Source organism: Sphingosinicella sp. SM1-17 (genome assembly GCF_056821765.1).
In genome coordinates, this window is the sequence record NZ_JBPDIO010000001.1 from 1,798,457 (window position 1) to 1,909,010 (window position 110,554).

The window sequence follows — 110,554 nt, forward strand, 5'->3', positions numbered from 1 at the left end:
ATGATGGTGGCGCTGTGGCGGCCAGCTTCAAGCAAGCGGTCAGCATAGGCGTGGTGACCGTACACGTCGCCCCTGAGCGGGGCGGGCGAGAGGTCGACGTAGATCACCCGGTCGGTGTCGAAGTCAGTCATGCGGCGGTCCTTCTTTGCGGTCGGGCGGCTTCGGCGTCCCGCTCAACGGCGGGGACGGAGCGCCGCCTGCCCCGCTGCGCCTCGGCCACGGCGCGGGCGATCGCCGCCTGGGGCGTCAGGGCAAGCCACTCGATCCAGGCGGGGTTTCGCGGGGCGGTTCGGCGGTGCGGTAGAGCTGGCGGAGGCGGCGGACGCGGCAGTCGGCGCTCGAGGAGCGGGTCACCAGGTCGCGGCAGGGTCGGGTGCGCCAGCTGTGGGTGAGCGGCGGCCGCTCCGCGCAGCTCGCCAGCAGGCGCTCCGCCTCCGGCAAGGCGCGCCAGTCCGGGAGGGCGATCGGATCGGTCGGGGCAAAGGAGGTGGAGGTTGGCGCTGATGGCGCCGGCGGGGCCGGAAACGGATCGCTCATATCGGCCCTCCTTGCTACCCGATATATACGATAATCGGATAGTACAGTCAATCCGGTTTCCGGATGGTGAGGACAGGTGCAGCCGATGTGAGGTGAGGGGTCGGCCGGCCAGCATGGCGTGCTTGTGTCGCGTCCGGCGCGTGTCGCCCGCGCCTTAAGCGGGCGGTCTCGAGCCTCGACGATCAGCTATCGGCCGCCGCTCCCATCGCCCGCCGCGGCGCCGGCGGTCGGCGCCGGCGTCAGAGCCTTCCGCCGCGCCACACCACCCGGCCGATCACGCGCAGCGGATCCTGGCCGATGAAGACGGGCTGGTGCATGTCGTTGCGCGACATCGGCTCGAACCGCGCCGGATTGCTCCGGTACAGCTTGATCTGGGTCTCGTGCTCGGCATTTTCGATCAGATAGACCTTGTCGTTGTACAGCTGGGTCTGGTCCGGATCGACGACGACATATTCGCCCTCCTGGACGATCAGCTCCATGCTGTCGCCCTTCACCTCCACCGCAAAGGCGCGGCCGCTCGCCAGGCCGGTCGGAACCGGCATCGCCCCGCCCGGCGCCGCGATCGCCTCGCGCCAGTTGCCGGCATTGGACATGCCGATGATCGGGACGAGCTGGACGTTGGACGCCCGCTCCAGTCCCAAAGTGCGGTAGATCGAGGAGGCTTCGTGAACCTTCACCTGGCGGGTGCCGGACAGGATGTTCGACACCGCCGACTGGGGGAGGCCCAGCCGCTCGGCGAGGAAGGCCTGGGTGACCTTCAATTCCTTCATCCGCTGCCGGACGAGATCGCGATCGAACGGCGAATCCTCCACGGCACCCTTCCTCATCCAAGCGCAAACCTTATCCCTTTCTGCCATGAAGGTCGGAAAGGGTCGCTGAAAATTTTCCGATAATCGGCTTGCCAATGCGCACGCAATATCCGATAATCGGATCATGAGTCAAGCCAACCCGAGTCGAACCCCCAAGGCTGCGTCGGCCGACGCACCGACCGACGCGCCGGGCGCCGCCGCCTGGCCCGCTCTCGCAGCGCGAAAGGCGCGCGCCTGCCCCGTGCGCTCCCCCGGCGTCCGGTTTGAATATGCGTCATGTTTTTCAAACGGCCCGGTCCGGTCCGGCGGCGAAGCGGCCCCGGCCCTCGCCCCTGCGGGGAGGGCGGGGCGATGAGCCGGATGGAAAGACTCCGGCCGCTGCTTCGCCGGATCGTCCTGGCCGGCGACGAGGCGCGGGTCGACGCCATGCTCTGGGCCGCGGCCTATGAACATCTGCCCGACAGCGATGTCGATCCCGACGCCGTCAGATCGGCGCTGGCCGATCTGGTTCGCGAACGGGACGAACTCGCACTTCTTCGCGCCCGCCCGGAACAGGAGGGCTGAACCATGTTCCCTCGACAAGGCTCAGGACAGGCCCTTCGACCCGGCTCAGGACAGGCCCTTCGACAAGGCTCAGGACAGGCCCTTCGACCGGGCTCAGGACAGGTCCCTGTCGTTCTGGTTGCGCGGATCCCGATGCCGCCTGCCGCCGACGGCCTGTACGCGCCGCCGACCCGTGCCGGCGCCCGCGCCCGGCCGACGGCGGAATATCGGATGTGGAAGGAAGTGGCCGGGCAGGTGCTGGTCGAACAATGGCGAATGCAGGGCGAACCGCGCATCGCCGCCCCGTTCGCCGTCCATATCCAGCTGAACCTCACCCACCGATCGGACCTAAGCGGGCGGGAGAAGGTGGTCGCCGATCTTCTGGCGGAGGCGATCCCCGGCTGTCCCGGCCAGCGCTGGATCGACCGGCTGACGATCGAGCGCCGCAACGATCTGGAAGCGCCCGCCATCGTTCGGGTGGAGGCGCTGTTGTGATCGGACGAGACGCGATCCTTTGCGCGCACGGCAGGGAAGGGCGCACCGACGTATCGGCGCCGGCTTTCCCGGAAGAGGCGATGCGCTTTCCCGCCGGCATTGCCGACCCATTCATCCTCGCGAACGACGAGGTTCGGGCGGGAGGCGCGCGTTGAGCCTGTCCGCTCTGATCCGCAACATGGCCGCCGCCGGCGCTCCGCCGGAAGCGATCGCGATCGCCGTCGAGGCGATCGAGGCGGAGCAGGGCCGGGCCGCCGAACGGCGCGCCCGCGATGCCGCGCGCAAGCGGGCGAAGCGCGGTGCGGCGGCGGCGACCGGGGGCGAAGCGCAAGGATCGTCCGCGGACGCTCCGACGGCCGGCGCGGACAGGTCCGGTGGCGGGTCCGCGGACGCGTCCGGCGCGGGTTTCCTGGACAAAGGGGTCCCCCCACACCCCCCTTCCAAAACCCCACCTTCCGATCCCCCCCTTAAAGGTTCCCCCCCAAAAGCCGGGCGGCGGACGATCGCCCTTCCCGATTTCGTGCCGGCGGCGAACTTCGCGGCGTTCGAGGAGATGCGGCGGAGGATCCGAAAGCCGCTGACCCCGTTCGCGGCGGAACGGATCTTCCGAAAGCTCCAGCAGATCGCCGAGGCCGGCTGGAATGTCGGCGACGTGCTCGATCGCTCCACCGTCAATTGCTGGCAGGACGTGTTCGAACCGGAGGAGGGGCGAACCCGCGACGTCCGCCGCAACCGCCCCGCCGCTTCGCGCCGGAGCCCGGCCGAGCAGGCCGAATGGTGCGAACGCAACGCGGCCTGGTTCGCCGCGATCGGCCGCGACGACGAGGCGCAGCGGCTTCGCGCCGAGGCGGCAAGGCTCCGCGGCGGGCCTGAAGCGGCGGGGCCGGGGACGGGTCCGCCCCTAGACCCGCCGGTCCCGCAGGGCGCGGCGGCGGCATTGGCGTTGGCGGCGGGCGCGGGCGCGGCGGGCGCGGTTTCGGACATCGAACAGGCACAGGCGAGGAGCTGAGGATCATGGCAAAGGCGAAGCGCAAGCAGAGGATCAGGAAAGCCGAGGCGGAACCGATCCTTTCCCCCTTCACCGCCCGGCACGGCGATTACCGGTCGACGATGGTCGTCGACCTGACCGGCGAACTGGGCGGCAAGAGGCAGTCGATGGTGCGGGTGCTCCGCAACCAGGCGACGACCACGGTCGATCGCTGGCTGAAGGATGGCGGCCCCGGCTTCGACGCTCCGCAGGCGCGCGCCGTCGACCATGTCCGCGGCCTTTGGGCGATCGTCGGATCGGGGCCGCGGGTGGTCGCCAACTATTCCGGGGTCGGCCGGGTCGGCGGCGGCGCCGGCGGCGAGCGCGAAAACTATCTCGCCGCGCTTTCGACGCTGGACGCCTATCGCAAGGAATTCCCGGCCTATGTCTGGGAAGCCTTCGAAAATGTCGTCCGCTTCGACGAGCCGGCCGGCAAGGTCGGATCGCGAATGGCCAACAACAGCGCCCAGCAACAGGCCCACGCCAAGGCCTGCGTCGGCTTCGTCGCCAGCAAGATCGCCGAGTGGCGGGGGTATTGAGGGCGGGGAGGATCTAGCCGTGACACGTGGATCAAAGCGCATTCTACCGCCAGTCGGTGCTGTCGGTGTCGATTAATCAGGGAGTCTTCGAATTGGCCCTCAATGAAAGATTTGATTGGCCGTACTAAGCATTTGCTTGAGGGTAAAAAGTATGCAGAGTGCCTATACTGGGGGAATCAATGATGACGAACGCGAAATCTGCTGTAGGTCTGATAATCGGTGCATTGTTGGTTTCGGCGTGTGGGAATACGGTTTATGGTCCAAGGCGGCTGATCCAAGGCGGATATGTCGATGACGGGGACGACGCGTCTAAACGGGATTGCCCAGCTACGGTACCGAGTGATCGCCCAGTAACGCCGATGAACTTGACCTATGACTTCCATGACAAAGCTTGCGCTTCGCTGCGTGAGCCCGATAATCCAATCCTTGCACGGCGAATGATGGATTCCGGGATCACCTTGAACCGGATGAGGTGCAATGATTTCTTTGCCGAACGTGCCGGAAACCAGACTAGGGAGCGAATCCTGCGCGGAGCGGTCGCACCGGTTAGTGCGCTAATCACCGGCATCATCGGAGTCGCCGAGTTCGATACGGATGCAGGTCGGCAGGAGGCAATCCAGATCCTAGGTATCGGCCAAAGTGCGACAATTGCCGGCTTAGATTTGTATGAAACTGAGTTCCTGTTCGGATCGGCCAATGTGAATTCCGTCCGAACGCTGACAATGCGAGCCGCCGACGAGCACGCGGCCGGAATACTCTCGCAAGACGTCGGCTTCTACACGGCTGCTCGGCATCTGATCGATCACCAGATGATCTGCACCCCTGGAAATATCCTGGAATTGGCGCAGACCGCGATCAGGGAAGGACGCATCGCTCCGGCACCGCAAACCTCGAATAGCCGTGCAGCCGCGACAGGAGGCCACGATCAGGAGGTGATCGCCCGGATTCAGGAGAGTCTCCAGGTCCAAGAACTGACGGCGGATCAATTGGGAACCCTCTGGTGGCTTTCGCAATTGGTCAAGAGTGGAGGAACGATCAGTCAGGAAACTCTCGCCGTGATCCAGGCACGGCTGACAGGTCTGCCGGTGGATCCGATCACGGCCATTGAGGGCAATCTCACCGTCGACACAGCTCTCGTGCAGCAGTTCACACCTCTGATTGATCAATTGTCTGTCGATGTGACGAGAAGCTTTTTCGTGAGTCAGCGTCGCCTCGAGGCACTGATCCGTGCGGCACCTCCGGCCTCCGTCGTGGATGCGGTGAGTCAAGTGCGCTTCAGTTATCCAGCATCTTCGATTCCTCCGGGACGCGCCGTTGAAGTGGGCGTCGAATCCGCTGCAACACCACAGCGATGAACGAGCCGTTCGGGCGCCTCAACACCAGTCGGCGTGGTCCTTGAGGTCGAGTTCGGCCGCCGCTGTTGCGAGGTAGGCCAAGTCGACGGGTTCGTGGAACGGATCCTTGTCCAGTTCGGTCGCCCGGTAGAGCCGTCGCTGCCACCGTGCAGCGCCTCGCCATGAGGCACAAACCATCGGCGCAACAGGACCACTCCGGGTAAGCGTTCCTCGGCGCCGGTAAGTTGCGGCAATTCAGCTTCGTGACCGGCGCGAAGCGTTCAATGGCCGTTCTTGTCCGCCGCCTCGAGACTTGGACCCATGGCCTCGGCCATCACTCGAGGATGGTCGAGGCCCTTGGAGCGCCGCCGCCCCGATGACGGAGACTTCCTTTCCGAGTCAGACGGAGCTTCGGCCAGAAGGTTTTCGGTCAGCGGCGCCAGCTCCCAGGGCCGCCAGCGTGGCTCAGCCTTGTCGAAGCGCTTCTTGTCGAAGATCATGTCGCCGATCAGCTGGCCCAGCCGGAAATAGCTTTCCCACTGCGCTTCGTCGAAGAACTGGTTGGTCGTCGGCGTCTGCGGAAAGGCGGCATTCTCCTCGCGATACTGGAGCAGGTCCGGAAGCTCGCGCCCGGCGATTCGCGGCTTGATGAGGAGAAGGGTGGACGATTTCTCCTTCCGGGGATCGCCGCGATAGTGGATCCGCGCCAATGTCGCATAGGGCCCGGCCTTGGGCTGGGCCTCGTCGGCCGTGCTTGCATCACGGGCCCGGACTCCGCGGCCCCTGATCCCGTCCAGCGTGCCGAACACTTCGGCCCACGGCGTCCCGCCGAACAGCCGTTCCAGCTGCGCTTCGTCCAGGAATTCGACCTCGGCGTCGAAGTCGATCCTGAGCTTGCGGATCAGGCTGACGACGTCGGCGAACTCGTAATCCGGGTCGGCGCCATTGTCGCTGGCGATGATGAACGGCACGCGTCTGCGGACGAGCTCGTAGATGCCGGTATTCTCGTAATGGCCGCCGTCGGAAAGGTGCCATCTTTCACCTTCCGTGCCTTCGAAGCTGGCGCGCAATTCGTTGAGCAGATAGCCCTGGACCAGCCGGCCCGGGTTGAAGTGCCAGGTGCGGTTCGGCGGGCAATGCTCCCACCAATAGCCCAGCCGCATGTTGATCAGGCCGGCGAGCATCGCCGTGCCCAGGGAGGTGTTGTGGCCCGCACCGGTGGTGAAGGCCGCGCCCGAAATCCCGATCCAGGAGGACAAGGGCAGATCCTCGGCGCCCTTGCGCCGGATCAGCGCGACCGGATCGGCCGGAGAAAAAGGCGGATAGATGTAGCCGGAAGGGGCCACCGTCATCGACTTGCCCTTGCGGTCCCGCTGGACGATGCGGGAGGATCGGCTGGTCGTTTCGTTGATCGTGACGTTGATGAGGTGGATCGGGGCCATCACCGACTTGTCGTAATAGGCATCCAGGTGGATCTCGTCATAGGCATCGTCCCGATCGACCTCCCGCCCCTTGCCCGATCGTCGAGCGACCGGATTGTCGACGGCGCGGATCCACCGGCGCGGATTGGTCGCGCCGAGATAGGCAGAGCGGAGCCTGCCGCTGTAGAAAGTGGCCAGCGACGACCGGTTCAGGAGCGCATCCACCTGCCCCAGCAGAAATGCGGCGCCAACCACGACGCCGGTGAAGATGGCAAGGTTGACGTTGTTGATCAGTTCGGCCGGCACCTGGCCGTCCGGCTGGTAGAGCGTGGGCGTCGTTGCGAGATAGAGGCTGGCGGCTCGGGCGAGCGACGCCCACACCAGGACGAACAGGAGAAGCAGCCCGAAGCCCGCAACCAGCGCCAAGGCCCGAAGCACGGACTTGGGGATCAGGGGCGCCTTCTTGCCACGGCGCGATCGTCCCATCGAAGCGTTCAGAAGGAGCCGAAGCAGGACCACGCCGAGGATCGCGCCGCCGCCGATCAGGGCAATGTCCCCGAACGGCAGCTCGAGGATCTTCTCGAAGCCGTTCTCCCCCAGGCTCGGCGCCGCCGCCAGCTTGCCGGCGGCGGGCCCGCTCGAGTCCGGAGCGAAGAGCCGTCCGACGGCCAGGTCGATCGCCGCGAGCGTCCCGAGCGCCAAGAACGATTGCACGCCCCGAAGGAGCCAGCGGCTGAGCCTCGCCCGGATCCGGTCCTCCTCGGCCAGGGCCTGGGTGACGTCGACGGCGCGCGGTGCGCAGCTTCGCTTGTCGTCCCAGTAGGCCAGCGCCTGGGCGATCGCGTAGGTCGCAAAGGCCAGGGCCGCGACGAGCGGAGTCCAGAACCGGAGATAATCCGGCCACTGTCCCTTCTGCGCCGGCCAGGATAGGGCAAGAGCGACGATCAACGTCGCGATCAAGGTCTGGATGCTCAATAGCCGCCAGAAACGGGACAGGGGAACCTGGCCGCTGCGGGCAAACCAGTAAGCCCAAGCGCAGGCCGCCGGCCACAGCGCCAGGACGGCAAGGAGGGTTGCCCAGGGGCTGTCGATATTGGCTGGAAAACCGCTGAGGCCGAGACGTGTAAGCGGCTTGTCCAGCGCCCCCTCCGATAGTCTCAGCAGGAGGTTGAGGAGCAGGAAGCCGCCGAGCGTCGCCAGGCCGGCGACCAGCGCGACGGCAAGCCAGTTGCGGATGGCGATCACTCCGGCGAACAGCGCGTCGCTGGTGCCGTTGGGGGCAAGATAGTGGCCGCCCTGCCGAAGCTGGGCGATGGCCTGCCGGCCGCGCCGCGATTCGAAGACGTCGGCGCCGAGCATCCGGGCAACAGTTTCGCCGTCGCCGCACTGCGGCGGCTTGCCATCGTCTTCCCCGGCCGCGGCCCGGGCCGCCGCACCCTTCGGCGCGGCGCCGCGACGGCTGACCGGAACGAACAGGCTGCAATAGAAGGACCCGGCATAGCCCCCGCCCGAGACGGTGGAGAGATAGTCGATGGAGTGGAGGAGCCGGGCCTTGCTCAGCGACTTGAGCAATCCCAGGCTGAAGGTCGCGCTCCGTATACCGCCGCCGGACAAGGCAAGGCCGACAGGGTCTGTCGGGTTTGCGGCGCAGTCCAGGCCCGAATCCTCGATCCAGGCGCGGCGGGCCCGGATGAGCGCATCCTCCTCTTCCTGGACGATCTGCCAGTCCGACTTTGGCTTGGGCTCGTTCATGACCCTGCTCCGCTTTTGCGGGTCGCCGAACGCGATCGGCGGCTGCCCGCCATTCAGGCGATCAACTTCTTCTGTTCTTCCCAGGCCTCGATCAGGTGCTTTCGGAAATCCGCCATCGAACAGACGCCGCCCGGGCCCGCTCCGGCGGGTTGGATCAGGCAGCCGCCAGGGTCGGTCTTTCTTCGAGGCGCCACTTCGTCATGGCCGAAGACGGAATCGAGCCGGAAGGTCGTGAAGCTGCGCTTCAGCCAGAGGATCACGTCGACCAGCGCCTTCACCTGCTCCTTGGTGTAGGGGACATAGGCGCCCTTGCGCAGGTTCCCGGAATTCTGGGTGACGAAGTTGAGCGAACTTTTTCGGTAGAGTTCGCCATTGGGATTGGCGATTCTTGCCCGCCCCTGGCTGTCGAGCACGGGATTGCCCTTGCTGTCCCGAACCGCTTCGAACCAGGGAACGAACAGGTCGGGATCGGCGGTCGGGTAGACGATTCCGGGGCAGTTGACTTCGAAGCCGACATAGAAGCGGCTGACCCATTCCCGGCCGGTGCGCGGGCATTGGCTTTCACCGGCATGCGATCCCCAACTCTGCCAGTCCATGTTCGTCGGCAGGTAGATGGTGCCGCTTCGCGAGATGGTCGCAAAGGCGTAACCGTCGCGCTGGCCACCCTCCAAGGTTCGCTTGGCGCCCAGTTCGGGGTCGTCGGGACCTCTGGCGGGCCGGGTCCGTCCCGCATCATAATGGACGATGGCCCCTTCGATTCCTCCTGGACGCCGGCCTCTCAACTTGTGAACGACGTGGCCGAGCGTCTTGAAGCGCGGCTCCTCGGCAGGAGGGATAAGGTCCGCCAGCTGCTCGCCCCGCGAGGCTCGGCCCGGCCGAGCTTCCTCGGGGGCGAGTTCCGGCTCTCCGGTCACCGGTGCCGGAGCCGGCGATCGCGATGACGGGGCGGGGGCGGGCGCGGGCGCGGGCGCGGGTCCGGAACGGGGCGCGCCGTTTGCCGCCCCGGGCGAAGCAATCTCCGCGAAAGCGCGGACGAGCGCTTCGGTTCGCGGCAGAAGCGCAAGAACACGATCCGCATAGTCGGGAATGCCGGCGAAGCCCTTGCTGGCGATGAAACGGACATAGCCGCCCGGGTCGTCGGCATGGGCTTGCCAGCCCGAATAGATGGATCGGCCGATGAAACGCCAGTAACCGCGGATGAAGTCTTCGGGAGACGCGAAGCTGCAATAATCGTCGGCCCCGACATGGGCCTGATATCTCACTTTCTCGGCCACACCCGCCATTTCCGGCCGCCATTTGAGGCCGCTGAAATTGTTGTGGGCCTTGGCGAGCGGCGAGGATCCCCAGCCGCTTTCGAGGGCCCATTGGGCCAGGGTGACCGCCCGGAGCGCCGGCGCCGGAATCTCCGCAACAAGCGCGGCTGCCACCAACTGCGTCCATCCACTCATGTTCGCACCCCCTATTTGCCGGTTTGAACGTTCGCCGCTGACTCCTTGGCTTGATCCACCTTCGTCCGCGCTGACTGGAGATCAGGAGCTGCTCCAACTTGCGCAAGACGGGGACAAATGACGTAGTTGACGGACTGGCGCCTGCCGATCCGGTGGTCACGATTGCTGACGGTGTCGGACTCTTGTCGAGTCGCTATTCTATCCCGAAACAGCAGATGATCATGAAGTGCAAAGAAGTGCAATCGTCATCTTTGGATATAAGCTCTTGCCGTGATCTTCGCCGACTTGGGACGGTGACTGAACTGGATGGTTGAGGATCTGTGGCGCGATCCGCCAATCGACTTCGACAAAGTGGACTCGAAGATCGGCGCAACGCCGCTGGCCTGGCGGTGTGACCTTGTCATCCTTTGTTGAAGATTCGGGCTTTCGAGCGAGTTGGCCGCGGCTCAAGGCACGCTTGCGTTGGCGCGAGCAAGCGGCTTCGATCAGTTCCAGTCCGCGTCGCCCCTGAGGTCGAGCTCGGCCGCCGCTTTGGCGACGTCGGCCAGGTCGACGGGTTGGTCGAACGGATCGTCGTCCAGCGCGGTCACGCGGTGCAGCCGCCGCTGCCAGCGGTGCAGCGCCTCGACATAGGGCACGAACGGCCTGCGCATCAGGATCCCGCCGGGCAGCGGTTCGACGTCGGCGATCCCCATGTGGAGCCATTCGCCGGTGTGCCAGTCCGTCATGTCCACCGCCGGGAACAGGCAGATGCCCTGGAGGTCGACGCCGCGGTTGAGTGCGGCCAGCCCTTCGGCGGCGACGTCGTTCAGCCAGTCCGGCCGGCCGCCCTTGATTCCGGAAGTTTCGGCGATGATGCAGGGGCGGCGATATTTGGCCCAGGCTTCCTCGACCAGGTCGCTGAGCGGCCGGATCCGGTCGTCGCCGGGATCGAGCGGCACGTGCGGCCCGGACGGGCGATATTCCATCTGGCCGAAGCTGTAATTGTTGAAGCCCAATATATCGATGATCTCCGGGCTTCCGCCCAGTTCCGGGTGCCGCAACCCGGCGATCACGTCCCAGGCGAGATAGGCGTCGTCCATCGACTCGCGCTCGGCCGCCGCGGCGAGATCCGGCCGGTCTCGCGGCGGGACGACCCAGATCAACGGGTCGATATGGACCATCCGGGCGTTGGGGAAATCCTCGCGGATCGCCTTCACCGCGGCAATGTCGGCGCGGGCGAGCGCCAGGGTGAAGCGGCGGCGAAATTCGCGCGACGTTCCGAACGGCGCCGCCCAGGCCCATTCCCCGCCCATATAGCCCCAGAAGGTCGGCTCGTTCATCGGCGTGAACAGCAGCGGCCCGTGATGGGCGCGCTCCGCGACGTGGCGGGCGGCGGCGCGCGCATAAGCGGCGAAGCGATCGGCAAAGGCATCGGACAGTGGATCGAGGCCGTCGGGATAGCCATAGTGGCAAAGATCCCAGATCGGCAGAATGGCGTGCCGCCGCTGGGCCTGGAGGAAGGGCTCGATGCCGGAGAAATCATGGTCGCCGGTGCCGCGATCGACGATCGGCCAGGCGATGCCCTCGCGCGCGGCGCCGATGCCCAGCCGGCGAAGCATCTCATAATCCTCGTCGGCATGGACGTCATGCTGGAGCTCGCGGGTCAGATCGCGCCGGCCGACCTCCTTCCAGTCGAAGGACGAACATTCGAATCCGGAAAGGAAGAAGGTCGGGAAGATTCCAGGGCGCGCAGTCATCCCGTGACTACGCGCAAGGCCCCCGCCGGGTCCCGAGTGCGCGTGCTATGGCTGGTCCGGCGGCGATTGGCACGCCAAGGTAGCCGAATGGGATTTTCCCGACGGCAGGCAGATCCTGAGAGTTCGGTTTTTTGGCTCAGTGATCGTCCGTATCCTCGACGATCTTCCCCTGAGCATCGAGAGTGACCCTGAGGCCTGGGAAGGATTAGTGCCTGACCACTTCGCTTACGCGTGGAGGGTGGCCCCTTTTACGCGGCCCAGTCGGAGTTCTGGAAAGTTCACGAGGGCCCAACTCAGCACTACAGGTTTTTGACGGGCAACGGTTGCATGACGTAATCTCGTCAAGCCCACCAACGTATGGGACGGTGGGGTCCTAAGTGTTGAGGAGTTCATACCCAAGGATCGAGCGCAGAACGCAAGGTCCAGGGCGAACCTGAAGGAAGATCGATCAATGTTGCCACTTGTCCTCGCCCTTTTCGTTCAGGATCCACTCGTGATCGCCCCCCGGGAGCCGATTCCGGCGTCGCCATGGACCGAAACCTACCAGGCTAGCTGCGACCGCGACACGCTCGAAGTCACTCGCCCGCTTTACTCCCCACGTCGCACCGCTCTCCGCCCGCGTCCGTTGATTCGCTTCAACCAAAGGCCGGTTCAGGGCGACGTCGAGGCCCTGCTGGTCGAATTCAGCGATCTTCGCGCCGTCTATCGCTTTTCCTTCCTTTGCAGCAGAGGCCCGACCGGCGTGATCACGCTTCGCTGGGTGCGCGGCGCTGCGGATCAGTCAGGCCGCGTGAGCTACCGGTCAGGTGTGGCCTCCTTCCGCAACGGGGCGCTGGTTTACATGGTAGCCGAGGACTCCAACCAAGAAGCCTTCTGGTACCGATAGCGGCATCGCGCTCGATGGTTGATGGTCCTTCCAAGCAAAAGCAACAGGAGGGCCGCCCCAGCCCGGGCAAGCATGAGCCGCGAAGCTGACCGAATGGGGGAACGACTTGGCGACGCCGCAATAGACGCCCACATCAAGCGGGCTGCGCCGTGCCGACACCGGCCGGACCGCCACGCCCCGGACGAAGGAGAAGAAGGATGAACGCCGCCGCCGAAACAAGCTTCGACCTGACGCCGCCGAGCGAGGATCAGTTTCGGGCGCTGGTTGCCGATCTCGACGCGGATGCGCGGCGGGTGCTGCTCGAACATGGTACCGAGGCACCGTTCTGCGGCGCCTTCCTCGACGAGAAAAGGGAAGGGACCTTTACCTGCCGGCTGTGCGGCCTTCCCCTGTTCACGGGCGGGACCAAGTTCGAAAGCGGCACCGGCTGGCCGAGCTTCACCGAGCCCTTCGCCCCGGAGCATCTGCGCTACGTCCGCGACACCAGTTATGGGATGATCCGGATCGAGATCGTCTGCGCGCGCTGCGGCGGCCATCAGGGCCACGTCTTCCCGGACGGACCGCCGCCGACCGGCGAGCGCTACTGCATCAATTCGGTGTCGCTGGATTTCACCCCGAAGGGCGAGCCGCTCCCCGACAGGCTCGGCCGCGGCACTCCGGAAGGTGAGCCCTGGGCGGGCTAGCGTGAGGGCGATTGCCGCCCCTCTTCACCCGAAAACCGGCTCGGCAAAGGTCAGCTTCCAGAACATCGTTTCCGCGCCTTCCACGCCGAAATCATTGTCGTTCACCAGAAGCAGTTCGCGGGGCGAGAGGATCGCCATGCCTTCCAGATCGGCGCTGACCTCCGGCGCTTCGTCGGTGGTGAAGATGAGCTGCTTGGAAAGTTCGGGGAAGCGGGCGCCGTCGGCGCTCAGTTCCTCCAGGGTCGGGCGGGTTTCGCGGTCGAGATGCTCGGCCGGCAGTTCGAGATCGGGCCGAAGCCTGGTCCGGTAGATCCTGGTCGTCTGCGAGGCGCGCTCGAGGACGAGAAGGTCGCCGCCGGGCAGGGTCACGAGCTCGCTGATCTTGAGGTCGCTATATTCCACCGCTCCGGCTGCGGCGTCCCGAAGGAAACTGCCCGGCGAATCGAGCGGATAGGCATATTGGGCGGCGACGCGCATCCTTGCCAGGTCGAGCCGCCAGAGCCGGACGTGCCGCGCCCTGGCGTGCGCCGACTCGTCGGGATGGGCGAGCGGGCTCTGGAAGGCGAGATAAAGCCATTTCCCGTCCGGCGAGGCGGCAACCCCCTCGAAGCCGCGGTTGAGCTGGCGCTTGCCGGCTATGGCCGGAAGGCTCCCGATCACCGGATAGTGGGCGCCGGCGAGATCCGTGCCCTTCGGGACATGACGGGCGAGGATCCGTCCGTCCCGGTCCAGCCGGACGAGTGAGGGGCCGAATTCCTCGCTGAGAAGGAAGCTGCCGTCCTCCAGGGCGACGATCCCTTCGCTGTCCAGGCCGGACGGATCGGGCGCGATCGATTGGCCCTCGAGGTCATACACCGGCTCGCTCGCCACATGCGGGCTCGACGGCATCGGCAGACCCGAAACCGGTCGGCCCTCGGCGTCGGAGACCGGAAGCGTTTCGACGAGCTCGACCGTGCCGCCTTGGACCCTCAGCCGGGCGAGGCGAGGGCCGATATCGAGCCTCGGCATGACCTTGGCGCCGGGCAGCGATCCGAGCGGGGCGAGAGGCTGGGCGCCGTAGCGGTCCAGCAGAGTTCTGATCTTGAGATTGGGGCCGCGATCGCCGGTCGCCCAGACGATCCCCGGCGGATCGCCCGAACGGCGGGAAAGGCCGGAGCCGAAGCTCTGAGTGATGCGCAGCGGCGCGCTCGGAAGCTCCACTGAGCCGAGTTCCTCGTCGGTCCAGGCTAGGCGCTCGACAGTGCAGCGGGGAGGGGCGGTCATGGCAACTCCGGTCGTCAGGGGTGGGGATCCAACGCGGCGGGCTTCCACCCGTTGCGGTGCCGTGCCTTCGGTCGGTCGGCCCCCCGCACCCCCCGTAAAAACCTGCGCTTCACCGCGGAGTGCTCCGGGACGCCTCTATAATGGCTTGGAGTTGAAGCCGGGACCGACGCCGTTTCGGTTCGGCCGGAACCCCCTCGCGGAGGAAAAGATGTCGCCGTCGCCAGCCGTCTTCACGGCGCCGCAATCCCTGACGCTGGCCCATGCCCGCGACATTTCGGGCCAGCTGGCCGAAGCGCTCCAGGCATCCGACTGGACCGAGATCGATCTTCGGCCGGTGGTCGAGGTCGACGTGGCCGGGATCCAGCTTCTGATTGCCGCCGAGCGCAGCGCCCGGCGCGGCAACAGGACCCTGACCCTTCGAGGAGCGCAAGGCCCGGTCTTCAGCGACGCCCTCGCTCGCTTGGGCCTCGTTGCGCCCGAGGGAGAGACAGGCCGCGAAGGCGATGGCTTCTGGACCGGCCATTCCGCGCAAAAGGAAGTGCATCAATGAGCAAGACGATCCTCACGATCGATGACTCGCCCTCCCTCCGGCAGATGGTCGCCCTCACCCTGTCGACGGCAGGCTATCGGGTCATCGAGGCCTGCGACGGCGCCGACGGGTACGACAAGGCGGTCGCAAACCCGGTCGATGCGGTGATCACCGATCTCAACATGCCGGTGATGGACGGCCTGGCCTTCATCCGGAAGTATCGCGCCCACCCGGCCAGCGCCGGCGTCCCGATCATCTTCCTCACCACCGAATCCGATGACGCGCTCAAGGCCGAGGCGCGCTCCGCCGGCGCCACCGGCTGGCTGGTCAAGCCGTTCAAGCAGGAACAGATCCTGGCGATCATGCGCAAGGTCACCGGCGCGTGAGCCCGGTCGATCCCGCCGAAACCTTTCGCCAGGAAGCGCGCGACCTGCTCGAATCGCTCGAGCAATGCCTGCTCGATCTTTCCGACAATCATGGCGATCGCGAGCTGGTCGACAGCGCCTTTCGGGCGCTGCACACGCTGAAGGGCTCCGGGTCGATGTTCGGCTTCGACGAGGTCGCCCGCTTCGTGCACGAGTTCGAAACGGCCTTCGATCGGGTCCGAAAGGGATTGGCGCCGATCGGCGACGATCTGGTCCGGATCGCGCTTGCCGCGAAGGACCATGTCCAGGCCCTGATTGCCGAACCCGGCCGCCATTCGGCCGAAGGCGAACCGATCCTCGCCGCCCTTCGCACCTTTGTTTCCGGAGGCTCGGCCACAACGGCGGTTTCGGCCGAGGCAAGCGCGCCGGGCAGCGAGGCGAAGAGCAAGAGCGCCGCGGGCTGGAAGATCAATTTCCGCCTGCCGGCCGATGCGCTGATGATCGGCACCAATCCGCTCCTCCTCCTGGACGAGCTGCGCGCGCTCGGCCCCTGCCGGATCGTCGCGAGCGGCGAAGCCGTGCCGCCGCTGGAGGTCTTCGATCCCACCGCCTGCTACCTCGCCTGGAGCGTCGCCCTGAACTCGGATGTTCCGCGTGAGGCGATCGAAGACGTTTTCATCTTCCTTCGCGACGACATGGAACTGGCGATCGAGCCGCTCGAGTCCGAAGGCGAAAGCGCCGCCCCTGCCGATGAGGCCAGCGACAGCCCACCCGCCGAAGCGGTCAGCCTGGCGGCCGCGGGCCGTCCCGCGGCCGGGAAGGCCGGAGCTTCGCTTCGAGTCCCGGCCGAACGGCTCGACGAGCTGATGGACTGTGTCGGCGAGCTCGTCATCGCCCAGGCGCGCCTGTCGCAGATCGCGGCAAGCAGCCATGACGTCGGACTTGCCGCCGTTGCCGAGGAGATCGAACGGCTTGCGGCCACGCTTCGCGACACGACGATGGGCGTCAGGATGGTGCCGATCGGCAGCCTGTTCGGCCGTTTCCGCCGCCTCGTCCATGATCTCGGCGAGGAGCTTGGCAAGCAGGTCGAGTTCATCACCGTCGGCGAGGAAACCGAGCTCGACAAGACGATGGTCGAGAAGCTCGCGGATCCGCTGGTCCACATCATCCGCAACGCCGTCGACCATGGCATGGAAAGCCCGGAAGCGCGGCGCAATGCCGGCAAGCCCGAATCGGGGACCGTGCGCCTTTCCGCCGTCCATTCCGGTGCCGAGGTCGCGATTTCGGTGTCGGACGACGGCGCTGGTCTCGACGCCCGGCGGATCCGGGCCAAGGCCGAGGAAGCGGGCTTGATCGCCCCGGACGCCAAGCTGACCGACCAGGAGCTTTTCCAATATATCTTCCACCCCGGCTTTTCGACGGCGCGCGAGGTGACATCCGTTTCCGGCCGCGGCGTCGGAATGGACGTGGTCAAGCGAACGATCGAGGCGCTTCGCGGATCGATCGAGCTGAGCAGCGAGCCGGGCCAGGGCACCCGGGCCACCCTCCATCTGCCGCTGACCCTGGCGATCGTCGAAGGCATGCTCGTCCGGGTCGGCAAGGGCCGCTACGCCATTCCCTTGTCGGCCGTGGAGGAATGTCTCGAACTGCCGGCGTCCGAAATAGCGGGCAACGGGGGACGCAACTTCCTCGACGTCCGCGGAACGCTGGTTCCCTATCTGCGCCTTCGCCAGATGTTCAACACCGAGGTGCCCGCCGAACTGCACCAGAAGGTGGTGATCGTCCGTTCCGGCGAACTGCGCGTCGGGCTGGTGGTCGACCAGATCATCGGCAACGCCCAGACCGTCATCAAGTCGCTTTCGCGCCTTCATTCCGGGATCGGGACCTTTTCCGGTGCGACGATCCTCGGCGACGGCACCGTCGCCCTGATCCTCGACATCGCCCAGCTGGTGACCGCAGCCCAGCAGGCCCAGCGGCGAAGTGCAGACTATCCGTTGGGAGTGGCGGCATGAGCGCATTGCAGACACAGGCCGACGGGATCGGCGAAGGCCAGCGTGCGCTGACTTTCGCGCTTCAGGGCGAAGTCTTCGCGATCGAGGCGGGACAGGTGCGGGAGATACTCGATCTGCTCGCTATCACCGAAGTGCCCAACGCTCCGGCCTTTGCCAACAGCCTGATCAACGTTCGCGGACGCGTCGTCCCGCTGGCCGATCTTCGAATCGCCTTCGGAATGGAGCGGACACCGCCGGACGCGGACACGCGCATCATCGTGATCGAGATCCTCTTCGACGACGAAGTGACGATCGTCGGGGTCCTCGCCGACAAGGTGCTGGACGTCTGCGATCTCGAAGCCGTCTCGGTCGAGGAAGCGCCGTCCGTTGGAATGCGCTGGCGACCCGATTTCGTCCGCGGGATCGGCCGGCATCAGGGCGGCTTCGTCATCCTTCCGAACCTTACCCGAGTCTTCGCCGAGCATATCGGCGCCGCTTCCACCGTCTCAAACTGAACCCTTCGAACAACTTGCAAGGCAGAGCCATGAAGATGACCCTCAAGCTGAAACTGGCGGCGGCATTCTCCGCCATCGTATTGCTGACCGCCGTTCTGGGCACCGTCGGCATCTTGAAGATGGCGTCGATCAACGCTCAGTCGACGATCATCGCGTCGGAATGGATGCCGAGCATCGACGCGATCCACCGCATCAACACCGCAAGCGCCGACATGCGCACGGCACAGTTTTGGCACGTGACCGAGCTCTCCGCTGAAGGCAAGCGCGGTGCCGAGGAGAGGATGGCCACGGCCTCGACCGAAATGGCCGAGGCCCGGGCAGACTATGAGCGCCTGATCTCGTTGGACGAAGAGCGCACCCGCTATGGCCAGTTCGCCGAAAAGATCCGGCGCTACATGCAGGAGCATGAGCAGCTGCTTGCCTTTTCGCGCGCCAACCAGAGCGATCAGGCGCTGGCAAAGCTTCGAACCACGCGCGCGCTGTTCGACGAATATTCGTCCGATCTCGACCATCTGGTCCAGCTGAACGTCGAGGGCGGCGAGGCGGCAAGCGCCGAAGGCGACGCCGTCTATGCCGAAGCCAGCGCCCTTTTCATTGGCCTGATGATCGCGGCTATCCTCGCCGGGATCGCCGCCGCTTTCCTCGTCACTCGAAGCGTCCTGAAGCAGATCGGCGGCGAGCCCGATTATGCCCGCGAAGTGATGCGGGAAATCGCGGCCGGCAATCTGAACGTCGAGGTCGTCACCAAGGCGCGCGACAATCACAGCCTGCTCGCCGGAGCCCGCGAAATGGTCGCCAAGCTGCGGGACGTGATCGGCGAAGTGTCGAGCGCCGCACGCAATGTCGCGGCCGGAAGCCAGCAGATGGCCGCCGGATCCGAGCAGCTGTCGCAGGGTGCCACCGAGCAGGCGGCGTCCACCGAGGAAGCGTCGAGCTCGGTCGAGGAGATGGCGGCGAACATCAAGCAGAATGCCGCCAATGCGCTTCAGACGGAGGAGATTGCGCGTCAGTCGGCGGCCAATGCCGAAGTGTCCGGCGCCGCCGTCACCGAAGCGGTCACCGCGATGGAGACGATCGCCGAGAAGATCATGATCGTCCAGGAGATTGCCCGTCAGACGGACCTGCTCGCCCTCAACGCCGCCGTCGAAGCGGCGCGGGCCGGCGAACATGGCCGGGGCTTCGCCGTCGTCGCCGCGGAGGTCCGCAAGTTGGCCGAGCGCAGCCAGTCGGCCGCCCAGGAGATTTCCGGCCTTTCCGGCAGCACCGTCAAGGCGGCGCAGAGCGCTGGCGAGCTGCTGTCGAAGCTGGTCCCCGACATCCGCAAGACGGCCGAGCTGGTCGCGGAGATTGCCGGCGCCACCAACGAGCAGAATGCGGGCGCCGCCCAGATCAACCAGGCCATCCAGCAGCTCGACCGGGTGACCCAGCAGAACACTTCGGCGGCCGAGGAAATGTCTTCGACCGCGGAAGAATTGTCCAGCCAGGCGGACCAGCTTTCGGCGGCGATCAGCTACTTCCGGGTCAGTGCCGGCGGTTCGGACGCGCCTCGCCGATCCCATGCGCCTGCCCCGGTTGCCCGAAATCCGATCGGCGCGATGCAGGACCGACTGAAAGTCGCGACCCGGACGATGAACGGCGGCGGCGGCGGCTTCGCCCTCGACCTGGGCGATGCCGGCGACGAGGCCGATCGCCACTTCGCCCGGCACCAGGATGCGGCCTGAAGGGATCGGGAGCATGGCTGACTCACGGCAATATGTCACTCTCGGCGCGGGAGGGGGAACTTTTGCCCTCCCGGTCGAGCGGGTCCGCGAGATACTGGAGAACCGCAAGACGACGCGAATGCCCAATGCTCCCGCCGTTTTCCTGGGCGTCATCGACGTCCGGGGAGAGAGCGTCCCCGTCTTCGACCTTCGGACCCAGCTCGGCTTCGAAAGCGGCGAAGATGACGCGGATACCCGGATCCTGGTCCTCACCATCGTTGCTCAAGGGCGGGGCGAGTGCACGATCGGGCTGAAGGCCGACCGGGTGTTCGAGGTAACCGTCCTGGACCAGGAGGACGAGGATCCGCCCATGGCGGTGGGCTCCAGCTGGGACAGTCGATGCGTCATCGGCCTCGGCCGACGGAATGGCGCTTTCGTGACCCTGCTCGATCTCGACCGGCTGTTCGATTCCGACAGCCTGGGCGGGAGAGTCATGGATCACGGGCTCGTCAGCTGACGGATGCCATTCGGGAGAGATCGACATGACAATGGCGTTGCGGACGGCGACCGCGTCGAAGGTGCGGGTCGATTCCTCCGGCCTCGGCGATTCGGACTATGCCCGGGTTGCCCGACTGGTCAGCGAGCATAGCGGGATCAAGCTTCCGGCCGCCAAGCGGCTGATGGTCGAAGGCCGGCTCCGCCGCCGCGCAGGCCAGCTGGGCTTCGCAAGCCTGGCCCAATATTGCGCCTTCCTGTTCCAGGACGATGGACTGGAACAGGAATTCCAGCACGTGGTCGACGTGGTCACGACCAACAAGACGGACTTCTTCCGGGAGCCGAACCATTTCCGCTACCTGCAGGAAGAGATCGTGCCCGCGCTTCTCAGGAAAGGCGGCGGCGCTCGCAACGTGAAGCTGTGGAGCGCCGCCAGTTCGAACGGAGCCGAAGCCTATACGACCGCCATGGTGATGGCCGAGCTAGCGGCCCGCCATGACGGGTTGCGCCATGTGATCCTGGGAACGGACATTTCCACCGCCATGGTCCAGCAGGCCCGAACGGCCATCTATCCCCGTGCCATGCTGGATCCGGTGCCCACCGAGCTGCAGCGCCGCTACCTGATGTTCGATGGCAAGAAAGGGCCGGACTCCAAGGCAAGGATCGTCCCCGAGCTTCGCAAGCTGTGCAACTTCCAGCAGCTCAACCTGATGCACGCTCAATATCCCGTCGATCGCGACGTGGACGTGATCTTCGTCCGCAACGTCCTCATCTATTTCGAACCGGAGATTCAGGAAGCTGTGGTTCGCCGGCTCTGGACGCATCTGCGCCCCGGCGGCTTCCTGATGCTCGGCCATTCGGAATCGATGATCGGAACCAAGCTCGGCTTCCGTCAGGTGACCAGCGCCGTCTTCCAGAAATCCGAAGGCTAGAACGAGAGATGGGCATGGACTTTCCGGGACCGGCGGCGGGCAGGAAGAAGCGGATCCTGATCGTCGACGATTCCGCGGCCGTTCGCCAGGCGCTGAGCAGCATCATTTCGAGCGATCCCGCGCTCGAAGTCATGGCCGTGGCGCCCGATCCCTATGTCGCGGCCGCGAAGATCCGCGACGAGGTTCCGGACGCGATCATTCTCGACATCGAGATGCCGAAGATGGACGGCCTGACCTTTCTTCGCAAGCTGATGGCCCAGCGCCCGATCCCGGTGATCATCTGCTCCACTTTGACCGAGGACGGATCGAGCGCGATGGTCCAGGCGCTCGAAGCCGGAGCGGTCGACGTCATCACCAAGCCGCGGATCGACACGGCGCATGCGCTGAAGGACGCCACGTTGCGGATCTGCGACGTGGCAAGAGCCGCCACCCAGGCCCGCTTGCCCAGGACCCGGCCCGCCCCGCCCCCGGTGAAGGTCGAGCAGAAGCTGAGCGCAGACGTGATCCTGCCGCCTTCGATTTCCCGCCCCCGGGCGGGAAAGACGGACCCGATCGTGTGCATCGGGGCGTCGACCGGCGGCACCGAGGCGCTTCGCGAACTGCTGATGGCCCTTCCGGCCTCCTGTCCGCCGGTGATGATCGTCCAGCACATGCCGGAAAAGTTCACTGCCGCCTTTGCGAGCCGGCTGGACGGGCTGTGCGCCGCGACGATCAAGGAAGCTGCGGACGGCGATCCGGTCATTGCCGGCCGGATCCTGATCGCGCCCGGCGACCGGCACATGGTGCTGGAACGGGCCGGGTCGAGCTTTCGAGTGACGATCAAGGAAGGCCCGCGCGTTTCCCGCCACCGGCCATCGGCCGACGTCCTGTTCCGATCGGCGGCGCAGAGCGCCGGCGCCGGAGCACTCGGCATCTTGCTGACCGGAATGGGCGACGACGGCGCTCAAGGGCTGCTCGAGATGCGCCGGGCCGGGGCCGCGACCGTCGCCCAGGACGAGGCGACCTGCGTCGTCTTCGGAATGCCCAAGGCCGCCATCGATCTGGGTGCCGCGGCCAAGGTGCTGCCGCTCCAGCGCATGGCCCGGGAGATCATGGACTTTCAGGTCGGAACGGGAGCAGCGGCGCGATGACGGACGTGACGGGAAACATCGCCGCCGAGGCTCCGCTCGATCCGGCGGCCAACCTCGCCATCGAAGTGCGCGCAAGGCTGGTCCGGTCGCACGGCGCGATCGAGCAGAATTTCTCCGGGATGGGCGACGGCCTTACCGCCTGCGCGATGAGCCTCGCGGCCGTTTCCGCAGCCCATGAGGGAATCCCGGGCGCCCTCAACGGCAGCGCGTTTGCGGATTCGGAGAGCCGGCTCGCCGCCATATCCGACGAGCTGACCCGGATCGCCGGGAGCCGCTTCGGCGAAGGCGAGGAGATGGCGCTCCTGCGAACCATCGCGGCGAGAATGGACGAGCCCCTCGCCGGCATCCAGAAGACGATGCTCCTGCTCGAGATCATCTCGTCCAATGTCGGGATCTTGGCGGCGGAGCTCTCCAATCATCATGACGGCCTCGGAGTCTTCGCCAGCGACATGCTGGCCCTCGCCCGGGGCGCGATTCAGGGCATTTCCGCTTTCAACCAATCGCGTTCGAAGCTCCTTTCGCAGCTCACCGCAGCCACCGCCTCGAGCCACCGCTTCGTGGCTCAGCACAAGGATACGCTCCAGCACGTCGTCGAGCGGCTCACCGTCCAGGCCGAGGCGATCGGTCGCCACCGTTCGGCGGCGGGGACGCGGCTTTCGGACAATGCCGTCGCGACCCGCCAGATCGCCGGACGGATCGCCGAGCTGGTCTCGGCGATGCAGATTGGCGACATCACCCGGCAACGCCTGGAGCATATCGAACTCGCCGTCGAAAAGCTCGAGGTCGAGCCGCAGACGGCAGCGCCGCACCTGCTCAAGCTTGCCGAGGCCCAGCTTCGCGACACGCTCGACGACTATCGCCAGCGCACCGCCAGCATCGCCGAGACGATGCCGCATCTGGTCGACGACACGATTCGCGTTCTCCAGGCCGGAGATGAACAGGCGAAACGCCTTTCTTCGGAAAGCGGCGATGCGCTGGTCGGAATCCTTGCCGACCTGCGCAGGGCCCGTTCACTGTTCCACGACTTCCGGGTGGTGAGCGACGAGGCGGAGCAGACGACGATCTTCGTCGCCCGTGCGGTCGAACAGATGGTGGCCCAGCTGGGGATGATCGAGCGAATCGAACACCAGGTTCGGATCGTCAGCTTCAACATGGCCGCGCAGTGCAGCAAGTTCGGCGACGAGGGGCGGGCATTGCTCGTCGTCACCGAACAGCTGCGCGATCTTGCGCGGATCACGGCCGGAGCCGTGGCGGCCATCCGGGCCTGCCTGGCCGAAAGTGCCGAAGCGGCGCGATCGATCGCGGAGACGAACAGTCGCACCGCCGATCTCGAACGGATCGAATCGAGCTCCGAAGCCGCGATCGCGCTGATCGAGCAGGTCGTCGGATCGATCGCCGAACATGCGCAGACGCTCAAGCAGCGCGGACCCCAGGCCCTCACCCTGATCCGAGAGGCCGCCTCAAGTGCGGAAGACCTCGTGTCGGTCGCCGACGACTGGCTGGAAACCCAGGCTCTGATCGCGGCGGAGGTCCAAGAAGATTCGGTTCCGAGCCCGGAACAGGCGCAGCTTCTGGCCGTCCTTCGAGCGAGCTACACGATGGAAAGCGAAAGGCGGGTCCATGACGGCCTGCTCGCGCAGTGGGGCCTCGAAACGAGCGACGCTGGAGGCGAAACACCTCCCGAAGCCGGCGACGAAGACGACGATCTCCTTTCGGCCCTGTTCTGAGGATAGTGTCGACCGTCTGGTCGAGCCAGATTGGCTCCCGATCGAGGCCATTGGGCATCGAGGCCGCACTCGTCTTGTTCTCGGTCGCGCCTTGGCAGATCTATCTGAAGCCCCTCATCTGAACCCGCAAAGCCGTCTTCGAAAGCCGCTCGTTGGCAGTCATGTTGCGAGCTGCGCCCGGCCGTCGGGCTGGCCGCCGGTCAGGCGGCCCGCGCATCCCCTTTCATCACCGAGGGCTGAGCTCGCGCGATGAATTCCCTTACCTGCTCCGAAGCCATCGGCCGGCCAAAGAGGAATCCCTGGACCTGGTTGCACCCCAGACCCCGAACGAAATCCAGTTCGTCAGCCGTTTCGATCCCCTCGGCAGTCGTTTCGATGCCAAGGTCGTCGGCCATGGTGACGATGGCCCGGACCAGCGCGGCATTACGCTGATCAGTGGAATCCTGGGTGCGAACGAAGGACTGATCGATCTTGATCTTGTCGAAGGGCGCCTTGCGCAGATAGGCGAGCGAGGAAAAGCCGGTTCCGAAATCGTCCAGGACCAAGCGCACGCCGAGCGATTTCAGCCGGAGGAATATCTCTTCAGTCGCCGACTCGTCCGCGAGGAAGACGCGTTCGGTGACTTCCAGTTCGAGCCTTTCCCCCGCAATATCCGCGGCGGCAAGAGCGTTCACGATCACTCCCGGAAGATCGGAGTGGGCGAGCTGGATCGGTGAAAGGTTGGCCGCAACCCGAAGATCCGCGGGCCAGTTCGCAGCCTCCGCACAGGCGCTTCGCACCACCCATTCGCCGATCGCGCCAATCAGGCCGCGATCTTCGGCGATCGGAATGAATTCGCCTGGGGCGATTTCACCATGTTGCGGATGTTCCCATCGAAGCAGGGCCTCGAAGCCGCTCAGTTTCTCGGATCGGGAATCGATGATCGGCTGATAGGCTAGCCTCAATTGCTCTCGCTCGATCGCGTTCTGCAGGTCTGCTTCCAGCATCCGTCGCCGCTGAGCTCGCAAGAGCATGGCGTCGTCGAAGAAGCAGTAGGCACTGCGGCCGCTCTCCTTTGCGGCGTAAAGCGCAAGATCGGCATTCCTGACCAGTTCGTCTGCGCCAGTCTCCGCCGGGGAAGCCACCGCGATTCCGACGGACGCTCCGATGGAAATGCCATGGCCTTCGACGGTGTAGGGCGCGGACACGTTCGCGATCAGCCTTTCCGCCATCGCGCCAAGCTTTTCGGGATCGGTGATGCCCGGAAGCAGGGCTTCGAACTCGTCGCCACCGAGACGCCCGATCTGGGCGGCGTCGCCCAAGGTCTTCGTCAGCCGCTGGGCCACCTGCCGCAGAAGCGCGTCGCCAACCGGATGGCCGAGCGTGTCGTTCACCCCCTTGAACCGGTCCAGATCGATCAGGAACAGTCCGCAACCCGATTGCTGATGGCTCACGCTCTGCAGTGCTTCGCCAAGCATCTGGCGCATGTAGGCGCGGTTCGGAAGCTGCGTCAGCGTATCGAAACGGGCAAGGCGAGCAATCTCCGCTTCCTGCTTCCGCTTCTCGGTCAGATCGCTGCCGACGCCGCGAAAGCCCAGAAAGGCTCCGTTCTCGTCGAAGACCGGCCGGCCCGAGACGGACCACCAGATCTCCTTGTTCGCATCCGGCCGAGCCGGAACGTCCGAAAAGGGCATTTTCGTCGCCAGGAACTTGGTGAGCGGCTGCTCGGGGCCGGTATCCTCGTGCACGGCGACGATGTCCGAGAGTGCACGTCCAAGCAGCACGGCGGGCGACGTCTCGAGCTCGGCAGCAAGCCGCTTCGAGACATAGCAAAGCGCGGCTTCTCCGTCGGTTTCCCAGTACCAGCCTCGTCCGCTCTCCTCGAATTCGCGCAGGAAGCTCTGTGCCTTGGCGGCCTCCCATTCGGCATTGTACCGGGCTCGAGCCACTTCGATGGCAGACCGGGCGCCCGAAATGCTGAACCAGACCAGTGCCGTGTTGGAACCGACGAGGCACGCCAGAAGCAGCGGATAGGGGTTGATGAAGGCCATCCCCAGAACGGCGATCAAGCTGTTCGAGAGAACGATTGCCGGTATGGAAAGGAAGGCGAACACGAGAACGACATGGCCGCCGGCCAGCGCAACGGTGAGAGCGTGAGAGTTTTCCGGCGTAGCCAGAGCCACGGCGCCAGCGGCAAAAACACTCCACAACAGCGCCGACGCCACCGCATAGGCGATCGCCAAGCGAATCACGACATAGTGCTTGAAGCGACGCTTGGCCGTCCACAACAAGGCGGCATCGAGAGCCATGATGAGCCCGAGCGTGACCGACAGCCCGGCAAGGGCTCCCGCGCCCGGCTGTGAGGCTGCAGCCCACAAAATTGTGCTCCCCAGAACGAAATGGGAGCAAAGCATGAAGAGCGCGCTCGCGGAAATGCGTTGGGCACGATCGATTCCAATCCGCTCAAGATCGCGGCTTTCGGCGGATCGAATGTCGCTGAGAAGAACGGCGAACAGGCTCAGCCTCGGCGGAGCTTTTGTCTCCGGCCAGTGCTGGGAATTGTGGTCGGCTTCGCGGACGGCAGGATGCAGCATCGCACAGCTATCGCCGACAGGGGTTGCCAATCTCTTGATGCGGCCCTCCGCAATCGGGGCGTTTCGCCGTCTTGCAGGCGATTTTTCGGGTTCAGTCAGGGAACCGAAAAGCCCGACTCAGGGTGGCTCCTGATCCAGCCAATGGTGCAATCAAAGGCGAACGAAGGGCGATGAGGGACGTCGACGAACACGGCAAAGCCTCCGTACCCGATATAGGATAGGCGGGCGTCGCGGTGGCTGCAGTCGTGAGCCGCCCGGACCAGCCGGTTCATCTGTTCGAGACTGCCACGGAACATGTAGCTCTCGCTGCTGTGCGAGGTCGCGCAGGCGGTGAGCAGTAGCGCCACGAGCATGGGGGCAATGCGCGCCATATCCGACGAGCAGCCTAACTCCTCCCATGTCCGCTATCCACCTGTTGCAGACATTTCGTCAGGGCGAACAAAACCGAGTCCGTCAACACCGCCGGGTGGAGCCGAATGTCCGCTCGTCACCCGGTTTCCGACACCCGGCCCAGCGTCCGCATTGGACCCATTGCGACCATCCGCCGCGCGTTCTTGCCTTACTCCAGCAAATCCTTCTTCAGCCAGTGTCGAGAATGTCCGGCGGGAAAGTCGTCCAGCCTGGCAAATTCGTGATAGCCGAGCTTTCGATAGAAATGCGGCGCCTGGAAGCTGAAGGTGTTCAGATAAACGTACTTGCAACCGCGCTCGCGGGCGACATCCTCGGCAGCAGCAACCAGGGCCGATCCAAGCCTGGCTCCGCGAGCCGTCTCATTCACCCAGAGCCAGTCGATCAGGAACCATGTCCAGATCGAGACACCTTTCAATCCGCCAACCACCGCACCCGAATCATCGCGTGCGACGACCCAGGCGACACGCGACGGGTCTGGTCCGGCTTGAGCTTCGTTGTAGCTGTCGAGGCCTTCCCCGATCATCCGCTCGATGGACTCCTCGACGGAGTCCGCCACCGATACATTGAACCTACGCACCTACATGCCCGTCCTGTCCCGCACCGGGTGGGAAGCCGGTTTGGCTGCCGATCTCACTCGAAGCGAAGGAGCCCATGGTGTTAACCTCCGCTGCCGACCGGGCGCTCCAAGGCGGCTCCCAACCTTGCCGTGGCGATCAATCCCTTTCATTCCCGGAGCTGGGCCTTTACCGGACGGTCATGGCAGTCGAAAGGTGCGTGGGCTGCGGCGGCGAGTTCAGTCCCGAGGACGGCCCGATCCACAGATACATGACTTCGAGCCCGGCCTGTTGGGCCGCATTCGGGCGAATCTTGGCCGCGGAATATTCGGATCCTCGGCTCATGTCCGTCCATCGCCTCAGCGTCGACGCCTTCGCCGTTCAGCACCCCGGTGACGCCAGTCGCCAAGCGATTCAGTCCGTCGGGATCCACCTCACCCGACTTCATGCGCAGCTCGAGCAGGGTTTGTCTCCAGCCGAAGCCCACGCCTTCATGCTTCGGGTTGCGGCCAGAAAAGCAGACCTGCCGCGCCTGCCGCCGCCGGAAAGCTTCGAAGTGACGACTGCGGACGTCTCGCCTCTTGCGGGATCGGCGCAACATGAAGCCGCTGTTCGCGACTGGGCGCAAAGCGCGTGGCGGTCGTACGCACATGTGCACGACCTCATCGCGGCCTGGGCCAGGAAGGCAGGGCCTTGACGCAAGGTACGGCATTTGCCGTCGACGTCCGCCGAGGTTCAACCGTGCCTGTTGGGACCAGGTGAGCTTCGGTCCTCCGGGAGCTCGAAGCACCTGACTGCGTCGGAAGCCACCCACGAAGGGATTGTCGATTCGGCATTTCCGGAGCGAACCCGGCCTAGTCGGTGTCGAAATCACCGGCGGTCGCGGCGAGGGCCTGGTCGAAGGCGGGATCGGGGATCGAGATGGGAGTCATCTGGCGGTGGACGAGGCGCCACTCGCCATCCTCGCGGGAGAAGACGTGACTCATCAGGATCCGGGCGGGGAAGGGATTTCCGGCGACGGTGCCTTCCGCGTCGGCCCGAGTGAGGACGATGGCGGTGTCGCCGAACCGCCTGACGTCGAGCAGGCGCTGGTCGAAACGAGTCAGTCGGACATTGCCGGCCGTTTCCGCCACCGCGCCGCGACTTTCGACCCTTCCGACCGGAAGGACCGTGCGGAAAGCGGGGTGGGCGAGGGCGAGGATCGAGCCGCCGTCGCCGCGCATCACATAATCTTCGAGCTGAGTCATCGTTCGCTCGCCGAGCCTCGCCATTTCGTCACTTGCGGCCGGATCGGCAGCGGGCGCGGAGGCGAGGGCGAGGACAGCGGCGGAAAGGATGCGGAACATCGGAACTTCCCCTGTTTCACGCCTGGTCGTCCTACCATGAAATGGCGGGCGACGGCCAGCGGCGCGGCGGGTCGAGCGAATGGAGCCCGCCTGCGCAGCTTACCGGCAGGTTCGATGCCCTTCCGGACGCGCCGGTCTTCTCGTCCCTCCTCGGGATGTGCGCTCGACCTGGAGCTTTGCATCGCCCCGGGCGGGGAACGGCTGCCGCTGTAGCTCGTAATGCCTGCCGTGGTGGAGAGACGGCATGATGAACGAGTTCAACACGATTGTTGCCCTGCTCGGTGGCCTGATCCTCGTCCTCGGCCTCGCCTCCAGGTCGCTTGCGAAGAGCCCCGTCCCGCCGACGCTCATTGCCCTCGCGATCGGGATCGTCCTCGGACCGGAGCTCCTGAACCTCATCAACCTGGAGGAAATGGGCGACCGTTCGACGCTCCTGGAGCGCGCCGCCCGGCTGACGCTCGGAATCGGCCTGATCGGAGTCGCGCTTCGCGTTCCAAGGGAATTTCCCCGGACGAACTGGCGCGGAATGCTGGTCCTGATCGGAATCGGAATGCCATTGATGTGGGCGATCAGCGCCGGGCTGGTCTATTATGTCCTTGGCATCTCCTTCTGGCTCGCCTTGCTGATCGGGGCGATCCTCACCCCCACCGATCCGATCGCGGCAACGCCGATCGTCACCGGCGAACTGGCCGAGAAGAACATTCCGGAGCGCCTTCGCAACGCCATCTCGTTCGAATCCGGAGCGAATGACGGCCTTGGCTATCTTTTCGTCTTCCTGCCCTTCCTGTTTCTCACGCGTCCGGCCGGAGAGGCGGTGACGCACTGGCTGACGAACACTTTGCTGTGGCACGTCGGCGTGGCCACCCTGTTCGGGCTCCTGTTGGGCTATGCGGCGGGAAAGCTGCTTCGCGCCGCCGAGAAGGGCGGATCGATCCAGTCGGACTGGCGGCTCGTCTACACCGTCGCACTCGGGCTTCTGGCGGCCGGCGCGGGCAAGCTGATCCAGAGCGACGAGGTGCTCGTCGTCTTCGCCGCGGGCGCCATGTTCACCCAGGTCGTGAGCAGCGACGACCGGCACAACGAGGAGCAGGGGCAGGAGGCGGTGAACCGCTTCTTCGCCATTCCGATCATGGTGCTGATAGGCGCGGCGCTTCCCTGGGCGGGCTGGATGGATCTGGGCTGGAGCGGCCTTGCCCTCGTGGCGGCGATCCTGATCCTGCGGCGACTGCCGGTCATCCTGCTTCTGCGGCCGGCGCTTGCGCAGATCCGCAATTCAAGGGACGCCCTGTTTGTCGGCTGGTTCGGCCCGATCGCAGTCGCCGCACTTTATTATGCGTCGCTGATGGAACACCGGCTTCAGGAACCGCTGATCTGGGACGTGGTCAGCCTGGTCATCTGCGGATCCCTCCTGGCGCATGGCGTGACTGGAGCGCCGTTCACGCGGCTCTACGGGCGACGGAACCAAGGATCGAGCGACGGCGAGCCCAAGGGGAACTCCGACAAGCGCGCCACCGGCGCGGGAGGGGCAAGCGGCTGACCCGCTTCGGGCGATTATCCGTCCCTGTCGAGAGTCATCCCGCTCCTACGGCCGAGGCGAAAGGTCGATCCAGGCGTTTCCGGAGGGCGATCTCATCGGCCGAGGATCTCCTCGGCCTCGACAAGGTCGGCATCGCTCATCCGGGAAAGATAGGCTTCGAGGTAGGGCTTGTGTGCGGAGCCGACGAGGACGAGAATCGGACGGCCGGGATGAGGCGCAGAGATTTCGCGGATGTGGGCGGCCATCCGCAGGTTGCGGGTTTCCCAGGAGGCGAGACGTCGGCGATGCATTTCCTGGTGGGTTTGGGCTTCGAGCCTTGAACGCCACTGCGAAGCGGCATCGCTTCGCCCGGCTTCGTCGCTGTTGTGCTCGCGAAAGTTTTGCAAGGCATTGTCCGCGGAGTCGATCGGCGTGAATTCGACGCGTGGATAGCGCGCCCGGGCTGATTCAGCGGCCGGGCTTCTTTCCGCGGCCGCAAAGTCGTCGAGGACGGACAATATGACGTCGGCTTCGCTCTGGTCGTCCATGGCATGGACCCGCTCCAGCCCGAGCCGGACGGCCAGCCTGACACCGATGGCGACGCGTTCATTGGCGCTGGTGGAGAGGCGGTTCAGTCGCTCGGCCAATTCCCCGGTCAGGCCGTCCTCCGGACGCCGTTCCGCCTCGGCAAGGCGCATCCACTGGACGAGGGCGGAATGAGGATCGCCGGACGCGAGGAACAAGGCGGCGAGCCGGCGACGCTGGGACGGAGCGGGATCGGCCGGCCATTGGGCGAGCGCTTCTCGCACGGCGCCTTCTGCGGCGGGCATGTCCAGGCCAACCGAGCTTCGCGCCAGCGCCGCGAGACTGAGTGCCGTGCCACCGAACATCGCCGCCAGATCGGGGTAGATCCTCTCGTAGGCGCTGATGTGGTGAAGGCTTTCTCCTGACAAGGCTTCGATCGCGATTGCTGCCGGAGCGAAGGCCTGGAGCCGGTCCAGCAGGGGATCGAGCCATTCCGGATCGATCTGGTCGGCACTGGAGAGATGGCCGGTTCCGAGAATCAGGAAGCGCGTGGGTTCGCCTTGCAGCCCATTCCGGAAGACGCGCGGATCGAAAGTTTCGGCGGACTGCGCAGCCGCGGCCGGCGGAATTGCCAGACCCGCGGCGGCGGCCAAGACCGCCAGAATCGCGCCGAGCGTCATCCGCTCCTCCCCATTCCAGCCCTATCAGCCAGATGAAGCGTTAATCATCGGCGTTGGCAAGGGAGCAGCGACAGCGTCGACGAGAGATAAGTCGGCGATGGCGCGGCGCCGGAGCGGTGAATGTCCGCTTCTCCCGGCTATTGAGCGGGTGCACACACCCGCTTCCGGCGCTGGCCGGCAGGCGCGGGGCGGGCCGCGCAGGTTGGCCGCCAGTACCGGTTTGCTGGCGCCCGAAGCGCCCGGCGGGAAGTTCTAGATTTGGGAGGCCTTGGCCGCCTGATGCTCGGCGCGAAAGGCTTCGGTGCGGCGGACGCGATCCGCCATGCTGTCCCAGGCCGCCGCTGCGCGAAGGCATCGTTCCCGGACATTCTCGAGCGGAGATCGCTCGGCATCGGCTCGGGCATCGGCCGCTCGCGCGGCGTAGAAATCGTGTTGGGCGGACATGGGCAGTTCCTTCAGCTGTTTGCGGGAAAGGCGGGAGCGTTGCCGCCCCCGCCCATCGAAACGGCTCAGGCCGACTGCAGGTTGACCGCGCTCGTCTTGCCGCGGCGATCGGTTTCCAGCTCGTAGGAAACGCGCTGGTCGCGATCGAGCGTGCCGAGGCCGGACGCCTGAACGGCGCTGATATGGACAAAGGCGTCGTTTCCGCCGGTCTCCGGCTGGATGAAGCCATAGCCCTTGTCGATGTTGAAGAATTTCACGGTTCCGGTGATCATGTCTTTTTCCTTCTTGTGGCGAGCCGCCAATCGGCCCCCCGGTGCTGCGAGAGGCGAGAGAAGGAAGAAGGAGCCGCAAAGCGCCAAAGACCGTTCATTTGCGACTGTAGCCTAGCCTAGGTGAGGCGGGCCGCCTCCGAATACAAGGAGGATCTCGTCCATCGCCCGATCCGAGGCCCTGGACCAGGGGATCTGCAGGTCCTTCCACGGCTTCGGTTTCCCCTCGGGCGGTGCGACGAAAAGCGCGCTGTTCGAACGACTTGTCCCGGGATCGTGAGGGAACGAGGTGACGCGGGGCCAGCGGTCTCGTAAAGCCATTCCATCTTGTCGAATCGATCCGATGATAGCGCGCTGGAACGACTGAGGCCGGTTTTCGAAACCGCGCTGGATGCGGTCGTCGCGATGCGCTCCGACGGCACCGTCGCCGAGTGGAACCGGGTGGCCGAAGAGAGTTTCGGCTGGAGCCGGGAAGAAGCGCTGGGCAAGCTGATGGCCGACCTGATCGTGCCGGAAGCCTATCGATCGGCCCACATCGAGGGGATCGATCGGTTCAACCGGACCGGCGAGGCGCGGGTGATCGGCCAGCGGCTCGAAATCAGCGCGATGGACCGAAGCGGGCGCGAGTTTCCCATCGAGCTTTCGATCACCACAACCTGTTCGGAAGGGGAGACGATCTTCATCGGCTTCCTTCGCGACATTTCCGGCCGCAAGCGGTCGGAAGACCTGCTCGTCCGGCAGGCGCGCGAATCCCAGCTTCTGTTCCACATCGCGCGGTTCGCGGGCGAGACGGAGTCGGTGGAGGAGGTGCTTCGGGAAACGCTTCGGGCGATCTGCGACCTGACCGGCTGGCCGGTCGGCCACGCCCTGACGCCTCCGTCGGCCGCGGAGGAGGATAGACTCGTATCGACCGGGATCTGGCACGGGCGCGACGGAGCGGTGTTCGACCGATTGCGCGCTGCAACCTCGCAGATCATCTTCACCCCGGGCGTGGGCCTTCCCGGCCTCATCCTCCAGTCCGGGGAACCGACCTGGATTTCGGATACGGAGAACGAAGCCGCCTTCGTCCGAAAAGGCCTGGGCTACCGCTCCGCCTTCGGCTTTCCGATCAGGAGCGCTGGCCAGCTGATGGCGGTCCTCGAATTCTTCACGCACGAGGAAACACCGCCCGACACCGAACTGATGCTCGTGGTCAGGACGCTGGGCGAACAGGTGGGACGAGTGTTCGAACGAAGCCGGGCTATCGCCGAGCTCACGGGCCTCAACCAGACTCTGGAACAACGGATCGCCGAGCGGACGCAGGAACTGGAACTGGCCCACGATGCGCTTCGCCAGGCGCAGAAGATGGAGGCGATCGGCCAGCTCACCGGCGGCATCGCCCATGATTTCAACAATCTGCTGACGGTGATCAGGGGCTCGGCCGACCTTCTTCGGCGTCCGGACCTCAGCGAGGAACGGCGCCGCCGCTATGTCGATGCCATTTCCGATACGGCGGACCGGGCCGCCAAGCTGACCGGCCAGCTGCTCGCCTTTGCGCGCCGCCAGGCGCTCAAGCCGGAAATATTCGACGTGTCGGCCCGGATCGCCAGCATTGCCGACATGCTTCGCGCCATTCTCGGTTCGCGGATCGAGCTGGTGGTCGAGCAATATTGCGAGGATTGCTTCGTCGAGGCGGATGCCGCCCAGTTCGAAACCGCGATCGTCAACCTGGTCGTCAATGCGCGCGACGCCATGGCCGGTGAGGGGCGGCTCCACATCTGCGTCGAGCGCGAAGTGGGGGAGGGCGGCGAAAAGATGGTCGCGGTCAGCGTCACCGACAGCGGCCAGGGAATCCCCGAGGCAGACCTTTCGCGGATCTTCGAACCTTTCTTCACCACCAAGGAAGTGGGCCGGGGCACCGGCCTCGGCCTCAGCCAGGTCTATGGCTTCATCAAGCAGTCCGGTGGCGATGTCGACGTGCGCAGCGACCTCGGCCAGGGCACCCGGGTCATCCTGAGATTTCCGAGCGCCTCCGGCGAGCCGATGGCGGAGAGCCCGGCACCCCGATCGAGCGGTCTTCCGGCCGGAGCGCGGATCCTGGTCGTCGAGGACAATCCCGATGTCGGCGCCTTCACCGCTCAACTCCTCGAGGAATTTGGGGTAGAGGCGAGCCTTGCCACCGACGCGGCCGAAGCGATGGAGATACTCGAGCGCGACCCGACGCAATTCGACCTCGTGTTCAGCGACGTCGTCATGCCGGGCACCAACGGCGTCGATTTCGCGAGGCAGGTCCGTGAGCGCTGGCCCGGGCTGCCGGTCGTGCTCACCAGCGGCTATAGCGACGTCATCGCCGCCGAGGGGAGCGCCGGATTTCCGTTGCTCCAGAAACCCTACTCCGCCGATGCTTTGGCCCGGATCCTTCGCTCGGCGATCCGGCGCTGATTTCGGTAGGAACCTGCCCGATCTGGCTGGCTTCCGCATCGCTTGACCTCGGCGCCGCAAAGGCGCAGCGTTGCCGTCCCTGACGAGAAGGGGACCATCATGACGAAGGCCGTGGCCCGCGCGACATGGGTGCTCGCCGCGCTGCTCGCTGCCGGTGGCGCCGGCGCTCAGAAGCCATCGGATGCGCAGCTGCGCGAGCTCGTCGCCGCCCTGGTCGAGCAGGCCCGACTCCAGCTTCCGATGCGCCTGGACGAGGAGCGGACCTGGTCCGGAGTGCGCGCCGAAGGCTCCGACGTCGTCTATGAAATCGCGATCGGCCGCGACCTGAGCCCGGAGGAACTCGGCGCCCGTCGGCGGGTGCAGTCGGCAAGCGACCAGATCGCGATGTGCGCGGACGCCACGATCTCCTACCTTGTGGGCCTCGGCGCGCGCGTGCGGCAAGTCTATACCGATGCCGGCGGTGACCGGTTCGAGGTGCTGATCGATCGCTGCCCGGCCTAGCGGACTCGGCCTTCTATGGAGGTGTCGGCGAGACTCAGCGGAGGCCGCCGTCGCTGACGCCGAACTCCCTCAACGGAATGTCAGGCCGGCATGCGATGAAGGGCGCAGATCTTGTTGCCGGCCGGATCGCGCAGATAGGCGAGGTACAGCTTGCCGAGGCCGCTTTCCCTTATTCCGGGCGGATCCTCGATCGCCGTTCCGCCATTCTCCAGTCCCGCCTTGTGCCACGCATCCGCCTCTTGCGGAGAAGCCGCGGCGAAGCCGATCGTGCTGCCATTGCCGCAGGACGCGGGCTGGCCGTCGATCGGCCGAGTGATGGCGAAGACGCCCTGCCTCGTCATCCAGAAGACCCGTCCCTTCTCGTCCTCCCTTCCGGGTGGAACTCCGAGCACGCCGAGGGTGGCGTCGTAGAATCGCCGGGATGCCTCGATATCGTCTGCCCCGATCATCACGTGGCTGAACATGTCACCTCCCTTTCGGGTGGCGCCAAGGCGGCGCCCCCGCAGCGACATTGAACATCTCGGTGCCAGCGTGCAACGCTGCTCTGCGGACTTCGTTGTGGCCGGCCCTCCCCCCGGGAGAGGAGAGAGAGGGCCGGAGCTCGCAGACGAAACGTTGCTGATCTGTCTATCGTCGAGGTCCGCCGCGCCCCTGATAGCGCTGGCTCCAGGCATCCCGCTGCGCCTGCCATTCGGCGCGCTGAGCCATCCAAGTCTCGCGAACGGCCACCCATTGTTCCGGAGTCATCGTCCGGCGCAATTCGCGCCAGCGATCACGTTCGTTCTGCCAGGTCTGACGGTCCACGTTGAAGTCACGCCGCCAGTCTTCGAGGTCGCGTTCGATCGCGTCGAAATCCCGGTCGCGAAGGCGTGCCATTTCCGCGCGATCGAGCCCCTGCAGTCCCGGAGTCGCGGCGACTTGCCGGGCCCTGTCCAGCCCGGTCGCTCCCTGCCGGTCGCGATAGTCGAGGCCGCTTCGGCCGTTCTGTCCGGCCGTCGCGCGCCGCTCCCGAGCCTCGGTTCGGCGCCGCTCGGCTTCCAGGCGCCGCTGCTCCGCCTGGCCGCGATCCATTCGCCGCTGCTCTTGGCCCATCGATCGACCGAAGTCGCCGCGCGACTGGCCGATATCTCGCCCCATGTCGCCGCGACCCGGCCCCGACATTCCCGACTGGCCGGGCGGAGTCATCGGAGGGCCGCCCTGGCCTCGGCCTTGGGCCGCTGCGAGCGTGGGGATGAGTGCCGCCACGGCCACTCCCAGAATGATCTTACGCATGATACTTCTCCTCAACAGGAGCTGCGTCAACGCCCTGACTTCATGAGAGTTTCGGCTACTCGCCTGCGCTGTCCGCCAAGTCGGGCACGAAGATGCGGTCTCGCCGTTACTGGAGTCCAGGCGAGCCCCCGGGGAGGAACGCGGTCGCTCATCGGGTCGCTTCGCGCGCCCTGGCCAGCATTTCCGGAGTCAGACCGGCCGAGCGGGCGGGGAGCGGCCGGGCACCGCGTTCGCCATTGCGCTCGATATCCTCGATCAGAAGCTTCATCTCCGCAATTTCCCGCACCTGGCTTTCGATGATCGTGTCGGCGAGCCTGCGGACCCGAGGATCGCTGATCCGCGCCTTTCGGGCATTGTTGATGGCGATCGAATGGTGCGGGATCATCGCCTTCATGAAGCGGGTGTCGTCGACCAGCGCCTGGCTTCGGTTGAGGGCCAGGAGCCCGGCCGCGACCAGCAGGCCGCCCGAAAGGACGACGATCTTCGCCAGCTTCGGCCGGTACATCTTCCACATGAAGGCGAGCATCACCGCCGTCATGACTCCGCCCATGATGAGCGCCGAAAGCAGCCGGTTGACGCTGAACATCACATGGCCGGCCGAGTAGACGAGCTGGTACATCAGCAGGAACATGATGACGCTGGACGTGGCGATCATCGCCACGAAGCGACCCCAGCCCATGACCATCGCCTGCCTGCCGTCGCCGTCCATTGCGGAACCTCCTGCTGACCGTCCCGCCGAGTGAACGACGATCAAGAGGGTTGGTTCAGCGGTCCTGAGCCGCGGTGGCGACCGGGCTCAGCCTCGGCCCAGATGACGTCGAAGCGCGGCTTCGTAGCGGTCCAGGTCCGCCTGGTTCACGTGCAGGTGGGGGGAAAGGCGGAGCCACGTCCCGCGCCGGCTGACATGGACTCCGTCCACAGCCAGGCGCTCGACCAGGTCGGCCGGCGCATCAGGGGGCAAGTCGAAGCCCAATATGTGCGGGGCCTGCAACTTCGCTGTCCTTCGGGTGAGCCCCGCTTCGGCGCTCCGCTCGGTCAGCGCTTCGGTGAGCAGCTGGAGCCGCTCGGCAATGTCGGGCACCTGCCATTCGTTCAACTGCTCGAGCGCCGCCACCATTTGGGCAACCGTCGTGAAATTGCTTTTTTCGCCGACGTCGAAGCGGCGGGCGCCGGGTTGATAGCTGTCCTTGTAGGGGACGAGCTCGGCAAAGCGGTCGGCGCCGGCCCGGCCCGCCCAATTCTCCTCGAGCGGCCGCCCGCCATGGTGGCGCGGGGCGACGTACATCAGGCCGGAGCCATAAGGGCAAAGCAGCCATTTATAGCCGGCCGCGATCGCAAAATCGGGATCGATCGTGGCAAGGTCGACCGGGACCGCTCCCCAGGACTGGGTGAGATCGAGCACCAGCGCCGTCCCCTGCGACCGGCAGGCCTCGCCGATCCTGACAAGATCGAGCGCGCTTCCGTCCGTCCAGAAGCAATGCGGAAGCGAGGCGATCCGCACTCGGGGGGCGAGTTCGGCCAGTATTGCCGAGGTCCAGTCTCCGTCATCCGGCCGCTGCACCCGGACGAGGCTTCCGCCCCTTTCCCTCGCCAGCCTGTCCCAGGCGTAGAAGTTGGACGGATATTCGCCCTCCAGCAGAAGGACGCTGTCGCCGCGGGCGAAGGGCAGGCTTCCGGCCGCGGTCGCGATCCCGTAGCTCGCGGCCGGGATCAAGGCGATGCAGTCGGCCGGCGCGCCGACCAGCTGGCCGAACAGCCGTCGCACGCGCTCGACATTGCCGAAAAAGTCGCCGGCAAGGATCTCCCACGGGCGCGAGCGCCAGTCGATCGCCGCCTTTCCCGCCTCGGCCACCCTTCGCAGCTGAGGCGCGAGATAGGAGCAGTTGAGATAGCAGACCTCGTCCGGAACCTGGAAGGCGGCCCTTTGCGCTTCTCGAAGAGTCATCGCCGAGCGGTCTCCCTCAGGCTTGACCTTGGCGGCATGTGGAGGTGGTTCATCACCACCGAAACGCGCTGCTCCGGACTTTGCACCGAAACGGAGCGAATTTTGCCCTTCCGACCCATTGGGCCCGGTGGAACGATGCGACGGTCCGCGGCTATTGGCCCAGCCCTGGACTGTGCCGGTCCGCCGGCCATTTCAGGCGGCCTGGCTTCGGCGATCGAGCACTTGGTAATGGACCGCCCGCTCGTCGAAGCGGGACAGGACCGCTCGCGCAGCGGCGGGGACGTGCGAAACCTCCACATCCTCGCCGACAAAGGCCTTGATCGAGTCGAGATCGTCGAACCACATGATGGTCGAAAATTCGATCTCTTCGCCGAGCGGCCGGCGCATGATGTCGATGTGCCGGAAGCCGGAAATCCGCCGGGCCTCAATTCCTGGGACGATGGTGCCCTTGAGCAGCCTTTCATAGGCTTCGGCATTTTCAGGCATGGTCCACCCGCGCCAGACCCTGCAGATCATCGCCTTCTCCTTTTCATCGCTTCCGGTGTCGCCGGCCTTGCCTGCGAGCCCATAGCCGATGCGGCGAACAGGCGGAACGACAGGCTGGTCCGGAAAGGGCGATGTCGTCCATCGAAGCCGAGAACGCGTTGGTCGAGGAATCGACGCGCGGGCCGGAGCCGCCCACTAGGCGTAGTTTCATGGCCGAAACGAATCGAAACCGGGCTGTTCGCGTCTGCCTGATGGCCCTCGCCGCGGGCCTCGCCGCACCCTTGCCTTCGATCGCAGCGCCGACAATGCCATTGGCGACGGGGGAGCCGGCGCCTGGAGTGGCGGTGGAGCGTAGCCGCTATCGCGGGTTCGAATCGGTCCATGTACGCGACACGGCCGGCCTCGTGGCCGAACATCGCCTCGTTCCGCTTCGCGTTCCCGACTTCCGGAATGGTGTGATCGAGGGTCGGATGGCCGGGATGCCGGCCGAAGGCGCGTCCGCCGGAGCTCGGGGCTTCGTCGGAATCGCCTTTCGAGTCCAGTCCCAGCCGCTGCGATACGAAGCCTTCTATCTTCGTCCCACCAATGCGCGCTCGCAGGACCAGCTGCGCCGGAACCGCGCCATTCAATATGTATCGGAACCCGACTTCCCCTGGGAAAGACTTCGGCGCGACTCCCCCGGCGTCTATGAAAGCTACAGCGACATGGCGCCGGGCGAGTGGATCCCGTTCCGGATCGAGATTCGCGGCGAGCAAGCGCGGCTGTTCCTGAACGGCGCCGACCAGCCGGCCCTGGTCGTCAACGACCTGAAGCTGGGCGCCGACGCGTCGGGCGGAGTCGCCTTGTGGATCGGCCCGGAAACGGAAGCCCGATTTGCGGACATCAGCGTTCGTGGCGATTGAACGATCGTTCGCGCCGCTACGGCAGTGGCGAAAATCCGGCGCTCGCCGAATGGGCCCGGCATTCAAGGATGAGGAACCCGAAAAAGGCCGCGAAGACGCAGCGGCCTGGCTGGAGCGATACAATGCTGCGGGACTATCGGACCGGGACCGATTCCTGCTTCTGGCCGATCGCTTCGCCGCCGCAGGAGAAGACGCCGTCGTTCGGCCGCCCTTCTTCTGCGAGCACGGGTACAACATCTCGCTGGGTAGAGGGGCCTTTCTCAACTTCAACTGCGTGGTTGTCGACGTGAAAGCCGTCACGATCGGCGAACTCACGGCGATCGGCCCGGGCGTCCAGATCCTCGCATCCGACCATAGGAGGGTCCCGGACCTTCGAGGAAGACAGGTTCGATTCGCACGCCCAGTGACGATCGGAGCGAACGTCTGGATCGGCGCTGGTGTGATCATCCTGCCCGGCGTGACGATCGGCGACGACGCGATCGTCGGCGCCGGAAGCGTCGTCGCCCGCGACGTGCCGGCCGGCGCCGCCTTCATGGGCATTCCCGGACGAGTCCGCTAGCCCCTGCCCAGCCGGACGGGCCGCCGGATCGGCCTGGCCCCTACATCCGCAAGGCGCCCCCGGGCAGTGACCGGCCGCTATATCAGCGGCGTCATCGAGGCCGACGGCAACTTCGCGGAGTTCAGAGTCACCGGCGGCTGACGCCGTTCGGGGCGGGCGTGGTGGTGCTTCGCCCGCATCCCGAGCTTTCCTCTCGTTGCCGACCGATCAGTGGGCCTCGGCGGGACCGTGCTTGTGTCCGCCGCCGGACGAGTGCTGATCGCCGCCCGACGAGCCCCAGCTCCTTTCGAGTTCGGAATAGCGTTCGGGCGTCATTCCTTCCAAGCGATCGACGAAGACGGTGATATCTCTGATCGTTCCATCGGACTCGCTGTCGCCGAAGGCGGGCATTCCGGTCATCTTGATCCCGTTCTTGACGATCCAGAAGATCTGCGCCGGAGTCCAATCGGCGGCCGCCTCCGACAGCGGCGGAGGCTGGGGAGTCATTCCGCGAGTCCATTCGTGCGGCTGGACCCCGGGAGCGCCGTGGCAGTGGACGCAATATTCCCGATATTCGCGAAAGCCGGAGCGGAGGTCGGCCGAACGAACGAGTTGCGCCGAGGCTTCGTCATCGCCGGCGCGCGCCTTGACCGACTGCTCCATCAGGCTTCCCAGCAGCCAGCGGACCGACCCCGAATGTCCCGTACTGGCGGCGACGTTATAGGCCCCGGTCCAGATGAAAGCGAGGCCGATTGCCGCCAGCAGCACGAGCGCGGCGAAGAAGCCGAAGAAAAAGCGCACGAGAGGCTCAACGTGTCAGGCGGGGGATTTCTCCGAGCCCGTTCCAGTGGTCCTTCCCGTCAGGGCTTTCCGACGCATGGCCCCGTGGATGGCTGGCGATTTCGCGAACGGCGGGTGTCTGTCGGAAGTCCAATATCCCTCAAGTTGCCGATCAGGAAATGCGGACGCTCCCCATCCAACTAGCCGAGGTCCATTCGCAAACGCGCTTCGGCCAGCGCCGTGTCCATATATTCGCGAAGCTCGACCATCTTGCCGTCGCGCATCCGGATCACGAAGCAATAGCTGTTGTTATAGTCTTCGCCGCGGACCGTCTTCACCTCGCCGCGCGCGAGGACGACGACTCGGTCATCCTCGGCGATGATCTCTTCGGCGAAGTTGCGATATTCGGTGGCGAAGTTGGCGAACAAGGCCGGCACGAGTTCGTTTCGAACCGCGGCCTTGCCCTCGAAGCGGCGCGACAAAGCGGAGCTTCCTTCGATGATCCAGGTGAAGTCCTCGGCCATGGTCGCGAGGAAGGCGCTCGCGTCCGCCTCGGCGAGGCCCTCGAACGCCTCCCTGATGATCCGCTTGTTGGCTGCCGATTCATTGACCATGAGCTATCCTCACAGCAATCAAGGAGGTCAGCAAGGCGAAGGTGGCGGCCATCGCGGCGATGATCGTCCAGTAGAGCCAGGGGTCCAGCTTCCGCTCCAGCCTGAGCTTTCCGATTCCGGTTTCGCCGGCCTGGAGTCCGCGAACCAGCCAAAAGCCGATCGTCGTGGCGGCAAAGACATGGAGCAGCGTTCCGAGAACAAGAGTCGCCCCGCTGCCGGCGAGAAGAAGCGCCAGGAACAAGGCCGGGAACAGGCAAGCGGCGGCGGCGACGGCGAACCAATATTCGACGGGCTGTCTTGCCCGTTCGTACCTGTGCCCTTCGAGCGCAATCCTGCCCGTCCCGAGCGCCCGCACCGCCAGCGCGAGGGAGAGCAGGGCGGTGATCCCGGCGAATGACATCATCACCGTGTCGAACGACATGGCAGTCATATTAGCACGACTTCGGATGGGCCTGAAGGGCGCCGCGCCTTGTGGGTTCAGCCTGGTAATGGCCCGAGCCGCGTTCCAGCCATCGCCGAAGCGGCGGCCGCTCCCGTAGCCGGAAGGGCCGCCGGATCGGCCTGACCCCTACATCCGCAAGGTCGCCCGGGCGTAGAAGAAGCGGCCGGGAAGATCGTAGGTGGTCGGATCGATATTGTTGAGGCCGCAGGTGAAGCAGGGCGGCGGATCGGCACCGAGCAGATTGTTGACTCCGATCGCGAAGCCGAAGCCGTCGTCGAGGTTCCAGCGCAGCTGAAGGTCGGTGTAGAAGATCGAGTCCATCCGGTTGCCGTCGGCCTCGTCGACGCCGCTGATATAGCGGCCGGTCACCGACGCCCCGAACTGACCCAGGGACCAGTCGAGGATGGCGGTCGACTTGTATTTGGGAAAGGCCTGGTCCGGGCTCCCCTGTTCCGTGCCCTCGCGCTCGATCACCGTGAAGCCCTCGGTGGCGGGGACCGTCACCGTGTAGTTGAACAGGAAGCTGTTGGTCCAGAACAGGGAGAAGGTGCCGATGTCGCTCGCCGGGCTCCGATAGTTGAGAGTGACGTCGACTCCGTCCGTCTCGATGCTGGCGATGTTGCGAAGGAAGCCGCTGATCTGCCCCACCTGTCCCGAGGCGGTCCGGGTGATCGCCCCGCAGCTCAGCGGATCGGCGGTGAGGGCGCAGCGGCCGAGCAGCACCTCGGCGTCGATCGCCTGGATCGCGCCGTCGACCCGGATGTCGAAATAATTGGCTTCGATCGACAAACGCGGCGCGAAGGACGGACGCCAGACGGCGCCGAACACCCAGCTTTCCGAGGTTTCGGGCTCGAGATTTTCATTGCCTCCGGTGAGGACGGAAATCTGCGGGTTGAGCTGGGTATAGCTGCCATCGGCGGGAACGCCCTGGGCGATGCAGTTCTGCCTCACCGTCGACGAATTGTTGAAGTTCTGGGGCGCGGTGCTGCCCTGGGAGCAGGGATCGTCCACTTCCTGGTCGAAGCGCGAGGGCGTTCCGAACAGTTCGCCGATCGACGGCGCCCGGAATCCTTCCGCCCAGCTTCCCCGGAACAGCAGCCCCTGGATCGGCTCCCAGTTCGCCCCGGCGCTGAACGTCGTCGTCGACCCCGATGTCGAATAATCGGAATAGCGGGCGGCGCCGGTCACTTCGAGCCGGTGGAAGAAGGGCCGGTCGGCGAGCAACGGAAGGCGAAGTTCGGCATAGGCCTCGTCGACATTGTAGCCGCCGCGCGTCGGAAGCGCGGGGATGTCCGACCCGAGTCCGGCGGCGACGATCGGATCCGGATCGAAGCGGCCGCTCTGGTCGCGATGCTCGACTCCGAGAGCGATGGCGGCGGTTCCGCCGGGCAGCTCGAACAGTCCGCCGCTGACATTGGCGGAGATGTCCCAGAGCCGTTGCTCGCTGCTGTCGCGCTGAATGAAGCTTACGTAGTTCAGCATCGCCTCGGTGATCGACCCCTCGCCGCCGAAGATGTTGAACGGAACGCAGGCACCGGTGCAGTCCGCGACGGGGCCGAGAGCGCGGGCCAGGTTCTGGGCGTTGATATTGCCGAACACGGTCTGCTGCGCGTCGTTGCGGCCCCAGACGCCGTTCACGTCCCAGTACCAGTCATGACCGAGAAGCTGGAACGATCCGTCGACGGTCCCGGAGAGGTAATAGGTGTCGACCCGCTGGTCGTAGCGGCGCGGGCCGTTCTCGACGACGCGCCGGCCGATGAAATTGTAGCTTCCCGGCCCGAGCGTCTGCCCGAACGGATTGAACGGGTTGGTGGCGTCGATCACGATCGTGTCGAGCAGGTTGCCGTTGCCGGCGTCCGGACCGACGAACAGGGGCAAAGGCGCGGCCTGGTTGCGCGAATTGCGACGGTTGTAGATGCCGCGCAGGGTCACGGTCAGGACGTCGGAAAGCTCGTGGGTGAGGGTGGCGAAGCCGCCATAGCGCTCGAGCGGGATCTGCTGGAGATTGTAGGGGGCGAAGTTGAACCGGTCGGGCGTCGTGAAGGCCCGGAAGTCGCTGGCCGGATCGGTCGGATTGGCCGGGTTGAAGACCGGCCGACGGCCGATCACCGGGCCGCGGAGCGTGAGATCGTTGTCGAGAACGATGAACCGGCCGAGCGGCGTTCCCGAGCTGCACGACGCGTCGCAGGCGGTTGCTCCGGGCGTTGGGAATTGGGAAAGTTCGCGGTCTCCGGCACTCACTTCCTCCTGCCGGACATAATTGCCGCCGATGACGATCCGGGTACGATCGTCATTGCCGCCGGTGCCCCAGCTCAGCTGGTAATTCTGGCTGAAGCCGTCGCCTTCGTCGAAGATGCCGAGCTGAGCCGAAGCGCGGAACCCGTCCTGCCGGGTCCGGCTGATGATGTTGACCACGCCGGCGATCGCGTCCGACCCGTAGATCGCCGAGGCTCCGGCCTGGAGCACTTCGACCCGCTCGATCATGTTTTCGGGGATTGCGTTGAGATCGACCGATCCCGGCACGCCGCTCGCGGAGGCGGCGTTGACGAAGCGAAGGCCGTTGAGAAGGACGAGCGTCCGGCGGGAGCCGAGATAGCGAAGGTCCACCTCCGCCGCTCCGGCCCCGACCCCGCCGCCGTCCGGCGGGTTGCCGAAATTGCCGCTATTGTTGAACCGGCTGTTGAGAGCGCCGCCGGACCCGGGAAGCCGCTGGAGGATCTCGGCCGTCGAGGTGAGGCCGGTCCGGTCCAGATCCTCGCGATCGACGAAGACGACGGGCTGGTCCTGATCGAGCGGATCGCGCCGGATGCGCGAACCGGTGATGAGAATCGACTGGTCGTCCTGGCCCCTGCTCTGCTCGGCGGGGAGCTCGTCGGGCTGGCTGGTGCTCGGCTGGGCATGAGCGGCAGAGCCGAGGCCGATCGTGGCTGCGGCGACGGCGAAGGTGGCAGTACCGGTCCGGAGGAGGCGAACGATGCTCATCATCTGGGTTCCCCTTATGTCACGACGCCTCCGCGACAGGCCGCGGGGAAGCGTCCGTCACGAACCTAATCCGCAGCACCGGAATTGCGGAAGCCGAACCCGCAAGGCGCGGGCGATTGTTGAGATGGCGTGGCAGATTTGTGACAGCGGCTAATCGGCGGGGAGGACAGATTGGTCGCGATAACCCGCAGGGGCCGGGGCAAGCTCATGCTGATAGCCCTCAGCAACCGTGCAGAGGCACTCGAAAGGCCACATTTCGTCAGCTGGCTATCCCAACATGGATCCTCGACCGGGTACAGGGACTGGAAGTCCGCGGCCAGGCACGCTTCGAGAGCATCAGAAGGAGATTCCGGCTTTGGACCACCGGCTTCAAGGGCTGCCTTTACCAACGCCGGGCAAGAAGGCGGCATGACCTTCCAGGGCCCCGCCGCTTCGGATCAGGCCCACTCTCGCAGCGGATTTCGCCGAGCGCCGCAGTTCGGGCATCGGCGCGTCGGTCGGCGGCCCTTCGCTAATCACCACCTCGCGTGGTGGTGATGCGCAGGGACGGCGCAGCTGTCAGTCAGGAGCGGACCATGCCGCGGCCGGTACGGCGGCTGTCGGGCGGCGGGCCGACTCGGTCGGTCCGAAACGACCCTTCTTCCTCGCCAGCCAGATCGCGGCCAGGCCGACGGCACCGCATATGATCAGGGCCGGGAGGGAGGCCTCGGGGCCGAAGGCTCCGCCGGTCAGCCATTGCGGATGGCCGGGCAGAGCGGTGCTGGACGCGAACGAGGCACCCATGCTCTGGCCCGAAACGGTCGCGCCGAACACAAAGCCCTGGGTGAAGTTCCACGCCGCATGGACGCCGATCGACATCCACAGCCGACCGGTCAGAGCGTAGAAGGCGCCGAGCATCAGTCCGGCCTCGATCGCGATGCAGACGGCAGCGAACAGGCTTCCTTCGGCGTTGCCGACATGACTGAGCCCGAACAGGGCCGCCGAGCCGATGAAGGCGATCGCGGCACCGAAGCCACGCCACAGCAATCTGAGGATGACGCCGCGAACGATCACCTCCTCGACGATGCCGGCCTCGATCGCCGCGCCGGCTGCCTTCCAGACGGGTTGCGGCCCGTTGATCGTCAGCTGGTAGAGCTCGCTGCCGACCAGAATGGCCATGACCCCGCCCATGACCAGCGCGCCGAGGACGAGCCCGATCGCGAGCTCGGCCGGCGCGGGCCTGAGCGCCAGCTCGTTCACGGGGCGGCGTTCGACTAGGCGAGCGAGCAAGACATAAAGGCACAGGACGATGACGGCGCCGGCGCTGCGCGCCGCGAAGCGCAGCGGCAAGTCGTCGACCGGGACCAAGGCGGTCCAGGTCCTGCCGATCACGCCCAGCGAGACGATCAGCAAGGCGGCCAGCACGGCCATCCAGGCAAGGCTCCGCAACCAGAGCAGTTTCCCCGGCTTCACCACCCCGTCGCAGCCGAGCTGGATGGGACCGCTTTCCCAAAGCTTGATCAATTCATGTTCCTCTTGGCTGATTGTTGTGCCCGCGCTTCGTCGATCCGGGCGTCGAAACTCTTTCTCTCCAACGCCTCGATTGCGGCGCCGAGCAGGGCGGGAAGTGGCATCGGCAGGTCGTCGTCGAGGCTCCTGGCGGCGCTCGCGGTCGCGGCCCAGGCGCGCTGCAGCTGCGCCACCATCGCCCGGCCCCGGCTGCTCAGCTGAAGCAGTTTCTTGCGACCGTCGCTGGACCGAACCGTTTCCACCAGGTCATCCTTGATCATCAGAGCGACGGTCTGGGTTGCGGCGGGCTGGGTGATTCCGGCTCTCCGGGCGACCTCGCCAAGCGTCAGCGGCGCCTCGCTCATCAGGCAACGCATCACCGGTGTGTAGCGCGGGCGGTAAGTCAGGCCGAGCTTCGCGTAGCTCCGCTCGACCGCGCCATCGAGCAGGTCTAGCAAGTGGCGAAGCTGGGTCCCGAGAGTGCGTTGCATAAGCCTTTATATAAAGACTTATGAGAATTGCAAATCGGCCGCGGCACTTGCCGGGAAGGGGATGGAGGCATCCGAACTCGGATGGAGTGACTCACCTGCCGATGCGAGCGAAAGAAGGCTCGAGATGCTGTGCGCACACCTCAAGCGTATCCTCCGCCTTGCCGGCTCCGACCTGCAAGGGCTCGCAAGGTGCGTGGTCGAACCGCCTGGTGCCGGGCGCGCCGCCGCGCCGAACGCAATCGCGATCTGCGCTTCGGCTCTTTCTAGCCCTCCAGCCATTCGCCCGCCCGAGCGGAGCTCAGCCGGTCCAGGCGGGTGTCACGAAGGAACGAAAGCGCTTGGAGGCACGGCGAGCCGTTTTCCCCCTGCTCCCTCCGGGATGAGTACAATTCTTTTGGGGTGACTTGTCCTTTGGGGACACCCTAGCGTCCGGCGACGGAGGCCACGGGATAAGGAACAATGGAAGGCTTGCACGCGCTGACCGAGAAGGAGAAGCAGACGCTTCGACTGCTCCTTGGGGGGCACGACGCCAAGTCCATGGCGCGGCACCTCGGCCTGTCCGTTCACACGATCAACGAGCGCCTGCGTGAGGCCCGTCGGAAGCTGGCCGTTTCGAGCAGCAAGGAAGCCGCACGGATCCTGAGCAAAGCCGAAGGCGCGACCCCCGAAATTTTCGGGGACAAGCGAATCGGGGATGCGGCAACCGATCCGGCCGAGCAGCAGTCCGATGAGCCCAGGGCACGATCGACTGCGAAGCCTCGCAATCCCTGGGCGATTGGAGGACTTGCCATGTTTTCAGTCTCAGTTGCGATGATGGTCGTGATGGGAGCGCCCGAAACGACACCGAGTAGCGCCCAGCCACAAGAACCAGTGGCCGGGGCGTCGTCCGTCGCCGACTCCACGGTCGCGCAGGCGGCGCGGCAGTGGCTGGCGCTGGTCGATTCCAGCAATTGGAATGCGAGCTGGGCGGCCACTGCGCAAAGCTTCCAATCCCTGAACAGCGTCGAAGCCTGGCGGTCGGCATCCGACGATGCGCGGGTGCCGCTCGGGCGCGCTTTGTCCCGTCGCCTCGTGAGCGAAGAACGCATCCCGGCGCCGCCGCACGGCTACCAGCTGGTCCGCTTCCAGACCCGGTTCGAACATGGCGGTGAAGCCACCGAAACCCTGTCGCTCACGCGCGAGGGCGGGGCCTGGAAGGTGGCAGGCTATCTCATCGACCGATGAACGAGCCTCGGGGGGACCGCGACTGCCCGTCGCGGTCCTGACCAGCGCTGCTTCTGTCTGTGTCTGCTAGACAGGGGCGACTCTCCTGCTTTCCGCTCTGCCGAGCGGAGCTCGGCTGCACCAGACGAGCGGCCATTGCCGGCGGGGCTGGCCAGCCCCAGAGGAGCCAATTACGGGCGGCGCATGAACCCTTCGCCGCCAGCCGGATCCGCCCGAAGGGCCACGCTCATCGGTGCCCTGGCAGTGGTGATGTGGGGCATGCTCGCCGCCTTGACGGTTTCGCTGCGCGCCGTGCCGCCGTTCCAGCTTCTCGCCATGGCGTTCGGGATCGCGTTCGTCGCGGGAAGCGCCTGGCTCCTCGTCACGGGCGGGCCGAACCGGCTCCGGATCTTCGCCCAGCCGATCGCCTTCTGGCTGCTCGCGACGACGGGGCTGTTTGCCTATCATGCGCTCTATTTCGTCGCGCTTCGCCTCGCGCCGGCGGCCGAGGCCAATCTGATCAACTATCTCTGGCCGCTGCTGATCGTCCTCCTGTCGGCGCTGGTTCCCGGCGGCGACAGGCTTCGCGCCGCACAATTGGTCGGCGCGGCGATGGGGCTTGGCGCCACGGTCGTGCTGATCGGCGCCGGGGGGCGGCTCGGCGCCGCATCCGGAAGTCTCGGCGGCTATCTCGCCGCCTTTGCCTGTGCGTTGGTCTGGTCGTCTTATTCCGTGCTCAACCGGCGCTTTGCCAGCGTCCCGACGGAGGCGATCATCGGCGTGTGCGGCGTGGTGGCGCTGCTAGGCGCCCTGACCCACTTGCTGTTCGAGGCATCCACGGTCCCGCCAGTGGGGCGCGATTGGCTCCTTCTGCTGGCGATCGGCGTGGGGCCGCTCGGGCTTGCCTTTCTCGCCTGGGACCATGGCACGAAACATGGCGAATTGCCGGTGCTCGGCACGCTCGCTTACGGCGCGCCGGTCATCTCCACCCTGCTGCTGGTCCTGCTCGGCCTTGCGGAGCCGACGCTTCAGCTCGCCCTCGCCTGCGGACTGGTCGTCGGCGGAGCGTGGATCGCGACCCGGAGGAGAATGCCGGCCTAGCGCAGGCTTTCCACCGCTGGCCTGCTTTGCGGGCGTCTAGTTCCAGTGTTCGCTTTCGACCCTTTGCGGACCTGAGCCCGTGCCTTGGCGGGCCCTATCCAAGCGGTCCGTTGAAGCCCCAATGGGTGAAGGTTTCTGTGTGCGGGTCATACTCAGCTCCGAAAAACACAGGGCCGCCGTCGCAAACATCTGTTGGTCCCGCCAGCAACGGACTCGGATGTCCCGGGATGTCGCGGATTGGACCGAAGTTACCGTACATGTATCGGCGACCTTGGCGGACTATCCCGACATATTCTCGCCAAAAGCCAGCCGGAAACCTGGTCAACTGTTCCCTCTCCGCGGGCAACATCCAGCTGACCCTGCGGGTCTGGTGAGATAGCTCCGTCGCCACCCGATCTTCAAACTCCCTCACATCGGCGGCCGTCGGTTGCCATGTGCTTTCGCCCTTTGCCGGGGCTCCTCGTGAGCACTGATTGAGCATTTGCTCTACGTTGGACCCGGCTACAATCTCCACCCCCTCGGGAAGATCAGGTGAGCTGCTGCAACCCAAAAGAGCGAGCATTGCAGATGGCCAACCAATCGCCTGGAGAAGTCGCATTCTCACAATGGGCTACAGTAGCGAGTGTCAGCTTTCCACCCGTTTCGAACACTCGTTCGAGAGTCCGCTTTCGACCCATTGCGGACATTCGAAATGGGGAGCATGAAATCCTTTGTGAGTGCCCGTGGGATCCTGATTGTCTTGCTGATCACAGTGCTGCTGATTGTGATCATGTTCTACAGCGGCATGTTCATGCATGGCGACCCGATCGAGTAGAATCCGCCTTCCACCCATTGCGGAAATAGAGATTTCGTTCGAGACTGCCTTTCAAGCCATATCGGCAAGGAAGGTTGGGATGAGCGTTGATTTCTATGTTGCATTGCCAGCCGGCGATTGGCCCACAGCTGCGCAAGTTCAGCAATGTCTCGTTGAGCAAGGATTTCCAATAGCGGTTCAGCGCTGGCCATCTCCCGATCCTGTCCGAGTACAGACTGACGGCGCACTGGTTATGCTGGATGGCACGCCGGCGTATCTGGAAGGGGAGATCTTCTCCAGCACGGTCGCGCCGCAGGACATTGCCGCACTCAATGAGCGCCTGACCGCAATTGGCAGTCCTCGGATTGGGACTGGAGAAGCTGTGATCTCAATTCGCGTACGGTCACCCTCCGAGATGCGGGCTGCAAGCTACCTCATCGCGAGTTTAGTGATCTGCTTCGATGGGTTCGGTTTTGAGCCGCAGGGAAATACGAGCGGTCGAACCGAGTTCGCCAACGCCCTTCTCGCCGGAGCTGATGCGCTGAAGGAGGTTCGCTAATGATAGGCGAACGTCCGCTTCCACCTATTGCGGACGCTGGGACGAGAGTCCGCTTCCGAACCCATTGCGGACATTCAGTTCGGCGAAGCTGCTGTGATATCCTTCGCCCAGTGCTGGCGTTCACCAATTGGTAGAGGCGGTCGCGTATCGTTGTCGCGATGCTGCCACCCTTCGCCTTCACCGGGTATCGGCTGCGTGCGCCTGATGAAGGCGCGGGCGCTTTCCGATGACGTCTCCGGAAGACCGGGAGGAATTCGCCGCCGGGCTGGACCGGCGGCGCCAGGCGGCGGAGGGGCTTGAGCAGGACCTCCTGACCGAAGTGCCGCTGCTCTATGGATCGCCCGGCCCCTTGGAACCTCATTGGGATCCCGGAGTCGTTCTGGCACGGATCCACCAGGATGAGTTGCTTCGGCGACACGGCGGCGGCTTATCCCCGTCTCCGAAGAAGCGATCCGACGCCTCGCTTCCCTATGAGCGCGCGACCATGGTCCTCGCCTTGGTGCTTTTCGTGCTGCTCTACCGCTTGGGTTGACGGATCAGCGCGGACCGGGGCCGATTTCCGCCTTCGAGCAAGGCGAACATGCTCGCCTAGTGACAACCGACGGCTTCTCCTCCAAGTTTGGCTTCGGAGAGCCCGCAGCCCCACAGCTTGGCGGGGTGCTGCTCCGGCAGATGAAATGGTCGGCATGACTAATCCGTGGGCGCGCGACCGGGCGAGTCTCTTCTACCTCGGCTTTGCGCTCGTCGGCCTGCTGGTAGTGGCCCTTGGTTTCGGCTTCACCTACGTGGCGCCCATGGTCCGGCGCACCTTTTCGGCGCCGTGGTTCGTCCATCTCCATGGCGCGACGGCGCTGGGCTGGACCTTGCTGCTGATCGCCCAGGCACAGCTGGTGAGAAGTCGTCGAACACCGAGGCACCGCCGCCTCGGGCAGGTTGCGCTGCCACTTGCGCTCGCCGTCTGGGCAAGCGGCATCGCGACGGCCGTCTGGGCGGCCGAGAGGGACCTTCCGGAACAGGAATCGGCTGCCACGTCGAGCCTGGCAGGAACGTTCAGCGGTCTCAGCCTCTACTTGCTGCTCGTCGTCGCGGCCGTTGCGACCCGCCGCCGGCCGGATTGGCACAAGCGGCTCGTCATGCTTGCGACCATCCAGCTGCTGTGGCCGGCATTCTTCCGATTGCGTCACTACCTGCCGGCGATCCCGGACCCTGACATCTGGTTCGCGCTGGTGCTCGCCTATCTGCCGGTTCTGGTCGCGGCCGTTCGCGATCAGCGGCGCTGCGGGCATGTCCACCCGGTATGGCTGTTCGTCGCCCCTGCGCTGATCCTCGAGCAGAGCGCGGAATTCGCGTTCTTCGATCAGGGCCCGATGCGTCACTTCGGGCAGTGGCTGTACGCCCTCCTGACCTAGCCCGGTGCCCCCAGGTCGAGGTGCGAGATGTCCGTTTTCCGACGGGTCGGACATCGGGGGAGCGGTTCGATCCATTGCGGACTATCACGTCCAACCTCTATCATGGGGTATGGACCAGAACCGTGTCACTTCTAGCAGAGGCGGATGCCCGCGTTGTGGGAAGACGATCCCCTTCGCCCGAGCGGCACTGCGTCGAGGCCGGCCCTTCAAATGCGTCGGGTGCGGGAGCATGCTGGTCGTGCCGAAAGCTGCCACGACGCTTGCCATAGCGGTTTTCGCCCTGCTCTCGTTATTGTCCCAACGCATACCCTTTGCGGTCATCGCAGCACTGATCGTAGCCGGCATGGTCCTGGAATGGCTGCTGACAAGGGTGCGGCTCGCCGAGGACCCAATCCCCACCACCTAAGGAAGTCCGCTAGCGATTGCGGATCGAAGGTCATGGTGCGAGAACCCTCAGCATGATTGGCTTTGGTAGCGCCCTGATTGCTCTTGTCGCTGGCGCCTGGCTGGCCAACGGCGCCTTCGAAAGCGTGCAACCGATTACGCCAGATATGGCGCTTGAGCGCGCGGGAGATTGCGGATTGGGACCAGCGACCATCAGACATGAAGATGAGCTGCAGTCAGACATTCTGTCGGTGCCGAACGCAGCCTCGGTGACGGACAGCCAGCTAAGCTGTCTCGATGTCGCGACGGGGTTCGGCATCTTCGTTGAACTGCCGCCCAGTCTTCAGCCCCGATTTGATGCCGTTAGGGAAGCAAGGGCTTTGGCGATGATGAGGGCTGAAGCGCGCGAATGGCTTTCAGACCGCGGGCTCCTGGACCAGGTTCCAGACTACCTTCCAGGATCGACCGACAAAGTAGCGTTCGTACGGCAGGTCGAGCATCTATGTGGCCGACGGGCGACGGGCGCCTTTCAATCGCAATATGGCCCTCGCGCGCTCAGTCCCGATTGGATCGGGAATCTCCGGTTGGAGGCAGAAGAGGACATGGAGGCAATGTCCTGTGTACTGAACGTTGCAACGGTTGCTGGGTTTGAGGTTCGCTTCATCGGCAATGAGGCATTCCGCGATTAGCCAAGGTCTGCTCCAGCTTTTGCGCATCTAGCCAAGGGTCCGCTTCCGACCCATTGCGGACATTTGAGAGCTTTGGCAGAATCCGGTCTCAGGGGCTCGATATGGCTTACAGCGATTCAATCGGGGACAGTGCTCCACTGCTTAAGAGCACGGTCACAGGCGTGGCCGACTTTTCAGGCCGCTCTCGTCGAACGGAAGTGATCCATTATGGGATTGCCAGTGTGCTCGTCGGATTAGTGCTCCATGTTACAGTGAGCACGTTCGCGCCGTTTGAGACGACGCTGCTGTTCGGGAACGCTCTTCAGCTCTTGTTGCTGGTCCCCGTGTTTGCCCTCTTCGTCAGGCGGATCCACGAAGGCAGGTCAGGTTGGTGGGGTCTGCTCTTACCGATGTCTTTGTTACTAAGCATCCCGCGCGTGGTGACCGAGCTTCGCGGCGACGTGGCTGAAATCATCGCGCAGAAGACCACCCCACTGAATCTGGCGGCGGGGCTCTGTGCACTTGCCGTGTTCGTCCTGTGCCTGCTGCCGGGGACCCAAGGAGCAAACCGCTACGGTCCAGACCCGCGTCTCGAAGAGGTCTAACGTCCGCTATCCACCCAAAGCGGACATCGCGCGATCTAGTGGAACAGGTCCCTCAACCACTGTATCCGCTGTCGCGCTTCCATCTCGGCAGTCTCTGCAGAATCCTATACTCCGGCGTCGATCGGAGCCGCGCAGCCAATCTCAGTCTGAATGACACTCGATCGCCTCCGCGAAGGTTTGCCAATCCTGGACCCTTCTGCGTAGGCGGGCGCGATGGAACTCACCGTCGAGATCATCGGCTTCCTGATCGCCGTCGCCTTTGTCGCGGGGGCCATCGACGCGATTGCGGGTGGTGGGGGTCTGCTGACCGTTCCGGCTCTGTTGGCCGTCGGGGCGTCGCCCGCAGCCGCCATCGGAACGAACAAGCTGCAGAGCACCTTCGGCGTCGGGACGGCGGTGATCACCTTTGCCCGAAGGGGGCGGATCGACCTGCGAAGGTTCGCTGGCCCCGGCCTTGCCGCCTTCTTCGGCTCGGTCGCGGGAGCCTTCGTCCTGACCCGCGTCGACCCGGCGATCCTTTCCGGGCTGATACCGCTCCTGCTCGTCGCGATGGCGATCTATTATGCCCTGAAGCCCAATCTCGGCGACGACGACCGTCACGTTCGGGCTCGTCCAATCCTGTTGCTGGCATTTGCAGCGGCGATCGGATTCTATGACGGCTTTTTCGGCCCCGGCGCCGGCTCCTTCTATACCACCGCACTAATCGCCATGTTCGGGCTGGGCACCATCAACGCCATTGCGCACACGAAGCTGCTGAACTTCTCCAGCAACCTCGCCAGCCTCATCGTGTTGCTGGCCGCCGGGGAGGTTCTGCTGGTGGCGGGATTGTGCATGGCGGCGGCAAGCATGGCGGGGGCCTTTCTGGGGGCCCACAGCACCCTGCGTTTCGGGACCAAGGCCGTCAGGCCGCTGCTGATCATCATGTGCCTGGCCCTCACCGCCAAGTTGCTCGCCGATCCTTCCAACCCTCTCACTGCCGCTGTCCTCGACTGGCTGAGCTAGGTAGGTCCGCGTCGGCGGTTGATGACAGGCGCCGCGCCGCCTAGTCCGGGGGCATGGCCGTTTTCCCGGAAGATCCCGCCTCGCTGGCGCTCGAGCTCGCCGCCGTCGGCCGGGAAGTGACTTTGAAGGCGTTCGCCGGCGCGCTGGCCTTCGACAACAAGATGGAGGGCGGGTTCGATCCCGTCACCCAGGCGGATCGCGAGTGCGAGGCGGCGCTTCGGCGCTTCATCGAGGCGCGTTTTCCCGACCATGGCATTTCCGGGGAGGAAATGGCGGCGCGCGCGGGCACGTCGCGCTGGTCCTGGTCGATCGATCCGATCGACGGCACCCGAGCCTTCATCTGCGGCCTTCCGGTCTGGTCGACCCTGATCGCCCTTCTGGAGGAGGGGCGGCCGGTGCTGGGGATCATCGACATTCCGCGGCTCGACGAGCTTTATGTCGGCCAGGGCGACTTCGCCCGCCTCAACGGCCGACCGATCCGGACGAGCGCGTGCCGATCGCTCGGCGAAGCGCGGCTTTCCACCACCGATCCCTATCTGTTCAAGGGCGGTGAGGCGGACCGGTTCGAACGGATCCGATCCAAGGTTCGCCTCGCCCGCTACGGGCTCGACGCCTATGCCTATGCGCTGCTGGCGGCGGGCCGGATCGACCTGGTCGTCGAAAGCGGGCTGAAGCCGCACGATTATCATGCGCTGATTCCGGTCGTTCGCTCGGCCGGCGGGACGATCGGCGACTGGACCGGCGGCGAGGATTTTTCCGACGGAGCGGTGGTCGCGGCGGCCAGCCGCGAGCTCTACGAAGCGGCGGTCGAGGCGCTGCGCTAGGCGGCTCGGCCGCGGAGCACCCGCACCACCTCCGCCCAGCCGAAGCCGCGCGCCTCCATCAGCACGGCGAGATGGTAGAGCAGATCCGCCACTTCCTCGGCGCAGCCGGCCTCGTCGCGGCTCACGGCGGCCAGCGCCACTTCCACCCCTTCCTCCCCGACCTTCTGGGCGATGCGCGGCACGCCCTGGCTAAGGAGCCGGGCGGTATAGCTGGAAGGATCGCCCGTCGCCCTTCGTTCGGCGACGGTGCGCGAAAGCTCGGCAAGCCAGCCCGCCCCCTGCGCTTCGCCGCCGAAGCAGCTGGCGGTCCCGAGATGGCAGGTCGGCCTCTGCGGATCGGCCCGGACGAGCAGGGCATCGCCGTCGCAGTCCGGATGGACGGAGACGACGTGGAGCCGGTTGCCGCTGGTTTCGCCTTTCTGCCAGAGCCGCCCCCGGGAGCGGCTGAAGAAGGTCGCAAGGCCGGTGCGCAAGGTCGCTTCCAGCGCTTCGCGGTTCATGTAGCCGAGCATCAGGACCTCGCCCGACAGGCGGTCCTGGACGATGGCCGGGAGCAGCCCGTCCATCTTCGCCCAGTCGAGCCCGCCAAGATCGGCCTCGGTCAGCGGCGCATTTCGATCCCGCATCGGACGAGATACTCCTTGAGATCGGGGATGGCAATGAGCCGGTCGTGGAAAACGGTGGCGGCAAGCGCTCCGCTCGCGCCGCATCGGAAGGCCGCGAGGAAATGTTCGGGCGCGCCGGCGCCGCCGGAAGCGATGACGGGGACGGTGACCGCCTCGATCACGGCGCGGACATGGGCGATGTCGTAGCCGCTTCGGACGCCGTCGCGGCTCATGCAGTTGAGCACGATCTCGCCCGCGCCGCGATCGCTCGCCTCGCGGACCCAGTCGAGCGTCCGGCGGCCGGAATCGCGGCTCGCCTCCGGCGATCCGGTATATTGCTTCACCCGATAGCCGGCTTCGTCCTCCAGGCTGTCGACGCCAAGCACGACGCACTGGCTCCCGAAATCGCGGGCAAGCTCGGAAATCAGCTCCGGCCGCTCGAGCGCCGGCGAGTTGATCGAAATCTTGTCGGCGCCGGCATCGAGGCAGGCGGCGGCCTGGTCGCGGGTTCGGACGCCGCCGGCGACCGCGAAGGGAATGTCGATCACCCGGGCGATCCGGCGCACCCATTCGGGATCGAGGCTCCGCCCCTCCGCGCTGGCGCCGATATCGTAGAAGACGAGCTCGTCGGCGCCTTGCTCGCGATAGCGAAGGGCATGTTCGACGATGTCGCCGACGTCGCGATGGTCGCGGAAGCGGATGCCCTTGACGACCCGACCGTCCTTGACGTCGAGGCAGGGGATGATCCTACGCGCAGGCACGGATCGCCTCCGCAAGATCGATCCGGCCTTCCCACAGGGCCTTGCCGACGATGACGCCCGCCGTCCGAAGGCGGCGAAGATCGTCCAGCGAGGCGATCCCGCCCGAGGCCTGGATGGCAAAACCGGGAAGCCTTCGACCCGCTTCCTCCAGAAGCGCGAAATTGGGGCCGGCCAGCATTCCGTCGCGGCCGATGTCGGTGAGCAGCAGGTGCCGCGCCTCGGGCAGGCGGGCGATGGCGTCCCACGGGCTCGTGCCGCTATCCTCGGTCCAGCCGGCGACGGCGACCAGGGGCGTTTCGCCGCTCAGTCGGACGTCCATCGACAGAGTGATCCGTTCCGCCCCGAATTCGCGGAGCAAGGCGCACACAAGATTCGGATCCCGGACGGCGAGGCTTCCGATCACCACCCGCGCCGCGCCGGAATCGAGCAGCCGGGCGACCTGGTCGCGGGTCCGGAAGCCGCCGGCGACCTGAAGCTTGACGGCCGAGCCGGCGGCGAGCCTTGCCAGCAGATCGTGCTGGACCGGACTGCCGGCGCGAGCGCCGTCGAGATCGACGACATGGGCCCATCGGGCGCCGGCCTCGGCGAAGCGCTCGAGCGCCCCGGCGGGATCGGCCGAATAAGAGGTGCGCGCGTCGAAGCGGCCCTGGACGAGGCGAACGACCTCGCCGCCCATCAGGTCGATGGCGGGATAAAGGATCATGACTGGAGAAAGGCCTTCAGGAAGCGGGCCCCGGCCTCGCCCGAGCGTTCGGGGTGGAATTGGGCGCCCAGCCAGTTGCCGCGCCTCACCACCGCGGGGATTTCGCGGCCATAGACCGTGCTCGCCACTGTTTCCGGGACGGGATCGCCGGCGAAGCTGTGCGCGAAATAGACATAATCGTCCTGGCGAAGGCCGAGACCGTCGCTGGACAGATCGAGCCGGCTCCAGCCCATGTGCGGCACCGGTCGGTCGGGTGCGGGCGACAGTTTTCGAACGCTGCCGGCGATGATTCCGAGACAGGCCGTATCCTCTTCGTCCGACCGGTCGAACAGAAGCTGCATCCCGAGGCAGATTCCGAGCACCGGCTGCTTCAGGCCCCGAAGCGGCGCCTCCAGCCCAAGCGCGCGGATCTGCGCCATCGCGAAGCCGGCGGCGCCGACTCCGGGCAGGATGATCCTGTCGGCCGATCCGATCGCCTCGGCATCGGCCGTCATCACCGGCTCCACGCCGAAGCGGCGGAAGGCCAGGGCGACCGATCCGATATTGCCGAAGCCGAGATCGAGGATGGCGAGCTTCACAGCACGCCCTTCGTGCTCGGGACGGCATTGGCCGAACCTTCGATCGCCAGCGCCTGGCGAAGGGCCCGGCCGAACGCCTTGAAGCCGGCTTCGGTCTTGTGATGGTCGTTCTCGCCGTCCACCCGGACGTGGATGGCAGCGCCGAGGCTGTCGGCGATCGAACGGAAGACGTGGCCAGTCATTTCCGTCGGATAGGCGCCGATATGGCTCGCCTCGAAGCTTCCCTCGAAGCGGCTGTAGGGCCGGCCGGAAAGGTCGATCAGCACATGAGCCTCGGCCTCGTCCATCGGCAGCGAGAAGCCGAAGCGGCCGATCCCGCGTCGGTCGCCCAAGGCCCGCGACAGAGCGGTGCCGAAGGCGATCGCGCAATCTTCCAGGCTGTGATGGGCATCGATCTCAAGATCGCCTTCGCAGGACAGGATCAGCGAGAAGCCGCCATGGGCGGCAACCTGGTCGAGCATGTGATCGAAGAAGGGAATTCCGGTGGCGATGCGCCGGGGCTCGGCGCGGTCGAGGTCGATCGCCACCGCGATCCGGGTCTCCTTCGTGTCGCGAACGGCCTCGGCGCGCCGGCCGGGCAGGGGCGCTTCGGCGACTTCGAAGGCGGCGAGCGCGGCCGAATTCTCGGCCGGTGTCCCGATTGTCAGCCGGACTCCGCCCGGCGCCGCATTGGGACGGAAGCGGGCGCGGATTCCCAGTCGGCCGAGCTTTTCAGACAATGCCTTCGGGTCCTCGACTTCGAGGAACAGGAAATTGCCGCCGCCGCTCCGGACCCGGGTGACGAGGGGCGACCGGGCGAACAGGCCGGCCAGCCTGTCCCGGTCCGCCTTGATCCGGGCGATCCGTTCTTCATGGACCGGCCGGCGCGAAGGGGCGAGCGCGGCGAGCGCGGCCTGGATCGACAGGGTCGGCAGCGGGTAGGGCGGAAGCGCCCGGGCGGCGGTGGCGGCAAGCTCCGGATCGGCGATCAGAGCACCGATGCGGGCGCCGGCAATGCCATAGGCCTTGGACAGGGTGCGAAGGACGACGAGGTTCGGCCGGCGGGCCGCCTCGGCCGACAGGCTTTGGAGTTCGGAGAATTCGATATAGGCCTCGTCGAGCACGACGAGGCTGTCCGGCAAGGCGTCGGCGACCTTGAGGATCTCGGCCGGATCGACCGGATTGCCGGTGGGATTGTTGGGCGAGCAGATGAAGGCGAGCTTCAGCGACGGCTCGCTTGCGATCGCGGCCAGGAAGGCGTCGGCGTCGAAGTCGAAGTCGGGCCCGAGCGGCGCTTCGATCACCCGCGCGCCCTGAAGCCGGGCGAAATGGGCGTAAGCGGAAAAAGTGGGCGTGCAGATCGAAACCGAGTCCAGCCCCGACCGGCAGAAGGCGCGGACGAGGAGGTCGATCGCATCGTCGGCGCCGCGGGTGACGACGAGATTGTCCGGAGCGACGCCGTAGAGCGCGGCCATGGCCTGCCGAAGCCGGGCCGGCTGCGGCTCCGGATAGCGGTTGAGCCCGGCCGCGAGCGCGCCTTCGCTGAGCGGCGGATAGGGATTTTCGTTGGCGTCGAGCTTGATCGCGTCCGGGCCGAACGCCGGGTCGGCGGCGGCGGCGAGGTCGACCGGCGGCAGGGCCAGGATTTCCGGCCGGGCGAGGCGGGTGGCCAGCGAAGTCATGCCGCAAGCGCCTGCGCCCGGGCGTCGGCGGCGCGGGCATGGGCTTCCAGCCCCTCGAGCCGGGCCAGCGCCGCAGCCGGGCCCGCGATCCGGCGGGCGGCCTCGGCCGTCACCGTCTGGACGCTGATCGCCTTGAGGAAACTGTAGACGGAGATTCCGCTCCAGCTGCGGGCGGCGCCGTCGGTCGGGAGGACATGGCTCGACCCGGCGAGATAGTCGCCGAAGGTTTCCGCCGCCCAGCCGCCGGCAAAGATGGCGCCGGCATTGCGGATCGCGGGAAGGAGCCGTTCGCAATCCTCCACCGCCAGCGACAGATGTTCGGGCGCATAGGTGTTGGCGATGTCGATCGCGGCTTCGAGGCTGTCGACGAGGATGAAGCGGGCGCTGGCCAGCGAAGCCTGCGCGACCTTCACCCGCGGCAGCGAACCGAGCCGGGCGCGAAGCTCGGCCGCGGCGGCGCCGGCGAGACTCGCCGAAGGGGTGACGAGCAGGACCTGGGCGGAAGAATCATGTTCGGCCTGGCTCAGCAGATCGGCGGCGACCATCGCGGGATCGGCGGAACCGTCGGCGATCACCATCAGCTCGCTCGGGCCGGCCGGCATGTCGATGGCCGGTCCGCCGGGGAGCGAGGCGACATAGGTCTTGGCCTCCGCGACCCAGGCATTGCCTGGTCCGCAAATCTTGTCGGTCCTGGGAATGTCGCCGGCGCCGAAGGCGAGCGCCGCCACCGCCTGGGCGCCGCCCACCGTCCACACCGTTTCGATCCCGCACAGGTCGGCGGCGAGGGCGACGAGCGGATCGAGCCCGCCCTGGGGCCGCGGCGGAGTCGCGACGACCAGTTCGCTCACTCCGGCGGCGCGGGCGGGAAGGGCGAGCATCAGCAAGGTCGAGAAGAGCGGAGTCGCCCCGCCCGGGACGTAAAGCCCGATCCGATCGAGGGCGCGCCAGATCTTGCGCACGACGAGTCCCGGCTGGGTTTCCACCCGATGTTCGGGCGGGAGACTTCCGTCGTGGAAGCGGGCGATGTTGCGGGCGGCAAGCTCGACCGCCTGCAAGGCCTCGGCGGAAAGGGCGCGGCGCGCCTGGGCGGCGATCGGCGCCACCGCCACCGCCACCGGCGCCTCGCCGTCGAGCCTCACCGCCTGTTCGCAAAGCCCGGTCCAGCCGCGCTCGCGCACATCGTCGACGATCGCTCGGACGGCGGCCTGGAGCGAGGCCTCGCTGCGCTGCGCCGGGCGGGCGAGGGCGGCGGCCCGTTCGGCCGGGCCGAGTTGGTTCCAGTTGAGGATGTTCACAGCATCATCTTTTCGATCGGGACCACCAGGATCGCCGAAGCGCCCGCGGCCTTGAGCTTCTGAAGCGTCTCCCAGAAAACGGATTCCTGGCAGACGGCATGGACGGCGAAATGGCCGGGCGAGCCGTGGAGCGGGATGATCGTCGGGCCGTCGGCGCCGGGGAGGATGGCGGTGATTTCCTCCAGCGCCTCGCCGGGGGCGTTGAGCATGATATATTTGGAATCGCGTGTCGCCAGGACGCCTTCGATCCGGCTGAGCAGCCGGGCGCCGAAATCGGCCTTGGCTTCCGGAACCGCCTTTCCGGTCCGGACCAGGACGGCTTCGCTCTGCAGCACGGTTTCGACGGCGCGAAGGCCGTTCGCTTCCAGAGTCGCCCCGGTCGAGACGAGATCGCAGACGAAAGGCGCGATTCCGAGCCGGGGGGCAAGCTCGACCGCCCCGTTCATCTTCACCACCTCCGCCTCGATCCCGCGATCGGCCAGGAAGCGGCGGACGAGATTGGGGTAGGAGGTGGCGATGCGGGCGCCGCGAAGCGTCTCCGGGCCGGAATAGTCGACGCGCTCCGGAGCGGCGATGCGGAGGCTGCAGCGACCGAAGCCGAGCCTGGCGACGACTTCCAGCCGGGCTTCGGACGCGCCGAGCGCGAATTCGCGCAGCACGTTTTCGCCGACGATCCCGAATTCGCAGACGCCGTCGCTGACGAAGGTGGGAATATCGTCGTCGCGGACGAACATCAGGTCCGCCGGGAAATTCTCCACCCGGGCGGTGAGATCGTTCTTGCCGTTCTGGATCCGCAAGCCGGCATCGCGGAGCAGGCCGCGGCTATAGTCGGACAGCCGGCCCGATTTCTGGACGGCGATGTGGAGGCGCCCTTCGTCAACCAGCATCTTTCGCCTCCAGGCCGTCAATGGCGAGGCGGTAGCCCTGATTGCGCTCCTGCTTCAGGAAGCGGGCGACACGGACGATCGTCGTCGTGCTGACGCCCGTCGCTTCGTGGATTTCGCGATAGGTGAGATCGGTGCCGTCGAGCAGCCGGGCCACGTGCCAGCGCTCGGCCAGCGTCCTGATCTCCGCCGGCGTGCACAGGTCGAGGAGCAGGCGCTCCATCGCCTCCGCCGAACGCGGAACGAGAAGGGCGCGGCACAGGTCGGCGGTGAGCTCGGGCCCGTCGCGGGAGGGAGAGATCGGGGGTGTCTGGGGAGCCATTTTGTTACAGCGTGTTAAAACGATGGAACGCATTTGGCGTTGGTGGCCGGCGCTGTCAAGGGGCCGAAAGGGGTGAAAGCATTGGGAAAATGCGGGGTGTCTGGGGCAACGTTCTACAGCCTTGGCCGGAAGGTCCGTTTTCCACCGACTGACACTGGCCGCAGCCTCTGCTCGTGAGCCAATGCGGACGTTCAGCCGAGTGTCCGCTTAGACCCATTGCGGACATTCGCACGTCCGGGCACATCCCGACGAATGGCCCTCGTAGCACGATTAAAACCCGGCGAGACACTTGGGGACCGCGTGATGAAGGTCGATCACGCGGGCGAGCACGGCGCCGTCTGCATCTATCTTGCTCAGAGGTGGTTTGCGCGGTGGCGAGCACCCGAAATGTTGCCTGAACTCGATCATTTCCTCGCGCATGAGCGGGGGCACCGTGCGCGTTTTGCGGGTGAGTTGGCCAGTCGCGGTCAGCGGCGCTGTCGAAGCTATTTTTGGTGCGGGCTCGGCGGCTTCGTGCTCGGTGCGGTGACCGGCCTTGCCGGGAGAGATGCCATCGCTGCTACCACAGTGGCGATCGAGCGTGTGGTGCTGCGGCACATGCACGAGCAGGTTGAGGAGCTAACCGCCGTGGATGAGGAAGCGGTTCAGGCTCTTCGCCAGATCATCGTCGAGGAGCAGGAGCATCACGACCTTTCCATCGCCCATCTGGCTCCTCGCGGCGTCTGGCCGAAGATCATGAACCCCCTGGTGGGTGCGTCCACACACATCGTCATCTGGCTCGGCATGCGCCTCAAGTGGGGGTGAGCGGAACCTCCGTTGTCCACCCATTGCCGACATTACGCTCGTGGCCGCAGCCACCACCAAGACAGAGCGCAAACGCAGCCTCAAAGGGCTGAAGTGGCAATGCCGTGGGTCGTCGGCACTCCGATGATCACCTTGCCCCACAGCGCCCAGTGCCGGCTCCTGCAATGACGTAGACGGGAGCGTTCTCCGCTCGCAAGCGGATCAACGCATAGGCTGTAGGAAGGCCGAACAGGATGAGGCCTCCGAGTATGAACGGGAACGTCACTGCCACCGCGAACACGCCGCGGGCGAGTGGGCTACCTCCCTCGTGGAGGGTCGGGCGCGAAAAACCTCTCGTAGAAGCAGTTCGCTACCGCTCCGATCAAAGCCGTGAGAAGCGTAGTGGTCAGCGCCCGAGTCACGAGGAGAATCGCTCGTTCGCCCGTGGTGTATGGACGCTGCTGACCGCCAGTGCTCACACTGGGGAGTCTTCCACAGCCAATGTCCGTTTTCTACCCGTTCCGGACCTAGTGAACCGACCCTGTTGGACGTGTGAGCCGCAATCGTGCGTATGCCGGAGTGAGCTGATTGAAATGATCCTTCCACTCCCCGAACCCATGCAGGGCCTCGGACGCATCTTGGAAGATCAGGGCCGAGACGCTGAACTGATAATCAAGGAGATCCAACTCAGCCGCAGTGGCCAGGTCGATAATCTGTCCTACCACCTCGACGACGTAGGTCTTTCCATTCATCCCAACCTTGAAGTTCGGGAACGACAGCGGGGGTGCAGGCATATTGTGCCCAATGACCGTCCAGCGGCCGTGATACACAAGGGCATCCGTCGTCCAGCCTTGAAGCGCCACCTCGTCCTTGCAAATCTCGGAAAGAGCGGGTCGCTCTTCGTACGCGGACCGGAAAATCGCGATGTAAGGCGTGCCGCCGTTGGCCAGCGCGCCCCGCCTCACGACTATCCCGTATTCAAGCCGACCGTCCGGCAGCGGCAACTCGAGCAAGTCGCCCTCTCTCAGGCGAACGCGCCTTCTGCTTGCTGGCTTGTTCACCGGCGCAAACCCTCGCTCTGCGTCCGTCGCAGTCGAGCAGGGTACCAGCACCCATGTCCGCTTTCCACCCATTGCGGACAGTGGTGGGATGATGCCAAACTTCCCAGCGAGGAGGAAATGTGAGGCCACTTTTCATCGGGTCGGCGATCTGGTGCGTCAGACTGGCCGCTTTTGGGTTGATCGTCGCCACCCTTTTTATTGGCCTCTTCATTGCCGGGTTCGGAATGGCCGATAACCGGTCCGCGTGGCCGCACCTACAGCTTCTCCTGGTCATGGTTGCTCTAATTGCCATGGTCTCATTCGTGGAACGGCGGGTTGAGCGGCTGCTCCGAAGACTGGGCGGCGGTTAGCTACTTGCGGAGCGTCCGCTTTCCACCCTTACCGGACATTATGAGGATCGGTAACGCAGGCCAGCACTGGCGACGAAAGCCTTGGCGTCGAATCCGCTCCATACCTCGCCCCAAGGAAAGACCTCGCTCCCCTCACCGATGTCGAACCCTGCATCGGCCATCGCACCGCGAATGAACGCGACCTCCTCATCGATTGCCTCGCGGGTCGGCCAGCCTCCCTCCTCGATGCGTGAGAAAGCTGAACGCTCCAGGACCCTTCCACCAGCCGCCAATCAAGAAAGCAGAGTGCCAAGGTGGCAGGTCGGCCGCCGAAAGTCAGACCGCCAAGATAGAGCCACTCGTAACCATTCCCGTGACTCCGTGCCCCCTTCACCCAACCAGCAATATGCGGCTCAACCTCCGCCTTCGATTGCATGGGTTCGAGCCACATGTCGCCAATTCCGATGCTGCCGGTCTGCCTGTCGATGGTGATGTGCGTTTGCATCAGGGAACCATCTACAAGTTGGACGAGCGCGGCAATGTCCGGGTTCCACCCGATTCAGCCGGTCGGCCACTGTGCGGCTGAGCGGCTGGTCCGCGGCAGAAAAGCTGACCTTCGCATCGCCGTGGTGGCTACTTCCGGCACCGACCCATTGCGGACGTTAGGCTTGCCACTCACCCGTACCTTCGCCGCACAGTCCGGTAGCCTCGCAGCGAAGGACCTGCTCCAGATCATCGCGGATCGTTTGCACCGCAGCGCAGGCTGCCGCGCCGTCCACACGAAGTGTGACGGCGGTCGTCGTATCCGAGCGGGCAATCGCGGCAAGATACTTACGCAGCTCAGATCGGGACACGACGTGACCATTCCACCGGAGGCCGCCGTGCCCCTCTAAACTTACGGTGGCGACTGGCATGTGATGCCAGAGAGGGTATCCGCCGGGAGCACTTTGTCCCGGCCTCATCCAGCCCCTCCGCGGTTCGCTACAGGCGTCCGAATAGGTCCGTTCCGCTTTAGGATCGTTGCCGGAAGGAGACGAAAAGCTGCAGCTGGTTGCGACCAGTATGGAGAGCGGTGGGAGTAACCAGCAAGGTTTCAAGGTTCCAATGGTCGCAGGAAATGCTCCTTGCCGCAATGTCCGTTTTCCACCCATCGCAGACACTCGGCCGTGGTGCGAAACATTACCGATGACTAGAAACATTGACCTCGCTTGCTTTGGCATTGCCGCTGCAAGCGCTGCTTCAATGCTGCTCTTCGATACACTCTTGCGAACCGCGTCGTTCAACTCGGCTGGGTATGTTTCCGAAGGCGAGTTTGCGGGCATCCTTATCGGTTCAGACCGCGAAGCTGCCTCTAGGGCACTGTTAAGCCGTGGCCTGCGGCGGCATGAGGGTATGCAAGGCGGACTCTGCCTGATGAGAAGTCTGGAGTGCGACTGGACCGACCGCAAAGCCCGCCGCTCCATGCTTCGATCGATAGCCGCAGAACACATCGACCCTATTGGATGCTCATGAATATCAACTTCCTCTGCTTCCCCGATTTCTCCGACGTGCAGAGACGAGAGCACTCCGCGATCCGCCGTTTCAAAGGCTCGCCGAGCAGCCGAGACTGCAGCCGGTCACCGGTGCCTATGCGCCGTTCGTCGACGCAGCCGGGCCGTTGGCGGAAAAGCGCGTGGCTTTGCTCGGAGCGCACTGAAAGGGCACGACGGGGTGGACCGCACCTCAACGGGAGACAAAGTCGAGTGAAAGATACCTCGCGCCTCATAGCTGTTACGTTCCTGCTGGCGGCGCAGGCTGCCCTTGCGCAGCCGTTGGCCCCAGCGGAGCACGCAGCGGCGACAGAGTCTCTTGCGCCAGTCCTCAGCGCCTCTGCCAGGCAGGAGGCTGCCGAGAACATCGCAGCGGCGGCCGAGACCTTGTATGTGGATCCCACGGCCGGTGCCGAGATCGCCCGTCACATTCGACAGCAGTTGCGCTCCGGTGCTTACGACCGGCACGCCGATCCGACCTCGTTTGCCGCTGCGCTGACAAATGACTTGCGATCGGTCGTGCCGGACCTCCACCTCCGAGTGGCGTACGAGCCGAACAGGAATGTCTCGACGGGTCCGACACAGACGGGCGCTTCCGTTGCAGGCGGGCGCATGATGGCGCGAATAGATCCTCGGGGCGCAAGCGAGATCGCGCGGACGAACTTCGGCTTCGATCGTGTGGAGCGCCTTGAAGGCAATGTCGGCTATCTTAAGCTGAGCCGATTGGTGCCGCCGGACCTGTCCAGGGCGACAGCTGAGGCGGCCATGGGGTTCCTGGCCAATTCCGACGCCGTCATCATCGACGTACGAGGCGTGCCCGGCGGCTCCCCGGAGCTGGTTCGTCTACTCCTCGGTCACTTCGTTCGGGAGCCTCTCAGGCTGCTGACGACCTTCGATCGCCCGAGCGGCACGACGGAAGAGATCTGGACCCCCGAGGGGCCAGCGGGGCGGTTGGCGGGCGTTCCGCTTTACGTGCTTCAGGATCGCCGCACCGCATCGGCTGCCGAGATGCTCGCCTACATCGTGCAGCGTCGAAACCTTGGTACGGTCGTTGGTGAGACAAGCAGGGGGGCAGGAAACGGCGGGAACATGATCGATGTCGGCAGCCGCCTCTCTTTCTTCCTGCCGCAACGGCGAGTGACCGACGGCCCCGGCTGGGAAGGCACCGGTGTAAGACCGGATGTGCCAAGCTCGGCCACAGATGCGCTGAATGTCGCGCATCGCGCCGCGCTGGCAACGGGTTCATCCGCTTTGGCGAACAGCGAACCCGCCGCGCGGCCATGAGCTAAGTTGAGCAAGAGGTCGACGGGTTTGTCGCTTCACGAGTAGCGACGCAGGCCTCGCATCCGCCGTCTAGAGAGCCGGGTTCACGCACCGCGTCCGCTCACCACCCATTGCGGACATTGCGGTGAGCAGCCACGGTCGCTGCGAGGGGAATCCGCATGTTCAAGAAATGGTTCGCGAAGAGGCCCAGGTTTGATGCGTCTGAACCGGCTCAAGCCGTCGAGGAGGGGCAGGAGGAAGGCAAGATCGTCGATGTCGCGTTGGAGCGGATCGGCGGTCCACCCGAACTGCAGTGGATGCTCGTCGACATTCCCGACCGAGACATACAGCGCGGCTTGGACGGGTGGAGATGGCTCGAACTCGAGGGGCTTACAACAATTGCAATTTCAGCCTTCGGAGACGTCTTCTTTCGAGCCCCGGGGGGAACCATCCAGATGCTGGACACCATCGAAGGACGCCTGAAGCGGGTAGCGGAGTGCCTCCCAGATCTGGTCGCGCAGCTGCAGGAGACGGAGGCGCGAGACGAGCTATTGCTAGGTGGTCTCGTGAACGCAGCGCGAGCGCAGGGTAACCAGTTGGAGCCAGGCGAATGCTACGACTTCGCAGTCGCGCCCGTCCTTGGTGGCGAGATGTCGCTTGAAGCGACACATAAACTTTCGTTCGTCGTGAAATTGCACATCGCTGGGCAATTGCACCAGCAGGTGAAAGATCTTCCACCGGAGCCCGGATCAGTGGCATCTCCATCGGTCGGTAGTGGCAACGTCCGCAAATCACCGATCGCTAACGTTCACCCTCTGCAGACAACACCCTGCACGAGCTGCCCTTACTCCATCGACCAGTGGTCCGCGTCCCCGACAGGTCGCTTCAGAGCTTGGGCGTGAAACAGCCGCTCGGGTTCTCTAATCAGTTCACGGGTCGGGAGCGAGTAGGGTTTGAGGCCGTCCTCGGGAGGCGCGGCCAGCCATGGCAGGCGGCGGACCAGCCCTTCGGTAACCGGATCGTCGGACGGCGCGATAGTTACCCGGCGGAGGCGGAAGCCCGGCCCAAGTGAAGCGCCGAGATCGCGCGGATCAAGGACAGCGATCGAGCGCGGATCAGCGGGGTTGCCGAATGTGGCAAGCACCGGGATCGACTTATAGCGATTGGGGTCTTGCGGATTGCCCAGATCGGCCGGTTCCTCGAGCTCCCGGAGCCGCCGTCGGTTGGCAAGCGCGTTTGCCCAGGTGACGCAGTCGAACCGAGGGCTCATTCGCTGGCCGTTGACCAGGTAGTCGACATTGGCGGGGAAGGATGGCGGACCCCGGTATCCGTAGGTGACAAGCAGCGCGTAAACAGTCCGCCCATCATTGAGATCAATGGGTATGGCCTCGCCCCTTACGCGCGCGGTGTAGGGCTGGACCGGGACGCGATCGCTGCAAGTACCGATGTAGAATGGATCATATCTCCTGCGCAGCCTGATCTCCACTACATTGCTGCCAGTGCGCACTCCAGCGGGCGTATCAAGTTCCACCGTCACGCGCATGCGGTAGTGGCTCTCGAAGGGGCTTTCGCATGCCGTTGAGGCCAGGCTCGCAAGGAGTAGGAAGAGGCGACGCATATGCACTAACGGGCTCCAGGCGCAAAAAGTCACGCTTGGTTAGCAGCTGACTCTTTCGGATTCCTCAATGTTCGCTACCACACCAACACGGAGACTTGTTGCGCCAACAAGGGGGCCGCAACTCGTCTCCGCTCAGCACTGCCACCTTCGATTGCGGAGTGATCGGCTAGGACGCGGAGAACGCATTCATCTTCCGGGTCGAGGAAGAGGATTGATCGTTCCGCTTCCGACCGATTGCGGACGTCACGGAGGAGTTGCCCTTCAAGTGAAGACGGTTTCCCGGCGAGCTCTTGAGACGAGGCCTACAAGTTCGCCTGCTCCAACTGTGACAGTGCGCGATACGGCGTCGAGGTCACGAAACTGCCTGCTCAGTTCCATTTGAGTGATTGGATGCTCAAGAATATAGGCTTCCTCCGCTTCCCCGAATTCTCCGACGTGCAGAGACGAGAGCACTCTTCGGTCCGCCGTCTCGTAAGCCCGCCGAGCAGCCCAGACGGCGTTCTGCGGGTCGTCGTCGCGAATCAGCCGCAGCGTGTAAACCAGGGCCGCCGCCGCGTCCTCGGCTACAGCCGAGGACAAGTCAGGACTGGTTTCCTCATCGGGCAGGAGCGCAAGCAGACGCTCTTCAGCAGGCAATGTATCAAGGCAAACTCCCCTTCGGAGGTACGCGGAGACAGCCTTCGAGATTTCCCGGAGAAGGCACTTCATTTCTGCGTCCACCGGCAGAGATGACACGGTATTTTCCAGCCGCGCAGTACAAGCGGCTGCAAATGCGACCTTCGAGGAATGGGGAAGGTTCGAAAGTCGCTCACGAAGCCCCTCTTCGTCGAACTCCCGGATCATGAGTTTTGCCCCCCCGATTCCCGCCGCGCTTTCGGCTAAAACCTACCCAATGTCACTTGTCAGTCGGTCCGCTGCTATCGCTGAGGCGCAGCAATCGATGACTGGTCGGGAGATACCACTGATCTCACCGAAAGCGGAGTAGGGCGCCCACGGCGCCGCTAGTCGACGCTCGATGTCTGTTATCGCCTTCCAGCGCGATCACCGCATATCCCCTTGCGGAGGTTCCGCGAACCCGCAGCGTGGCAATTCAAGGGACGGCCGTGCGAGGTCACAGGCATCCTGCGCATGCAGCGCGATCTCGACGATCTCGGCGCGGTCCACTTCGGGAGCCCCCGGCGTCGTTCCGCCATCATGGCTGGCCAGCGATTGTGATGCGGAGCTGACGATGGCTCGCCTCAACAGCGACGATCCGCGTCGGATGAACGATGCCGGTTCGGTGGCGCAGTTCCAGCAAGTCAGTTTTCATCGGCCGCAGTTGGCCACGAGAGGCTCCCGAAAGCAACAGGCTCGAATGTCCGCTTTCCACCACTGGACACTGGAACGAGGGTCTGTCTTCGTCACTTTGCGGACCTTCGAAACACGAAGTAGATTGCCGTATGAAGAGCCGTCAGCAAGAAGCAGCCTATGCCGCGCGCACGATCCGGAGTTTCCTTGATGGATCGTGCGGGGATTACGACTGGGATGATTTCACCTCATGCTCTTTCCACGATCCTGAAGTGGAGCACATTCGGCAACGGGCCCGCGACGTTGATTTACCCGTAGATGGTGATGGTGAGATCATGCTGCTAGCGTTGGCGAACGAGGCCGACCAGCTTGCAATGGGCGGCGTCGGCTAACGACCCATTGCGGACACTCCTCGCCAATGCATTATCCAGTACATGACGGGTGGCGCGATTAGATCCGGCGTGATGTTCGCACCGCTCTTGTGCCTTGCGTGTCAGTCTGGGCAAAGCGAGGTCTCGCAGAGCTTGGTCGGTGCCCGAAACCTTCCTTCTTCCGAGACGCTGGAGCGTGAGACCATCATCATCGCTCGTGGCAGCGGCGCCGTTGACGCGGACCCAGGGCAGACACTTCGGCATGAGCTCCGCCCCGACAATACGCTCTTGGTCACCCTTGTCGCTCATCGGATCGCGAGCGGAGAACAGGTCATTGCCGAGAACACAGTCGAGCTCTCGGCCGATGTCGCAAATCGAGCGCGACAGAGAATGTGGCGGATGCGGCCGGAGGAGCAGCGAGGCTTGGAGGTCGATACACGGCCCACCGGCTGCGAACGGCAGAACGATCACGACTTCGGCGAGGCCCAAATCGCATTCGTGGGCCCTGATGAGAAGCTGGCATTTTTCACGCTGCCGTCCCGTGAAAGTTGCGGGACTCCTCAAGCTGAAGAAGCCAGGCATCTGGTAGGACAGGTGCTGGACTCCTTTCCTTACACAAGAGCGGCCGCCGCCTTTCCGCGACCGCGCTAAATCTTGTGCTTGATGTCCGTTTTCCACCCATTGCGGACATTCGCTTCGAGTGCGAGACTGAGGTTCAAGGGGTAGGTCGCCGTCGGCGCTTCGCGAACGTCCATCTTCCGGCACAGGCGGCCATTTGTTGGCTTTGCGGGAACCCATCTTCCGCACGGCCATTCACCGGGGAGAATTGGGAGACAGGCCATCATGATCACGAGGACGGCACGGGCGCGCTACGAGGGCATGGGCAAGGGCGGCAAGGGCTGGGTCTCGACCCAGTCCGGAGTGCTTTCCGAGCAAAGATACGGCTTCGGGACGCGGTTCGAAGACGAGCCCGGGACGAACCCCGAGGAACTGATCGCCGCAGCGCATGCGGGATGCTTCACGATGGCGCTGTCGTTCGCGCTGGCGGGCCAGGGGTTCGAGGAAGGTAGTCTGGAGACGACGGCCCGGGTGAAGCTGGAAAAGGAAGGCGAGGGATTTCGGGTGACCCGATCCGATCTCCAGCTCACCGCTTTCGTGCCGGGGATCGACGAGGCGCGCCTTCGTGAGCTTGCCGAGGGGGCGAAGGCGAATTGCCCAATCTCGAAGCTGCTCGATGCCGAGATGGACCTGGAGGTGACGATCCGCTGAGCGCGGGGCGAAAGACGCGATTTCGAGCACATCCAGAAGCACCGTTATCAGAGCCGCCGAGCCATAGACCCGACCGGAAACGTGCCGGCCGGCCCCCGTTCTCGCGCTCGGCGGGGCGCTACGGGACGCCAGCTCCGACCGCTCCTGATGTTCTAAGTCCCCGTTACGGAGGTTCGCGGAATGGCCGCTTTTCGACCTATTGCGGACGTTCGACTGGGAGTTGAAACAGAGGCTTCGGACTTGATGCATCTGGTTCCTCGTCTACTTTCTGTGCCGGTGGCCACTCGGAGATCCAGATGCTTGTGCTGATCATCCTCTGGCTGATCGCCATCCTTGCAGTCCCAGCTTTCGCGCTTCTGCTTCGAGCTTGGTTTGGAACCGGTCGCTGGGCAGACTTTGATTTGACCACCTATTTGGTTGCGTGGTCGATCGTGGGAGTGGCCGAGATCGTGGGCGGCTTGCTCACGGGCGAGCCGATATCGGTGCTGATCGCCGGGTTCTGGTCAACGCTTGGGGCGGTTATTGTCGGTGCGGCCTGGTGGCTAGCGACGAGAAGGGAACGGGCGGAGCGTTGATCAGGGACGGGCCCCTTTGCGGGTGCTCCTCCGAAAATGGTCCGACGAGCGTTCGATCTTGGGGGACGTCGAAGAAGCGGCCCCACGCGAAGCGCGATCGAACTGGGTCCGCCCCTACCGCTGACCTGGTCCCGCTCAGGTCTGCTACCTTCATTGCGGGGTGATCGGCTACGACGCGGAGAACGCATTCATCTTTTGGCTCGGGGAAGAGGATTGATCGTTTCGTTTGAGACCCGTTGCGGGCGTTCTGGACGGCTCTAGGATCCAGCGAAACTTCTTCAGGGGACCAGAAGTGTGGGGGCTTTGGGTATTTCCGCTGCTTCAGTTGTTGTTCGTCGGCGGCGCAGCAGCCGCGCTAGTCTGGCTTTTTGCTAGCCGCAGAGGGAGACGCCCAAGCATCGCCCTCGTGATGGCCATCCCATTCGGGTGCGTTGCCATCCCTGTTGTCGCAGTTGTCGTGCTCGGGGACATTGCGAATCTGATGCAAAGCAGTGACCCCGAACTTTTTGAGGAGGCCTTCGGCTATCCGCCAGGCATAACCGAAGACCGAATGCTTTTCGACGATTTCGGCCGCGGCAGCACCCGGCAGATCTACATGCGGGCCGAACCCACGGATGCCCAGCGAAGGAGGCTTCTTTCCATCCCGAACGCCGTAGAATCCGACTTCGAGCTCGATCATTTCATTGCACGTGGCGAAGCGCACGGGTTCGGTTGGTGGCTATCGAGCAGCGACGTCTCAGGCGGCTACTGCAGATCGGCCCGGATTTTGGATGCGCATGGTTTTAGAGGTTGGGTGGAATTTCGAGTCGCCGAGTGCCTCGATGCAGGCACCGAGTTTCCAGCGTCCATGAATAGGGGGAGGGTCTATCTGATCGCTTCCGGCAGGACTCATTAGTCTTGCCCAATCGACCGCTTCCACTCGTTATCGAACATCCGCCGCGGCGGCGGCAGTTCAGGGTTCAACGCGCCGCCGTGCGCGGGCTCGGGTGGGCGCCGTTGCACGCTATCAGTGACCCCACGGCACTTTATCCCTATCATTCGAACCGGGCCGCCTGGATCGCCTGGTTCGGCGCGGGCATTTGGGCGAGCCGGCCGATAGAAAGGTCGTGCGAATAATTCCGCTTCAACTCATTCGGGGCGTTGGCGATGTCCGTTTCCGACCCATTTCGGACGCTAGTGGCGATTCTATTCTGAGCGGGTCCTGCCTCGGTGGCCGCGAAACTTGATGCCACACGGTAGGAGCCAGATGGGGGAAGTCACTATCCATAGCACCGCTATCCATGATGCCAGATTCACCGCGCCGAGGGTCCTAAAGTCCGGAAGGGCGAGCACGCCGCCACTGAACCCATATGCCAGCACGATTGGAGCTGGCACCACAGCGAGCCAGAGCAGACACACTCGTCCATACCATCTGCGAAAGTTCACGGCCTACCTGTTCCTTATCTCAGGTTGCCGGCAAACTGCACCGGGCGAAGCCTTCAAGAAAGTACTGTTTCGTACAGTCCTGTCTCGGCCGCCCAGCGATGTCCGCTCTCGACCCATGGCGGACTTTGCGGCAGGGTCGTATCAACAGCTCGTGAGCCGGCTTCCCGCCCTTATGCTGACCGCTTGCTTGGCCTCCTGTGGTGCTGAGCCCAGCCGATCGACTGAAGACGCGCCCTGCCCTGGACTCCGCATGTTCGAGCCTGCACGGGCGAGCGATGACGCCGCCGCGGCCTTCGAGCGCGGAGACCGCACTCTTCTGGGTGTTTACGGCTTCACGACCATCGTTCCCGAGGCAGAGCGAAGCAGCCTACCGGTGCGGATGATCGAGGGGACCTCCGATGCTCCCGAGAATGACGACTGCGCCCGCCGCAACGAGCAAGCGCGTCGATATGCAGCGGCTTACAATCGCAGAATGCTAGCCGCCGTGGAGGCTGCTGAATCCATTCGCTGAATGTCTGCTTTCCACCCATTGCGGACCTTCGAATTCGGGCCGGCTCAGGCGTCCAGCCGAGGATCCAGCCTTGCCGCAAGGAATCCCGCTCCCGCGAGCACCAGCAACAGTGGCGCACCCACGAAGAAGGGAAGAAGCCCTATGGACAGGGCTGCCGCCGTCCATCGCTCGGCCACCATCGCTTCCTCGGCGGCGTAGAAGGCGCCGAAGTAGAAATAGGAGAGTGCGATCAGAGTAGCGCCGAACAAGGTGGCTGCCGCTCGAGTCCGTGCGTGTCGGTTGACCTTCGCGCAGATCAACGCGGCCGCCGCATAAGGCGCAAACAGGAGCAGTACGCCGACGGTTGTCAGCGACACCCATTCGAGGTGCCGGATCACCGCCGCCGGCAACGACAGATTACTGACGGCCATGCTGGCGAAGATGTCCGATCCGCTCACCGCGATGACAAAGGCCGCCAGAGCAACGACCAGATACATCCTCATCGGAGGCAGCATACGACTTGATTGTCCAGTTTCACCCATAGCGGACGTTTCGGTGGTTCGTCAGCGTCAGCCTTCGATGGTCATTCCTAACGCCCTCTCAGGCAAGCGATACTTGACCCCGACCCTTTGAAGCAGAAAGATTGCCCCACCGATGCACCGCCAAGGGGTGGTCATCTCATCCCAGGTCAAAAAGATGCGCCGGTCACCGACGCTGCGAAGGAAGTTGCTCAGGTCATCCTGCTGACGAGCATCGAAGCGACGACCGCCGATCGTCATGACACATCCGTCCGCCGGTCCCTCCGTGGTCATGACGAGCTCCGGTAGCGGAGGAGTCTCGGGCCTCTCAGTTGCGCAAGACGCTGATAAGATGAAGGCCGAGGCCGCTACGAACCGGTGCGCCATAGTGGTGAGCTACGCGATCGAAAATCCGTTTTCCACCAATTCCAGGCGCTGTTCGGAAGGTCTGCATTCGACCCATTGCGGACATTCGCCCGGGCATCGATAACTACCTGTTGCGGATCCTAGTCACTCGCTTGCTGCGCCCGGCGCGGCGGAAGCCGAGCGAGCACCACGGGCACCTGGTGAAGAAGTTGGCTCAACTGAAAGACCGGCCTCCGACCCCTCAATAGCCGAGCCCATTTGGGTCACGTCTTGCCGTTAGTGAACCGGAGCCGCCGAAGCCCGCCTGTGCCGTCGAAGGTGAGGCCGGTCTCTAACTTTGTCAGGATGTTCAGATCGGCCCGGCCGAATGGCGTCTGCAGTCTCGGATCAAGCGATCGATCACCTCGGGCTCCTCGTCACAAGCGACTTCCAGACGCGTGAGTGCGAGCGATCGCCGGCGTCGGGGATGAGATGCGAGACAGGCCTCACGATAAAGGCCGACGAAGTCGCGTCGAGCGCCATCGAGCTGCGCTTCGAGCTCGGCGAGGCCGCCTCCGTCGGGGCTGGTCCGTCGCGATGCAAGCGCTTCGACATCACCGAGCAGGTTGCGACGCGCCCGCGAGTCCATCTTCAAGGGATGCCCCGTCCTCGCCAGAAGCTCGGATGACCCGTCCGGCATGACGAGCGCCACGCCGCGCGTGCCAACGTCGTCGAGCATCAGCGGGTGAACCAACATCATCTGCGTGGCAAAGCATCGGTGCCCGTCACAGGAATAGGCATAGGACCAGGTCATCATTCCCCTTGGGTGGGTGCGCAGGCTCAGCAGATCGGCCTCCTTCAGCATGAGCCGCTCGGGATGTCGGGTCATGGCCAACCTCATGCCGCCCGCCTTCCAGGCGGCCCATGCGAAGGCCATGCAGAACAAACCGACCGCGACGAGCATGAGCGACGGTATGACAATGGACACCATGTCTTCGGCGGGCCGGATCCCGAGCAGCGGCTCCGCCCAGGGCGTTGGGATGAGGAAGGCGAGCAGAAGCAGGGCCAGACCCGTCGGCCCGACAAAAAGCGCTCCGATGCGATGGATCCATCCCACGACCGAACTCCAGCGGACGAGCCGGAATGGCGGCCCCGGCCAACGCACCTGCTCGATCATCCTGTTCCCCCGGTCATCCGGTGGCGTAGTCCGGCTCAACGGGCGGTGACGAGCCGGCGGCCCTGTTGCCCCGTTTTCGTTCTAGCCAATTCTGGCCTCCGGCGGAATGGCGTCGCCGATCGACAGGCGGCCGCACCGCCGCCAGGGCTTGACCGCTATCCGGCGGTACCGGAGAACGCACGATGATCGCGTCCGGGATCCAGCGCAGCCGCTGGAGCGGAGGGGGAATGAAGGAACCAGCTTCAACGCGTCGCGGCAGCCCCATGCTCACTGGTGCCTGCCTGATATTCATCGCTCCGCTTTATCTGCTCAGCCTCACGTTCGCGGTCGATCCGCCCTACCGTAGCCCTGAAGACGGAGTTCGCGTGGCATTCGCCACCGCGATAGAATCGGCACTCTGGCTGTTACTCGGACTGTTCCTGGTCCTGCGCCTCGGGCGAACGCGTCTGCCCGGCAGGTTCCTGCTTGCAACCCTGCTGATCTTCCTCATGGCGGCCTTCGCGTCCGTGTCGGCCTTCCACCTGATGAACGGCCAGTCGAACTGGCTCGTTGTCACGCCGTTCCTCCTTCCTCCGCTCGCCGTCCTGTTCGGACTCCGGGCCGGCCGTGGCGAGGATCAGGGGGATCGTGATCGAGCCACGATGTTCGCCGGAATGGGCGTCGTCGCCCTGCTGCTCTGCCTTCCGCCAGGCATCGCTTTTGCGGCCTGGCTTGCCGATGCCCCCGCGCGGAGAGCCGAGCAGGATGAGGAGGCCAGGCAGCATGCCCTTGCGAGAGCGAACCTGGAAGCACGTCTTCGTGCATTGGGTCCCCAGACCCCGATCGAGCGATACGTGGATTTTCTGAATGACGAATCGATCTTCTCGACCGACGCCGGCAGCGCTTATCATGACGAGGCGCTGGAGCGACTTCGCGCCTCGCCCCGACTCCAACCGGATGTGATCCGCCTGCTCCAGGCCGGCGAACTGGAGCAGCTCGCTAGCCTTCACGGCTACGGCATCTCACCCACGGCCGAGCTGTGCCGCAACTATGCCGCTGCGATCGAGCAGAGGCTTTCAGGGCTCGATCCTTCCGAAAGGTCGGGCGCCAGCTTCGCTTTGTACTTCCGCCGACAGATGGATAATATTGAGTGGCTGGTCTCGCAGGACTGCGACCTGTCCGGCGCGATTGGAAGTCTCCTGACGACGCTTCGTCGAGCCCCCTCAAACGTCCTGTCAACGGATCTGATCGAGCGGCTCGAGCAGATCGAGGCGGGGCGAAGAGCGCGGGCCGAGGCGCCCTGAGCATCTGCGCCGCCTTCGGCGGTCTGGTCCCGGCTGGAAACAGCCGCGCTCGCTGGTGGAGCAGAGGGGAGGGGTGACATGGATCGCGCAGAGCGAAAGCGGCAATGGCTGCGCGGCGCCGCGCTTGCGATTGCCTCGTTGCTCGCGGCGACTGCCCCATTCCTGATCATCGCGCGGTCCTCCGCGGCGCCGGAAACGCCCGTCAAAGCTTCGGGTGGCGAAGCACCCTTGCCCGTTTTCGAAAATGAACGCGTCGGCAGCGGTGGCTCGGCTCCTTCTTCCGGCGCCTTGCTCAACTGGGCCACCTCGAGCGAGGTGTTGGGCGAAAGCCCCGCATCCCTCGAGACGCGGCTGGGGCCAGCTCTGGAGCGATCGGAGGATGCGATGCTTTTTGAGATTGGGGGGTGCTCGATCGGATACTCGGTATCGGATTCGCAGGTGACCAGTTTGAGCGTTCTCGTCGATGAGAATTGTACGGTTCAGGTCACGGGCCGCCGGATCACGGAAGGGACGACCTTCGGTGACGTCGTCGAACCCGGCAGCCGCTATCTTGGACGCTGCCTCGATGGATGTAGGAGTTCAGCCAGTCCCGTGATCCAGCTGAGCCACGCCCGGGACCTTGCCGCCCGTTCGGTAACAACGATCTTCTGGACGACCGGGGGCGAGGACGTGCGTCACGCCTGGGTTCGATCCATCCGAACGACGCCCGCTTCCCGGCGGGCGGGAGCGACAACCAGTCACCCGTCGCCCGAGTGCATCGCGGATCCGCCGCCCGGAACTGACCCGGCGACTGGCCGAGCTTCCCGTCGAAGGCGTTAACCTGTCCCTTCATGCAAGTCACTGTCGTCGTTGAACAGAGTTGACTGTCAGTGAATTGAAGCCGCTCCGCCGCAGGTCTTGCATTCCCCGCAACCCGGAACCGGGAACCCGTAAGCCGCAAGTTCCAGAAGTAGCAGCTGCCCTTGCTCGCGGCGGCTGGCGCAGTAAGCAGGCGGGATGGGGCTCAGCGCACAGCAGCGGGATCATCTTGCGAGGCGCAAGGAGGCTCTTCGAAGGCGGCGCACGGCCGAGGAATCGCAAGCCAGGCTCGCAGCCCGCCGACTGGCTCTCCAGCCCATCGAGAGCGCTCTCCTCGACTCGAAAACACCTTATGCGTTGGTCGACCTTTGGGACGACCAGATGTGGCTGCCCCGCTGGATCCCGGACGGGTACGGGCGCATTCCCTGGGAGCTGGCACCTGCCTCGGAGTACAAGCCGCACGATCCCGACTGGAACGGCACGGAACCGACGGTCGAGCAGGCGCTGCACGAGCTCGCCGAGCCGCTGGACGAAGTGCTGCTCATCTATGAAGATCCGTGGCTGGCTCTCAGCCTCACCTGTCGCGCTGCCATCGACCACCTGCCGCAAGCGGTCGAGACGGTCCGTCGCGGCTGGCAGGACCTGTTGATCAGCGACCGCCTCGCCCGATGGATCATCCGCTGCGCGCCCGGCCACACCCTGGTCTGTCTTCCCGTGTCGCCGACGGCAGCCGAAGTCGCCGCCGCGCGTGAGTGGCGTCGGGAGCGACGCGAGGCGGTGGAGGATTTACTCGACGTGCTGGCGCGCCACGAGGTCAGGCACTGGGTGCTCTTTCCGCGCTACCGGCGAGAGGCCTGCATGCTCCCTCCGGCCGTGGACTGGCGCAATGCGAGCAAGTCGCTCAGTACGGCGCTGCCTGAGGATCTGCAGTCGCTGGAACAGATCGTGCGGGAATTTCTCCTTCCCCGGTGCTCGGGTGTCGAGAAGATCCGGATGTATGCGCAAGGGGTGCGGATCGACGTGGAGCCGAAGCGATTCCTGGAGCATCTCGCAGCATTTCTCGATCGCTACCGCCTCCACCGACCGATCCTTCTGGCCGGCGATCGGGACGAGTGGCAGCTCCTGATGAAGGGGAAGTGGCTGTACGCAGTAGGCTGACCCTTCCCAAGACGGCCGGACGTGTCCCTGACATGCCCGCTTTCCACCCAAAGCAGAGGTTCTTGAAGCAGCAGGCCAGCGTTCAACGCGCCGCCTTGCTTCGCGCCTCGGCGACCAGCGCTTCCAGCGTCGCCAGGGCGCGGTCGGCTGACTCTTCGGGAACGAAGAGATGGTCGTGATAATAGCCGGAAACGGGATTGGTGCTGATGCCGGCGGCGGCGAGGGCGCCGGAAACGGCGGCGATCAGCCCGACCGCCTCCAGCGAGGAATGAATGGCGAGGGTGATGCGGCGGCAGGGGAAGATGGAGGCGAGGCCCTCGCTTTCGGCCCATCCTTTCTCCGCGATCAGGGTCAGTCCCTCTTTCTCCCGGAACGTCCCGATCACCGCCGGATGGCCGGGAGGCGCATCGGCCTGGATCGTGATGAACACATAGGTCTCGGCGCCGAGTTCGGGCCGCGCCTCGGCTAGGAGGCGGCTCAGGTCGGTTTCACCGGTCATCGCGCACGCGCCTCCGCCGGCGCCAGCGCCTTGCCTGCCGAAGGCGCCACCAGACGGCGCCGAGCGCGAAACCCACGCCTGCGCCGGCCAAGGCGAAGATCACCAGCCCGAGGGCGGTAGGCCCCGAAAGGTCGACAAGCTTCGAGGCGAGGTCCGCCGCGGCCTCGTCCGCACCTCCGGGCGCGGACTGGCGAAGCAGATAGTCGCCCAGCTTGTAGGCCGCGATGTAGATGGCCGGGAAGGTCAGCGGGTTGGTGACCAGGGTGGCGGCGGCGGCCAGCGGAACATTGGCGCGAAGCGGTACCGCCAGGAGGGCCGCGACGACGAACTGCCCGAGCGGAAGCAGGAAGCCCACGAACAGGCCGGCGGCCAGAGCGCGAGGAACGCTTCGACGATTAAGGTGCCAGAGCGACGGGTGGCGGAAGAGATGCGCGAAGGGCCTGAGCCACCGGTTCTGCAAATAGGCGTCGCGCTTCCACATCTGGCGGGACATGGCGACGAGCCTCCCGACTTTCTAGCCAGCCCTAGGCAAACCGGGGCTTCCCGCCAGTTCGCGGCATTCAGATGAGGAAGAAGCGGGTCGCCCCTTTGCGCTTGACGCTCTGTAACCCATAGGTTACATGTAACTTACAGGTTACAAATGGGAGCGGAAGATGGCAACAGATACGGAAAGAGCCGAAGCGTTTAGTCGGCAGCAGGCGTCGTACATGCTGGTCCTGGCAGTGGCGTTGCTGACTCATCAGGGCCTGTTCTTCAGCTGGAACTGGGCAGCTGTCACCCTGGAGCAAACGATCACCTGGACATTGCTCGTACTGGCGATGCTCATCGCCCTCATGACGGGCGGCACATGGTTCACTTCGCGCAAGTTCCGCGAACTCGTCAATGACGAGGTGACTCGAGCCAATCGCGCCAAGGCTATCGAGCGCGGCTTCATCGCGGCCATGCTGACGGCGATCCTCATCTTCGCCGTTGCCCCCTTCGAACCGGTCACTGCCCAACGTGCCGTCCACTGGATCGTCAGCATCGGACTGGCCGTCGCACTGCTCGTCTTCGGTTGGGAGGAAAGGAAAGCCCTTGGCTAGTGCCTTGTCGAATAGAGTTCGCGAAGCGCGCGAGTCGAAGGGCTGGACACAGGCGCAGCTGGCGCAGTTCGTGGGAGTAAGCCGGAAAACGGTGAACACCGTGGAGAATGGGATTTTCGTCCCTTCGACCATCGTCGCCCTGAAGCTTGCAGCATGCTTGGAACAGCCGGTCGAGGCCTTGTTCTCGATCGTAGAGAAAGAAGCTCCGTAACGCTTCAGGATCGTGGTCCGGATCATCAAGCGAGGCGGGTCCGTGGATCGCGTGCCCTTCTTCGGCACTCGAGCCGGTCTCTCGCTCGGCCCGCCGGTTCCGGCCGGCGAGGCCGTGATAGGTCGATGCTATCTGCCGCCGGCGCCTTTCGGCCGGCGGATCGCCCGGATCCGCCCGCTCGTCCCCCCGCCGCAGTAGAAAAGCGCGCCGCCATCCGATTCCAGCCCGGAAACGCCGGTTCCGGGCGGCATTTCCAGCCGCTCCAGCACCTCGCCCGACTGCGGGTCGATGCGGCGGACGTCGCTCGCCTCGTCCTGCCAGGTTCCGTGCCAGAGCTCGCCATCGACCCAGGTGACCCCGGTGACGAAGCGATCGGATTCGATCGTTCGAAGCACCGCCCCGGTTTCGGGATCGACCTGGTGGATGCGCCGGTCGCGATGCTGGCCGACCCACAGCGAGCCTTCCGCCCAGGCGAGGCCGGAATCGCGGCCCTGGCCGGGTGCCGGGATCGTCGCCAGCACCTGGCCGGTCGCCGGATCGATCTTGCGGATCACCGCCTCGGCAATCTGGAACAGATGCCTGCCGTCGAACGCCGTTCCTGCATCGGCGGGGCCCGGGAGGGCGGCGACGATTTCGCCGCTTTCCGGTTCGAGCGCGTTCAGCCGGTCGCCGGAGGCGAACCAGACCCGATTGCCGTCGAAGCTGACCCCATGCACGGCGTTCACTTCCGGAAAGGGGCCATATTCGCGGAGGATTTCGGCCGGTGCGCTTTTCATCCGCCCCTCCTATCGCCCGGGCAGCGGCGCCGGGAGTAACAAGCTTGTCGGGAATCCGGGAAGGGTGGCCGCCATCCAGCGGCAGGCGCGGCCGCGGCCGAAGGATTCGACCTGGCCGGACTGCTTCAGGCGTTCCAGCGCGCGCTGGACGGTGCGCGGCCCGAGGCCGGTCGCGAGCGCCAGCGCCGAGCTCGACCAGGCTTCGCCATCGGCGAGCAACGCAAGGATCGCGCCATGTTCCTGCTCGACCGGCGGAGCGATCACCGCCACCGCCTGGCCGGGGCGCGGCTCGAGGACGAAGCCCCGCCCGCTCGCCCGGATTCCGGCGAGCGGGTGGAGCGCCTTGCGAAGCCGGCCGATTTCCACCCGAAGCCGGGCGCGATGCGATTCGTCGGCCTCCCGCGCCCGGAAGGCGCGGGCGAGCAGCGCCTCGCGCGGGACATCGGCGGGCCAGGCCTCGGCAAGCGCGCGGGCCAAAGCGAACAGGACCGGGCGGCCGGCCAGCGGAACGACCGTCGACCCGGCGCGGACGAGATTGCGGCAGGCATCGAGGATGAGCCTGTCCGACGCGATCAGCGCCTCGACCTCGGCCAGGGAAAGCCTCCGTTCGCCCCCGCCATCGACCCGGCGGGCGGCCGGAGCCTCGAGCGCGGCCCGGGCCCGGTCGACCTCGGCCACTAGGGCGGGGATCGCGGCCTCGCGAGCGGCCCGGGATGCGGCCTCGATCGCGGCGAGCGCCGGCCCCGCCTGGATTCGCCGGGCGGCAAGGCCAGCGCGGACCAGCCAATAGCCGGTGCGCGAGGCGAGCGGCAGGATGGCCGGATCCAACTCTGCGGCCGCCTGCTCGGCTTCGTCGAGCCGGCCGATCAGCAGGAGCCGGCGAGCTTCGAGACAGGTCGCATGGGCCGCGTTCGCGAAATCGCCGCGGGCGTGGAGCGCCGCTCGGGCCGGACCGAGCGCTCGCGCCGCGCCGGCCAGGTCGCGCGAGACGAAGGCGATTTCGGCCTCGGCGAGCGCGCAGCGGACGCGGGCGACCGCCTCGCCGGGGCCGAAGGCGCGGCCCGCGCGGCGGAGCAGCAAGGTGGCCCGAGCAAGATCGCCGAGCTGGGCCATGGCGATGCCGCGAAGGGCCAGCGCCGGCGGATCCTCGCGAAGCGCAATCCGGTTGAGCGCCGAGAGCGGATCGCCGCCCGCCAGCGCGCGGGCCGCGGCCGTGATCAGCGAATCCATCGAAATCCCGTCAAACTTGTCACTCTCGCCCGCCTTGCCCGTCGGCATACATCGGTTCGGCAACGGCCGGAAACCCGGCGCCGTGAAGGGAAGCAGGGATGTCGATGTCGAATTCGCAGCAAGTCGGCGGGGGACTCGCGGTCCCGGCGGGGTGGCTATCCCTCGCCGCCTCGCCGACCTTCGCGCTGATGGCCTGGCTCGGGGCGAACGACCCGGCCGGATCGGCGCTCTGCGCGTCCGGCACGGGCGCCCTGCCGGTCGACCCGATGACCGCAATGTACCTGCTGATGAGCCTGTTCCACCTGCCGCCCTGGCTGAAGGCCGCCGGGCGTGCAGGAAGGCGCAACTGACGATCGTTCGAAGGAGATCAGACCATGACCGACACCCATGTCCAGCACCCGATTGCCTCCCGCGAGGAATGGCTCGAGGCGCGCAAGGCGCTTCTCGCCCGCGAACGCGCCTTGACCCATGAACTGGACGCGCTCCGCGCCGAACGCCGGCAGCTGCCCTGGGTGCGGATCGACAAGGCTTATGTCTTCGAGGCGCCGGAGGGCGAGCGGGGGCTCGGCGACCTGTTCGGCGGCCGAAGCCAGCTCGCCGTCTACCATTTCATGCTGAGCCCAGACTCCGAGCACATCTGCCCGGGCTGTTCGTTCATCGCCGACCATGTGGACGGCGCCCGGCGGCATTTCGAACAGGCGGACCTCGCCTTCGCGGCCGTATCGCGAGCGCCGATCGAGCGGATCGAAGCGGTCAGGCGGCGCATGGGCTGGACCTTTCCCTGGGTCTCGTCCCGGACAAGCGACTTCAATCACGATTTTGGCGTGTCGTTCACGGCCGAGGACCGGGAGGCCGGCCGGGCCTTCTACAATTACGGCCTGACGCAAATCCGCCAGAGTTCCGACATGTTCGGGGTCAGCCTGTTCGTGAAGGACGAGGCCGGTGACATCTTTCACAGCTATTCGACCTATCATCGCGGCGCCGAGCTGCTGATCGGCGCGTTCAACTGGCTCGACCTCGCGCCGAAGGGGCGGGCCGAGACCGGCGGGACGATGAGCTGGGTGAAGCTCCACGACGAATATTGAGGCGGGCGGCCGGGATCCTCCGGAAAGTCAGCCGAAGCAGCAGGAAGGGCGGACCGGCCGGCCGTAGCGGGTGAGGAGCTGCTTGAGCAGCCTCGCCAGCTCGGTCGGAGCGAAGGGCTTCGGAACGAAGGCGGCGCGGCCGACCCCTTCGGCCGCGACCCGGGCGGCGGCTGCGCCGCTCATATAGACAATGGCCGCATCGGGACATTGCTTGAGCGCGGCCCTGGACAGAGCGAAGCCGTCGGTCGCGCTGCCGAGATTGATGTCGGTAACCACCGCGTCGAATTCGCGGTCGCAATCCAGCCGCTCCAGGGCCTCTTCGGCGCTGGTCAGGCCGATCGTTTCGAACCCTTCCGAGTCGAGCAGATCGGTCAGCATTTCGACGATCAGGGGCTCGTCGTCGACCACCATCACCCGGGAAGGCATGTCAGATCGCCCTCGCGAAGCGAAGCTCGGCCGCCAGTCCGCCCGGCTGCCAGCGAAGGTCGAGGGCACCCCTGCGCGAGGCCATGACCCGCTGCATCAGCTGCAGGCCCTTGCCTTCCGGCCGCGACGTTCCGGTGACGGGCCGATCGGAGCTTTCGGCCCAGCCGATCACGAGCTGCTCGTCGTCCATCCGGCCGGTAAGCACCACTTCGCCCGACGCGCTGAAGGCGCCATGCTTGGCGGAATTGACGCACAATTCGCCGAGCACCATCGCCAGGGCGTCGATTTCGCTCTGGCGGAGCTCGACATCGGGCAGAGCTTCGAAGCGGACCGGACAGGTCGGAGTCTCGTAAGGCGTCACGATCGCCGGAAGCAGGCCGGGCAGGCGGCAAAGGGCGCCTTCCTTCTGCTCGATCGTCTGGGCCGCGGCCAGAGCGCCGAGCCGCGCGAGCATGTCGGCCGTGAAGCGCTCCTTTTCGCGGTCGCCGCGAGCGAAGGCGGACATCAGGATTCCGACGATATGGTAGGCGTTGCGAAGCCTGTGCCGCATTTCCGCGGCCACCGCGTCGGCCGCCTCGTTGGCGAGAACGAGTTCGGTGATGTCGCGCGAGATCGAAATGAAGCCGCCAAGCTCGCCGGCCTGGTCGAACCGGCGCAGGGTGACGTCCCACCATTTGCTGGCCCCCTTCGCCGTCGGGCAGGGCGCCTGGAAGCGGACCACGTCGCCGAGCGTCGCCTCGGCAAGGGCCGAGGCGATCAGCTCCCTGTTCTCGGCCGGCCAGAGGCTTTCCCAGCTCTGCCCGGCAACGGCGCAGAAATCGTCGATTTCCATGGCGCACTGACCGTTGCGGTTCATGTAATCCAGCCGGCCGTCGCGGCCGAGGATCTTGATGCAGTCCGGGCTCTGGTCCAGGATCGCGAGAAGCATCTCGGTCGACGCGGCTGCGACCGGGAGGGTTTCAACGACTTGCATGGCTTGGGCCGGGCTCGGGCGCATCGATCATCAACTCCATCATGGCCGTTGCCGGCGGTCCGCACCGGCCATCGCGCTGGCCTTGGCGGGATCGCCGCCCTTGCGGCTCGCCTCGAAACGCCCGGCCATATTTCTTGTCGTTTTGCAGGTGACGGCCGGATCCGGTCGCGATCCGCCACGAGAGGTTTCCGAAGCCAGCAAGCTGAGCTCCGGACGTGACAGAACGCATGTTTGTTCAAAGGGTTGCGTGCACCGAACGAATGGGATCGGAAAGCTTTGGCCGATCGCCTGAGCGGTCTGATCGGGCCGGTCCGGATCCCTGGCAGGGGCTTGCCGGGAACGATATGGCCGGGTGCGGTGTTGGCGCAAAATGACCGACAGCAAGGATTATGTTCCGCCCAAAGTCTGGACCTGGGACCAGGAAAGCGGCGGCCGCTTCGCCCATATCAACCGGCCGATCGCCGGCCCCACGCACGACAAGGCGCTGCCGGTGGGCAAGCATCCGCTTCAGCTCTACTCGCTGGCCACGCCGAACGGGGTCAAGGTCACGATCATGCTGGAAGAGCTGCTCGAGCTTGGCCATCAGGGGGCGGAATATGATGCCTGGCTGATCCGGATCCTGGAAGGCGACCAGTTCGGAAGCGGCTTCGTCGAGGTGAACCCCAACAGCAAGATCCCGGCGCTTGTGGACCGGAGCGGGCCCACCCCGGTGCGGGTGTTCGAATCGGGCGCCATCCTCGTCCATCTCGCCGAAAAGTTCGGGGCCTTTCTGCCCCGCGACGACGAGGCGCGGGCCGAGTGCCTCTCCTGGCTGTTCTGGCAGATGGGCAGCGCCCCCTTTCTCGGCGGCGGCTTCGGCCATTTCTATGCCTATGCGCCGGTGAAGATCGAATATGCGATCAACCGCTACACGATGGAGGTGAAGCGGCAGCTCGACGTCCTCGACCGCCGGCTGGCCGAAACCGAATATGTGGCGGGAAACGAATATAGCATAGCCGACATCGCCATCTGGCCCTGGTATGGCGCCCTTCTCCAGGGCGAGCTCTACGAGGCGGCGGAGTTCCTCCAGGTCCAGGATTACAGGAACCTGCAGCGCTGGACCGAGCTCGTCGCCAGCCGTCCGGCCGTTCGGCGCGGACGGATGGTGAACCGGACCAGCGGCGATCCGGCCACGCAGCTTCACGAACGGCACGATCGATCGGATTTCGACACCCGGACCCAGGACAAGCTTCAGGGCCAGGAGGACAAGTCCGGCGCCTGACCCGGTCAGTGGGGGCGGCGGAGTTCGGCCGATCGGCTCTTCGCGCCCCGGTTCGCTGCCCGGCGCCCTACCGGCGGCTTCGACTTTCGAGCTGCGCCAGCTGCGCCGAATCGCGGCGGTAGACGTCCGGACGATAGACGATCCGTCCGTTTTCCGGCACCGCCGTCAGGTAGGTGATGTAGATCGGCACCGGGGAGGGGAGATCGAGCTGCTGTTCCGGTTCGCTCGAACGCGGGCGAACCGTCCGGCCGAACAGCCAGCGGGCAAGCCGAGGCGCATCTTCCAGTCGGACGCAGCCGGCGCTGAACTGCCGCAACTCCTCCCGCATCAGGTTTCGTTCGGGCGTGTCGTGAAGATAGATTCCGAGATCGTTCGGGAACATGAACTTCATCGCGCCCATCGCATTTCCCGGTCCCGGAAGCTGGCGGACCCGGACTTCGCTCCGGCCCGCAGCGACGGCGGCCCAGTCGACATCCTCAAAGTCCAGCCGGACGGAATCGTCGGTCCAGCCGGAAAGCAATTCGAAGCGCCGCCGGTCGAAATAGGCCCGGCCCTCGCGAAGGATGGATGGCGCGACGCTCCTCTGGACGAGGTCGGGGGGGACGTTCCAATAAGGGTTGAGAGTGAGATAGCGGACCCGGCCGGCCATCATCGGAGTCGGCTGGTTGGGTTCGCCGACCACCACCCGCATCGAATCCTGGACCTGACCGTCCTCGTAGAGCCAGAGCCGCGCGGCGGCGGCGTCGACCAGAATGTAGCGCCGCCCGAGATTGGCGGGCAAAGCCCGGGCCCGTTCCAGGTTGAGCCGAAGCAATCGCGGATCGCCGGCGGCCGTGGCGCCGTTGCCGTTCAAAGCCGCGATCGTCCGGGAACCGGCAATGCCGTCGACGGGAAGTCCGCGCGCTTCCTGGAAGCGGCGAACCGCATCGTCCAGTTCGCCGTCGAAACCGCCCTCCGGGTCGAGCCCGAGCCGGGCCCGGAGCAGTCGCACCCGAAGGCCCTCGGAGCCGAGGCGGAGCGCCGGGCCGGCGGGGACGGGGATGCCCTCGTCCCGATCGGGCTCGTCCAGGCTTGCGGCGAGCGCGTCGCGAATCCGGGCGTAAATCGGATTCATCCAGCCCATGCTTTCGACATAGCGGCCAAGCGACGGAGTCGCGGCCGCTTCGATCAGCACCTGGCTTCGTTTCGGCACCTCCGGACGAAGCGAAGGGTCGGCATAGACCATGCCGACATCGCGAGTCCGCCGAACGTCGCGGACGTAGGACACGAACATTCGCGAAAGCAGCATCTCGGCCCTGGCGAGGGCGCGGGGCGAGCCGTCCTGTGCCGACTCGAAAGCGCGGGCGATCTCGCCCGGCCGGTAGTCGCGTGGATCGAGGCCGTCGGCTTCGGCCGTTTCGAAGAGTTCGAGAAGCGCCCGGGCTTCAGGCCCGATCCGGCCGTCGCGGATCCAGAGCGGCCGGTAAAGCCGGCTTCGGTAGAATTGCCGGATCTCGCGATCTCCGCCCACGTCCTGAAGGGCGGCCTGGACGGGATCCATCTGCACCTGCGCCTCGACCGGAGCGGCGACAAGGACCAGCGCCGCCGCAAGCCAGGACAGCCGGCCTGATCGAATGCGCGTTTTCGGATGTTCGGAAGATTGCGATCGCACGTCGCTTCGACTCACCATGACAGACCCGGCGCCGGATCGACGCCACTGGAACAACGAGGACCAGCGCCGGGCGTTCCCGAAGGGGAGGCGCCGCGCATCCGCGACGGCGGCGCCTGTTCACGCCTTTCCTCAGCCGCGCTCGCCGCTGCGCGCCGGCTGCTGCTGCGGCGGCGGCATCGTCGAGGTCGGAAGCGACTGGGCCTGCTGATAATGCATCTGGATCGCCGGCACGACGCGCGAGGCAAAGGCGCGAAGCTCCGGGCGATCGCCCTGCGAGGCATAATTGCCGTGCAGGGTCAGCGCTTCCTGGTGCGCCATCAGCTGCTCGTTCCGGTAGGCGCTGTCGAAATTGGCCGGAGTCGCGGCGACGAGCCGGTCGAGCATCTGGCGGTGGTGCGGCATCATCGTCCTGGGCGGAGGCGCCATTCCGAGCGTCTGGGCCAGAGCCATCATCTCGTTGCTGGTGCGCGTATGATCGTTGATCATCATCTGCGCGAACGACTGGACGGCCGGATTGCTGGATCTTTGCAGAGCGAGCCGGCTGGATTCGATTTCGAACATGTCGCTGCTCGCCGCCATGGCCATGTAGCCAGGAGCGCTGAGCGGCGAAGTCGGATCGAGAGCTGCGGCGGTCGCCGGTTCCGGAGCGGAATCCCGGGTCGCACATCCCGCAACGAGTGCGGCGGCGCTGAGTGCGATGAACAATTGCTTCATGACGGTCTCCCTGTTCTTCCCCGCGCTGCAGATATGCTTGGACGCCGCAGATGTTCCGCAGACGTGACGGTCAGGCGCGAAGTTCGGCGCCCGCAGAGGCATGATGAAGGTCCGCAACGACCCGGCGAGTTCGACGTTGGTCGGGTTTGGTGGGATCGCAGATGGACCAGTTCGACAAGGCGCTGCCGTCCGTCCTGGAGACGGGGCGCAATTGCTGGCGGATCGAGGAGGCGGATCGGGCGGCGCTGATCGTCGACGCCGCCGACTATTTCGCAGCGGTGCAGGAAGCGCTTCGAAGCGCTCGCCGACAGGTGCTGATGATCGGCTGGGACTTCGACACCCGGATCTGCCTGGACGGGCCCGGCGGGAGGAGTTCGACGAGCCTCGGTCGGTTCATTCTCCAGCTCGCCAGGGACCGGCCGGAGCTCAAGATCCACATCCTGAAATGGAATCTCGGAGCGTTGAAGATCCTCGGCAGGGGGAGGATGCTCCTGTCGGTGCTTCGCTGGATCAGGCGGCGCAATATCGAGATGAAGCTCGACGGCGCTCATCCGGTCGGCGCCAGCCATCACCAGAAGCTGGTGGTGATCGACGACAGCCTCGCCTTTTGCGGCGGAATCGACATGACCTCGGACCGGTGGGACACGCGCGAGCATCGAGACGCGGATCCGCGGCGGAAGCGGCCCGGCGGCAAATCCTATGGGCCGTGGCACGACGTCACCATGGCGCTGACCGGGCCGGTCGCCAGGGCGCTGGCCGAGCTCGGGCGCGATCGCTGGAAGCGGGCGACGGGCAAGACGCTGCCCGTCGTCACGGATCCCGGAGATCGGTGGCCGAGCCGGCTTCGCGCCACCTTCGAACATGTGCCGGTGGCGATATCGCGCACCCGGTCCGAACATGCCGGGTGCAGCGAACTGCGCGAGAATGAAGCGCTTTTCGTCGACCTGATCGCCTCGGCCCGGCGCTTCATCTATGCCGAGAACCAATATTTCGCCTCGCGTGTCGTCACCGAAGCGATCGTCCGCCGGATGCAGGAAGCCGATCCGCCGGAATTCGTGCTCGTCATGCCCGAAAAGGCCGACGGGTGGCTCGAGCAGGTGGCGATGGACACGGCGCGGGCGCAGATGATTGCCCTGATCGCCAAGGCCGATCACCGGAAGCGCTTCCGCATCTATCATCCCTTCACGGCCGGGGGCGAGGCGATCTATGTCCATGCCAAGCTGATGATCGTCGACGATGAAGTGCTTCGGGTCGGCTCGTCCAACATGAACAACCGCTCGCTGGGGCTCGACAGCGAATGCGACGTGACGATCGACGCCCGGCTGTGCCGGAAGACGGATGTCCGGCCGCTCATTGCCGGAATCAGGCTCGACCTCATGGCGGAGCATCTTGGCTGCACCCCGGGCGATCTCGCCGGTGCGCCGTCGATGATCGAGGCGATCGAACGGCTTCGAACCTCCGGCCGATCGCTCCGCCCCCATGTTCCCGAAGCGCCCGGCGCCGCGGCCGACCTGCTGGCGCAGCAAGGCTATCTCGATCCCGGCGCCGAGGGCGCTCCACCCTATGAGCAGATCGCCCGGCGACGGCGATGGCGCTGGCGCAGGCCGACCGGCTGATCCGAGGCTCGGCCGCCCGATCATCGGGCCCGATGGTGGGCTTGGCGCCGAGACTTCGCCCCGCTGACCTTCCTCCTGGCGCATTTCGGGAGCGTCTCACCGGCCATTGATTATGGTCGCCAACCCCGCCCAAGATGCGCCAGCGTAATAATGTCGAATGCGGAACGATCGAGGAAAGGGGCCGAAATATTGAGCAATGGTGAGTCCAGGACCCGTGAATAGTTGATGAACGCAGGCTTTAGAAGCCGAGTAAAGCCCAAAGTAGAGGGCAGGAACGACTTGGGACGACTCCGGGTTTTTACCTGTGCGGTCGCCGGAAATGCGGCCGCTGATTTCCACAGTAATGGAGTAAAGCCATGAAACTCAAGCTCACAGCCACCGCCCTTGCGGCCTGTCTCGTTCTCGGCGGCACCGCCTTCGCCGATCCCCCGCGCAATCGGGACCGAGCGTCCTCGACCAGCGCTTCGGGTGGCGTAGCCGTTGCCGGACCGGATGGAGCCGCCGCCGGCGGAATCGCCGCCAGCCGCGCCGAACAGCGCCGCGACCGCAACCGCCGCGGAATGAATGCGCAGCGCGAGCTGTGCGTGCCCGGAAGCGTTTCGACCTCGACGTCCGGCGCCGTCTATACCGATCGCCGTCGGGGCAGTGCCGCGATCAACACAAACGGAACGGCTGCCGGCTCCGGAACGGTGAGGAGCAGCTCGGAAGGCGAGGTCTACAGCTCGACCGATCGCACCGGCTCGCAGGCCGACGCTTACGGCAATTCGAGCGCCGTCGCTCGGGAACCGACCCGTCGCTGCTAATCGGAAGGGCGGTGCGGCCTCCGGAGGGAGGCCGCACCCACCGCCATCGAGGAGCGAGTCCCATGATTGCCCGGATCGGCCTGATTTCCCTCTGCCTTGCCGCCACGGCTTCGTCCGCGGGCACAGGGCTGCCTCAAACGGAGTGTGAGATGGTTCGAATCCTCGCCGACGGGCGCGAAGTGCGCACTCGCGGACCGGCCAATGCCGGGATCTCGGTTTCGGTGGACGGGCGTTCGTCCGCGGCCTCGGCCGCTGCCCGGTCCCAAGGTTCGTCCCGGTCCTCGGTGAGCGTGTCCTCGTCGAGCTCGTCCTCGAGCTCGGGGAATGGCGACGCAAATGCTCGGGCGACCTCGTCCTACACGGATTCAGAGGGACGGACCGTCACCACCACAAGGGACGAAAATGGTTGCACGATCGTCATCGACGAACGTGCCGACACAGGAGAATGATGATGTCTGCTTATCTGAAGAAGGGGGCACTGACCTCCGCGATCGGCCTTGCCGCCCTTGGGCTGGCGCTTCCCGCTGCGGCCCAGCAGCAGCCGATCACCACCGGCACCAGCGGCGGCGTGACCGGAACCGACGTTTCGGCGAGCACCTGCGGCCAGGGCTCGACCGATGGCACCAGCATGACCGTTTCGGGCTGCGCCGATGCCGAGGCTCGGGACGGCGGCACCGCCGCGACCCGGACCCGGGCCCAGACCAACCATCGCCGGGCGATGCAGCATTCGACCGCGACTGCCCGCGACGAGGACGAACGGGCGCGATCGCGCACCCACACGATCGTCCGCAATGGCCAGGTCGTTCGATCGCGCACTTCGTCCATGTACAAGGAACGGGGCGAGCGGCCGGTCCGTGAAACCGTCACCAGCAGCACCCGCCAGCAGGGGCAGGGCCCCCGCTAAGCCAGGCCCAAGCGACGTCGCCGGCCGCGGCCAGAGCCGCGCCGGCGACGATCCTGTTTTCCCTATCTTCGAAGCCGCCGCCGCCCCGGCAATCAACGCCGGGCGCCTGGCGGCGCTCTATCGTTCGGAACCACGCGCCAGATCGTGTTGGACAGGTCGTCGGCGACGATCAGGGCGCCGCGCGGATCGACGGTGACGCCGACCGGCCGACCCATCGTCCGCCCGTCCGCCTGGAAACCGGTCACGAAATCGATTGGCGGCCCCGAAGGCCGACCGCCCCGGAACGGAACGAACACGACCTTGTAGCCGACCGGGCGATTGCGGTTCCAGCTGCCATGCATTCCGACAAAGACGCCCTCCGCGAAACGCGATCCCATCGCCGGGCCCGAAAAGGCGAGGCCGAGCGGCGCCGTATGGGACTGGAGCGCGTAATCGGGTCGGATCGTCGCCCGGACCTTTTCCGGATCGGCCGGCCGGACCCTGGGGTCCACGTTCGGTCCCCAATAAGCATAAGGCCAGCCGTAGAAGGCGCCTTCACGAACCGAGGTGAGATAATCGGGGACGAGATTGGGGCCGAGCTCGTCGCGTTCGTTCACCACCGCCCAGAGCGTTCCGCTGCCGGGCTGGACGGCCAGAGCGGTGGGATTGCGAAGCCCGGTCGCGAACGGACGCGAGGCGCCGGTCCGGGCATCGACCTGCCAGATCATCGCCCGGTTTTCCTCGACCTCCATTCCGCGCTCGCCGACATTGCTGTTCGATCCGATACCGACATAAAGGAAGCGGCCGTCGGCCGAGGCGGTCAGAGCCTTGGTCCAGTGATGGTTGATCGCCGAAGGCAGCGGAGTCACGGTGACCGGCGGGCCGCTCGCTCGGATCTGGCCCGGCCGATAGTCGAACCGGACCAGAGCGTCCTGGTTGGCGACGAACAGCTGGTTGCCGGCCAGAGCGAGACCGTAGGGCGCGTTGAGATTTTCGGCGAAGACGGCCCGCCCTTCATAGGTGCCGTCGCCGTCGGAATCGCGAAGCAGGGTCAGGCGATCGCCGCCGCTGACCGAAGTGGTGCCCTTTTTCTTGAAATAGCCGGCGATCAGGTCCTTCGGAGTCAGGATCGGAGCGCCGCCGCCCCGTCCTTCGGCGACCAGGATGTCGCCATTGGGAAGCACCAGGGTCTGGCGCGGGATGCGCAGATCGGTGGCGATGGCGCTGATCGAATAGCCTTCCGGGACGGCCGGCCGCCTGTCACCCCATTCGCCCGGCTCGGCGATCGCCATGCTCGGAAGCAGTCCGCGGCTGGGCTGGGGCAGATCCGGATTGGGGCCGTGCTGAACGACTTCGGGATCGCCGCCGCAGGCGGACAGCAAGGCCGTGGCGATCCCCGCCCCGAAGATCCGGCGCCGGAGGCTCATTCGTCCGCTCCCGAACGCCAGCCGGAAAAGCCGACCCAGGTCGCGGCGAAGGCGAGAAGGAAGACGATCACCGACAGGATGAGGCCTTCGGGCATCGCCGCCCAGCCATCCTTGGCATGGACCAGCGCATTGCCGATGCCGAGCAGCAAGGTGACGAGGAGCAGGGCGACGAGAAGCCAGCGGCGGCGGCGCGCGGCGACATCCGCCCGAAGCGCGTCGACCAGCGACCACAGCAAGGCGAAGCCGGTGAAGATTATTCCTCCGGCGATCAGCCAGGAGGCGAAGTTGGTCCACTGGATCTGGTAGCTGGCCGAATAGGCCCAGTCGCTGAGCAGCGCCCCCAGGAACAGGGGAATCGTCCCGGCGATCAGCACGGCCGGAACGGGGTGGAGTCTTTGCGAACGGCTCCACGTCCCGCTGTGCGCCAAGGCTCGTCTCCTTCCCGCAAGGGCGGCCGGTGCACGGCCGCGAAATCAGGCTGCCGGTTCAACCGGCTCGACGACAGGCAAATGCAAAAAAGGGCGCAAGGGTTCCCGAACAGCCTCGCGAACAGGCGGCCGGTGAGGGCATGTGAGGGAGCTTCTTCGAAGATCCGAATCGGCAGACGTTTCCTGGAGCGCTGGTTAGCGGCTTCACGTCGACGTCAGCTCTGCGCCATAGCCAGACGTTCTAGGCTAGGGACGATCTCCCCGAAAGCAGCCGTCCGTTGGCAGCATGAGCCATCCTCGTCAAAGGGCTCAAAGCGGTCGTTGGCTTTGCGAAGCTCCCTCTGGTGCTGTGGCGATGGCGTTTAGGTGGTTACGATGTTCTACTTGGGTTTCATTGAGTAGCCATTCATAGATCGGCCGGATGGGAAAAGCCACTAGCGGACATTCAGCTTGTCACCCTATTCCTGCCTCGGCACCAATACGGCGATAGGGGATAAGGCCGGGCGGCGCCCTGGCGACTAATGCAGATCCAGCGGCCGAAAGGCTCAGCCGGTGGGCACTGGCGATGGTACTGCTCGATGATGCTTAGTCGTAATGAGGGCCATCTACGTGGGTGCTGCTGAAATCCACGCCGCGCCGCGTCGCTACGAGGTCGAAGCGCTTGAAGAACGCGAGAGCTTGGCCTGGCGTAACACGCACCTCTACCGCACGCACCTCAGCCGGAGCTGGCTCAAAGTCAGCAGTTCGAAGGAGATATGCGACCAGCGACACGTCGGTCACGGGCGTGCCGCGGTTCTCGCCGGACGTGATTCTGAATCCAACGACGCGCTCGTCCTTCTCGGCTTTTCCCAGGGACACCAGATGATCGCCAAGTGCGACATTGTCTGAGATGTCCGCAGCGACGGTCCCCTTGAAATCGTTGTATTGAACTCCAGCGTTGAAGGTATCCATTTCTATATCCTCTTGCTGCTAATCTGCGCGAGCCGTCGTTCAAAATTACCTACGAGTGTTACTGCGAGCGGCAGACACTCGCTATCTTCGAATTCGATCCGGAGCGGGTGGTGCCCGATTGATCAATGAAGCGAAGCTGAAGCATCGGCTCTGCTGCCTGCAGCTGTGCAATTTCGGCGTCCTTGCGGGCAAGCTCCTTCGCGCTGTCGTCTGCCTCCGGATCTTTCAGCCAGTGAGCTGGCAGCATTTGTACCGGCAGCCCGAAATGCTCCGAAGTCATCGCCGCCGCGAAACTATCATCTGTCAGGAGCAGGACATCAGCTCCCCCACCGAGGCTCGCAAGAGCTTGATTGATGATGGCTTGGTCGTCATCGGAAGGATCAATTTCCTCACGCACCTTCGCCTGGTTCGGCGTGCCGGGGGCGAGACGAAGCACAACCCGAGGCTCGGTTCGCGAATCAGTTCCGCTCGCGCCATGGTCGCCACCAGTTCGCGCACCTTCGTGCTGACGGAGCGGGCAACCTTCCCGACCCTGCCCAGCCGATTTTTCAGCCGATCAAGCTCGCGGATCACTGGCCCGGAAAGCATGACGTCGATGTCGTCTCGGCCGAGCTCCTCCCAGGACTGATCTTTGAGCGCGCGCCCCTGTATGAAGACGTTTCTGTCGAGAAAGACGATCAAGGGCGCTCGGTCATTCATCAGACCTTTGTATCGCCCAGGCGACCCGTCTTCCAGCGCACACAGGAGCCTAAAAGCAAGAGGCGGAAGATCGCTCTTCCGCCCCCTACTGGTGACGCTGGCGCAACTGCGCCGATGGTCCGGGGCCGGCCGCACCAGCAGACCAGCCAACGATCAGTGCCCAGACGGTTTCAAAAGAAACAGAACAGAGCTTCATCACGTTAGTTACTGGGTTCAGGTTGGTGTTCTTGACCTTGTGCGCCTTGCGAGCGCGAGATTTTGAACGTGTAATCATAGGCAATCCCTCCATGAGAATGACGCTCGCGAAGCGAAGAGCCAGAGCCAAAAAGAGGGCACCAATAATCAGCCAGCCTGCGGGAGTTGAACCCCCCAGCACCTCTAAGCCATGAAGGCCGTCATCTATGTAGGCATGAGGCATCGCGCGTTCAATGCCGGATGGGTGTGCCACGTGGCACACCGCCGGTCCGAGGGGCGCGCGAGCTTCGAATCACGCGAACATCGTTTAGAGACTGCTTCGGATCGAGGTTAGCGGTCGTACAGCAGCTCAGCACGGCTATGTCCACTTTGCCGCCCCGCGCTATCGAAAGCAGCGAGTCTGCTTCTGGCCAGGTTCAGCCATTCTCTAGGAACCCATCCTGGCCAATGGAAGAAGGGCGCGCCAGTGGCTTAAGCGGCCGTTCGCTCAGATGATCCGGAACTGCGAGGGCAGCTCGAGGATGTGACGAACCGAGTTTGTTCGGCACAGGAAGCGCTCCATAACGGATCGTGTCTTTGGGATTGGAGCCTACACGGGCAATCACCTCGACCGGGCTCTTTCGTGTAGTGTAGAGGTTGCCCATCGTCAGAATCTCATGCGTCTAGCGATCCGAGCGTCATTGTCCTCGCGTTCCGCGTCGCGGAGGTATGACTTTTCCATCCCGCGCAGAACCGCTGCCAGTCGGGGATGAGTATACTCCATGGCCTTTGCCCAGCCGCCATATCGGGCTGCGAGCTCGCGTTCTGCTCCGCCCCCTTCGCCACGGAAATGAGCACCACGCGAGTTGAAGAGCGCGACGTGGAGCCCGCTTTCGATCTGCTGGTTCAGCACCTGCTCCAGAACGTCACGGACAGGAAGGCAGGGCCATACGCCATCTTCCGCCGCTGGCGCATTCGAAAGGAGCTTTCCGATAGATTGGTCCCCCATCGTTGTCCGCGCCAATCCCGCGCATCCCTCGCGAACTTGTTCAATCCAGGTGAGCAACTTCTGCGGGTTGATTGAACCATCATCCTCGGTGCCCGGAACGCGCGACACGTTCTGCAACAACTTGTAAGCTGCCATTGCCCGGTTAGAGTGGTGTTCCTCATCCGCTGCCTGGAGCTCCACCGGATCCTCGGCATCGTCATTACGCTTGAACGCGAAAGCGACTGCCTGGACGAACAATTCGGGCTGGGTCTCAATCCGCCGCTCGAGGTTGACGAGACTGCCTTCGTCCCGATGAAACACATCGATATACTGGAACCCTAGCCCGGACATCTCATCAGTCGAGAACTGCCCGCTCTCATTCAGGAGGCGAAAGGCCTCACGAATGTGGTGCGGTTCCAGCATGTAGGTTTTGGGCGGCTCTTCTGACCGAGTAATGTCGACAAGCATGTCGAACACCGTCCGCGGCGAAAGGACCTTGAGGTCGAAATGGGCGAACTGGAATGCAGCCCGAGGACGGCCAGCTTGGAGCAGACGCGTGACGGCATATGCAAGATCCTCGTCATCCCTATTCCAGCCCGGGTGGATTTCCTTCCAATAGCGCTCGCTGACCTGTTCTCCGAGCTTTTCGACAATTTCCCAAGTGGGACGCGCAAAGGGGGCCAAGACCAATAGAGGGACCAGATCTCCGAGCGTGTAACCCTCTATGACTAGATGCAAGATCGAAGCGGTGTCGTCATCGCTTGCCGCGAATGCCCCCATAATCACCGACGACCGCACGCCGCTCTGGGCGCCGCTTGAGGCCGCGGCGAGGATTGCCGTTGCGATGGCTTGCGGCTTACCCAAAACCTTCGCCAAGGACCAGCCAACATTGTGACTGGCCTGGCCCATTTCCGCGAGCTGCATGACGGAGTCCACTCCTCCCGCTTCATATACCTCGCGGATCGCGGCCTCGCGGAGCTTAGCAATTCGCTCTTTGCGTTTTCTATAGTCGAGATCCTCATCTGCAATCTCGACGGTGGACTCCTCAACCCATGACTGCCTGAACAGCCACTCGTTGCGAAGAACTGGGTCGCGCGGCTCAAGGCGGTCGAAGGCTTGTTGAGCCCTCTCGTCGGACTGGTCTTTTGAACGTTCGCCGCGGCGCTTGACAGCGCGGCGACTGAAAGCTGAGACGCGGATTCTCTCACGCAGCCAAGCTCGATCCTCCTCGGACGCAGTTTCGATCCAGGCATCGACAACGTCCCAGACCTCCAGCTTCAGCGATTCCTCGAGCCCGCTGAGATTGGAAACAAGATCGCCGATCGTGGTGCGAGTGTGGTGGGGCCAATTTAGCGAGAGGCGGAACGCGAACAGCGCAAACTCATTGCGCTCAAAGTTATTCACCGGGTTGCCGTGGCCGTGGCCGTCTGGTCGCCACCGCGGTTTGTGGCTGTAGTGGCCAATGCCGGAATCAGCGGCGAACTGCTCCACACAGACGTGCCATGCAACCGCCGGATGTTTCTCAGCCAGCTTGGCAAGAGCCGCTTCGCGTTGTTCCAGATTTACGCTGGTCTGCGGCATCCAAGAGCGGAAAATGGAAGATAGGCTGCCTGTCGGCTTGTTGACGAGATTGTCGTCGATTGCTTGCTCAGCAAGGCGGCCCAGCACGAGGACCGTGCGCATGAACAGCTCCTCCGACCAGGCGAGATTTTCCAGTGCCCAAAGCAGCCCCGTGCGAGGCGCACGACCGAACGTAACGTCACCAATCGGACGCATCAGACCCAGTGTTTGGGGGTCAGGAGTGGCGAGATCAGCTTCGATGATAGAAAGAAACGTCTCGGGGGCCGCCTCAGCGTAGAGGGGCAGGTTGTCGGATTGGGATTCCAGAGTTCTGGTCGTGAGCGGCGAGAGCAGTTGGCGCACCATCAGGCTTGCATGGACGGCCGTATCGAAGTTCAAGCGCGGCTTGAACAGGCTTGGTCCATGCACGGCCAGGAGAACCAGGCTCTCAGCCAAGCCTTCTCGCAACGCGCCTGAAATCTCTCTCGTCTTTCCGTAGATGCTGGCAGCCCATTGCTGATCCTCAGGCAACTCTAGTGAAGGATCATCTTCCGACAGCACCAACTCTGCCACGTCAAAGAACCGCTGCAAATCGGCGGTTTGGATCGCATCTTTGATGGCGAAAAGGAGGTCGATCTTGGAGACAATGCCTCGGAACGATCCTGTCGACCAGACCGGCGCGCTGTCGATTGGAAGAAGCCCTGCGAGCCGGCGCTCTAGTTCATCGAACGCGAAATCACCCGCCAGGAACTCCAAGATTGCCCGGTCTGCGTTGTTGTCTGCCTTCCAAGCCCCCGCGAAGAGGAAGGGGATGAGGCTGGTGGCAATTGCCTTGTCCGATGCCCAATCCGGAGTTTGGATAGCGGGCAATCGGGAAAGCCGTCGACGAAGCACCGTGGGAGAACGGCCGGTTTCCCGCTCCAATTGGCTGGTTCGGTCCTCGTCGAGTCCCATTGCTCTGAGTGCTTTCCTGAACGATTCAGAGCTTAGGGTTTCGAGATCGATGTCGGGCACTGATGTCGTCGCGTTGCGCGGATAGACGATAAAGGAAGGCATTGACGCACGAAACGGAGCGAACTCCTTCTCGACTTCGCGCGACGTAATGACCGGTATAAAGTTCGAGACCTCGGCCGCGAGCCTGCTCAGCGTCCCAGGCTCACGGAACACCATCACGCGATCCCGGTAGACCCCGAGTTCGGCATCATCCGCCGCAAGCGCGCTACTGAGGAACGCAAGTGCTTCGTCCCGCGAGTCCGCCGAGATTATTACTGGCTTCGGCTGCTCAGACGTGAGTGCCTTCTTTAGAGTATTCCGGTGTCCTTCAACCGCCTCTGCGAACAGGTTGGGGGCGAGAGCGGGCTCGCAATCCGCAGTCCAAATCTTCCATGCCTCGTCGAGCGAAATTGAGCCTTGGGCATACTGCCCTGTCTCACCCGCAAACCACGTCTGACCTGCAATGGACTGCTCGAGCCACTGCTCCAAATCGCTCGCATCATAGACTCTGACGTCCTTCCAAAGCTTTTCGGACTTACGCTCCTTCACCCAGGCTGCTTTGCCGGGCCAGCTGCGCGGCGTGACGAAGATGAACGTGGTCCGCCTCCGTTGCGCCTCTTCGGTCGCCTGAACGCTCTTCGCGAAATCTCCGTCGGCCTTCTTCTTCGCGTCTTGATTGACACCGAACTCCCAACCGGAGTCGCCTTCAGGGATCCAAGGGGTCGCCTGGGTTGCAGTTACGTGGCCGTCCCATCCAGCGCGCTCACTTTCATCATTGCCTGGGAAATCGACCTTGGTGAGGCCAACTCCGGTCGAATTCACCAAAGTTCGCAGGAGAACCGATAGCCGCTGGCGTGGGGCGATGCCCGACGCCGACCAATCTTCGATCCGCTTCGCTTTGATTTGAAGGAACGGCGGCACGTATGATCTTATGGTGGGCTTGAGCTTGGGCCTTTTAGCCCGGACCGCATCCCACGCGCTTTGCAGGTCCAGTAGCCGTCTTGCGGGGACTCCAAATGCCATTTCCAGTCTTGCCGCCATCTCCGGCGAAAGGTCGGCTTTGCCATTAAGGAAGTTCGACAAGGTTGGTCGACTGACGCCGATCTGCTCGGCAGCCTTCGCCACCTCTAAACCCTTCGGGGCGAGGACTTGTTCGCGCACATAGGCGCCAGGATGCTGGGGTTCGGTGCTCACCCCCGTTCATAGCACCGGTCATCGGCGCTGAACAGAAAGTGTAGCCTTACACGATACAGTTCGTAAGGTTGTGGTGCTTCAGCGTTGTCGGGAAAATCGGCTGCCGGTCACCGTCGGCGCACTTCAAGTTCCAACTCCCATATCAGCGGGCACGCGATGTCCGCTTTGCCCACTGCGACATTCGAAAGCTGACAGTCGGCTCGCGGCCAGATCCGGTCGTGACCGAAACGGCAGTTGCGGTCGCTCAGCGTGGCCCGGGCATGCCGGGGGCCGGACACGATCAGGTGCCGCCCCTATCTCCGCCGACTCAGAACCGACACTTCGGCGGCCCAGCCCAGGAAGCTTCGCCCGGTCACCTCGGCCGGCCGCTGAAGCCGGCCGCTTGCCGAAGCGCGTCACCGTCCATCACATAGCCGTCGCTGACGACGGTGACGACGCGGCGAAGCGCGCCGAGTTCGCGGGACGGATCGCCGTCGACCAGCACCATGTCGGCCTCCTTGCCGACGGCGATGGAACCGGTGCGGCTGTCCGCCCCGACGACGCGCGCGGGGAGGATGGTGGCGCTTTGCAGGGCCTCGGCGGGCGTGAAGCCCGCCTGCTGGTAGATTTCCAGCTCCCGGATCAGCTCGAGGCCGAAGCCGTCGGTGCCCGCAACGATCGGCACGCCCGCGCGATGCAGCCGCCCGACCAGCTCGACCATCCTGGCATAGCTTTGCCGGTAATCGTCGCGCGTATAGCCCTCGACAAGCGGATAGCCTCCGCTGGTGAACACCGAGCGTTCCAGCACCGGCGAGAGGATGCCCATATAGGGCGCATAGGCCGGGTGCGGCCTGCCGCCATCCTGGGTCAGCATGCCTTCGAAGATGACGATGGTCGGGTCGACGATCGTCCGGCGGCGAGCGAGGTCAGCGATGAACCCGCTCATCAACGGACCGTCGAGATCGACATCCTTGAACAGGCGCGCCGGCCCCTCCATCCGCTGCCGGGTATTGGCGCGGTCAACGACGTCCGCGGGCATGGCTTCCATGACGACGAAGTTGAGGTGGGTGAGCTCGTCATAGCCGGCGGCGACCGCCTCGCTCGGCTTCATCCTTGCGGGGACGTGGCCGTGCACATGGAGGCCGAGCCGGTGCGCTTCCGCCGCCACCGGGGCGATCCAGCTCGGGTCCATGCTCGTGTAGAATTTGACGCCCCACAGGCCCGCTTCCCTGATGCGGCGGACCACGGCGATCGCTTCGTCGGCACTGGTCACGACCTCGGCGCCCTGGGCCGCCAGCGGATCCCGCCGGTCGACGATCACCGAGATGAAGGGCTCGCCCATCAGCAGCTCGCCGGCCGCCCTTCGCCGAGTCGCGTCGACGGCGCGGTCGAACGTCGTGCCCGGGCTCCGGAAGCTGGTTATTCCGGTGGCCATGTTCGCCAGAACGTCCCAGTCGCTGCCGATATGCATGTGGCTGTCCCAGATCCCCGGGACCAGAGTCTTGCCGCGGCCGTCGATCACCCGGGCGTTCGCCGGCGCTCGGATCGAGCCCGCCGCGCCGATCGCGGCGATCCGCCCGTCCTGGGCCAGAACCGCGCGATCGGCCAGGAACAGGCCCCGGTCGGCATCGAACAGCTGGACATTGTCGAACAGCACCGGCGCCCGAGCGGCCGGCGTCAGGAAACGCTGCGCCACCGACCTCACTTCCGCGGCCGTCGCGGCCTCCTGCGCGTCGCGCAGCTGCCTCAGCGCCCCTTCATAGCCCGCCGGCATGATCGAGACGTAGCCGATTTCGGCGAAATAGTTCCTGTCCTCGTCGAGCCAGACGGGAACGGGCGATGGAGTCATCCCCCGGATGAAGGCGAGTTGGGCCGTCTTCGGCCCGCGCGGGCCCTGGATTGTCACCGTCGGTCCGAAGGTCATCCGCCCCCTGCCGCTCGGCAGCAGATCGATGCCGCTTTCACCGGCCCGGGCGAGCGCCTCGACCAGCGGCGCATTGGCGATGCCGACCCCGCCCGCCGGGACGTACCAGCCGCCGGCCGGAGCCTCGCCGCGGTCGTTGGCCGTCCTCCAGCTCGCGCGGCCATTCTCCACCCGATAGACTTCGGCGGCGTCGCCGGACATGGTGACGCCGCGCACTTCGAGCGCCTGGATCGTTCCGTCGGGGGCGAGGCTGTTCACCTGATCCATTTCGGTGATCCAGCCGCGAAGCTCCTGCGACCAGCGATAGGCGATGCGGCCGTCGGGCAGCGCCCAGCGCCACTGGTCGCCATGCTTGCCGGCTTCGGAGACCACCACATAATGGTCGGCGCCGGCGGGAGGCTGGAGCAGCTGTTCCTTGGGGACCGGCGTGGACGCCGTGGCCGACGTTGGGGCGTCGTGCGCGAAGACGGCCATCGGCGCGGCGGCGGCAAGCAGGCTGGCGATCAGGAATCGGCGCACGTTCATTCTCCCCCACAGATGGACCAGCGATGACAGCACGGATCGGCAAAGGCAATCGCGCCTCTGGCTGAAGAGCGGTCCGACGAAATCGCCAGCGGCGCTCGCGCGGGTCCGCGCCAGATCGCGAAGAACCTGGCCGACGCGATACCGCAGGAGGCTCAAGTCTGCTTCCTGGTGCGACACACCCGAACGGGTTTTTGATGACCAGACGCCGAGTAACTGGCTTCGCGGGCAGCTCATCGCGGAGCGGATGAGTGGTCCGCGGATTTCCGCTAGGCGGTGCCTGGAGGTGGGATATGCGACGTCGCTTGATCATGCTGGCCGTCTGCCTGGCAGCGGCCGCCTGTTCCGCGGATTCGCAAGGCTACGGCGCCGATCCCGGCGCCGCAGAGTCCGGCTCCGCAGGGAGCGAAGCCGACTCGATCGCAGGCCGTTTCCTCGCCGAGAAAGGCGAGGATATCGAGGCTTGCTTCGCCGACCTCCCCGCGCTTGAGGATCGCGGCGCCACCGCGACGTTCGCGGCAGATGAGGGTCGAATCAACGCCGGGGGCGCGGCACGCCTGGTCCTGGCGATCGACGCTTCGGGATCGATGGCGGGAAGGGTCGGCGGCGAGACGAAGATGGCGGCGGCGAAGGCCGCTGCACGGGATTTCCTGGCCGGTCTGCCCGAGGGCGTGGAGGTCGGCCTGGTCGCGTTCGGTCATCGCGGCGACAATTCGGCCGCCGGAAAGGCGGCAAGCTGCGCCGCCGTCGAGACGATCCATCCGCTCGGCAGCGCCGATCGTGCGGCCGTGACGGCGGCGCTGGGCCGCTTCGATGCGCGGGGCTGGACTCCGCTCGCCGCGGCCATCCGCAATTCGGGCCAGGCTTTCGTCGAGACCGGCCAACCGGGCGCTCAGGTGGTTTACGTCGTCTCCGATGGGGAGGAAACCTGCGGCGGCGATCCGATCGCGGAAGCGCGTGCGCTGCACCAGGGCGGAACCCGCGCGATCGTCAACGTCATCGGCTTCGACCTCGCGGCACGTGACCGGGCGCAACTGCGCGCGGTGGCGGAGGCCGGCGGCGGGCGCTTCGTCGAAGCACGCACGGGCGAAGAGCTGCGACGCGCGGCCGCCGAAGCGCGGCGCGCACTCGGCAATAGCGCCGCCATGGCGCGCACGTCGCTCAGCAACGCCGCCGATCGGTCGCGCAACTCGTTGCGCACGAGCGCCGAAGGCGGAAGACTGACGCTTTGCGTCAGCGCGGCCGCGGGTCGCGAAGCACTGCGCCAGGCCCGCTGGTTGGGCGAGGCCGTGCCCGACCCCGCGCTACGCGAGGCGGTGGCCGACCGGCTGGAACGCCGCCGCGACGCCTATCGGCAGCGCGCGAGGGCGTGGAACGATGTGGCCCGGCAGCGGAGCGATGCCGTCAACACGGCCATCCAGTCGCGCCAGGATGCAACCCGCGAGCGCTACGAAGCGGCACGCTGATCCTCGGTCGGAGAAGAAATCGGCGCTTCTCAGGGGCTGGCGTGACTCGTCCACCCATCAGGCAAGGCGTTCGAACGACGCAATCGGTATCCAATTGCCGGCCAATGTGCCGCTGACCCGCCGGATCAGTTCCCAACCGTCGTCCGCACCCGGCCGCCTGGCTGCCGCAACTGCTGCGCAGCGCGGTCGATCACGTCAGCGACAGCTTCTGCCTGGGTCATGAACAGCGCATGGCTGCCGGGCACCTCGGTGATGTCGGCGTTCATCCGCCGCGCCATGTGCAGCAGCATGCCCTCTCCGAAGGCCTTGTCTTCGCGACCGATCACGGCCCAGCTGGGCCTGGTGCGCCAGGCAGCTTCGCCGATCGGCGTGGCGAATACCGACATGTTGATCGGCACCTGCGAATCCCGCAGGAATGCGGCATCGCTGTCGCTCGCGTCGGCGGCGAAGGCTGCTTTGAACCTGTCCGGGTCGACGAAGCCGAAGCCATCGCCGTGCGTGTCGATGACGAACTCGCTTGCAGCGGGAAAGCCTTCATACTGCTCGGCCGTCGTTTCGCCGCTGTCGGGCGCGAGCGCCGAGACGTAGACGAGGCCCACCACCTTGGGATGGTTGCCCGCCTCGGTGATGACAGTGCCGCCCCAGCTATGTCCAACCAGGATCACACGCCCCGGCTGCCGATCGATGACCCGGCGGGTCGCAGCGACATCATCGTCGAGGGAGGTGAGCGGGTTCTGGACGATGGCGACGCGATAGCCTCTTCCAGTCAGTCGATCATAGACGCCGCGCCAGCCGGACCCGTCGGCGAATGCGCCATGGACCAGGACGACGCTGGGTCCGTCTTCACGCCCTTCGGCGGGCTGGGCATGGCCGGGATTGGCAAAAGCGAGTGCAGCCGCGGCGGCCAGGGTAATCGGAGGCATCTTGCTCGTCATGTCGGGTTCCTTCCTCGGAGAGCCGACGAAAGGTAGAAGGCGCAGGCACTGGTTGCCATCCGCCCACAATGTTAGGCTTGCTAACGATCTCCGTGAGGTGGACCAATGGATTCCCGTGGGCTTGAGGTGTTCGTCTGCGCGGTGCGCAAGGGCAGCCTTTCCGCCGCAGCCCGGCACCTCAGGCTCACGGCGATGTCCACCACCAGGCGCCTGGTGGCGTTGGAGGAGGAGCTGGGGGTTCGCCTGCTCCACCGTACGTCCCGCTCACTGGCGCTGACGCCCGAGGGCGAGGCTTTCCTTCCGTTCGCAAGCGAGATTCTCGACACGCAGGAAGCTGCGCGGGCGACCCTCAGTCCAACCGAAGGCGGCGCGACCGGACTGCTCCGGATCACGGCACCCGTGACCCTCGGCCGCAAGAGGATCATGCCGATCGTTCGCGAGCTGCTGGACGAAAACCCGCGACTGCGGATCGACCTGGACCTGAACGATGCCATGGTCGACATCGTCGCGTCCGGGGTGGACCTTGCCATCAGAATCGCGCCACTCAAGGATTCAGGTCTGATCGCCCGGCGGATCGCGGACAATCCCAAGCAGATCTATGCCGCACCAGAATATCTGGAGCGGCACGGCGCGCCCCGCACCATCGAAGATCTTGCAGATCACGAATGCCTGACGTGGACCAACTTCACCCGCTGGCAGTTCGTCGTCGATGGAAAGGAGCGGTCGGTACCGGTGAACGGCCGATTCTCGTCGAGCAGCGTCGACGGCTTCTTGTCAGCCTGCGTCGCCGGGCTCGGCTTGGCGCAACTCTCTGCCTGGGATGCACAGGACGAGGTCGCCAAGGGCAGGCTTGTGCCAGTGCCGATTGCGGGTGCCTCGCCGCGCGATCTCGCCATCTGGGCGGTGTTCCCGTCACGGCGGCAGGTCCTTCCCAAGCTTCGTGTCTTCCTGGACAGGTTCCAGAAAAGTCTGGGTTGACCTGTTGCTCGAACGTTGACCCGGGCCGGGAAGGGCGGCGCTCTGCCTTCCGGCGCCTGCAAGGCCGCCTGTTGCGACACTCTGGCAGCTGAACCGGGGACGGCGGCTGCTCGCGCAAGGAACACCCAAAGCTCTGGCGCCTCAGAGTCGACATAACGGTTCACGTTACATAGCTGCACCCATAGCGGCCATAGTAACGGCAGGAAGGGCGATCTACATCGTGGCCATTCAAGACCAGCAGAGGTTCCCATGGCCCAGAACGCCCTCTTCACCCCACTCCGTCTCGGTGCGCTCTCCCTCAGTCACCGGGTGATCATGGCCCCGCTCACCCGAATGCGCGCCCGGCAGCCCGGCGACGTTCCCTATGAGCTCAATGCCGAATATTACGGCCAGCGCGCCAGCCATGGCGGGCTCCTGATCAGCGAGGCGACCGACATTTCCCCTCAGGCGCATGGTTATCCCGGGGTGCCGGGCATCCATTCTGAGGATCAGATTTCGGGATGGCGCCTCGCGACCGATGCTGTCCACGCAAAGGGCGGCTTCTTCTTCAATCAGATCTGGCATGTCGGCCGAGTTTCGCATTCGTCGATGCAGCCGCAAGGTGCGCTCCCGGTCGCGCCGTCGGCGATCGCCGTCACCGGCGACCACATGGATGCTGAGGGTAAAGCGGTTCCATTCGAGACGCCGCGGGCGCTCGAGACCGACGAGATTGCGGCAATCATCAGCGATTTCGTCCAGGCCGCCCGCAACTCACGCGCCGCCGGCTTCGACGGCGTGGAGATCCACGGCGCGAATGGCTATCTGCTGGATCAGTTTCTGCACGATGGAAGCAATCACCGCACCGACCGCTATGGCGGATCGATCAAGGCTCGCGCGCGCCTGCTTCTCGAGGTGGTGGATGCCGTCGCGGCGGCGATCGGTAGAGATCGCGTAGGTGTTCGACTGTCGCCCTGGAGCGGAATCCTCGACATGAAGGATTCTGCCGGTCTCGCGCTGTGGGAGTATGTGACGAGCGAGCTTGGCAGGCGCGACATCGCCTATCTTCACCTGATCGAACCACGCGCCGACTTCACCGACGACGACAAGCCGCTCGACCTGGACGCGCCCGACGTCGCGTCGCTGTTCAAGAAGGCGTTCGGCGGCCCAATCATTTCTGCCGGCGGATTCGTTCCGGCCACCGCTGCAGCGGCCGTGACTTCCGGAGTGTCCGATGCCGTCGCCTTTGGCCGGGCATTCATCGCCAACCCGGACCTGCCCGATCGCATCCGCACAGGCGCTCCGCTCAATAGGCACGAGCGGGCGACCTTTTATGGCGGAGGCGCCGAAGGATACACCGATTATCCGTTTCTCCTTGCCGCGCAGGCCGCCTGACTGAAGCCGGTCCGGCCGGTCTCCTTGCAGCGCTCCCCCGGAAAGTTCGCTATCCGGTTTATGCGGTCGCCTGAGCGCTTAACGCGGCTCAAGCCGTCTCTCAGGCGATCCCCTGGGCCAGCGCCGCGCCTGGAGACGCTTGAACGGCGGCCGGCTCGGCCGGTTGCGCCGCGAGCCAGGCATGGACCGAAGCGACCACCTGGGCGCCGTCGCCGACGGCGGCGGCGACCCGCTTGACCGAAGCGGAGCGGACGTCGCCGACGGCGAAGATTCCGCGGCGGCTGGTTTCCAGCGGCAGCCGGCCCGCAGCGGCGGCCTCCCCAGTCAGGATGAAGCCGTTCGGATCAAGCGCAATGCCGGAGCTTCGCAGCCAATCGGTATTCGGTTCGGCGCCGATGAAGGAGAAGAGGAAGCGGGCCGGGCAATCGCGCTCGGCGCCGGACAAGCGCTCGCGCAACGAGACCGAAGCGAGCGCTGCCGGGTCGCCGTGAAGGGCCGCAATCTCGCAGCCGATCACGACCTCCACATTGGGCAGGCCCGAAATTCGGTCGATCAGGTAGCGCGACATGGTGTCTTCGAGCGGGCGGCGGGCGACGAGAGTGACCTTGCGCGACTGGCGGGCCAGGAAAACGGTGGCTTGGCCCGCCGAATTGCCGCCGCCGACGAGGACGACCGGCTGATCGGCCGCGAGATCGGCCTCAAGCGGCGAGGCCCAGTAATGAACGCAGGAGCCTTCGAACGCATCGAGCCGGTCGACGCCCAGCCGGCGATAACGGGCGCCGGTGGCGATCACGACGGCCCGAGCCCGGACGCTTTCGCCGTTTGCGAACTGGAGACGGCAGGGATCGTTGCCGCAGTCCAGCCGGACGGCCTCTTCCGGAATGGCCATTTCGACGCCGAACTTCTGCGCCTGGTTGAAGGCGCGCGCCATCAGGGCCATGCCCGAAATACCGGTCGGAAAGCCGAGATAGTTCTCGATCCGCGCCGATGCCCCGGCCTGACCGCCGAACGAGCGGCAATCGAGGGTGAGCACCGACAATCCCTCCGAGGCCGCATAGACGGAGGTCGCGAGGCCCGACGGGCCGGCGCCGACGACGACCAGGTCGTAGACCCGATCCGGATCGATCGGCCCGACGAGGCCGACACAGCGCGCCAGCTGAGCCTCGGTCGGGTTGCGAAGAAGCTCCCCCGCCGGGCACAGGACGATCGGGAGTTCCGTGGCGGCGACTTCGAACCGATCCACCAGGGTTCGGGCGCAGCCGTCATTCTCCGGATCCAGCTGCTCGTAGGGATGGCCGTTGCGCCGAAGGAAGTTGACGAGGCGGAGAAGGTCGGGATCGGCATGGCCGCCGACGATGATCGGTCCGGCACCGGCCGCGATCAGTCCCACCCGGCGAAGGATCAGCGCCCGCATGATCCGCTCGCCGAGCTCCGCCTCCGCGATCAGAAGGGCGCGCAGTCCCGCCGGCGGGACGGCGACCGCCTCGACATCGGTCACGGCGACTCCGTCGACGAGATAGGGCCGCCCGGACAGCTGGGCGAGCTCGCCCATGAAGTTGCCGGATTCGTGAACGGCGATCGGCTGAGTTCCACCCCGATGGCCCTGGGTCATGTCGACCCGGCCGGAAAGGACGAGCAACAGCCCGGGTCCGGCTTCGCCGGCACGAACGACGCTTTCGCCGGCACGGTAGCGGCGCGGCTCGCCGAACCGGGCGAGCCGCGTGCTTTCCGTCTCCGTCAGGCGCGGGAACATCTGCGCCCCGCGCTCCGCAACCAGCCGCTGACGAGCGTCGCTCATTCGGCCGGGACCGGTCCTGCCTGGACGACCGGCGAGGGGCCTTCGGAATCGAGTGGCTCGCCGCGAACGAAGGCCAGCAGGTCGCGGTTGATGATGTCGGGATGGGTCGTGCACATTCCGTGCGGAAGGCCGCGATAGGTGCGGAGCGTCCCATTGCTCAGCAAAGCGGCGGCAAGCGGCGCGGAATTGGCATAAGGCACGATCTGGTCGTCGTCGCCGTGCATCACCAGCACCGGAACCTCGATCGCCTTGAGATCGTCGGTGAAATCGGTTTCGGAAAA

Annotated in this window: 112 protein-coding genes (1 of these 112 only partly in view); 55 read left to right on the plus strand and 57 right to left on the minus strand. The window is 65.2% G+C overall.

Features of this window, described 5'->3' with window-relative positions:
- Positions 1-246: 246 nt before the first annotated feature.
- Positions 247-537 (minus strand): hypothetical protein, encoded by a 291-nt coding sequence (locus tag ACRYLT_RS08940; RefSeq protein WP_482663738.1) that lies wholly within the window; start codon positions 535-537, stop codon positions 247-249.
- 239 nt (positions 538-776) lie between these two features.
- Positions 777-1,364: a LexA family protein gene (locus ACRYLT_RS08945; protein WP_482663739.1), complete on the minus strand. Its 588-nt coding sequence runs from the start codon at positions 1,362-1,364 to the stop codon at positions 777-779.
- A 333-nt stretch (positions 1,365-1,697) separates the two neighbouring features.
- Here ACRYLT_RS08945 and ACRYLT_RS08950 point away from each other — a divergent pair, with 333 nt between their 5' ends.
- The 5 genes from ACRYLT_RS08950 (at position 1,698) to ACRYLT_RS08970 (ending at position 5,305) form a co-directional block, all read left to right on the plus strand.
- A complete protein-coding gene (locus ACRYLT_RS08950; protein ID WP_482663740.1) occupies positions 1,698-1,910 on the plus strand; it encodes a hypothetical protein in 213 nt (70 codons plus the stop codon).
- 132 nt (positions 1,911-2,042) lie between these two features.
- Positions 2,043-2,384, plus strand: coding sequence for a hypothetical protein (locus tag ACRYLT_RS08955; protein ID WP_482663741.1), 342 nt, complete (start codon positions 2,043-2,045; stop codon positions 2,382-2,384).
- A 151-nt stretch (positions 2,385-2,535) separates the two neighbouring features.
- Positions 2,536-3,393 carry a hypothetical protein gene (locus ACRYLT_RS08960; protein WP_482663742.1) on the plus strand — a complete coding sequence of 286 codons (858 nt, stop codon included), beginning with the start codon at positions 2,536-2,538 and terminating at the stop codon, positions 3,391-3,393.
- Positions 3,394-3,398: 5 nt separating this feature from the next.
- Positions 3,399-3,950, plus strand: coding sequence for a hypothetical protein (locus tag ACRYLT_RS08965; RefSeq protein WP_482663743.1), 552 nt, complete (start codon positions 3,399-3,401; stop codon positions 3,948-3,950).
- A 359-nt stretch (positions 3,951-4,309) separates the two neighbouring features.
- Positions 4,310-5,305 carry a hypothetical protein gene (locus ACRYLT_RS08970; RefSeq protein ID WP_482663744.1) on the plus strand — a complete coding sequence of 332 codons (996 nt, stop codon included), beginning with the start codon at positions 4,310-4,312 and terminating at the stop codon, positions 5,303-5,305.
- 260 nt (positions 5,306-5,565) lie between these two features.
- Here ACRYLT_RS08970 and ACRYLT_RS08975 read toward each other — a convergent pair whose 3' ends face one another.
- From ACRYLT_RS08975 to ACRYLT_RS08985, 3 genes are all read right to left on the minus strand, one after another.
- Positions 5,566-8,457 (minus strand): hypothetical protein, encoded by a 2,892-nt coding sequence (locus ACRYLT_RS08975; RefSeq protein ID WP_482663745.1) that lies wholly within the window; start codon positions 8,455-8,457, stop codon positions 5,566-5,568.
- Between the two features lie 53 nt (positions 8,458-8,510).
- On the minus strand, positions 8,511-9,905 hold the full coding sequence (locus tag ACRYLT_RS08980) for a glucosaminidase domain-containing protein (RefSeq protein WP_482663746.1): 1,395 nt from the start codon (positions 9,903-9,905) through the stop codon (positions 8,511-8,513).
- A gap of 485 nt (positions 9,906-10,390) precedes the next feature.
- Positions 10,391-11,644, minus strand: coding sequence for a hypothetical protein (locus tag ACRYLT_RS08985; RefSeq protein ID WP_482663747.1), 1,254 nt, complete (start codon positions 11,642-11,644; stop codon positions 10,391-10,393).
- A 451-nt stretch (positions 11,645-12,095) separates the two neighbouring features.
- Here ACRYLT_RS08985 and ACRYLT_RS08990 point away from each other — a divergent pair, with 451 nt between their 5' ends.
- A complete protein-coding gene (locus tag ACRYLT_RS08990; protein WP_482663748.1) occupies positions 12,096-12,530 on the plus strand; it encodes a hypothetical protein in 435 nt (144 codons plus the stop codon).
- A gap of 197 nt (positions 12,531-12,727) precedes the next feature.
- Positions 12,728-13,213 (plus strand): peptide-methionine (R)-S-oxide reductase MsrB, encoded by a 486-nt coding sequence (gene msrB, locus ACRYLT_RS08995; RefSeq protein WP_482663749.1) that lies wholly within the window; start codon positions 12,728-12,730, stop codon positions 13,211-13,213.
- A gap of 24 nt (positions 13,214-13,237) precedes the next feature.
- Here msrB and ACRYLT_RS09000 read toward each other — a convergent pair whose 3' ends face one another.
- Positions 13,238-14,476, minus strand: a complete 1,239-nt coding sequence (locus ACRYLT_RS09000) for an esterase-like activity of phytase family protein (protein WP_482663750.1) — start codon at positions 14,474-14,476, stop codon at positions 13,238-13,240.
- Positions 14,477-14,684: 208 nt separating this feature from the next.
- On the opposite strand from ACRYLT_RS09000, the gene ACRYLT_RS09005 reads away from it, so the two are divergent.
- Genes ACRYLT_RS09005 through ACRYLT_RS09045 form a run of 9 tightly spaced genes read left to right on the plus strand, consistent with a single transcriptional unit; the run spans position 14,685 to position 23,860 of the window.
- The gene (locus ACRYLT_RS09005) at positions 14,685-15,026 is read left to right on the plus strand and encodes an STAS domain-containing protein (RefSeq protein ID WP_482663751.1); all 342 of its coding nucleotides are present in this window, start codon (positions 14,685-14,687) and stop codon (positions 15,024-15,026) included.
- Positions 15,023-15,391 carry a response regulator gene (locus ACRYLT_RS09010; protein WP_482663752.1) on the plus strand — a complete coding sequence of 123 codons (369 nt, stop codon included), beginning with the start codon at positions 15,023-15,025 and terminating at the stop codon, positions 15,389-15,391. The genes ACRYLT_RS09005 and ACRYLT_RS09010 overlap by 4 nt, the downstream gene beginning before the upstream one ends.
- Entirely contained in the window at positions 15,388-17,382 is a 1,995-nt protein-coding gene (locus ACRYLT_RS09015; protein ID WP_482663753.1) for a chemotaxis protein CheA, read from the plus strand. Before ACRYLT_RS09010 ends, ACRYLT_RS09015 begins: the two co-directional genes overlap by 4 nt.
- The gene (locus tag ACRYLT_RS09020; RefSeq protein WP_482663754.1) at positions 17,379-17,876 is read left to right on the plus strand and encodes a chemotaxis protein CheW; all 498 of its coding nucleotides are present in this window, start codon (positions 17,379-17,381) and stop codon (positions 17,874-17,876) included. Before ACRYLT_RS09015 ends, ACRYLT_RS09020 begins: the two co-directional genes overlap by 4 nt.
- Before the next feature lie 29 nt (positions 17,877-17,905).
- Positions 17,906-19,597, plus strand: a complete 1,692-nt coding sequence (locus ACRYLT_RS09025) for a methyl-accepting chemotaxis protein (protein WP_482663755.1) — start codon at positions 17,906-17,908, stop codon at positions 19,595-19,597.
- 13 nt (positions 19,598-19,610) lie between these two features.
- Complete coding sequence (locus ACRYLT_RS09030) at positions 19,611-20,093, plus strand: chemotaxis protein CheW (RefSeq protein WP_482663756.1); 483 nt, start codon at positions 19,611-19,613, stop codon at positions 20,091-20,093.
- Positions 20,094-20,118: 25 nt separating this feature from the next.
- The gene (locus ACRYLT_RS09035) at positions 20,119-21,003 is read left to right on the plus strand and encodes a CheR family methyltransferase (RefSeq protein WP_482663757.1); all 885 of its coding nucleotides are present in this window, start codon (positions 20,119-20,121) and stop codon (positions 21,001-21,003) included.
- 14 nt (positions 21,004-21,017) lie between these two features.
- The gene (locus ACRYLT_RS09040; protein ID WP_482663758.1) at positions 21,018-22,133 is read left to right on the plus strand and encodes a protein-glutamate methylesterase/protein-glutamine glutaminase; all 1,116 of its coding nucleotides are present in this window, start codon (positions 21,018-21,020) and stop codon (positions 22,131-22,133) included.
- Positions 22,130-23,860, plus strand: a complete 1,731-nt coding sequence (locus tag ACRYLT_RS09045) for a hypothetical protein (protein ID WP_482663759.1) — start codon at positions 22,130-22,132, stop codon at positions 23,858-23,860. Before ACRYLT_RS09040 ends, ACRYLT_RS09045 begins: the two co-directional genes overlap by 4 nt.
- Positions 23,861-24,060: 200 nt before the next feature.
- On the opposite strand, the gene ACRYLT_RS09050 is transcribed toward ACRYLT_RS09045, so the two are convergent.
- The 3 genes from ACRYLT_RS09050 to ACRYLT_RS09060 form a co-directional block, all read right to left on the minus strand.
- Positions 24,061-26,433: a putative bifunctional diguanylate cyclase/phosphodiesterase gene (locus ACRYLT_RS09050; protein WP_482663760.1), complete on the minus strand. Its 2,373-nt coding sequence runs from the start codon at positions 26,431-26,433 to the stop codon at positions 24,061-24,063.
- Between the two features lie 95 nt (positions 26,434-26,528).
- Entirely contained in the window at positions 26,529-26,804 is a 276-nt protein-coding gene (locus ACRYLT_RS09055) for a hypothetical protein (protein ID WP_482663761.1), read from the minus strand.
- 188 nt (positions 26,805-26,992) lie between these two features.
- Complete coding sequence (locus ACRYLT_RS09060; protein WP_482663762.1) at positions 26,993-27,421, minus strand: GNAT family N-acetyltransferase; 429 nt, start codon at positions 27,419-27,421, stop codon at positions 26,993-26,995.
- 179 nt (positions 27,422-27,600) lie between these two features.
- Here ACRYLT_RS09060 and ACRYLT_RS09065 point away from each other — a divergent pair, with 179 nt between their 5' ends.
- Positions 27,601-28,095 carry a DUF5946 family protein gene (locus ACRYLT_RS09065; protein ID WP_482665429.1) on the plus strand — a complete coding sequence of 165 codons (495 nt, stop codon included), beginning with the start codon at positions 27,601-27,603 and terminating at the stop codon, positions 28,093-28,095.
- A gap of 157 nt (positions 28,096-28,252) precedes the next feature.
- Here the strand turns inward: ACRYLT_RS09065 and ACRYLT_RS09070 are convergent, their stop codons facing one another.
- Positions 28,253-28,744 carry a nuclear transport factor 2 family protein gene (locus tag ACRYLT_RS09070; protein WP_482663763.1) on the minus strand — a complete coding sequence of 164 codons (492 nt, stop codon included), beginning with the start codon at positions 28,742-28,744 and terminating at the stop codon, positions 28,253-28,255.
- 244 nt (positions 28,745-28,988) lie between these two features.
- On the opposite strand from ACRYLT_RS09070, the gene ACRYLT_RS09075 reads away from it, so the two are divergent.
- A complete protein-coding gene (locus tag ACRYLT_RS09075; RefSeq protein ID WP_482663764.1) occupies positions 28,989-30,281 on the plus strand; it encodes a cation:proton antiporter in 1,293 nt (430 codons plus the stop codon).
- A gap of 92 nt (positions 30,282-30,373) precedes the next feature.
- Here ACRYLT_RS09075 and ACRYLT_RS09080 read toward each other — a convergent pair whose 3' ends face one another.
- From ACRYLT_RS09080 to ACRYLT_RS09090, 3 genes are all read right to left on the minus strand, one after another.
- Positions 30,374-31,465: a DUF5694 domain-containing protein gene (locus ACRYLT_RS09080; RefSeq protein ID WP_482663765.1), complete on the minus strand. Its 1,092-nt coding sequence runs from the start codon at positions 31,463-31,465 to the stop codon at positions 30,374-30,376.
- Positions 31,466-31,717: 252 nt separating this feature from the next.
- Positions 31,718-31,909, minus strand: coding sequence for a hypothetical protein (locus ACRYLT_RS09085; protein WP_482663766.1), 192 nt, complete (start codon positions 31,907-31,909; stop codon positions 31,718-31,720).
- A 65-nt stretch (positions 31,910-31,974) separates the two neighbouring features.
- Positions 31,975-32,181, minus strand: coding sequence for a cold-shock protein (locus tag ACRYLT_RS09090; RefSeq protein ID WP_482663767.1), 207 nt, complete (start codon positions 32,179-32,181; stop codon positions 31,975-31,977).
- 324 nt (positions 32,182-32,505) lie between these two features.
- Between ACRYLT_RS09090 and ACRYLT_RS09095 the strand changes: the two genes are divergently transcribed.
- Entirely contained in the window at positions 32,506-34,599 is a 2,094-nt protein-coding gene (locus ACRYLT_RS09095; RefSeq protein WP_482663768.1) for an ATP-binding protein, read from the plus strand.
- Between the two features lie 99 nt (positions 34,600-34,698).
- Positions 34,699-35,100 (plus strand): hypothetical protein, encoded by a 402-nt coding sequence (locus tag ACRYLT_RS09100; RefSeq protein ID WP_482663769.1) that lies wholly within the window; start codon positions 34,699-34,701, stop codon positions 35,098-35,100.
- Positions 35,101-35,180: 80 nt separating this feature from the next.
- Here ACRYLT_RS09100 and ACRYLT_RS09105 read toward each other — a convergent pair whose 3' ends face one another.
- From ACRYLT_RS09105 to ACRYLT_RS09125, 5 genes are all read right to left on the minus strand, one after another.
- Entirely contained in the window at positions 35,181-35,564 is a 384-nt protein-coding gene (locus ACRYLT_RS09105) for a VOC family protein (protein WP_482663770.1), read from the minus strand.
- A gap of 163 nt (positions 35,565-35,727) precedes the next feature.
- Entirely contained in the window at positions 35,728-36,372 is a 645-nt protein-coding gene (locus ACRYLT_RS09110; protein ID WP_482663771.1) for a hypothetical protein, read from the minus strand.
- Positions 36,373-36,520: 148 nt separating this feature from the next.
- Positions 36,521-37,081 (minus strand): DUF305 domain-containing protein, encoded by a 561-nt coding sequence (locus tag ACRYLT_RS09115; protein ID WP_482663772.1) that lies wholly within the window; start codon positions 37,079-37,081, stop codon positions 36,521-36,523.
- A gap of 87 nt (positions 37,082-37,168) precedes the next feature.
- Positions 37,169-38,317, minus strand: coding sequence for an aminotransferase class V-fold PLP-dependent enzyme (locus tag ACRYLT_RS09120; RefSeq protein ID WP_482663773.1), 1,149 nt, complete (start codon positions 38,315-38,317; stop codon positions 37,169-37,171).
- 192 nt (positions 38,318-38,509) lie between these two features.
- The gene (locus ACRYLT_RS09125; protein WP_482663774.1) at positions 38,510-38,833 is read right to left on the minus strand and encodes a hypothetical protein; all 324 of its coding nucleotides are present in this window, start codon (positions 38,831-38,833) and stop codon (positions 38,510-38,512) included.
- Between the two features lie 179 nt (positions 38,834-39,012).
- Here ACRYLT_RS09125 and ACRYLT_RS09130 point away from each other — a divergent pair, with 179 nt between their 5' ends.
- Positions 39,013-39,705, plus strand: coding sequence for a hypothetical protein (locus ACRYLT_RS09130; protein WP_482663775.1), 693 nt, complete (start codon positions 39,013-39,015; stop codon positions 39,703-39,705).
- A 49-nt stretch (positions 39,706-39,754) separates the two neighbouring features.
- Positions 39,755-40,264 carry a sugar O-acetyltransferase gene (locus tag ACRYLT_RS09135; RefSeq protein ID WP_482663776.1) on the plus strand — a complete coding sequence of 170 codons (510 nt, stop codon included), beginning with the start codon at positions 39,755-39,757 and terminating at the stop codon, positions 40,262-40,264.
- A gap of 207 nt (positions 40,265-40,471) precedes the next feature.
- On the opposite strand, the gene ACRYLT_RS09140 is transcribed toward ACRYLT_RS09135, so the two are convergent.
- The 6 genes from ACRYLT_RS09140 to ACRYLT_RS09165 all read right to left on the minus strand — a co-directional run bounded on the left by ACRYLT_RS09140 (position 40,472) and on the right by ACRYLT_RS09165 (position 47,040).
- Complete coding sequence (locus ACRYLT_RS09140; RefSeq protein WP_482663777.1) at positions 40,472-41,044, minus strand: c-type cytochrome; 573 nt, start codon at positions 41,042-41,044, stop codon at positions 40,472-40,474.
- 179 nt (positions 41,045-41,223) lie between these two features.
- Positions 41,224-41,637, minus strand: coding sequence for a nuclear transport factor 2 family protein (locus ACRYLT_RS09145; protein ID WP_482663778.1), 414 nt, complete (start codon positions 41,635-41,637; stop codon positions 41,224-41,226).
- Complete coding sequence (locus ACRYLT_RS09150) at positions 41,627-42,067, minus strand: hypothetical protein (protein WP_482663779.1); 441 nt, start codon at positions 42,065-42,067, stop codon at positions 41,627-41,629. Before ACRYLT_RS09150 ends, ACRYLT_RS09145 begins: the two co-directional genes overlap by 11 nt.
- A gap of 138 nt (positions 42,068-42,205) precedes the next feature.
- Positions 42,206-45,064 carry a TonB-dependent receptor domain-containing protein gene (locus tag ACRYLT_RS09155; RefSeq protein ID WP_482663780.1) on the minus strand — a complete coding sequence of 953 codons (2,859 nt, stop codon included), beginning with the start codon at positions 45,062-45,064 and terminating at the stop codon, positions 42,206-42,208.
- Positions 45,065-45,619: 555 nt separating this feature from the next.
- Complete coding sequence (locus tag ACRYLT_RS09160) at positions 45,620-46,564, minus strand: CPBP family intramembrane glutamic endopeptidase (protein WP_482663781.1); 945 nt, start codon at positions 46,562-46,564, stop codon at positions 45,620-45,622.
- Complete coding sequence (locus tag ACRYLT_RS09165) at positions 46,561-47,040, minus strand: MarR family winged helix-turn-helix transcriptional regulator (protein ID WP_482663782.1); 480 nt, start codon at positions 47,038-47,040, stop codon at positions 46,561-46,563. Before ACRYLT_RS09165 ends, ACRYLT_RS09160 begins: the two co-directional genes overlap by 4 nt.
- Before the next feature lie 459 nt (positions 47,041-47,499).
- On the opposite strand from ACRYLT_RS09165, the gene ACRYLT_RS09170 reads away from it, so the two are divergent.
- The 10 genes from ACRYLT_RS09170 to ACRYLT_RS09215 all read left to right on the plus strand — a co-directional run bounded on the left by ACRYLT_RS09170 (position 47,500) and on the right by ACRYLT_RS09215 (position 55,588).
- Positions 47,500-48,264, plus strand: a complete 765-nt coding sequence (locus ACRYLT_RS09170) for a helix-turn-helix domain-containing protein (RefSeq protein ID WP_482663783.1) — start codon at positions 47,500-47,502, stop codon at positions 48,262-48,264.
- A 183-nt stretch (positions 48,265-48,447) separates the two neighbouring features.
- A complete protein-coding gene (yddG, locus tag ACRYLT_RS09175; protein ID WP_482663784.1) occupies positions 48,448-49,344 on the plus strand; it encodes an aromatic amino acid exporter YddG in 897 nt (298 codons plus the stop codon).
- Positions 49,345-50,237: 893 nt separating this feature from the next.
- A complete protein-coding gene (locus tag ACRYLT_RS09180) occupies positions 50,238-50,696 on the plus strand; it encodes a hypothetical protein (protein ID WP_482663785.1) in 459 nt (152 codons plus the stop codon).
- A 226-nt stretch (positions 50,697-50,922) separates the two neighbouring features.
- Positions 50,923-51,228 (plus strand): hypothetical protein, encoded by a 306-nt coding sequence (locus ACRYLT_RS09185; protein WP_482663786.1) that lies wholly within the window; start codon positions 50,923-50,925, stop codon positions 51,226-51,228.
- 145 nt (positions 51,229-51,373) lie between these two features.
- Positions 51,374-52,105 (plus strand): hypothetical protein, encoded by a 732-nt coding sequence (locus ACRYLT_RS09190; protein WP_482663787.1) that lies wholly within the window; start codon positions 51,374-51,376, stop codon positions 52,103-52,105.
- A gap of 238 nt (positions 52,106-52,343) precedes the next feature.
- Positions 52,344-52,511, plus strand: coding sequence for a hypothetical protein (locus tag ACRYLT_RS09195; protein ID WP_482663788.1), 168 nt, complete (start codon positions 52,344-52,346; stop codon positions 52,509-52,511).
- A 52-nt stretch (positions 52,512-52,563) separates the two neighbouring features.
- Positions 52,564-53,178, plus strand: coding sequence for a hypothetical protein (locus tag ACRYLT_RS09200; RefSeq protein WP_482663789.1), 615 nt, complete (start codon positions 52,564-52,566; stop codon positions 53,176-53,178).
- A gap of 101 nt (positions 53,179-53,279) precedes the next feature.
- Positions 53,280-53,762, plus strand: a complete 483-nt coding sequence (locus ACRYLT_RS09205; RefSeq protein WP_482663790.1) for a DUF805 domain-containing protein — start codon at positions 53,280-53,282, stop codon at positions 53,760-53,762.
- Positions 53,763-53,975: 213 nt separating this feature from the next.
- Entirely contained in the window at positions 53,976-54,764 is a 789-nt protein-coding gene (locus tag ACRYLT_RS09210) for a TSUP family transporter (protein WP_482663791.1), read from the plus strand.
- 53 nt (positions 54,765-54,817) lie between these two features.
- Entirely contained in the window at positions 54,818-55,588 is a 771-nt protein-coding gene (locus ACRYLT_RS09215; protein WP_482663792.1) for an inositol monophosphatase family protein, read from the plus strand.
- On the opposite strand, the gene hisIE is transcribed toward ACRYLT_RS09215, so the two are convergent.
- Genes hisIE through ACRYLT_RS09255 form a run of 8 tightly spaced genes read right to left on the minus strand, consistent with a single transcriptional unit; the run spans position 55,585 to position 62,397 of the window.
- Complete coding sequence (gene hisIE, locus ACRYLT_RS09220; RefSeq protein ID WP_482663793.1) at positions 55,585-56,214, minus strand: bifunctional phosphoribosyl-AMP cyclohydrolase/phosphoribosyl-ATP diphosphatase HisIE; 630 nt, start codon at positions 56,212-56,214, stop codon at positions 55,585-55,587. The genes ACRYLT_RS09215 and hisIE overlap by 4 nt on opposite strands.
- Complete coding sequence (hisF, locus tag ACRYLT_RS09225; protein WP_482663794.1) at positions 56,190-56,954, minus strand: imidazole glycerol phosphate synthase subunit HisF; 765 nt, start codon at positions 56,952-56,954, stop codon at positions 56,190-56,192. Before hisF ends, hisIE begins: the two co-directional genes overlap by 25 nt.
- On the minus strand, positions 56,941-57,657 hold the full coding sequence (locus ACRYLT_RS09230) for a 1-(5-phosphoribosyl)-5-[(5-phosphoribosylamino)methylideneamino]imidazole-4-carboxamide isomerase (RefSeq protein ID WP_482663795.1): 717 nt from the start codon (positions 57,655-57,657) through the stop codon (positions 56,941-56,943). Before ACRYLT_RS09230 ends, hisF begins: the two co-directional genes overlap by 14 nt.
- The gene (gene hisH / locus ACRYLT_RS09235; protein ID WP_482663796.1) at positions 57,654-58,235 is read right to left on the minus strand and encodes an imidazole glycerol phosphate synthase subunit HisH; all 582 of its coding nucleotides are present in this window, start codon (positions 58,233-58,235) and stop codon (positions 57,654-57,656) included. Before hisH ends, ACRYLT_RS09230 begins: the two co-directional genes overlap by 4 nt.
- Positions 58,232-59,896 carry a histidinol-phosphate transaminase gene (hisC, locus tag ACRYLT_RS09240; protein ID WP_482663797.1) on the minus strand — a complete coding sequence of 555 codons (1,665 nt, stop codon included), beginning with the start codon at positions 59,894-59,896 and terminating at the stop codon, positions 58,232-58,234. Before hisC ends, hisH begins: the two co-directional genes overlap by 4 nt.
- Complete coding sequence (hisD, locus tag ACRYLT_RS09245; RefSeq protein WP_482663798.1) at positions 59,893-61,191, minus strand: histidinol dehydrogenase; 1,299 nt, start codon at positions 61,189-61,191, stop codon at positions 59,893-59,895. The genes hisC and hisD overlap by 4 nt, the downstream gene beginning before the upstream one ends.
- On the minus strand, positions 61,188-62,078 hold the full coding sequence (hisG, locus tag ACRYLT_RS09250; RefSeq protein ID WP_482663799.1) for an ATP phosphoribosyltransferase: 891 nt from the start codon (positions 62,076-62,078) through the stop codon (positions 61,188-61,190). Before hisG ends, hisD begins: the two co-directional genes overlap by 4 nt.
- The gene (locus ACRYLT_RS09255; RefSeq protein ID WP_482663800.1) at positions 62,068-62,397 is read right to left on the minus strand and encodes a YerC/YecD family TrpR-related protein; all 330 of its coding nucleotides are present in this window, start codon (positions 62,395-62,397) and stop codon (positions 62,068-62,070) included. Before ACRYLT_RS09255 ends, hisG begins: the two co-directional genes overlap by 11 nt.
- A gap of 303 nt (positions 62,398-62,700) precedes the next feature.
- Here ACRYLT_RS09255 and ACRYLT_RS09260 point away from each other — a divergent pair, with 303 nt between their 5' ends.
- Positions 62,701-63,201, plus strand: coding sequence for a demethoxyubiquinone hydroxylase family protein (locus ACRYLT_RS09260; RefSeq protein ID WP_482665430.1), 501 nt, complete (start codon positions 62,701-62,703; stop codon positions 63,199-63,201).
- Between the two features lie 506 nt (positions 63,202-63,707).
- Here the strand turns inward: ACRYLT_RS09260 and ACRYLT_RS09265 are convergent.
- Positions 63,708-64,193 carry an Imm26 family immunity protein gene (locus tag ACRYLT_RS09265; protein ID WP_482663801.1) on the minus strand — a complete coding sequence of 162 codons (486 nt, stop codon included), beginning with the start codon at positions 64,191-64,193 and terminating at the stop codon, positions 63,708-63,710.
- 1,885 nt (positions 64,194-66,078) lie between these two features.
- Here ACRYLT_RS09265 and ACRYLT_RS09270 point away from each other — a divergent pair.
- Entirely contained in the window at positions 66,079-67,383 is a 1,305-nt protein-coding gene (locus ACRYLT_RS09270; RefSeq protein ID WP_482663802.1) for a S41 family peptidase, read from the plus strand.
- Positions 67,384-67,541: 158 nt separating this feature from the next.
- A complete protein-coding gene (locus ACRYLT_RS09275) occupies positions 67,542-68,264 on the plus strand; it encodes a T6SS immunity protein Tdi1 domain-containing protein (RefSeq protein WP_482663803.1) in 723 nt (240 codons plus the stop codon).
- On the opposite strand, the gene ACRYLT_RS09280 is transcribed toward ACRYLT_RS09275, so the two are convergent.
- A complete protein-coding gene (locus ACRYLT_RS09280) occupies positions 68,207-68,905 on the minus strand; it encodes a hypothetical protein (protein ID WP_482663804.1) in 699 nt (232 codons plus the stop codon). The genes ACRYLT_RS09275 and ACRYLT_RS09280 overlap by 58 nt on opposite strands.
- Before the next feature lie 336 nt (positions 68,906-69,241).
- Positions 69,242-69,823: a hypothetical protein gene (locus ACRYLT_RS09285; protein ID WP_482663805.1), complete on the minus strand. Its 582-nt coding sequence runs from the start codon at positions 69,821-69,823 to the stop codon at positions 69,242-69,244.
- Between the two features lie 596 nt (positions 69,824-70,419).
- On the opposite strand from ACRYLT_RS09285, the gene ACRYLT_RS09290 reads away from it, so the two are divergent.
- From ACRYLT_RS09290 to ACRYLT_RS09305, 4 genes are all read left to right on the plus strand, one after another.
- Positions 70,420-70,659, plus strand: a complete 240-nt coding sequence (locus ACRYLT_RS09290) for a hypothetical protein (protein ID WP_482663806.1) — start codon at positions 70,420-70,422, stop codon at positions 70,657-70,659.
- 72 nt (positions 70,660-70,731) lie between these two features.
- Positions 70,732-71,289, plus strand: coding sequence for a hypothetical protein (locus ACRYLT_RS09295; protein WP_482663807.1), 558 nt, complete (start codon positions 70,732-70,734; stop codon positions 71,287-71,289).
- 192 nt (positions 71,290-71,481) lie between these two features.
- Positions 71,482-71,907 carry an OsmC family protein gene (locus tag ACRYLT_RS09300; protein ID WP_482663808.1) on the plus strand — a complete coding sequence of 142 codons (426 nt, stop codon included), beginning with the start codon at positions 71,482-71,484 and terminating at the stop codon, positions 71,905-71,907.
- Between the two features lie 296 nt (positions 71,908-72,203).
- Complete coding sequence (locus ACRYLT_RS09305) at positions 72,204-72,482, plus strand: hypothetical protein (RefSeq protein WP_482663809.1); 279 nt, start codon at positions 72,204-72,206, stop codon at positions 72,480-72,482.
- A gap of 355 nt (positions 72,483-72,837) precedes the next feature.
- Here the strand turns inward: ACRYLT_RS09305 and ACRYLT_RS09310 are convergent, their stop codons facing one another.
- Complete coding sequence (locus tag ACRYLT_RS09310) at positions 72,838-73,161, minus strand: hypothetical protein (RefSeq protein WP_482663810.1); 324 nt, start codon at positions 73,159-73,161, stop codon at positions 72,838-72,840.
- Positions 73,162-74,157: 996 nt separating this feature from the next.
- Between ACRYLT_RS09310 and ACRYLT_RS09315 the strand changes: the two genes are divergently transcribed.
- Entirely contained in the window at positions 74,158-74,418 is a 261-nt protein-coding gene (locus ACRYLT_RS09315; protein ID WP_482663811.1) for a hypothetical protein, read from the plus strand.
- A gap of 44 nt (positions 74,419-74,462) precedes the next feature.
- Here the strand turns inward: ACRYLT_RS09315 and ACRYLT_RS09320 are convergent, their stop codons facing one another.
- From ACRYLT_RS09320 to ACRYLT_RS09330, 3 genes are all read right to left on the minus strand, one after another.
- Complete coding sequence (locus tag ACRYLT_RS09320; RefSeq protein ID WP_482663812.1) at positions 74,463-74,900, minus strand: hypothetical protein; 438 nt, start codon at positions 74,898-74,900, stop codon at positions 74,463-74,465.
- 66 nt (positions 74,901-74,966) lie between these two features.
- Positions 74,967-75,176 carry a hypothetical protein gene (locus tag ACRYLT_RS09325; RefSeq protein WP_482663813.1) on the minus strand — a complete coding sequence of 70 codons (210 nt, stop codon included), beginning with the start codon at positions 75,174-75,176 and terminating at the stop codon, positions 74,967-74,969.
- 454 nt (positions 75,177-75,630) lie between these two features.
- Positions 75,631-76,377, minus strand: coding sequence for a hypothetical protein (locus tag ACRYLT_RS09330; protein WP_482663814.1), 747 nt, complete (start codon positions 76,375-76,377; stop codon positions 75,631-75,633).
- Between the two features lie 287 nt (positions 76,378-76,664).
- Here ACRYLT_RS09330 and ACRYLT_RS09335 point away from each other — a divergent pair, with 287 nt between their 5' ends.
- The 3 genes from ACRYLT_RS09335 to ACRYLT_RS09345 all read left to right on the plus strand — a co-directional run bounded on the left by ACRYLT_RS09335 (position 76,665) and on the right by ACRYLT_RS09345 (position 79,676).
- A complete protein-coding gene (locus ACRYLT_RS09335) occupies positions 76,665-77,720 on the plus strand; it encodes a hypothetical protein (protein ID WP_482663815.1) in 1,056 nt (351 codons plus the stop codon).
- A gap of 438 nt (positions 77,721-78,158) precedes the next feature.
- Positions 78,159-78,539 carry a hypothetical protein gene (locus tag ACRYLT_RS09340; protein WP_482663816.1) on the plus strand — a complete coding sequence of 127 codons (381 nt, stop codon included), beginning with the start codon at positions 78,159-78,161 and terminating at the stop codon, positions 78,537-78,539.
- A gap of 177 nt (positions 78,540-78,716) precedes the next feature.
- Complete coding sequence (locus ACRYLT_RS09345) at positions 78,717-79,676, plus strand: hypothetical protein (protein ID WP_482663817.1); 960 nt, start codon at positions 78,717-78,719, stop codon at positions 79,674-79,676.
- Positions 79,677-79,758: 82 nt separating this feature from the next.
- On the opposite strand, the gene ACRYLT_RS09350 is transcribed toward ACRYLT_RS09345, so the two are convergent.
- Positions 79,759-80,175: an ACT domain-containing protein gene (locus tag ACRYLT_RS09350; RefSeq protein WP_482663818.1), complete on the minus strand. Its 417-nt coding sequence runs from the start codon at positions 80,173-80,175 to the stop codon at positions 79,759-79,761.
- Positions 80,165-80,668 carry a DUF2062 domain-containing protein gene (locus ACRYLT_RS09355; RefSeq protein ID WP_482663819.1) on the minus strand — a complete coding sequence of 168 codons (504 nt, stop codon included), beginning with the start codon at positions 80,666-80,668 and terminating at the stop codon, positions 80,165-80,167. The genes ACRYLT_RS09350 and ACRYLT_RS09355 overlap by 11 nt, the downstream gene beginning before the upstream one ends.
- A gap of 214 nt (positions 80,669-80,882) precedes the next feature.
- On the opposite strand from ACRYLT_RS09355, the gene ACRYLT_RS09360 reads away from it, so the two are divergent.
- Together ACRYLT_RS09360 and ACRYLT_RS09365 are read left to right on the plus strand one after the other, a co-directional pair.
- The gene (locus ACRYLT_RS09360; protein WP_482663820.1) at positions 80,883-81,257 is read left to right on the plus strand and encodes a hypothetical protein; all 375 of its coding nucleotides are present in this window, start codon (positions 80,883-80,885) and stop codon (positions 81,255-81,257) included.
- The gene (locus ACRYLT_RS09365) at positions 81,175-81,468 is read left to right on the plus strand and encodes a helix-turn-helix transcriptional regulator (protein ID WP_482663821.1); all 294 of its coding nucleotides are present in this window, start codon (positions 81,175-81,177) and stop codon (positions 81,466-81,468) included. Before ACRYLT_RS09360 ends, ACRYLT_RS09365 begins: the two co-directional genes overlap by 83 nt.
- Before the next feature lie 128 nt (positions 81,469-81,596).
- Here ACRYLT_RS09365 and ACRYLT_RS09370 read toward each other — a convergent pair whose 3' ends face one another.
- Positions 81,597-82,244 carry a Vgb family protein gene (locus ACRYLT_RS09370; RefSeq protein ID WP_482663822.1) on the minus strand — a complete coding sequence of 216 codons (648 nt, stop codon included), beginning with the start codon at positions 82,242-82,244 and terminating at the stop codon, positions 81,597-81,599.
- Between the two features lie 9 nt (positions 82,245-82,253).
- Positions 82,254-83,474 carry a helix-turn-helix domain-containing protein gene (locus ACRYLT_RS09375; protein ID WP_482663823.1) on the minus strand — a complete coding sequence of 407 codons (1,221 nt, stop codon included), beginning with the start codon at positions 83,472-83,474 and terminating at the stop codon, positions 82,254-82,256.
- A gap of 98 nt (positions 83,475-83,572) precedes the next feature.
- Here ACRYLT_RS09375 and ACRYLT_RS09380 point away from each other — a divergent pair, with 98 nt between their 5' ends.
- Both ACRYLT_RS09380 and ACRYLT_RS09385 read left to right on the plus strand, forming a co-directional pair.
- Positions 83,573-83,824: a hypothetical protein gene (locus tag ACRYLT_RS09380; RefSeq protein WP_482663824.1), complete on the plus strand. Its 252-nt coding sequence runs from the start codon at positions 83,573-83,575 to the stop codon at positions 83,822-83,824.
- Positions 83,825-83,848: 24 nt separating this feature from the next.
- A complete protein-coding gene (locus ACRYLT_RS09385) occupies positions 83,849-84,559 on the plus strand; it encodes a DUF899 domain-containing protein (RefSeq protein WP_482663825.1) in 711 nt (236 codons plus the stop codon).
- Positions 84,560-84,586: 27 nt separating this feature from the next.
- On the opposite strand, the gene ACRYLT_RS09390 is transcribed toward ACRYLT_RS09385, so the two are convergent.
- Entirely contained in the window at positions 84,587-84,985 is a 399-nt protein-coding gene (locus ACRYLT_RS09390) for a response regulator (RefSeq protein WP_482663826.1), read from the minus strand.
- 1 nt (position 84,986) lies between these two features.
- Positions 84,987-85,982, minus strand: a complete 996-nt coding sequence (locus tag ACRYLT_RS09395) for a PAS domain-containing protein (protein WP_482663827.1) — start codon at positions 85,980-85,982, stop codon at positions 84,987-84,989.
- A gap of 346 nt (positions 85,983-86,328) precedes the next feature.
- Between ACRYLT_RS09395 and yghU the strand changes: the two genes are divergently transcribed.
- Positions 86,329-87,219, plus strand: a complete 891-nt coding sequence (yghU, locus tag ACRYLT_RS09400; protein WP_482663828.1) for a glutathione-dependent disulfide-bond oxidoreductase — start codon at positions 86,329-86,331, stop codon at positions 87,217-87,219.
- Positions 87,220-87,286: 67 nt separating this feature from the next.
- Here yghU and ACRYLT_RS09405 read toward each other — a convergent pair whose 3' ends face one another.
- Both ACRYLT_RS09405 and ACRYLT_RS09410 read right to left on the minus strand, forming a co-directional pair.
- Positions 87,287-88,888, minus strand: a complete 1,602-nt coding sequence (locus ACRYLT_RS09405) for a L,D-transpeptidase family protein (RefSeq protein WP_482663829.1) — start codon at positions 88,886-88,888, stop codon at positions 87,287-87,289.
- 111 nt (positions 88,889-88,999) lie between these two features.
- Positions 89,000-89,584: a DUF4142 domain-containing protein gene (locus tag ACRYLT_RS09410; protein ID WP_482663830.1), complete on the minus strand. Its 585-nt coding sequence runs from the start codon at positions 89,582-89,584 to the stop codon at positions 89,000-89,002.
- Between the two features lie 161 nt (positions 89,585-89,745).
- Here ACRYLT_RS09410 and ACRYLT_RS09415 point away from each other — a divergent pair, with 161 nt between their 5' ends.
- The 4 genes from ACRYLT_RS09415 (at position 89,746) to ACRYLT_RS09430 (ending at position 92,907) form a co-directional block, all read left to right on the plus strand.
- Positions 89,746-91,200: a phospholipase D-like domain-containing protein gene (locus tag ACRYLT_RS09415; protein ID WP_482663831.1), complete on the plus strand. Its 1,455-nt coding sequence runs from the start codon at positions 89,746-89,748 to the stop codon at positions 91,198-91,200.
- Positions 91,201-91,556: 356 nt separating this feature from the next.
- Positions 91,557-92,003 (plus strand): hypothetical protein, encoded by a 447-nt coding sequence (locus tag ACRYLT_RS09420; protein WP_482663832.1) that lies wholly within the window; start codon positions 91,557-91,559, stop codon positions 92,001-92,003.
- A 149-nt stretch (positions 92,004-92,152) separates the two neighbouring features.
- Positions 92,153-92,452 (plus strand): hypothetical protein, encoded by a 300-nt coding sequence (locus tag ACRYLT_RS09425; protein WP_482663833.1) that lies wholly within the window; start codon positions 92,153-92,155, stop codon positions 92,450-92,452.
- Between the two features lie 2 nt (positions 92,453-92,454).
- Positions 92,455-92,907: a hypothetical protein gene (locus ACRYLT_RS09430; protein WP_482663834.1), complete on the plus strand. Its 453-nt coding sequence runs from the start codon at positions 92,455-92,457 to the stop codon at positions 92,905-92,907.
- A 92-nt stretch (positions 92,908-92,999) separates the two neighbouring features.
- On the opposite strand, the gene ACRYLT_RS09435 is transcribed toward ACRYLT_RS09430, so the two are convergent.
- From ACRYLT_RS09435 to ACRYLT_RS09465, 7 genes are all read right to left on the minus strand, one after another.
- A complete protein-coding gene (locus ACRYLT_RS09435; RefSeq protein ID WP_482663835.1) occupies positions 93,000-94,313 on the minus strand; it encodes a PQQ-dependent sugar dehydrogenase in 1,314 nt (437 codons plus the stop codon).
- Complete coding sequence (locus ACRYLT_RS09440; RefSeq protein WP_482663836.1) at positions 94,310-94,741, minus strand: DUF2231 domain-containing protein; 432 nt, start codon at positions 94,739-94,741, stop codon at positions 94,310-94,312. The genes ACRYLT_RS09435 and ACRYLT_RS09440 overlap by 4 nt, the downstream gene beginning before the upstream one ends.
- Positions 94,742-95,326: 585 nt before the next feature.
- Positions 95,327-95,692 carry a hypothetical protein gene (locus ACRYLT_RS09445; protein WP_482663837.1) on the minus strand — a complete coding sequence of 122 codons (366 nt, stop codon included), beginning with the start codon at positions 95,690-95,692 and terminating at the stop codon, positions 95,327-95,329.
- A 58-nt stretch (positions 95,693-95,750) separates the two neighbouring features.
- A complete protein-coding gene (locus ACRYLT_RS09450; protein ID WP_482663838.1) occupies positions 95,751-96,128 on the minus strand; it encodes a hypothetical protein in 378 nt (125 codons plus the stop codon).
- A 348-nt stretch (positions 96,129-96,476) separates the two neighbouring features.
- Positions 96,477-96,809, minus strand: coding sequence for a hypothetical protein (locus ACRYLT_RS09455; protein WP_482663839.1), 333 nt, complete (start codon positions 96,807-96,809; stop codon positions 96,477-96,479).
- Between the two features lie 423 nt (positions 96,810-97,232).
- A complete protein-coding gene (locus tag ACRYLT_RS09460) occupies positions 97,233-101,300 on the minus strand; it encodes a HigA family addiction module antitoxin (protein WP_482663840.1) in 4,068 nt (1,355 codons plus the stop codon).
- 352 nt (positions 101,301-101,652) lie between these two features.
- A complete protein-coding gene (locus ACRYLT_RS09465) occupies positions 101,653-103,884 on the minus strand; it encodes an amidohydrolase family protein (RefSeq protein WP_482663841.1) in 2,232 nt (743 codons plus the stop codon).
- A 134-nt stretch (positions 103,885-104,018) separates the two neighbouring features.
- Between ACRYLT_RS09465 and ACRYLT_RS09470 the strand changes: the two genes are divergently transcribed.
- On the plus strand, positions 104,019-105,191 hold the full coding sequence (locus tag ACRYLT_RS09470) for a vWA domain-containing protein (RefSeq protein ID WP_482663842.1): 1,173 nt from the start codon (positions 104,019-104,021) through the stop codon (positions 105,189-105,191).
- Between the two features lie 125 nt (positions 105,192-105,316).
- Here the strand turns inward: ACRYLT_RS09470 and ACRYLT_RS09475 are convergent, their stop codons facing one another.
- Positions 105,317-106,126 carry an alpha/beta fold hydrolase gene (locus ACRYLT_RS09475; RefSeq protein WP_482663843.1) on the minus strand — a complete coding sequence of 270 codons (810 nt, stop codon included), beginning with the start codon at positions 106,124-106,126 and terminating at the stop codon, positions 105,317-105,319.
- Between the two features lie 105 nt (positions 106,127-106,231).
- Here ACRYLT_RS09475 and ACRYLT_RS09480 point away from each other — a divergent pair, with 105 nt between their 5' ends.
- Both ACRYLT_RS09480 and ACRYLT_RS09485 read left to right on the plus strand, forming a co-directional pair.
- Positions 106,232-107,104, plus strand: a complete 873-nt coding sequence (locus ACRYLT_RS09480) for a LysR family transcriptional regulator (protein ID WP_482663844.1) — start codon at positions 106,232-106,234, stop codon at positions 107,102-107,104.
- Between the two features lie 249 nt (positions 107,105-107,353).
- A complete protein-coding gene (locus ACRYLT_RS09485) occupies positions 107,354-108,475 on the plus strand; it encodes an alkene reductase (protein ID WP_482663845.1) in 1,122 nt (373 codons plus the stop codon).
- A 100-nt stretch (positions 108,476-108,575) separates the two neighbouring features.
- Here the strand turns inward: ACRYLT_RS09485 and ACRYLT_RS09490 are convergent, their stop codons facing one another.
- The gene (locus tag ACRYLT_RS09490) at positions 108,576-110,273 is read right to left on the minus strand and encodes an FAD-dependent oxidoreductase (RefSeq protein ID WP_482663846.1); all 1,698 of its coding nucleotides are present in this window, start codon (positions 110,271-110,273) and stop codon (positions 108,576-108,578) included.
- On the minus strand, positions 110,270-110,554 hold the final stretch of the coding sequence (locus ACRYLT_RS09495) for an alpha/beta fold hydrolase (RefSeq protein WP_482663847.1). 606 nt of this gene lie beyond the right edge of the window; the window shows 285 of its 891 coding nt (coding positions 607-891); the start codon falls outside the window, past its right edge; the stop codon is at positions 110,270-110,272. Before ACRYLT_RS09495 ends, ACRYLT_RS09490 begins: the two co-directional genes overlap by 4 nt.

Coding starts and splice junctions, on each gene's coding strand:
- ACRYLT_RS09405 (WP_482663829.1), bottom strand. CDS start 88,888: ATGGTGAGTCGAAGCGACGTGCGATCGCAATCTTCCGAACATCCGAAA.
- ACRYLT_RS09180 (WP_482663785.1), top strand. CDS start 50,238: ATGAGCGTTGATTTCTATGTTGCATTGCCAGCCGGCGATTGGCCCACA.
- ACRYLT_RS09485 (WP_482663845.1), top strand. CDS start 107,354: ATGGCCCAGAACGCCCTCTTCACCCCACTCCGTCTCGGTGCGCTCTCC.
- ACRYLT_RS09165 (WP_482663782.1), bottom strand. CDS start 47,040: ATGCAACGCACTCTCGGGACCCAGCTTCGCCACTTGCTAGACCTGCTC.
- ACRYLT_RS09320 (WP_482663812.1), bottom strand. CDS start 74,900: ATGAGGATGTATCTGGTCGTTGCTCTGGCGGCCTTTGTCATCGCGGTG.
- ACRYLT_RS08945 (WP_482663739.1), bottom strand. CDS start 1,364: ATGAGGAAGGGTGCCGTGGAGGATTCGCCGTTCGATCGCGATCTCGTC.
- ACRYLT_RS09170 (WP_482663783.1), top strand. CDS start 47,500: ATGGAAGGCTTGCACGCGCTGACCGAGAAGGAGAAGCAGACGCTTCGA.
- ACRYLT_RS08950 (WP_482663740.1), top strand. CDS start 1,698: ATGAGCCGGATGGAAAGACTCCGGCCGCTGCTTCGCCGGATCGTCCTG.
- ACRYLT_RS09420 (WP_482663832.1), top strand. CDS start 91,557: ATGAAACTCAAGCTCACAGCCACCGCCCTTGCGGCCTGTCTCGTTCTC.
- ACRYLT_RS09445 (WP_482663837.1), bottom strand. CDS start 95,692: ATGGATACCTTCAACGCTGGAGTTCAATACAACGATTTCAAGGGGACC.
- ACRYLT_RS09210 (WP_482663791.1), top strand. CDS start 53,976: ATGGAACTCACCGTCGAGATCATCGGCTTCCTGATCGCCGTCGCCTTT.
- ACRYLT_RS09345 (WP_482663817.1), top strand. CDS start 78,717: ATGGGGCTCAGCGCACAGCAGCGGGATCATCTTGCGAGGCGCAAGGAG.
- ACRYLT_RS09005 (WP_482663751.1), top strand. CDS start 14,685: ATGTCGCCGTCGCCAGCCGTCTTCACGGCGCCGCAATCCCTGACGCTG.
- ACRYLT_RS09215 (WP_482663792.1), top strand. CDS start 54,818: ATGGCCGTTTTCCCGGAAGATCCCGCCTCGCTGGCGCTCGAGCTCGCC.
- ACRYLT_RS09115 (WP_482663772.1), bottom strand. CDS start 37,081: ATGGACGGCGACGGCAGGCAGGCGATGGTCATGGGCTGGGGTCGCTTC.
- ACRYLT_RS09370 (WP_482663822.1), bottom strand. CDS start 82,244: ATGAAAAGCGCACCGGCCGAAATCCTCCGCGAATATGGCCCCTTTCCG.
- ACRYLT_RS09255 (WP_482663800.1), bottom strand. CDS start 62,397: ATGGCTCCCCAGACACCCCCGATCTCTCCCTCCCGCGACGGGCCCGAG.
- ACRYLT_RS09290 (WP_482663806.1), top strand. CDS start 70,420: ATGAAGAGCCGTCAGCAAGAAGCAGCCTATGCCGCGCGCACGATCCGG.
- ACRYLT_RS09120 (WP_482663773.1), bottom strand. CDS start 38,317: ATGACTCTTCGAGAAGCGCAAAGGGCCGCCTTCCAGGTTCCGGACGAG.
- ACRYLT_RS09125 (WP_482663774.1), bottom strand. CDS start 38,833: ATGATCTGCAGGGTCTGGCGCGGGTGGACCATGCCTGAAAATGCCGAA.
- ACRYLT_RS09410 (WP_482663830.1), bottom strand. CDS start 89,584: ATGAAGCAATTGTTCATCGCACTCAGCGCCGCCGCACTCGTTGCGGGA.
- ACRYLT_RS09145 (WP_482663778.1), bottom strand. CDS start 41,637: ATGGTCAATGAATCGGCAGCCAACAAGCGGATCATCAGGGAGGCGTTC.
- ACRYLT_RS09200 (WP_482663789.1), top strand. CDS start 52,564: ATGATTGGCTTTGGTAGCGCCCTGATTGCTCTTGTCGCTGGCGCCTGG.
- ACRYLT_RS09035 (WP_482663757.1), top strand. CDS start 20,119: ATGACAATGGCGTTGCGGACGGCGACCGCGTCGAAGGTGCGGGTCGAT.
- ACRYLT_RS09205 (WP_482663790.1), top strand. CDS start 53,280: ATGGCTTACAGCGATTCAATCGGGGACAGTGCTCCACTGCTTAAGAGC.
- ACRYLT_RS09085 (WP_482663766.1), bottom strand. CDS start 31,909: ATGTCCGCCCAACACGATTTCTACGCCGCGCGAGCGGCCGATGCCCGA.
- ACRYLT_RS09150 (WP_482663779.1), bottom strand. CDS start 42,067: ATGACTGCCATGTCGTTCGACACGGTGATGATGTCATTCGCCGGGATC.
- yghU (WP_482663828.1), top strand. CDS start 86,329: ATGACCGACAGCAAGGATTATGTTCCGCCCAAAGTCTGGACCTGGGAC.
- ACRYLT_RS09065 (WP_482665429.1), top strand. CDS start 27,601: ATGGCAGTCGAAAGGTGCGTGGGCTGCGGCGGCGAGTTCAGTCCCGAG.
- ACRYLT_RS09080 (WP_482663765.1), bottom strand. CDS start 31,465: ATGACGCTCGGCGCGATTCTGGCGGTCTTGGCCGCCGCCGCGGGTCTG.
- ACRYLT_RS09275 (WP_482663803.1), top strand. CDS start 67,542: ATGTTCAAGAAATGGTTCGCGAAGAGGCCCAGGTTTGATGCGTCTGAA.
- hisIE (WP_482663793.1), bottom strand. CDS start 56,214: ATGCGGGATCGAAATGCGCCGCTGACCGAGGCCGATCTTGGCGGGCTC.
- ACRYLT_RS09045 (WP_482663759.1), top strand. CDS start 22,130: ATGACGGACGTGACGGGAAACATCGCCGCCGAGGCTCCGCTCGATCCG.
- ACRYLT_RS09360 (WP_482663820.1), top strand. CDS start 80,883: ATGCTGGTCCTGGCAGTGGCGTTGCTGACTCATCAGGGCCTGTTCTTC.
- ACRYLT_RS09190 (WP_482663787.1), top strand. CDS start 51,374: ATGGTCGGCATGACTAATCCGTGGGCGCGCGACCGGGCGAGTCTCTTC.
- hisG (WP_482663799.1), bottom strand. CDS start 62,078: ATGCTGGTTGACGAAGGGCGCCTCCACATCGCCGTCCAGAAATCGGGC.
- ACRYLT_RS09000 (WP_482663750.1), bottom strand. CDS start 14,476: ATGACCGCCCCTCCCCGCTGCACTGTCGAGCGCCTAGCCTGGACCGAC.
- ACRYLT_RS08940 (WP_482663738.1), bottom strand. CDS start 537: ATGAGCGATCCGTTTCCGGCCCCGCCGGCGCCATCAGCGCCAACCTCC.
- ACRYLT_RS09230 (WP_482663795.1), bottom strand. CDS start 57,657: ATGATCCTTTATCCCGCCATCGACCTGATGGGCGGCGAGGTCGTTCGC.
- ACRYLT_RS08970 (WP_482663744.1), top strand. CDS start 4,310: ATGAACTTGACCTATGACTTCCATGACAAAGCTTGCGCTTCGCTGCGT.
- ACRYLT_RS09295 (WP_482663807.1), top strand. CDS start 70,732: ATGTTCGCACCGCTCTTGTGCCTTGCGTGTCAGTCTGGGCAAAGCGAG.
- ACRYLT_RS09380 (WP_482663824.1), top strand. CDS start 83,573: ATGTCGATGTCGAATTCGCAGCAAGTCGGCGGGGGACTCGCGGTCCCG.
- ACRYLT_RS09335 (WP_482663815.1), top strand. CDS start 76,665: ATGAAGGAACCAGCTTCAACGCGTCGCGGCAGCCCCATGCTCACTGGT.
- ACRYLT_RS09155 (WP_482663780.1), bottom strand. CDS start 45,064: ATGATGAGCATCGTTCGCCTCCTCCGGACCGGTACTGCCACCTTCGCC.
- ACRYLT_RS09310 (WP_482663810.1), bottom strand. CDS start 73,161: ATGATCGAGCTCGAAGTCGGATTCTACGGCGTTCGGGATGGAAAGAAG.
- ACRYLT_RS09300 (WP_482663808.1), top strand. CDS start 71,482: ATGATCACGAGGACGGCACGGGCGCGCTACGAGGGCATGGGCAAGGGC.
- ACRYLT_RS09135 (WP_482663776.1), top strand. CDS start 39,755: ATGGGCCCGGCATTCAAGGATGAGGAACCCGAAAAAGGCCGCGAAGAC.
- ACRYLT_RS08955 (WP_482663741.1), top strand. CDS start 2,043: ATGCCGCCTGCCGCCGACGGCCTGTACGCGCCGCCGACCCGTGCCGGC.
- hisC (WP_482663797.1), bottom strand. CDS start 59,896: ATGACTTCGCTGGCCACCCGCCTCGCCCGGCCGGAAATCCTGGCCCTG.
- ACRYLT_RS09280 (WP_482663804.1), bottom strand. CDS start 68,905: ATGCGCGTGACGGTGGAACTTGATACGCCCGCTGGAGTGCGCACTGGC.
- ACRYLT_RS09480 (WP_482663844.1), top strand. CDS start 106,232: ATGGATTCCCGTGGGCTTGAGGTGTTCGTCTGCGCGGTGCGCAAGGGC.
- ACRYLT_RS09070 (WP_482663763.1), bottom strand. CDS start 28,744: ATGTTCCGCATCCTTTCCGCCGCTGTCCTCGCCCTCGCCTCCGCGCCC.
- ACRYLT_RS09090 (WP_482663767.1), bottom strand. CDS start 32,181: ATGATCACCGGAACCGTGAAATTCTTCAACATCGACAAGGGCTATGGC.
- ACRYLT_RS09390 (WP_482663826.1), bottom strand. CDS start 84,985: ATGCCTTCCCGGGTGATGGTGGTCGACGACGAGCCCCTGATCGTCGAA.
- ACRYLT_RS09325 (WP_482663813.1), bottom strand. CDS start 75,176: ATGACGATCGGCGGTCGTCGCTTCGATGCTCGTCAGCAGGATGACCTG.
- ACRYLT_RS09385 (WP_482663825.1), top strand. CDS start 83,849: ATGACCGACACCCATGTCCAGCACCCGATTGCCTCCCGCGAGGAATGG.
- ACRYLT_RS09375 (WP_482663823.1), bottom strand. CDS start 83,474: ATGGATTCGCTGATCACGGCCGCGGCCCGCGCGCTGGCGGGCGGCGAT.
- ACRYLT_RS09490 (WP_482663846.1), bottom strand. CDS start 110,273: ATGAGCGACGCTCGTCAGCGGCTGGTTGCGGAGCGCGGGGCGCAGATG.
- ACRYLT_RS09025 (WP_482663755.1), top strand. CDS start 17,906: ATGAAGATGACCCTCAAGCTGAAACTGGCGGCGGCATTCTCCGCCATC.
- ACRYLT_RS09110 (WP_482663771.1), bottom strand. CDS start 36,372: ATGCGTAAGATCATTCTGGGAGTGGCCGTGGCGGCACTCATCCCCACG.
- ACRYLT_RS09315 (WP_482663811.1), top strand. CDS start 74,158: ATGTTCGAGCCTGCACGGGCGAGCGATGACGCCGCCGCGGCCTTCGAG.
- ACRYLT_RS09350 (WP_482663818.1), bottom strand. CDS start 80,175: ATGACCGGTGAAACCGACCTGAGCCGCCTCCTAGCCGAGGCGCGGCCC.
- ACRYLT_RS09305 (WP_482663809.1), top strand. CDS start 72,204: ATGCTTGTGCTGATCATCCTCTGGCTGATCGCCATCCTTGCAGTCCCA.
- ACRYLT_RS09055 (WP_482663761.1), bottom strand. CDS start 26,804: ATGGCGCGCATTGCCCCCATGCTCGTGGCGCTACTGCTCACCGCCTGC.
- ACRYLT_RS09415 (WP_482663831.1), top strand. CDS start 89,746: ATGGACCAGTTCGACAAGGCGCTGCCGTCCGTCCTGGAGACGGGGCGC.
- ACRYLT_RS09075 (WP_482663764.1), top strand. CDS start 28,989: ATGATGAACGAGTTCAACACGATTGTTGCCCTGCTCGGTGGCCTGATC.
- ACRYLT_RS09040 (WP_482663758.1), top strand. CDS start 21,018: ATGGACTTTCCGGGACCGGCGGCGGGCAGGAAGAAGCGGATCCTGATC.
- ACRYLT_RS09260 (WP_482665430.1), top strand. CDS start 62,701: ATGAAGGTCGATCACGCGGGCGAGCACGGCGCCGTCTGCATCTATCTT.
- ACRYLT_RS09355 (WP_482663819.1), bottom strand. CDS start 80,668: ATGTCCCGCCAGATGTGGAAGCGCGACGCCTATTTGCAGAACCGGTGG.
- ACRYLT_RS09185 (WP_482663786.1), top strand. CDS start 50,923: ATGACGTCTCCGGAAGACCGGGAGGAATTCGCCGCCGGGCTGGACCGG.
- ACRYLT_RS09455 (WP_482663839.1), bottom strand. CDS start 96,809: ATGCCTCATGCCTACATAGATGACGGCCTTCATGGCTTAGAGGTGCTG.
- ACRYLT_RS09270 (WP_482663802.1), top strand. CDS start 66,079: ATGAATATCAACTTCCTCTGCTTCCCCGATTTCTCCGACGTGCAGAGA.
- ACRYLT_RS09130 (WP_482663775.1), top strand. CDS start 39,013: ATGGCCGAAACGAATCGAAACCGGGCTGTTCGCGTCTGCCTGATGGCC.
- ACRYLT_RS08990 (WP_482663748.1), top strand. CDS start 12,096: ATGTTGCCACTTGTCCTCGCCCTTTTCGTTCAGGATCCACTCGTGATC.
- ACRYLT_RS09435 (WP_482663835.1), bottom strand. CDS start 94,313: ATGAGCCTCCGGCGCCGGATCTTCGGGGCGGGGATCGCCACGGCCTTG.
- ACRYLT_RS09470 (WP_482663842.1), top strand. CDS start 104,019: ATGCGACGTCGCTTGATCATGCTGGCCGTCTGCCTGGCAGCGGCCGCC.
- ACRYLT_RS09020 (WP_482663754.1), top strand. CDS start 17,379: ATGAGCGCATTGCAGACACAGGCCGACGGGATCGGCGAAGGCCAGCGT.
- ACRYLT_RS09100 (WP_482663769.1), top strand. CDS start 34,699: ATGACGAAGGCCGTGGCCCGCGCGACATGGGTGCTCGCCGCGCTGCTC.
- yddG (WP_482663784.1), top strand. CDS start 48,448: ATGAACCCTTCGCCGCCAGCCGGATCCGCCCGAAGGGCCACGCTCATC.
- ACRYLT_RS08980 (WP_482663746.1), bottom strand. CDS start 9,905: ATGAGTGGATGGACGCAGTTGGTGGCAGCCGCGCTTGTTGCGGAGATT.
- ACRYLT_RS09395 (WP_482663827.1), bottom strand. CDS start 85,982: ATGCGCCCGAGCCCGGCCCAAGCCATGCAAGTCGTTGAAACCCTCCCG.
- ACRYLT_RS09010 (WP_482663752.1), top strand. CDS start 15,023: ATGAGCAAGACGATCCTCACGATCGATGACTCGCCCTCCCTCCGGCAG.
- ACRYLT_RS09425 (WP_482663833.1), top strand. CDS start 92,153: ATGGTTCGAATCCTCGCCGACGGGCGCGAAGTGCGCACTCGCGGACCG.
- ACRYLT_RS08975 (WP_482663745.1), bottom strand. CDS start 8,457: ATGAACGAGCCCAAGCCAAAGTCGGACTGGCAGATCGTCCAGGAAGAG.
- ACRYLT_RS09430 (WP_482663834.1), top strand. CDS start 92,455: ATGTCTGCTTATCTGAAGAAGGGGGCACTGACCTCCGCGATCGGCCTT.
- ACRYLT_RS09285 (WP_482663805.1), bottom strand. CDS start 69,823: ATGATCCGGGAGTTCGACGAAGAGGGGCTTCGTGAGCGACTTTCGAAC.
- msrB (WP_482663749.1), top strand. CDS start 12,728: ATGAACGCCGCCGCCGAAACAAGCTTCGACCTGACGCCGCCGAGCGAG.
- ACRYLT_RS08965 (WP_482663743.1), top strand. CDS start 3,399: ATGGCAAAGGCGAAGCGCAAGCAGAGGATCAGGAAAGCCGAGGCGGAA.
- ACRYLT_RS08985 (WP_482663747.1), bottom strand. CDS start 11,644: ATGACTGCGCGCCCTGGAATCTTCCCGACCTTCTTCCTTTCCGGATTC.
- ACRYLT_RS09475 (WP_482663843.1), bottom strand. CDS start 106,126: ATGACGAGCAAGATGCCTCCGATTACCCTGGCCGCCGCGGCTGCACTC.
- ACRYLT_RS09105 (WP_482663770.1), bottom strand. CDS start 35,564: ATGTTCAGCCACGTGATGATCGGGGCAGACGATATCGAGGCATCCCGG.
- ACRYLT_RS09050 (WP_482663760.1), bottom strand. CDS start 26,433: ATGCTGCATCCTGCCGTCCGCGAAGCCGACCACAATTCCCAGCACTGG.
- ACRYLT_RS09030 (WP_482663756.1), top strand. CDS start 19,611: ATGGCTGACTCACGGCAATATGTCACTCTCGGCGCGGGAGGGGGAACT.